We start from the raw sequence: 115033 nt of genomic DNA, 5'->3' as shown, positions 1-115033 counted from the left end.
GCGTCACGCCGGTTGCTCGGTGCGCCGCTCAATGCAAAACAGCAAGCGGCCAAGGATCGGCGCGATGCGGCCAAGACGGCCTATGAAAAGGCCTGGGCCGATGAAAGCGAACGCTACGGTCGGGAAAAGTGGACCGGTGTCAGCGAAACCCCGGCCACCAGCACCGTCCCGCTCGCGGCCGGTCAACCCTCTGCAACTTCGCCGGCGACTCAGGCGGATGACGCTGTGCCCACGCTCTATGAAAACGATCCCGCCCCTGACGAGTCGGCCTCGCCCGGCGCCGGCGGAGCAAGAGGCGTTACCCCTGAACTGCTGCAGCGTGCGGCCGAGTCCGACCGCAAGGCCGGCTTGCCGCCAGGCACCACCGCGGCCCTGATGATGGTCGAGAGTTCGTTCATCTCCAACAAGACCAGCAGCAAAGGCGCCAAGGGCCTGTTCCAGATCATGCCGGACAACATCGCCAGCCTGTCAAAGCGCGCCGGACGCCAGTTGAACCCGTTCAACACCAGCGATTCGTTCTACATGTATGACGAGCTGATGGCCGAACGCAAAAGGTACTACGGCGGCAACATCGAAAAGATGCTGCGCAGCTATCACGGCGGATACGACGAGAACCAATGGGGCCCCGCCAATCGCGACTACCTGCCGGCCATTGATAAAAGCAAACGCGAACTGACGTTGAACGGCGGATCACCGCTTGCACAGGTCTACCAGATGCCACAAACCATGCAGCACGCGGTTGCCGTGGATGTGACCCTGCGCGATCCGTCGGGCAATCGCTTGAACAACGTCAGCATTGATACATCGGTCGGGCGCCCGGTTGTCAGCGGCTCGGGAGCAAAAACCTTGTGAAAATGAACGTCGATCAACCCAAGTTCCAGGTGAGGCTGATCAAGACCGTCAAGCGCAAGACGGTCGACGGTCAGACCCCGACTTCGTTGCGCTATCAGGGCGCCAGTGGCGTGATCGACCTGACGCGCTGGCTGGGCGACGGCTCATCTATCACCACCAGCAAGAGCGTGCATGAGCCTGCCGGCGGCTTCGCCATCACCGTGCCTGACATGCCTGCCGATATTGGCGGCCTGGACACGCTATACGGAATTGTCGAGCCGATGGATTTAATAGAAATAAGAATGCGGCGATCGATCTACCCGCTCAACAAAGAAAACATTCCGATCGTCATGCGCGGTTTTGTTTCCCGGATCACTCGCCAGGAAACCATGTCAGCCAACGGCAGCCCCCAGCGCTCGATCACCCTGCACGGCCACGATTACGGGAAAGTCTGGCAGATGTTGCAGCTGTTCTATGGCCCCAGTTACATCACCGGGCAAGACGTGCTTTCGGCATTCAAACTGATGGAGAAATTCGGCGCCGGTTTTTCCAATACGCTGACGAACGTCGAGTTTCTGCGCACGGCCATCGATAACCTGGTCAATCCGTTTCTGGCCAACCTGTTGCCTGAGGGCAGCGGTTTTCCGCTGCTGGATGTCAAAGCAGACCAGGTTGTCACCGCGTCCGTTGGCATCGCCGGTATCCAGTCGGATGAAGGCTCGGTGTATCAGTTGCTGAAAAAGTACCTGGACATCGGTGTATTCAACGAGCTGTTCATCACCGAAGACGACAATGGCGTTTACTGCAACTATCGTCAAAACCCGGCACTTGATCTGAACGGCACCCCGCTCGACCCCGAGGTCACCACTGCGCCGCAACTCAGTACCGAATTCACCAACGCGGCGATACTGAACCTGTTCGAGATCGATGCCGCCGATATCGTCTCACTGGAGGTCGCGCGCTCGGATGAAGGCGTCGGAAACTACTACTGGGTGTCGGCGCCGTCATTCAGCCTGAACAGCGACGCCATCATGCGCCAGATGGGGATCAACTCCGGACAGCGCAGCACCGTTGATTTTTCCGGCTACGCCAACTGCGCATCGGCGCTCTATGGTTTGCGCCTGGTCTGGCAGAACACGCAACTGGGCGGCCCATCGATCACCAACAACAAATCCGGCCTGCCGGAAGCCGAACAGAATGCCCGCGATGCCAACCTCTTCGATTGGGTGGCCAACCGGCGGGCGTTCCTGGTCGCACAGAACAAGGACAACAGCCTTCTGGAGCTGGGGAGTCTGCGCATCAAGGGCAACGAAAAAATTCGTGCGGGCAACTACGTAATGATCCGCCGCGGCAATTTTTCGTCGATGTTTTACGTCAGCCAGGTGTCGCACCAAATGCTGCCCTTTGAAGGCTTTTACACCAACCTGGTGCTGGAGCGCGGGCAAAGCTTTTCCAATCGGATAAAACTGGCGGGCGGCGTGGATTCGCCGTACCTCGCGGAGATGATTCAATGAGTTCGACCTCCAGACGCGCACGTGTCGTGGCCATCCATCCACAAGATCATTCCTGCGATGTGATTGTGCTCAACGATGGCTCACGCTGGGCCGGCGTGCAGATCATGTCCGGCTCGGCCAGCACCAACACCGGGTTGAATGACCTGCCGGTGCCCGCCCCGGCGCCGGATGGAAATCACTGGAACAGCAGCCAGAAAACCGCGCGGGACATCATCGCCATCATCGACTGGTGCGAAGGCTCGCCCTACATCACCGGGTTCTTGTTCCCACAGATTTGCCAGATGACCTTCCCGGAAGGCAACCGCAAGATCGATCGGCACGCCTCCGATTTTTATCACACGATCGACGGCGCCGGGAACGCTGAGTGGTACCACCCCAGCGGCACTTACCTGCGCATGGGCGCAAGCCCCGCGCACGAGGACCTGACCGGCAAGGACTTCGACAAGAAGTGGAGTATCAGCAACAACACCGCCTCCGCCCCCCATGTGCAACTGGTGGTCGCGAATGCGGGTGCGGTCAAGGCGACGATCAACATCGACCCGGCCGGGAACCTGACGGTGACCAGTGCTTCGGGAGCGGCCGTGCTCAAGTTTCCGGGGGGCACCACCATTGATTCGCCAATAACCACGTTCACCGGCGATGTGAAGGTCAACAAAAACATCAAAGCCGATCTGGACATCACCGACAAGGTCCGCAGCATGGCGGCTGACCGCATCATCTACAACGGCCACACCAACCCGAACAACGGAAATAACCCGCCACCGCAGCAGATGTAATGTTTGTCGTGACGCCACCATGACGTCATGGACCTAAACTCGCCCGCTTCACAAAAAGCTGCCGACTGCCCCATTACGTTTGTGATGGATGATGAGTCAGCCGGTACATCTGAAGAACTGACTCTGCTGATCCGGCCGGAGGAACTTTCCGTCGGCTTCCCCAGCCGCCTCTCGGTCAATCAGACCCTGGGCGGCGCCTGGGCGGACAGTTTCGGGGAAGGCATTGAAGAGGGATCCTTTTCCGGGACCCTCGGCTGGCGCGCCGCCCAAGGCGACACCGGTGGAACCGAGCGCCTGATCAACTTCAAGACCTTTGTTTATTCCGACTGGCATGCCCGTCGGGCTGCAGCGGTTGCCAAAGGTGATGATCCTTCGCTGGTCAAACTGATTCTGGTGGATAGCCTGAACAGCTATTCGCGCGTGATCGCCCCGCGCGTGTTCGAGCTCAAACGCAGCAGGAGCCGACCGTTGCTGGCTCAGTACCGATTCGGTTTCGTGATGTTGTCGCATGATCTGCGCGGCAAGGATCTGCAGCCAACCGATGAGAGTCTGTTTGGCACGATTACCTCGTGGATCGACAGCTTTACTGCGTCGATCAATGCCATTACTGCAAGGATCAAGGACGTGTACAAATGGATCGACAAAACCCTTGTTGCGCCGATCAAGAAGCTGGTGGAAAAGACCATGGCGATTTACACCGCCATCAAGAAAATGGTCAACGCCGGCATTGATATGTACAAGGCAGGTATCGGGATCATCCGCCAGATTGGCAGCATCGCGACCCTGGTGACCTCGGCTGTCACTAACATTTTTCGCTCGGTGGCTTTGATCAAAACCATCCCCAACATTGCCAAGGCGGCGATCATGGGTGTGACCCGCGAATTCACCAACCTGTTCTGCCTGTTGAAAAACTCCAGAGTCGTCATGAGCTATGAAAATTACGACGACTTGTATGGCGCGTCCAACTGTTCCTCCACCGCCGGTGGTCGCTCGGTGTCGGCTTACTCCGGCGCGGCCAGCAACACCTTCGCGGCGGTTGCCAAGCAACCGAACCTGCCCGTCAGCGTTTCCCAGGGCGCAAGCAACAGCCTGAAGGTGCTGGCCAATACCGATCTGATCACGACCAACCTGCCGGCCGATGTCATCAACAGTAACCTCGCCATCGTCAACGCGGGTCTGGTGGTGAACACATGAGCGACTTCACCAGACAGTATTCCGGGTTTCGCTTTGCGCCGACTCGCTATGGCGATTCGTTACAACTGATCGCCTATCGCGAAATGGGGGACGCCAATGCCTGGGCGCAGCTGGCCTGGTTCAACAATCTGATTGCGCCGTTTGTCACGGACGATCCTTTGCTGGCCAGCGATCGCGTGCTGCTGGGCGGCAGGCAGATCAGAATTCCGACGACCGTTGCCCAGCCGCAGCCGTCCAGCACATCGGCCGATGACGTACTGCTGAGCGACTGCCAGTTGCTCAATCGACGCTTGACCGTCAACCCGGCCACGGGCGACTTCAACCTGGTGTCCGGTCGCGAAAACCTCAAGCAGGCCTTGATCCATCGGGTGGTTACCGACCCGGGCGAGCTGATGTATCACCCCGCTTATGGTTGCAAGATTCAACGACGCCGCGGCAACAAGAATGCCGCCGTTGCCATCCTGATTGGCCGAATGGATGTGCAGGATGCCCTTGCGCAGGAAACCCGCCTCAAACGCATCAACTCGATCACCCCTTCCAGCAACGGCGATGTCCTGGCGGTGACGGTCGATGTCACGCCGATCACCGGCAACCCCATCATTGCCCAAGCGAGCGTGTAAATGTTCCAGATCAAGGATTTTGTCTCCATCACCGCGTCGATGCTCAACTGGATGCGCGCCAGTACCCACCGCATCACTGACTACAACGTGGGCTCGGTCGCACGGACCCTCGTCGAGGCGCCTGCTGCCGAGATCGATGAGCTTTATCAACAAATGTTCATCGGGATCAAGGAGGCCATTCCGGTCGCCACCTATGCGACGTTCAACTTCGACGCGTTGCCGCAAATCAGCGCTGCAGGGCCGATCCGCGTGCAGGTGACTCCCGGGGCTGGCGAGCTGATCGCGGCGGGCACGACCTTTTCCGGCACCGGGCTGGCCACCACCTACTCGGCATTGGCCGATGTGGTCATCGAGCCTGGCGCATCCTTTGTCGATGTGACCGTCGCGGCTGACAACGGTGGTGTTATCGGGAACATCCCGAAAAACCAGGCATTCACCTTGACCCCCTCGCCCGGCAATTTTGTCAGCGCGAGCAACCTTTCGGCCTTTTCGTCGGGAACTGACGCCGAAACGCCGGATGAGCGCAAATTGCGCTTCGCCAGTTATATCAATTCGATCGCCCGCTCAACCGTGGCGGCCATTACCTACGGACTGACCACTGCCAACCGCACGGACAAAGCCGGCAACATCATCGAGCACGTCGCCAGTGCTGCCGTGGTTGAACCGTATTTGCTGGACCCGAACGAGCCCATCGCACTCGTCAATTGCTACGTGCATAACGGCACCGGCAGTACCTCTGCCGCCCTGGTGGCGATCGCACAGAAAATCATCGATGGCGACTACGACATCAACGGCAATCCGGTCCCGGGCTACAAGGCCGCCGGCATTCCCGCCCATGTTTACGCCGCTACCGAACTGTTGGTTGACGTCGAAGGCAATCTATCGGTGCAATCGGGATATGACGAACCGACCTTGGTCAAGGCAGCCATCAGTGCAATCAACAGCTATCTGCTGGGTCTGGGCATTGGCGAGGACGTGCTGTCGGCGGAAATCATCCGCATCGTGAAAAGTCTCGACGGTGTGTACGACTTTGCACTGACCAGCCCGGACGCCAACATCGCCGCGTCGAAGAGCCAGAAAATCATGCCTGGGGCCTTGAACATCACATGAAACTGACGCAGAAACTTCTCTCCCTGCTGCACCGGGTATTCGATCCCGATCCCGAACAGTTCCTGGCCTTGCGGATCAGCTACGGCGGGGGCATGACCTGGAAGGTATCGGAAGGTGTGCTCAGTACCACTGTGGTGGGCGGGATTGGCCGAGGGTTTTCGATCGATTTGACCACCGTGACGCTGGCGCAACTGATCGACCAGATTTCCTCTCGCCGAGGCTATCAAGTCCTGTACGCCGACGGCAGCGCCAACATGGCGTTGTCGGCGCGGGTATTGATGGATGGCACGGGCGACATCACCCGCTCCAATGGCGATCATCTGTACGCCTACACCAGCCTGGTCTGGGCCTACATGGAAGCGGTCGGTACCGAGCTCAAGGCCGCCAAGGCGCAGATCCCGGAAGCCATCAACCAGATGAGCATTCCCACCGCGTCCGGTGACTGGATCGACGAGCTTGGCAGTTACTACGGCGTGCCTCGATTGCAGAGCGAGCCGGACCCGAGCTATGGCGCGCGCATCATTGCCGAGACGGTGCGCCCACGGGCCAACAACGTCGCCATCGAACGCGCGATCAGCTACTACACCGGACAGGCCACGAAGGTCACTGACGTCATCCTCTACGGCCCCTCATTTCCCAAATACAACGGCGCCATCACCCGTAACAGCGACTATCACTACCAACCCATGTCATCGCAGTTGTACGGGTTGTTTGATGTGCAGCTGGGTTACGACCTGTTGGGCGGGACTGACCCGACGGCCTTCTCCGCGATCGTCACGGGCATTGTCGATCGTCTGCGATCGGCAGGCACTCACTTGCGCGCCTTGTCGTTGCAGTCCAGCGCGATTGCCGACACGTTCACGCCTCCGGTGGATGGCGCGATGCCGCTGGTTGCCACTCCGGTCCTGGCAGACACGCTGACTGCGCCCAGCGAAATCGAACCGGTGTTGAAGACCTTCATCGGTAACACCAATGACAGTTTGAATCCACCAGATGAGGCGTTATCCGGAACCGTTGCATACGGCTACAAGTACAACAGTATTCGCAAACGCAACGGTGCGATCACCTACGCGGGCGGCACAAACGGCGCGCTCTCTGTGTCGTGACGCCATGCTTGGGGTATTCATCCTGGAGCATGGCGAATGTCCGGCACTACTCTTAACGACTACTACGAAAAAGCCCCTAGCGGCCTGTTTCTGCTGCACGTCTACCGTGGCAGCGAATTGATCGACGTGATCAAGGAACACAACCTGATCGTCGATGGATCGAAACAGATTCATGCGCAACTGCTGGGCGGCTCCGTCGCCAATCAGAGCGTAACCAAAATCGGCTTCGGCACCAGCATTGTCGCGCCTGCGCCCGGCAACATCGCGCTGACCGGGCAGTACCTGAAGGCACTGGATGGCATCACCTATCCGCAGAGCAATCAGGTTTCCTTCCAGTTCTCGCTGGGCACCTCCGAAAACAACGGCGTGTCGATCGGAGAGTTCGGGCTTTTTACCGGCGGCAATGTGCTGTACGCACGCAAGACCCGCACCACCGCGATTCCCAAAGCATCCGACCTGTCATTTACCGGGTCCTGGATCATTTCCTTTTGAGGTTCTTGATTAATGGCTAACCAACCAGAATCGCCAAACTACGACGCTGGCGTCTATCAACTGGAAATCGTCGACTCCGTTGACGGCGGTGTGGGTGCGAAATCCAACGCCCCGCTGCTGTCCCTGGCCAACCGCACCGCGTACCTCAAGCAGCACATGGATGCGCTGGAATCCGGCAGTTATGTGCCCACCGGTTTCGCTTTGCTGAACTCGCCGTCTTTCACCGGTTCGCCGACAGCCCCGACGCAAGCCGCAGGCGACAACACCACCAGACTGGCCAACACCGCATTTGTGCAAACCGCCGTCGACGGCACGGTGCTGGTGGACATTTCCGGTGCCGCAACTACCACCCTGACACAAGCCCAATACGGCCCGGCCGTCATCAAGCTGACCGGTGCCGTGGTCGCCAACAAGGCCGTGGTTTTTCCAAACCTGTCCGGGCGCTGGCAAGTCATCAACAATTCGACGGGCGCGTTCACCGTCACCCTGAAAACCGCCGCAGGCAGCGGTGTTGTCCTGTCGTCAGGGATGTCCTCGAACATCTACTGCGATGGCTCCAGTATCAGCCTGCAGCAGACGGACTTTGTCAGCACCGATCTGACGGGTGTACCCACTGCGCCAACCGCGGCGGCGGGCACCAATTCCGCGCAACTGGCGACCACCGCTTTTGTGGCGGCCATGGGCGCACAGAAAGCGGACCTGTCCAGCCCGGCCCTGAGCGGTGCTCCGACGGCCCCGACGGCGGCGTTTGGCGCCAATACCGGGCAGATCGCCAACGCCGCATTCGTTCAGTCAGCGATTTCTGCACTGGTGGCGTCCGCGCCTGCCAGCCTGAATACGCTGGCCGAGTTGGCAGCCGCTATCGGCAACGATCCGAACTTCGTCACCAACGTGAACAACGGCCTGGCAAGCAAGCAGCCTGCGCTGGGGTATACGCCAGTGCAGCAAGGCACGGGCATCGGCCAGCTCGGTAATCAGGTGAAACTCGGCTGGAGCGCGGCCTCCAAACTCAAAGCCACGGTAGACAGCACTGATCTGGGCAACGTCGCTGTGGAAAACTGGGTCGGTGCCAACTACGCCCCGCTGTACTCGCCGAATATGTCGGGGGTTCCGACTGCGCCAACCGCCGGTGCCGGTACCAACAACGCCCAAGTGGCAACGACCGCTTTTGTCGCGGCACTGGGTGCGCAGAAAGCGGATCTGGCCGGGTTTGCCCGTTCAATGGGTGCAAACGGTTTCCAGAAGCTTCCCTACGGTACGATTATTCAGTGGGGAGGCAATATGACCGATGGCAATGGCTATTGCACGTTCAACTACCCCTTCGCCTTTCCGAACGCGGTGCTTGGCATGGTTATCTGTCCTCGATGGATTACTCCGGCTGGCCCGATCTTCGTGGGCAATGGAACGCGGAACAACGCGCAGGCAATCGTCATGGCGAACTGGAACAACGGACCTACGGTGGCCGGTTTCGACTGGATCGCAATCGGGTATTAAGGAGGGCGCAAACATGTTCTATTCAGCTTCTACCGGTGGTTTCTACAGCCACGAATTACACGGCGACAACATCCCTGAAGATGCCGTCGAAATCAGCGAACAACGTCATCTCGACCTGCTCACGGGGCATTCCGAAGGCAAGCGCATCATTGCGGGCAAGAAAGGTCTGCCAGAGCTTGCCGATCCTGCCCCGGCGTCCGCCGAAACCCTGGCCATTTGCGAACGCGTCTGGCGCGACCGCGAATTGTCGGTAACGGATGGCCGGGTCTCTCGTCACCGTGACGAGGTTGAGGCCGGGACCACGACATCCCTGACCACCGAGCAATACAGCGCTTTGCAGGTCTACCGCCAGGCACTCAGAGGCTGGACCGAGGCTAAGGACTTCCCGCAAATCGCTGCCCGGCCGGCAGCCCCTGAATGGCTGAACAGCTAGGCAGGCGTCGTGACATCAACCTGCGGGTATACCAAAGGTTGATGTCCAATGCCCAAATTCAAACGCCTCAAAGCCCTGCTTGATAAATCAGCCTGGTTGCTGATTCTCCCTTCTCTGCTTGCCCTTTTCCTGATTGACACGGCGATGCTGCAAACCCTGATCCAGTGGCTGGTGTTCGCACCCGTGCTGGCCGGGTTGGCAATCATCGTCAGTCGGGTGGTGTTCCCGCAGATTCACTTGTCGACGCTGGTCGAGCAAATACGCCAGGGCAATATCGCCGCAGGCCTTCTGGCTTCGGCGCTGGTGCTGTTTGTCGCCATCGTGATCATGGCGCTGGTCATGTGGGCGAAGGCCTGATGCACCGAACGGCACTCTGTCTTCTCGCACTGATGGTGCCGTGTGTGATGGCTGACGGCATTCCCGCGAACGCTCTGCGCTATCTGCCGGCACTGGTCAGCACCCAGCAAACAATCTGGCCTGACGCCCCCATGCCGTCTTTTCTGGCGGCGCAGGTCGAGCAGGAATCGTGCATCACATTGACCCACTCCAAATGCTGGAATCCGCGCGCCGAACTGAAAACAGCGCGCGAAAACGGCATCGGCTTCGGCCAGTTCACCAGAGCCTATCGTGCCGATGGCAGCATTCGTTTCGACACCATCAGTGAGTTGGCCGCTACCCATCAAAGCCTGCGCGGGTGGAATTGGGAAAAGCGCTACGACGCGCATTACCAACTGGCAGCCATCGTCGAGATGGATCGTGCCCTGTATCTCCGTCAGCGTGATACCGCCAGCAGGCGCGATCGTCTGTCTTTCACTTTGGCGGCCTACAACGGCGGCGCTGCCGGCGTGTTGCAGGATCGGCGCCTGTGCGCCAACACCCAAGGCTGCGATCCGTCCAGGTGGATTGGGCATGTCGAGCGAACCAGCCTGAAAAGCAAAGTCGCGGCGAAGGGCTACGGACAATCGTTTTTCAGGATAAACCGCGAGTACGTCAGCAATATTCTGAATGTGCGTCGCCAAAAATATGAACCCTACTTCCAGGGCGATGCGCAATGAACCCTGTTGATCGTGATGAATTCCGAGAACTCGAGATCGCTGTCCAACACGCCGACGGTAACGTCATTCGTTTGCAGGAGCAGGTCAAAGCGATGCAGAAAACCGTTGAAGACCTGGTGTCCCGTGCCGAGTTCGCGCCAGTCAAACTGATTGCCTATGGACTCGCCACGGCAGTGGGCTCCTCAGTCATTTTCGCCATCCTTGCCAAGGTGATCATCAAATGACCGCTGCTGCGTTGTTCCGGGACAGGGCATTTCTGTTCGTCAGCATGTATCTGGCCGCGTTGTTCATTTCGCTGATTTTACTGGGGTGGTTGCTGTTCGTGGGTGGCAACCCGATCACCATAAAAAACTATGGCTTGATCAGCGCCACCGGCTATCCGGTGGAGGGGTTTCGCGTGGGTGAGATCGCCGGCATGAAATGGCAGCTATGTGCCGACAAGGCGGTGACCATCGAGCAATTTCCCGCGCTGCGCGACGCGCGCGGCCTGGTGTTTCCATTGCCCATAACGCTGAGTGAATCTGCCACCGGCTGCCACGACACGTTTTACGGTTTTGTTGTCCCCCCGTTACCTCCCGGTGAGTACACCTACGTCACGAATATCAGGTTTCAAAACAACCTGGTCGGACGTGACGAAGCCGCCACCTTCCCGCCTGTTCGCGTCAGGATCACGTATGAGCGCACTCACTGATATTGCGCTCGGCACTGCGTCGAGTGCAGCAAGCAAAGCCATCCTGCCCTGGCTATGTCTGGCAGCGATTCTGGCACTCGGGTCGGCGGGGGCCGCTGGCATGTACGCCGGGTATGAGGTGGCCAACGCACGCTACGCCGACGAACAGAAAAAACTGCTGGGAGCGTTCGCCGAGGCCTCCACTGCACAAAAGGAAGCCCTGAAGGAGTCGCGTCGGCGTGGTGATGAAGCAACCGGCGTGTTCTTGCAGGAGTTACGCGCGATGACGATCGTGAACACCACAATCAACAAAGAAGTGCAGCGGGAAATACAGCGCACGGTCTACACCGATTGCAAGCTGCCAGACAGTGGCGCTGCCCTGCTGATTCAGCATGTCGACGACGTTAACCTCAAGCTATTGGAGAGCGACCAGCCATGAAGTCACTGATCATTGTCACCGCGTTGCTGCTGGGTGGATGTGGTAGCACCTACCCGGTCATCGTCAGTGACGACAAAGCCAGCATCGACCCTGCCGCAGCGCTGCTTTGTGATCCGGTACCAGCACCACCGCCGCGCACAGAAGCGACGATGGGCCAACTGTACACATTTGCCGATGACATGGTCGCACTGTACGGGGAGTGTGCCATTCGGGATCGGGGAAAATACCGCTGGATCAAGTCACAGGGTCACTGATGCGCGAATTGCCTGGCGCGGCGTTCGGTTTCGCTTTGGCAGCCGATACAGATTTTATACCCCCACTCCCGGCGTTTGGGTGGCAGCGTTCCTTCGCAGTCAGCGACGGTGCACTGCTCGGGCCCATAGCCCCTGTCGCCGGGAGCGTAACGCACTACAGCGGGCCGTGAACGGTTGTTGAACTCCCACTGGCGAAGCTCTACGGCTTGCGCGATATTTTCAATCGACATGACCACTTCCAACTCGGTGGACACCGGGTCATCCGGTGCCTTTCACCCAGTGTGCTGTCACGCCGACCTTACGATCCTGGTTGTCGAATCCGCCGAAGGACGCCCTCTGCGCTGGCGTCCACATCTGGTGAATTGACCGGGTTCAGATCCTTTCACCCGGTTATTCCTTCAGAGAATCGCGCAAGGACTTTTCGGCCGAAAAGGCCACGCCTGCTGCAAAAGGGTCGCTATCAATCTTGAAGCGCCAGTTGGCGCCTTTCGGATGGCCATTCAAATCGACCATTTTCAGTTTGCCGAGACGCGGCAGGAGCGTTTCGCCATCCAGCCGCAAGCGTTCGATGATTTCGTCGGCCCAGGCATCCAGGAATCGATTGATGGTTTCTTGTGACTCTCCCGTACGGGTGGAAATAGCAGCGATGACAGCGTGTTTACTCATGGTTTTGCTCCAGCACGCCGCAACGATGCACGGCTTGCCTGTTCAGGTTAAAAAGACGTCGTAGTCTTGCGGCACGACGACAAGGTCCAGGGTTTCAGCTCTTTCAAGAGTCTCGCCATCCAAAGTCTGATCAGTCTCAGCGACCCCGTGGAATTGCGGATCGTGCTGTTCAACTCGAATCGGCCTACTGTTTTCGGCCTGCAGCGTCTCTTCCACAGAAATTATCTTGTCGGATGTTTCCTGCGGATCCTTCTCAGCGGTTGTGAAAACCGCAGCAGCAGATTTCGCCACCCTATGATTCAGGGCAGATTTTCTTACAGATGATGCGTAGGCAATTTCTGTAAATGCTGTGGTCGTTTCTTGCGGGTCCCTTTCAGCTTCAACTACACCAGAGAAATCAACGGCCGATGCCCCGTCTTTTAACGCATGAAAAATATCGACCCATTCGACAAGTTCATCGACTGACGTCTCTTCAATCCTGTGACCTGAATAGCGTTCGAAAGAGCCGATATTGACGCCATGTTTCAAGAATGATGATTGTGTTTTACGAAGCCGGCACCGAGTGGATTCAACAGTACTCGCGGCGATAGTTTCCTTGCACCGCCGCCTGGCGTCCTCAACCGACCATTTTGGCAGCAAACCGGGCATCCGGCCACGCACTTGTCGACTGGCCAACCTGGCAATCCCGGCGCCGGTGCATGATGAGGTGAGAACAACCTTGATCAGTTGCTTTGATCGGTCATTGCCCCCAATGCTCCAAGCAGAGTCGTCCAATAAGAACATTCCAATAACGATGCCATAAGCAGATTGATTGATTATAAATGATTATTTGGTAACGGTATGTACGCTCAAACCGGCACGCGACAGACAGCCGCGTATCGCGCGAGACGTCTGTGGTAGAGCCTGTTGTTGGTGTTGGATGGTGCATGCCCGGGTCGTTGATAGCAGGCACGGCTTCAACATCATTGTCCGATCAGGCGGTTTTTCCCTGCCCCCGGGCTGCATCGTGTTGCGGCACATACAGCATAAACTGGTCACGCTCCCCCCCGGCTTGCTCTACCCTTCGTCGCGCCATTCGAGTTTCGCAATGTCGTGATTCGTTCTCTTTTGCGCGTCCGGATGTGCCTTTTCGATGGCCTGCGTTCATCGCAATGCGCCAATGGTCACGATGAATCCGCGCACACGGCCGTCAAATTCGAGCCGTACGAAACAACATAAAGTGATTTTTGATACTCAAAAAAGATCAATTAGTGTTTTTAAGCATTGATCAAATAATATATGCTGGTCCCACTGAAAACGAGGTAATGACATGTCCGATAAACGACCCGCCCCTAAAAACTTCCAGGAGGTGTTCTACCGCTATCTGGACGATATGGAGCGTCGGGCACACGCCGTCGGGTTGACTTTGACCGACCTCTGTCGTGAATCAAAGGTGGCACGAGCAACCCCGGATCGCTGGCGTAAGTCGCTGCCAAAAACCATCCAGAACGTTTGCGATCTGGAAGCCATCGTGAAGAACGCGGAAAAGGCAGCGAAAGCAGCCGAAGAAGAGCGAACGCAGAAACCGGGCAGTTAGAAATACGACGAGGGAGAGCAGTCATGGAAACTTTAATTCTCAAGGTTTATAGCGCCGAGTTGGCTGAACGGGCAAAACATGACGGCATCGCGCCGCGCGCAATCACTGTCGAAGATGAGCGTATCGCGGCGTTGGCGGCGGCGTTCCCTGAACGCGATTTGCGTCACGCCGTCGTAATGCGTGCAGCCTACGAGCGTCAGCTGACAACTGAACTTCGCAAGCAAAAAGACGCCCTCCCCGCCCCCGCCAGCGAGGCATAGAGATGAGCCGCAATCCAATGGATTCAGGCTGATCGTCCATCAGTGGGTCGACTGATCTCGACCCGGTTCTGTCGCCTGGTTTTCTCCACCAGGGAAGCATTAAAAACTCGGCGGTGCCGCCATCTGCGCTTGAGGCTCGAGGCCCGGTTGTTCCCGGTCTTTGACGGCTTCCGCCTGCGGCTGCCTGCCAATTTTCTCAATAGCAGGTCGGTCTCGAATGGAATGCATGAACAAAAAACAACAGGACGGCTGCAATGAGTACTAACGCCGTAATTGACGAGCTGATGAGCGCAATGCGCGAGCAAGGTATTGAACCTTCGCAACCGTTGAAACTCGACGGCACCCTCGAACGCTTTCATATCACCGGCGACCGCAAAGGCTCAATCAACGGCTGGGCGAAAATCCACATGGATTCGAGACCCGCGGGGGCCTTCGGCTGCATGAAGCGTTATGGCAGGCACAGTTTTGTCTGGAGGGCTCAACGCGAAACAACGCCGATCTCCGCGCATGAGTTGCAAGCGCAGCGTGCGGACTGGGCTCGGCGAAAGTTCGAACAAACCACCCTTGCAGACAAGCGTCATGCCGACGCTGCGACCCGCGCAAGAGCACTCTGGAGTGCCGCTCCCACGGCCAGCGACGAGCATCCCTACCTTGTGCGAAAGGGCGTCAGCGCCCACGGCTTGCGAACAGGTCCTTGGGAATTCATCAACAAGGAAACCGGCGAGGTGCGCACGCTGACCAGCAATGCGTTGTATGTCCCCTTGTGTGATCTGACACAGACAGTACACAGCCTTCAGGGAATCTTCCCTGGCAAGATTCTGGGCCGGGGTGAAAGCGCGCGCGACAAGGATTACTTGAAGGATGGCGCCAAGCGCGGCCTGTTCCACAGCATCGGCAGCGTGCAGATGTTCGACAACCGTCCGGTTTTTATTCTTTGTGAAGGCTACGCGACGGGAGCAACCCTGCACGAAGCCACCCATCATCGGGTGCTGGTAACCTTCGACACCGGCAACTTGCTGCCAGTGGGTGAAAGCATCCGCGAAAAACACCCCGATGCGATCATCCTGTACGCCGCCGATAATGATCAGTGGACGGTCACCGCAACGATTGACAATCCAGGCGTGCACTTTGCGCGGGAAGCCGCCAGTGAAATTGATGGCCTGGTGGTCGTGCCCCCCTTCGCTCATGCCGAAGGGTCACAGGATCCTGAAGGCAAGTGGTCAGGTCCTACCGACTTCAATGATCTTGCACTGCGCGATGGCAACGCAGCAGTGGCGGCCCTCATCGAAGCGGCGTTGGTGGCAGCACGGTTACCGCCGTCCGGCAAGATTGCAAAGAAGCCGCAGAAGCCCGAAGAGGTTGACCCCCTCAGCGCCAATGGGCACTTCACGATTCTGGGTTTTGACCATGATGATTATTTTTTCTTCCACCATCACAAGCGCCAGGTTGTTACCTGTACCTGGAAGGAAATGTCGAAAAAATGGATGATCATGATGGCCCCCGCCAACTGGTGGGAGCGCTCTTTCCCCAGTGACAAAGGTATCAATGAGACGAAGGCGCTGGAGTGGATTTTCCAGACCGCCGGCAGCCGCGGAATTTATGACCCCTCCAAGATCCGTGGACGTGGCGCCTGGAACGATAAGGGGCGAACGGTGTTCCATCATGGCGCCTATTTGACCGTTGACGGTGTCGCGACGCGTCTGGTCGACATTCCTTCAGCCTATGTGTATCCGATGTCCCGCGAACTGCCCGATCCGGCCGCTTTGCCGATGACTGACACTGAAGGCGCCCACTTGGTATCTGTCGCCGAGCTAGTGCGCTGGTCAATGCCGGGCAGTGCGGCACTCATGGCCGGCTGGGTCATGCTGGCCCCGATTTGTGGCGCCATCGGCTGGCGACCGCACATATGGCTGACCGGTCCTGCCGGCTCCGGCAAATCGACCGTGCAGAAGATGTTCTGCGCCGGCCTGACTGCCGGCATCAATATTTACGCGCAGGGCAACTCGACCGAAGCCGGGATTCGCCAGGAATTGAAGGCTGATGCATTGCCCGTGCTGGTAGACGAGGCGGAAAGCAACAACGAGCGCGAGAAACAACGCCTGGAAAGTGTCCTGTCGTTGATCCGGCAGACATCCTCGGAATCGCAGGCCAAAACCTTGAAAGGCACCATCAGCGGCACCGGTCAGCACTACCAGATTCGCTCGATGTTCTGCATGGCTTCGATCAACGTCAACCTGCCGACCAAAGCCGATATCGACCGGCTGACAAAACTGGTGATCAAATCACCGAAAGACGCCGGCGCCGACAACTGGATCAGACTGGAAAGCGAGCTGAACGCCATCGACAGAGACGACAGTATTTCCAGTCGCTTGCTGGCGCGCGCACTCACGTTGATGCCGGTCATCCTGAAAAGCATCGACGTATTCCGCAAGACGGCGGCTGTGCACTTTGGTACCCAGCGCGATGGTGATCAGTTCGGCACGCTGCTGGCCGGATGCTGGTGCATGCAAAAAAGCCACGTGCCGGACGAATCTGAAGCGTTGAGCATGATCGAGCGCTATAACTGGCAAGAACACACCGAAGACCAGGACCAGGACGACAGCAGCAAAGCCCTTGAAGCCTTGCTCGGCGCCAAGATACGCATGCCCGGCACGGTTGGCGACCAATCGGTATTTGACTTGATACGCGAATCGACGACCGCCTACCGATTGAACACCGTTGCTCAGGATCTGGCGGAGCAAACGCTACGTCGCCACGGCATCATTGTGGATTCGATTGGAAACCGACTGATGTTCGGTACCGGCGTATCCAACCTGAAGGAGCTGATCGCCAGGATGCCGGCCATCACAGACTTGCGCGGGCAACTATTACGCCTGGCAGGCGCCGAACGCATCGACAAAACCTACAAGTTCAACGGCCACGCGTCAAAAGTCATCAGCATTGGTCTGACCCCGATTCTGGGCGATAGCAAGGCGTCTGAGGATAGCTCGCCGATCTAGTGCAGACGGGTGGGCGGCTCGATCGTCGCCTTCCCCGCCTGGTAACCCGACCACAGACGGGCTACTGCCTGGCTGTATGACTAGAATAAACCTGCCGTCGCCGCCTCAGCCTTGATCCAATCGGCCAACAGCCGATGCCCGGCAGCGTTAGGGTGCAACTGTTTGCCAGTCGCCACTTCGCTGGCATCGTAGTTCGCCGCACCGGCACTGGTACCCATCGGCGTGTTTTCGCGGTGCGCGAAGACCGCCAGGCCCGGGTATTCGGCAACCACCGTCGCCATGAAGAAGCGATAGATGTTCAGCTCATAATTGACGCCGTTCTTGACGCTCTCGTCTGCACGCCAGATCGGGTCGAGCACCAGCACCTTTTTGTTCAGTGCCTTGGCCCAGTTCAAAATTCGACGCAACGAAGCAACGGTATCTTCCCAAAGGACATTACGACTGAAATCGTTGGTGCCTGCCTGTATCAGAATGCCGTCAACTGCAGCGTAGTAGCCGGCGATCTGATTGAGCGTGGCGGTCGTGTTGACGCTATTGAAACCGCTGTTATCGGTAATGCCCAGTGCCGCCGCTGGCGAAGCGATGCTCTTGAAAATCACATTGCGTTCAGCGCCGACCAGATTCAGCGCCATCTGTGCCGCAGTGCCTTGCGGCACGCCAGACAAGATACTGTCGCCGATCGCTACCCAGATTTTTGTGTTTGTGGCAGGTGAGTTCATGCGGATGTTGCCTCGGTATTTGCGCCGTAGCGCGGATTGATGCGAAGTGCACCATTGATTCGGTCGGCGTGCTGACACCTGCGAGCTTGCAGTCCGATGAGCGCACAGCCCTCCCGCCGCCTACCGGCAGCCCGGGAACTTGCCAGTTCATCAGTGGCCGGGACTGCGCTTGCAAACTAACGCCGCGACAGTCGAACTCGTCGACTTACACCTCATGCGAAATGTCCGTCACGGCTCTCAGTTCAGGTGATAGCCACCGCACAATCTGCAGCGCTTCGGGATCAGGCAGGTCAGATTGCGCCGGTAGATGGCCTGTGCGGCAGCATCGGCACTGGCGGCAGACGTGAAGCGTTTGCGCGGGTAGCACAGTGGGCGGTCAGACATGATTGCGCTCCGGGCCGGACAAGGTCGTGACGCCATGCAGCGCCTCCGAATACAGGACGATCCAGCGATAGATGGGTGGATCGATTGATGACGATGATGTCGTCACGCAAATGGCTCGAAGTACGCTTTTCGTTCTTCACACGCCGTTCAAAGTGCCCGCATCACCCGATGCACTCACCTGTCCGCCAAATGGTGTTCGGCTGAATCCAGCCGAACCCATACTGCTGCGGACATGACTTCGTCCTTGCCTCTTCTGAGGTCGGTCCGGGAACGAAAGAAGGTGTTTCCAAAAAACAGCGCACCGGTGACATGAAAATCCTGTGAGCACTGCTGGCTAAAGGGCCAGCGGTCACTGCACCAGTTTTACCGGCGACGGCGACGGTGTACTCAGACGATCAACGTAATGCTTGCCGTTGATGCTGATGGCCAATAACGCCCCATCCCAGGAACGGTGCTCAACAGCACCACTCATGCGCACAAAGGTGTAGGTCTCGTTGTACTCATCCAGCATCTCGCCAAGCGCTCGACTGGTGACAAGGGCTATGCGCGGGCAGTTAACAGGCTTTGATTGTGCGGTGGCGATGATTGCGCTCATTACGATGATCCTTGTCGTATTCAGATTTTGTTGATTTTGTTGATCTGGAAGCAGCGGGCGGTGCCGAGGTGATTCGATTTAGCCATTATTGATTATTGATCAAATATGATCAAGCACTTAATAAAAATGTTTTCTGTTTTTTTGCACAGCCAGTGCGACTGCAACCTGCCTGGTCAAGTTAAAGCGACTCAGTGCTTACGCTCGTCGGCCGATTTTCCACGCAAGTGATCAACCCGGTTACCGCCCGCATACGTGCAGTAACTGACCGCAAAAAACCTCTATCGGCCTTGCGTAACCGGCGCACTGAAACGATTGGCTGAGGGCGATTACTATTGTTTCGACTGACGTTTGACAAAACACAGGTAACCAATAAATTCTTTGTAAACCAATGCTTTAGAGTATTTAACAGAACACTGGTTACCCTGCGAAATAGCTTCAAACGCCCATTTTTATTGGCCCAAATGGCGTCTGATGAAGGCAGGGTAACCGGTAACCGAAAAACCACAGGCAGTGAAGGTGCGCCCCCCAAAAAACGTAAATAATTATTCATCTGTGCATCTCACGTGAAACCTGATGATCGGGTCACCGCAGTTACCCGCACCCTCTACTACTACTTATTACAGGTTCAAAGATAGGAATATAAAGAGCGGCAGGCAGCATTGACAATGGTAACCGAGAAGGAAACTGATCGGTAACCACTGGTAACTACTGAACAAAAAATCAACACACAATGAAATTCACACATTTTCACCAATGCATCTTTTTTGATTAATGATGAATTTAGATCTGGAAACGATTTCGAGTCACCCTTACACTGAATGAACATCCATTCCCCCAAGAGCGGTCGTGATGCAATTCAACGGTATCGAGTACTTCAGCTATCCGGAACTGCCCGATCGGGTGATGTTTTCCTGCACACGACGACAAGCCAGCCTGCAAGTAGAGACCTGCTCGGGAATGTGGCAGGAGGCCAACGGCAAAAACCCACCCGATCGCCTGGCACAGTGCAAATCATGCCCCGTCGGTGCCACACACGCCGATGAAGTTGCATTTGACGTTTCGTCTCTTTGGGGTTCGGGCCTGTGCGCGCGATGTCATCGCGGTGGATTCCGTCTGGTCGCAGGCGATCTCTGCGTGTCCTGCTGGAACCGGGCCAGGGAGGTTCTCAAAGGCTGCAATCGACGCGGCAAGGCACCAAAGAATCACCCTTCACTGGCGCCTCGCACCATCAGAATCCTGGTCAACGGCGCTCCAGTATTGATCACACGTGAACACTCGGTGCGTACCGAGGAACTGATCATTGCTGCGCTGAGAGATAGCGCTCGTCAGCCTCTGTTCGGGCTGTATGTCGCACACGAAAAACTTGCGGATCCAGCTCAGGAGGAATGGCTTTGAACGACAACAGCACCACCAACGGCAGCGCGGGCACCACGTTGCGACTCGTCGGGAAATCAGATTGTGTGAACGATCCGACAACCGAAACCCACGCATGGAAACTGGAGCCGCACGTTTGCAAAATCTGCTTCGGGCGCATGGCTTCAAGACCGGCAGATCAAGATTTTGTCGAGCTGCTCTGCACCAACTGTGGCGCCACCAGCAAACAGGAACGTGTCACCGCAGCCTGCTGTTGCTCGATCTTGCTACGAAAGCGCAACAGTGCGGGAAGAAGCGGCGGCCAGATGATCGATGCAGGCATTCGCTGCACCCCGAACCCAGCCCGCTCTACCGCGTTCCCCTCAATGTATATCGCTCAGCAAATCGTCGGGAAAGCAGCGACCCGGGACATCCCCGAACACCCCGCCCCAGGTGGATCGTCCACATGAACCAGTGCAGCTGGAAAGCCTCGATCGTCACCCTGTTCAATGGCCGCGAAGTCTTGAGTAGTTCTTCTGAATACCGGGCCGAATGCGAAGCCCGCCACCTTCTGGGCAAACCGTTTTCCGAGCAGGTGCGAATGCTTGAAAGGATCGCTCGGCAGCGAGGCGCTGTTGCACTGGCAGAGCTGAAGGCGACGATGGCGAACGTAGAGCCGGCTTTTGTCCTGGATCTACCGGAAAAACTTCAGCGCCTTGCCTACCTCGCGAGGACTGAGTTCGTCATCGGTCAGAAACGCGCTGATCAATTGCGCACCCATATTCTGCATCTGCACGAGCGGCGCCAGAGCTCAGATCAGCCCCCCGCCCGACGACACGAATAGTCGGCTTTTGGCAGTATTCAAAGCATCAGACCAAAAAACACCATTGATCATATTTGAATATCAGGCAATACTTTAGCCACTAACAATACGAGCAGGTCACCACCTGCCGAGGGATGGAAAATGGAATCTATATGGCTTGAAAGCGCACAGGACAGGGCAGTGCCAGATACCCAGCCACGGGGAAAGCAATGAATACTGCATTCCTGCTGATGGCCCAATACAACGGCATGGCAATCATCCCTCTCGAGCGCGTGTGCACTGACTACTTCAGTCATCTGACGCCAGAAAAAATGAAAATAAAAGTGGCTTCAGGGGAAATCGACCTTCCACTGATACGCATGGAAAGCAGTCAGAAAGCGGCAAGGGGTGTCCACCTCAATGACCTGGCCACTTATCTGGATTTTCAACGTCAGAAAGCCAAAGCCGAGCACGACAAACTCATGGGGCGAGGATTACGACGCGCGTCTTGATCGTTTCCGGGCCTCAAGGGTAGGCCCCAGGATGATCTTCTCCAGCCATGGCCATGCTGTGTAAGGATCACCGCTACCCTTCAAATGCGTATATCGCCGCATCGAATTCCAGTCGCGATGGCCAGAGACAGAGGCCACTTTGGGGATATCCCAACCCATTTCAAACAACCGGCTGACGCCATCGTGTCGAAGGTCATGGAAGTGCAAATCATCAATACCGAGAAAAAGACACGCTCGGGTGAATGACGCCGATATCGAACGCGAGTTGTAGGGAAAAACCTCATCAGCCACTTTCGGCATCGACTTCAGAATTTGCCACGCCTCATCGGGCACATGGCACCAGACGTCATTGCCGTATTTTTGGCCAGGGTTCTTCATATCTGTGATCAGAACCCGCTGCCCCGCCTCATCTATTGAGTCCCAGCGGATGCGTGTGATTTCTTCCTGGCGGCGAGTTGAAAACAACGCAAAAGCGGTGACGCGGACCATATCGATTTCTTGCTTGCGGCGATCGCGCACGGAGCAGAAATGCTCAAGAATGTTATCCAGCTCCACCAGCGTGGGCCGACGTGCGCGCTCCTTGCTTCGGGTCACCGCCCCCATTTTTCGCAAAACCCTTCGCGCATCAGGCATGGCCATCGGGTCTATGTCATAGCCCCAGGCGGGGCGAGCGACAGAGAGCACTGCGCCGAAATGCGCCAGATCATTGCCTACGGTCTGCGCCTGGATACCGTCCTGCTCCATGCGCCAATTTGCATACTCGACCAGCTTTTGACTGGTGATGTCCTTGTCCTCAACCTCTCCCAACCATGTTTTACCTATGGCAGTGAGCGTCGCCCGTTTGGTCTTGCCAAGTGGTCTGAACTTTTCATACTCCAGCAAATACAGATCGATCATCTCCCTGACCGTGACACCGGAGCGCTTTGATTTTTCAATCGCCCCCGGGACAGACATCTCCGATTCGACGCGCTTGATCCATGCCTGCGCAGTCGCCTTGCGATCGAAGGTCTGGCTTTCCTGATAAACTGTGACGCCCTTCTGCATGATTCGAATCTGCGCGTTGTAAGCGACGGATCCATCTTTGCGCTTGCGAACGGTGATAGAGCCCATTTTTTTGCTGAACCTCCAAAAGAATTTGCTGAAATTCAGCAACAGCTTAGCAAAAACAAGCAAAAACCGTTGTAAATAGTCGTTAATGAGATAGACATAAATGCCAAGTAAAACCGCTGAAAACCTGACTCCGCAAGTAAATACGGTACATAGGCGGTTTTCCGTTGCCCCCATGATGGATTGGACCGACCGTCACTGCCGTTTCTTCCTACGCCTCCTGTCGAAGAACGCCCTGCTCTACACCGAAATGGTCACCACCGGCGCGCTACTCAACGGCGATCACGAGCGTTTCCTCCGTCACAACGAAGCCGAGCACCCTCTCGCTCTGCAGCTCGGCGGTAGCGTTCCGCTGGATCTGGCAGCCTGCGCCCGCATGGCTCAGGAACACGGCTACGACGAGGTAAACCTGAACGTCGGCTGCCCAAGCGATCGCGTGCAGAACAACATGATCGGCGCGTGCCTGATGGGTCACCCGCAACTGGTGGCGGACTGCGTGAAGGCAATGCAAGACGCGGTGTCGATTCCAGTAACGGTAAAGCACCGCATCGGCATCAACGGTCGGGACAGTTACGCGGAGCTGTGTGATTTCGTCGGCACCGTCCGCGATGCCGGGTGCACCAGTTTTACCGTGCATGCGCGGATTGCGATTCTGGAGGGGTTGTCGCCGAAGGAGAATCGTGACATTCCGCCGTTGCGCTATGACGTGGCGGCGCAGCTGAAGGCGGATTTTCCGGAGTTGGAGATTGTGCTGAATGGCGGGATCAAGACGATGGAGGCTTGCCTTGAGCATTTGCAGACCTTTGACGGTGTGATGTTGGGGCGTGAGGCTTATCACAATCCGTATTTGCTGGCGGAGGTGGATCAGCAGTTGTTCGGCAGTTCGGCGCCGGTGATCAGTCGGGCTGAGGCGTTGGCGCAGTTGCGTCCTTATATAGCCGAGCATTTGCTGGCCGGTGGCGCGATGCATCACATCACGCGGCATGTGCTGGGCCTGGGCACGGGGTTCCCGGGGGCGCGGAAATTCCGTCAGTTGTTGTCGGTGGATATTCACAAGGCCAAGGATCCGTTGGCGTTGCTGGATCAGGCAGCTGAGTTGCTTGAAGGTCGTTGATTGAAGTTTTGAGTGTGCGGGCGACGCATGAGCGTTGCCCGGCGTTTTGTTGTACTGACAGGATGTCTTTTGTTTATGCCCGCGTTTAGTTTTTCTGCTTTCAAGCGTTACGCCTTTCTTGCCTTGTTCAGCTTCACTTCCGACGTTTATGCGCACTGCGATGGCTTTTGCATGGGCCGTACCGATACGCCGTGGGAGGTGACGCAGTTTTCCGGCCTGTCGATCATGGTGCTGTTGCTGACGCCCTTCTCTGCCACCAATAACACCACGGAAAGCTTTAAACGCGTTTACTCCGCCGAGGAGCAAGAAGACGCGCGACTCTATCTGGCCAGCGACGGCATGCTGCAGGCCGCGTATTTCACCTCGGCCTTGCAGCGCTATCGCCAGGAGTCGCCGGATTCGGCGTTAAACGATCTCGCCGTTGCGGCGTTGATCAGCGCTCAGTGATCAGGCGGCCGCAGCCGCTGTCCAGTTCACCCAGCCAAACAGCCACGTTGCCAGAATCAACAAACCAAACGCGATCCGATACCAGGCGAACGCGGCGTAGCTGTGGTTGGCGATAAACTTGAGCAGGCCGCGCACGGCGATCATCGCGAAGATGAAGGCAGTGACGAAGCCGAGGGCGAAGACTGGCAGGTCGTTGGGCTGGAACAGGTCGCGGTATTTGTAGCCGGAGTACACGGCAGCGCCGACCATGGTGGGCATGGCGAGGAAGAACGAGAACTCGGTGGCGGCTTTGCGCGACAGGCCGAAGAGCAGACCGCCGATGATGGTCGAGCCGGAGCGTGAGGTGCCGGGAATCATCGCCAGGCATTGTACGAATCCGACTTTCAGTGCGTGGGACCAGCGCATGTCGTCGACGTGCTCGACGCTGATCACATGGCTGCGCTGTTCGGCCCACAACATGATGATGCCGCCGACCACCAGTGCCACGGCGACGGTGATTGGGTTGAACAGGTATTCGTGGATGGCGTCGGCGAACAACACGCCCAAGACCACGGCGGGCAGAAAGGCGATCAGCAAGTTGACGGTGAAACGTTGTGCATTGCGTTGAGTTGGCAGGCCTTTGACGATTTCGAAGATCTTCGGTCGGAACTCCCAGACGACGGCAAGGATGGCACCCAGTTGAATAATGATGTTGAAGGCCATGGCGCGCTCACCGCCGAACTCCAGCAAGTCGGCGACGATGATCTGGTGGCCGGTACTCGAGATCGGCAAGAACTCGGTCAGGCCTTCTACCGCACCTAATATCAACACCTGGAAAAGGGTCCAGAAATCCATTAATCCTCCGTAAGAGCGCTCTTGATGAGCGACCGGGTAATAACACTCAGGGGTTGAGTATCTGAAGTTACACAATTGGCGTATATGAAGATCAAAACATCGCAGCCTTCGGCAGCTCCTACAGGGGAATGCATTTCAAATGTAGGAGCTGCCGAAGGCTGCGATCTTTTGATCTTGAAGAATAGGTCTTATGAATTGCCACACTCAAGCCATGTTAGTAATCGTCGGCCGACGAACTACGCAGAAAATATTTAGGCCTTTTTGCAGAAAAAAGTTGCTCGGACAATAAAGTGTGATCAATATCACATTATGCAGAGATGGCCAGACAGTGGCAGATGGACATAGACAAAGCCATCGCAATAAGCTCAAAATAGTGGCACCATTGCATATCGCCACCATCTAAGCAGTAGTTCACCCCTCCGAGAAAATCAACTAAAAGCTTGAAAAGCTTAATTATTGTTAGAAAACTCGGGAGACACGTCTAAAATCCGCGCAAATGTTACCAATTGTCAGTCACAGATGAGAACCGGTGCTTTAACATCCCGATGTCAGCACTTAATTCGAGTCAATGCATGATGCTCTCAGGGAACTTAGCGACTAGAAGTCCGCGCCCGACAAACGACGAACCTGGTGTTCTTACTCTAGGTCGTACCCGTGGCGTGGCTGAACATTTCAAAGCGCTAGTCGCCCAGCATTTACGCACTGATATGGCGCTCGAAGCCGATGCGTACACTAGTTCATATCAGTTGAATGAACAGTCTGGTTCGTATCGAGCGATATTCCTGGTGATCGACAGCCCCCAGGCCCTTGAAGACAATCTGGCGCTGGTCGAGAACCTGCGCAACGATAACTTGAAGCCGATCATTTGCGCGGTCATCACCGGTCGCGGTGCCTTCAACAAGATCAAATATTATCTGGCTGGCGCGGATCTTTGTATCAAGCTCAATACCCTTTCCGACGATAGCGCCGAGTTGCTGGGTGAGTTCTTCAACAGTGAAGAATGGCAACGTGATATCGATCTGACGCTTGATCCGACCCGTATCTGCCTGACAGGCACCAGCAAGAAACTCGACATCTCGTTTGCCGAAATGAAGATCCTCGAAGCCTTTGCGCAAACCGGTAATCACATTCTGAGCCATGATGAAATCGCCAGCATCATGGGCCTCAACACCAATTTCTACGACCCTCGCGCACTGGAAAAATCAATCAGTCGCTTGCGTGGAAAAATCAAGGACATGTATGGTACAAACGCGATTCAGAGCATTCGCGGCTATGGCTATCGCCTGCTGCGGGGTCTGATATCGACTGCCTGACTCTCGGGCAGCCTTCCCTTTTGCATACGTACGAAGGATCGTCTGATGCAACCATATAGCTCCCGTTCTGCTTCACGCCTGTTTGAAATCAAGCAATTGAATGAGCGCGACAACACGACCCATAACAATAAAACTCCATAACATAGCAGCAGATCGAGTGGAATTTATCGAGGGCCAATCTTGGGCCCAGACCCTGCCTATCGATTACTTCCGAGGAAGTCATTGCTCGCCTGCCGATTTTTCTTTTAGCCAATTTTGGTGTGTATTTAGGAGAGAGACATGGAAACTAGTACAACCCTCCCAAGGAAATATTTTGTTGTCGTGACTCACAGTACAACGTCGCAACGTGAACTGGAGAGCATGCTGTCCAGTGAACGTTTCAATTCGTTTGAAGGGGTGGATTCGCCCTCTTCCGCTCCAATGGTGATGGAGTTCACATATCCAAACATCAGTCGAAAAAATGTTGCGCGCAGTATTGAACACGATACTCAGCGGATATTGGCCACACTTGAGTCCGAATGGCGGGCAGCGCAATCGGCCAATCCCTTCCAGAATATCCCGGCGATAAGCGCGGAAACCCGCAATATGCCACCCGCCATTGAAGGTGATATGCCTGGCAATGAAACCTGGCATCTCAACCTTGATCAGGGTGCACTGGTCAAAGAAGGTGTTGAAATCAGCCTGACTGGCCTGGAAACAGCATTGGTCAGGAAAATGCTCAGCCATGAAGAGCGTGTTGTCAGTCGTGACGAGCTGATTCTCAGCATCGGTCGAGAACCGGAACAATATCGCGGCCTGGAAATGTGCCTGAGTCGCCTGCAAGACAAATTCAAAAGCGCCAGTAATGGTGAGCGACTGTTTCGTGCCGTCAGAAATCGCGGTTATTGCCTGATTCAGGAAGTCGTCGCGTAACCCGCAAGACCTCCACGAACAGAACAAACAGAAAAAGTGCGATTACAAAAACAACAAGAGCACTCTGTTTGGCTAGATCTTCCTCCCTGAATTAAACATTCCCTGCCTCCACCCTCCAACAGTAACAAATACAACATACTTTATTCACCCCTCGCTCTACGACCTTTTCTAACACCCTTCTATTTAATTATTAAAAAGTTGGCACTGTGCCATCTTGTTAGAACTCGTCAGACACCATTCCAGCCAATAACTTAGTCTATTGACTGACGACAGTTCGGCATATCGATGTTGTTACCTCAGGACACTCGTTAAAACAAAAACAATAAGTCTGCATAACAACTCGGTTTTCAACTGTTGAAACCTGAATGGACGTCTTTTGGGGATACCGTATGGATCTTTCTTTAAGTATCAATCGAAGCACAGGCCTCAAGGGACTGACCTTTTGGGGCCAATGGGCGCTGGCACAGGGCTTTGTGGTGACGCTGCTGTTCATACTCGCCGAGCAACACACCGGGACGGTCGCGTTCTACTACCGGATGTGTGCAACGCTGGCGGTACTGGCGTCGGTGCCGGCTTATACGTTTAGCGGTGTTTATCGCAAACGTGACAACTACCTGACCGGTCTCGGTCGACTGTTTATGGGTTGGTCGATGACCATGGCGGCGCTGGCGTGCATCGCCTTTGTCTGCCAGGCCGATGAGCTGTTTTCGCGGCAGGTGATTCTGAGCTGGGCGGTGTATGGCTTCCTCGGCCAGGCATTTCTCTACGCTCCGCTGCATGCGTTTTCCAAGTACTACCAGCGGTCGCGTAAAAGCGAGCACAAGACGCTGATCGTCGGTACCGGCGAACTGGCGTTGGGTCTGGCAAAGAAGCTCAGCCAACTGGAAAACCTGCCTTTGGTAGGTTTGGTCAGCAATGGCGATGTGTCTGCGCTGGGTCCGGATGCACCGCGCGTGGTCGGCGATCAGGAACAGTTGCTGAAGCTGATCGAGGCGCATGACATCCGTCGTTTGTACATCACCCTGCCGTTGTGTGAAGCAGCGAAAATCGAGGCGATTTATGGTGACTTGCTAGGGGCCAACGTTGATGTGGTGTGGGTGCCGGACTTGAACAGTCTGACCCTGCTCAATCACTCGGTGAAGGTCGTGGACGGTCTGCCGGCGATCTACTTGAACGAGAGCCCGCTGACCAGCCGCCCTACCGCTGCTTTGAGCAAGAGCCTGGTAGAGAAAACCGTGGCGTTTCTGGCGATCATCGCGCTGAGTCCGATCCTGCTGATCATTGCGTTGGCGGTGAAGATCAACTCGCCCGGCCCGGTGTTCTTCAAGCAGGATCGCCATGGCTGGAACGGCAAGGTGATCAAGGTCTGGAAGTTCCGCTCGATGCGTGTTCACGATGACCGTGAGGTGAAGCAGGCCAGCCGTAATGACTCGCGCATTACCGCAGTCGGTCGCTTTATCCGCCGCACTTCGCTCGATGAGTTGCCGCAACTGTTCAACGTGTTGCAGGGGCATATGGCCCTCGTCGGCCCGCGCCCGCACGCCGTCGCGCACAACAACTACTACTCGGGGAAAATCCTCGCGTACATGGCGCGTCACCGGATTAAACCGGGGATCACCGGCCTGGCCCAGATCAGCGGCTGCCGCGGTGAGACGGACACCATCGACAAGATGCAGAAGCGTGTGGAGATTGACCTGCAGTACATCAACAGCTGGTCGTTGTGGCTGGATCTGAAGATCCTGGTGAAGACGCCGTTTACGTTGCTGTCGAAGGATATTTACTGAGGTTCGAAGCTGTATACCGCAAGGGGACGAAAGTCCCCTTTTTTGTGTCTGGGATTTGGGAGCGGGAGTGGATTGTGGAGGGATGGAAAAACTTGTGGGAGTGAGCTTGCTCGCGAAGGCGCTGGGTCAGGCAATGATGATGCTGATTGTGCCGACGCCTTCGCGAGCAGGCTCGCTCCCACAGGGGATTTGTGTTTGGCTCACGCTCTGTGGCGTAGCAAATATTCAATGTAGGAGTGAGCCTGCTCGCGATTACGGTGGGTCAGACAACAGGATGTCGACTGGTCTTGCGCTATCGCGATCAGGCTAACTCCTACAGGGGATTTGTGGTTGGCTCGGGATCTGTGGTGTGACAAATAGCCAATGTGGGAGTGAGCCTGCTCGCGATTACGGTGGGTCAGACAACAGGATGTCGACTGGTCTTGCGCTATCGCGAGCAGGCTCACTCCTACAGGGGATTTGTGGTTGGCTCAGGCCTTGTGGCTAGACACATAACCTGTGGGAGCTGCGGTGCGACGATTCGACTTGCCAGCAATGGCGGTGGGTCAGCCAATATCAATCTTGAATGTGCCGACCTCATCGCTGGCAAGCCAGCTCCCACAGGTTTCAGAGGTGTGTCGGAAATCCGCGCTTACTCCGTGATCTTCTCGAAATTACGATAAAACATGTCCCCTTCCCGGCTATCGGTCATCGAGTGCAATTGGTAGCTGCGGCTCAGTCGCGCGCCACCGTCACGGGTCAGTGGGGCCCAGACCAGGTTGGCGCGGCGCATGGTCGACATGCTCATCATTTCGTCGAACGGGATCGACAGGTAGATACCTTTGTCGAAACTACCTTCGCCATACTCCGCGCTGCCCGCCGTGGTGATCGTCGCCCACGCGCCAAAGCGCACACCATTGAAAAACTCCCGCGAGATGTCCAGCGTGCCGCCCCAGTCTCCGGCCAGATAACGCCCGACGCTCACCGCCGCCAGCGTATCAAACGGCAAATCGGTATACGCCGTGACATGCCCGGTCACCACCGAGTAATCGCGCAACGCAAAGCCTTGATCGAAATCACGCTGCCGCACCCAGTTCAGATCCGCGCCCACCGACCAGCGCTCACCGGTCGGGCGGAACAACACTTCACCGCCGACACCGGCAAACATCGACTCCAGATAACCGCCATACACCATGCCATACCAGTCTTTATCCAACTGCTCGGCATGGCTGACCTGGAACAACGGCATGGTGGTGTTGGACGTGGTCAGATACTGACGCAAATCCGTGCGCACACGCGGCAAACCGCTCGGCGCGTCGTAGCTGAATTTATCGAAGTTGTTGGCCAGGTTGGCGCTGAGCAAACCGCTCCACCAGGTGTTGCGGTTGAAGCGATATTCGGCGTCGGCATCGGCACTCAATTGATAGAGCAAGCCATCCGGGCCGCCGACGTTCTGCTTGAAACCCAGCCCCACGCCATAGCTGAAATGCTGCGGCGCTTCGGTGTAGAGGGTTTTCTCGTTGTGCGGCATCGCCGGGTTGATCTCGGTGGTGCGGTGCAGCGACTCCAGTGGCTCTTCGTTGTTGATCACCTCGCGGAAGGTCTGACGCGGCAAGCTGGTTTCTTCCAGCGGCAAGTCGTAGCGCTTGTTGACCACGGTGAACCAGTCGATGTCGTCGTTGACGCTGTTGTCGAGAATCCGGCTCGCCCGGCCCACAGCCTTGGACGAATGAAAGTAACGCTGCTGCTCGCCATACACGATCAGCTCGGAATCACGCTGCGTAATGCGCTCGACCTTGTAGCCGGCATTCTGCTGCAAACGCTGCGAGACGTTGGCCCAGTTGACCTGATCCATCGCTGTGTTCGGTGCCTTCGCCGGCAGCGGTTCCGGCGTCGGATCGTAAGTCTTCGCCGGTGCCTTGCGGCTGACGAAATTGGTGTGAAAGGTCACGCCGAACATCGCCGTATTACCGCGCTCCCACGCCGCGCTGACATCGACCGAATCGGTGACTTTGAACACCGCGCCAAGGTTGATCGGCGAGTCCTGTTTGATCTCGTTGTCCTTCGGCTCATGCTTGTAGTCGTTGCCTTCGAATTCGAGTTTCAGGCTGAGGCGATCCCACGGCGTCTGATAACTCACGCCACCGAAGAACGACGGCCGGCCACGAAAATACGAACCCGAGTTAACGTCACCGGTGCCTTCCAGGGCCGGACGGGTATCGAAGCGATCGCTGACGTAGCCCAACGGGTTGTCGATATCGCCGCGATTACCGAGGTAACCCCAGGCAATCCCGGCACTGAAATCGAGGTTGTCGTAGCGCTTGTTGGCGACGAAAAATTCACTGGAGAACAAACCGGTACCACCGATATCTCGGAAGCCCAGCGCCACGTCGGGCAACCAGTGACTCTCCTGCCACAGCCGGACTTTGACGTCGACCGCCTTGTCCTTATAGCTTTGACTACCGCTGAGGGCCTCCGAGCCGTACGGCCGGTTGGTGATCGCGGTGTAGCGAAACGAGCCTTCGAGCCAGTCCAGCGGCTGCAACGACACGCTGTAGCGGCTGTACGGATCGGTGCGGTTGGCGTTGACGCTCAACTCGCCGGCGGGCGCCATGCGCGCGGTCGGCGTCTGCAACAGACCGGTGCCACCGAAGTCATTCTGGGTAATACGCGGCTCGGCATGAGCCAGACCGCAGGGCAATAACAACACAGCTGCAAAACGTAACTTCAACGAACCACCTCGGCCAGCTGCGTGGCAATGAATTCGGCCAACTGCTGATTCAGTTCAGGAAGAGGCGGATCAAGATCATCATTTTTTACCGGCACCAGAATCTTGCTGCCGGCCACCGGGAATTGCCCGGACTCACGATTCCAGTGGGCGATGCCGACGCGCCGCGACACGCCGTTGGGCTGGATCAGCCACAGGTAATCGGCTTCGGCATCGCTCAGGATCGAACAGCCTTGCAAGTACTCACGCGCCTCCTGCAACGGCTGATACGGCAGGTGACACGGCTCGGCCACCGCGCCAAGCACTTGCACTTCATCGACGCGCTTCGGATAAACCAGACGATCGCCGTCATCGAGACGAATGTTGCGCGCGAAGCCGACTTCCAATGCGACCGGATCGAGATCGGCGATCTGCCGTCCGGTCACCGGCATCTGCCGCACTTGTTCGGCAATGCGCTGCGCCAGTGCCGCCCGACTCGGCAGATCGAACAGCATCGACATGCGTTGCAGCACATCCAGATCGAACAGCACACCGACCTTGAGCCGCGTCTGCTCCTCAATCAGCGACTGCCGCAGCAACCCGCCCGCCAGCCAATAGCCTTCGGCATTCGGTACGGCTTCGCTGATCACATCGAGCAAACGCCCGTTGGGTGGCAGCGGGATCGCCCCGGGATTGGCGACATCGCCCGACACCGTGACAGCCGCCTGACTCAGACTCGCGACCAGCAATAAGCTCGCCGACAACATTTTCAGGCGCATCACGGCAGGTGCCTGCGATCAGGGGTGAGCTGCACAAACTTGACACGCAACTGCGTCGTCAGTTGCTGCTCGCTCTGCAAGATGAAACCGTCACGCGGGTCGACCCAGTAACGATTGGTCGCGCTCAGGCCGATGGCCGGGGCGTCAATGTGTTCATCGACACGCAGCACGGTGTATTCCTTATCGAGAATCTGCAGGGTCTGTTCGGATCGGCGCGAGAAGCGACTGTTAACGATCACCCCGACTTCCTGCCCCTTGTAGAGGTCGATCCAGCGCCGCGTGGTGAAACCGTCCGCGACCTGATGCAGGCCTTGCTTGAACGGCGCGTCATCGGCCAGCCGCGTGCCGTCGAGATCGCCCTCCAGGCCCAGGCCAATGGTGCGCACGGCGAGTCCATTGCGCAGCAACAGAACCTGTTTGCCGGAAGCGACCCAGAACTGCAGATCATCGCGCTCGCGCACCAGCGCCAGCACGCCGGAGCCGGAAGGCGTGGTCAGTTTCAGTTGCGGGTAGTTGACCCCGGCCACTTCAGCCGCCGACACGTCCACTTCATCCGGGCCGACGACTGCCGCTTTAAGGTTGTTCAACGAAGCGCTCATCAGCGGGTTACAGCCGCACAGCAACGAGGCCGCCATCAGGCACAGGCCAACTTTCAAAATATTCAAAGTCGGCGACCTTATTTGCTGTTGTTACTGTATTCGCTCCAGTTCTTCGCAGCGGAAGCGCCAGTGCCGACAATCGATGCCGACGGCACCAATTGGCTGATCAGACGGTTCCAGCGAGTCACGTTGGCAGGCCCGACATACACCACGTCCTGCGGGCGGACTTCGAAGTGCGAAGCGAGCGCCATGGCGGTCGGCGATTCGGCTTCCAGCTGATAGATCTTGGCCGGTTCGACATCGAGGTTTTCCACACCACGGATGACATAGACGGCGTTGCCATTGGAGGTGGTCTGCGCCAGGCCACCGACCGAACCGAGCACGTCGGTGAGGTTCATCGTCGCGGTCTTGAAGCTCAGTGCACGCGGCTGATTGACCTCGCCCATCACGTAGATGCGCTTGTTGTCGTTGTACGGCAGATACAGCTGATCACCGCCCTTGAGGTAGACGTTCTGCAACTCGGAGTCCTGCTGATTGAGCGAGTCGAGATTGAGCGGATAAGTGCGCCCCTTGCGCGTCAGCAGCAGCCCGGACAAATCGGCGTTGTTGGTATCGATGCCGGCCGAGCCAAGAGCTTCGACCACGCTCAGCGGATTGGTGGAAATCGCTTGCGGGCCGGCCTTGGTTACCGCGCCGGTGACCACGACTTTCTGGCTGGCGAAACGCAACACCGCGACATCCACCTGCGGCTCGGCGATGAATGCCGACAGCCGCTGTTCGATGTCCGAGCGCAGTTGCTGGATGGTCCGGCCGGTGGCCTGGACTTCCTTGATGAACGGGTAATAGAGGGTGCCGTCGGAACGCACCAGACGGCCGTTGGCATCGATCTGTTGTTGCGCGCCGGACGGGGCCGTCAGCTCAGGGTGATCCCACACGGTGATGTACAGAACATCGTTGTTGCCGATGCGGTATTCGGCCGGGGTCGCCAACAGCTCCGGCGGCAGCGACTCACGCTTTTGCGTGGCGCGGTTCATGGCAATCAGCTTGGGCGTGATCGGAATCAGCTCGACCCGGCTGCTTTCGCTGGCACCCTGGCGGGTGATGTCACTGGTGCTGAGATATTGACCGGGGGAAAACATGCAACCTTGCAGAGCGAGACTTGCCAACATTAAAAGATAAACACTACGAGTCATAATGGCACTACGCTATTCAAGGGCGAATCCAAAAACAAAGTCACCCGACTTGCGTCGGGCGACCCTGTACTGCACTAACAGAACTTCCTGTTAGTTATGCGTGCCGGTTGTACCGGTGGTACCCGTAGTACCGGTGGTACCGCCGTTGGCACTGCCACCGCTGTTAGACGCCGCTACAGCACTGGCAACCATTGCAGTACTGGCTGCGGGCGCTTGAGAAGCCGCCACGTTGCCACCTACATTGGTTACCGCTGTCAGCGGTGCTTCAGCGGCGGCAGCCCAGTTGCTCAACATCGTCAACAGGGCAACTGCCATCACTTTTTTCATATCAACTCCTTTCTAACATTCGACCTGTTATAAAACTGGCCTGAGTTAGCGGTGGTGAGTTCAAGTCCGCAAAAAGCGCGAACATGATCCGTCGTTCTTTCACAGTCTTACCCAACTGATAAAAGTCGAACGGCAGGTTTATATCTACGGACTTGCAAAAGGCATTGCCAGTGTAATTTCCCGACGTTATCTAACAAGCTGACTGAAAATAACATTGGGTTAAATGGCCATCATCGCAAGTAGCCTTTGGGGTGGTTCGATTGCCAGCGCCAAGTATCAGTGACCATGTCCTGCAAGTTGCGCGTGGCTTTCCAGCCAAGTTCCTTCGCAGCCTTGGAGGCGTCGGCCCAACTCTCGGCGATATCCCCGGAGCGACGCGGCATCATCCGGTATGGCACCGGTTGCCCGCAGGCCTGTTCAAACGCGTGGAGCACTTGCAGCACGCTATAGCCGTCGCCAGTGCCGAGGTTCCAGGTATGAATACCAGTGCGTTCGGAAATGGACTGCAGCGCCTTCAAGTGGCCGTCGGCCAGATCGACGACGTGGATGTAATCGCGCACGCCGGTGCCGTCGACCGTCGGGTAATCGTTGCCGAAGATCGACAACTCCTGAAGGCTGCCGACCGCGACCTGGCTGATGTAAGGCACAAGATTATTCGGGATGCCGTTGGGGTCTTCGCCCATATCGCCGCTATGGTGAGCGCCGATCGGGTTGAAGTAGCGCAGCAAGGCGATGCTCCAGCGCGGCTCGGCCAGGCTCAGGTCACGCAGGACATTCTCGACGATCAGCTTGGATTGGCCGTAGGGATTGGTCGGATTGCCGGTGGGGAAATCCTCACGGATCGGCATCTGCTCTGGCTCGCCGTAGACTGTGGCCGACGAGCTGAACACAAGGCGAAACACCCCTGCCGCCGCCATCGCCTGGCACAGGTTGATGCTGCCGCTGACGTTAGTCTCGTAGTACTCGAGCGGCTTGCGCACACTCTCGCCGACCGCCTTCAGGCCGGCAAAATGCAGCACCGCTTCGATGTTGTGTTCGCGGAAAATCCGATCGAGCAGTGCCCGGTCACAGACATCGCCGCGGATCATCCAGGCACTCTTGCCGCAAATGCCCTCAACGGCGTGCAACGCGGCTTCACTGCTGTTGCAAAGATTATCCAGTACAACAACTTCATAACCTGCTTCAAGCAATGCAAGTGTGGTATGCGAGCCGATATAGCCGGCACCACCCGTTACCAGAATCTTCATAGTGCTATCCGTCTTTGGATGAGTGACAAGTAGCGTGTCAAGCCTGATTTATTGAAGATGTGTCACAATCCACACAAACAGGCGACAACAACCGAAAACAAAACTAGTTCAATGACTGGCAATAAATATTTTTGCAGGTCACACTGTATTGCTTGGTACTTATTAGCACTCCCTGTGCGCTCATCACTATCAACAGATACCGACTAAAAATAACTAATAACGCACTTACCGACATCTCATAACATTGTCGTGTTTTACCGCCACTGGCATTTGCCATTAACAACCTGACTCAGGTATTAAAGTAAGCCTTCAATCCAACATTGAACTTGTACGCCCTTTATTAGTGCGCGCATCTGTCGCCTGTGTTCCATGACTGTCCAGGATACTTTTATGATTCGTAAATGTTTGTTCCCCGCTGCCGGCTATGGCACGCGCTTCTTGCCGGCCACCAAAGCCATGCCGAAAGAGATGCTGCCGATCGTCAACAAGCCGTTGATCGAGTACGCCGTTGAAGAAGCGCGGGACGCCGGTCTGCAACACATGGCCATCGTCACCGGTCGCGGCAAGCGTGCGCTGGAAGACCATTTCGACATCAGCTACGAACTCGAACACCAGATCCGTGGTACCGAGAAAGAGAAATTCCTCGCCGGCACCCGCGAGCTGATCGACACCTGCACCTTCTCCTACACCCGTCAGGTGGAAATGAAAGGCCTGGGCCACGCGATTCTCAGCGGTCGTCCGCTGATCGGCGACGAGCCGTTCGCCGTGGTACTGGCCGATGACCTGTGCCTGAACCTCGAAGGTGACGGCGTGCTCACCCAGATGATTGAGCTGTACAAGAAATTCCGCTGCTCGATCGTCGCCATCCAGGAAGTCCCGGCCGACCAGACTCACAAGTACGGCGTCATCGCCGGCGAACTGATGTCCGACGGCATCTATCGGGTCAACAACATGGTGGAAAAACCGGCCCCGCAAGATGCGCCGTCGAACCTGGCGATCATTGGCCGCTACATCCTCACCCCGGACATCTTCGACCTGATCGCCGACACACAACCGGGCAAGGGCGGCGAGATCCAGATCACCGACGCGCTGATGAAACAGGCGCAGAACGGTTGCGTGCTGGCCTACAAATTCAAAGGCCTGCGCTTTGACTGCGGTGACGCCGAGGGTTACTTGCAGGCGACCAATTTCTGCTACGAAAACGTTTACCTCAAGGGCCGCTGAGACGGCTCCCTTCACCCAACGAGGCCACCATGAACATTGCACAACATTCCGTAGAGATTGAACGCGAGGTGGGTAACCTCGGGGTGATGAGCTGGCTGTCCCGCCATCAACCGTTGCCCAGCGCCAACGAAACCTGGCTGGGCACGATTCTGCTGGTGGAGCGGATCGGCGTGTTTCCGGCGTCCGGTGATATCCGCCGGCCGCTGCGCGATCCCTATCCGCTGCTTGCGCATCTGAAAAAGCTGTATGGCGAGCAGGCGTTGGAGATGGATGACCAGGATGGCCTGAAAGTGATCTTCAGCGACTGGCGCTTTCGCGTGCGGATTTGCTGCAACGACCCGGCGATCATCATCAACGTGGAAACCCGTTGTGATACACGGCTGATGCCGCAGAAGATCGCGGAATTGCTCGATCAGATCGACACGTTCACCGACGCCTGAACTGTCCCCTGTAGGAGCTGCCGAAGGCTGCGATCTTTTGATCTTGATCTTAAAAAAAAGATCAAAAGATCGCAGCCTTCGGCAGCTCCTACAGGGGTTTTGTGGTTATTTCGGGAGGGTGTCGCAACGATCCTTGGCGCCCATGATCCAGCCATAAAAGTAATCAGCAATGACCTTCCCGCCCGTGGCCGGCACCGGGTGAATCTTGTCCGGGCCGATCATCGCCGCCGCGTAGCGTTTAACGTCCGGCCCGAACGCACACTGAAGATTGGCGTACCCCAGATGCTGCTCCCGCGCCCACGGCTCAAGCACCTGCGCATACGCCGACATCGGATAAGCGCTGGAGCGCGTGGTGTCCTGGCGCATGATCAAGTTGATACTCGCCGCCGGTTGAATCTCGCGCAGCATGCCCACCAGCCCCTGAACGTTCTGCAGATACTGCGCTGGCTTCACGCCGAAGCCTTGGTCATTGCCACCGAGCATGATCAGGTAAACGTCAGCGGGGATCTTCGACACGGCAGCTTTCCACTGCACTTGCCATTGCGGGTCCTTGTGATAGAAGTCCGCAGAGGCCGCACCGGAGGCCGCCAGTTTCGAGACCCGCACGCCGTTCTGATCGTTGCTCATCCACAGCCCGAACAACGTCGGCGCGCCCTTCACCACTTCCAGTTTGAAGGACCAGTCTTTCGCTGCAGACAGGCCTGCCAATGGCACTTCCTGAACCCCAGCGCCTGTCAGCGTCATCGGCTGCCAATCTTCTGAAGGTGCCCAGCGGTAACGGATCTCAGCGGACTCGCCAGTGCCGAGGTAAAGCAGTTTCGCCTGAGTGACAGCGGTATCGATACGCGGCGTAGGACTCGCATCCACTTGCAACCATGCGCCGGGCCGGCCTGTTACCGTGCGACTGTCCGGGCTTGCTTGCCCCAACTCTGAAACCTTCCAGTCGCCGCCAAAGTACTTGTCACTGCTGCGGGTGTATTTGAAATGTGTACCGCCCAGCGCCGCGCCGTGGTTGAAGCCGACATAACCCGGCCCGGCAAAACCCACCTCTCCGGCCACGCGCTGCACCAGTTTGTTCAGGTAGAAATCCTGCCCGGCGCTGTAGCTGTCGCCGATCACCGAGACCGACAGCACCTTGCCGGCCTTGCCTTCACGCCATTGCGCGAATCGCTCGCGGGCGTCGCCCACCTGAACCACCGACGCTGCGACGGGTTGCGCGTCATCTACTGCCAACATGCAAAATTTCCTTCAGTCTGGAATGGCCCACTGAATAACGGGATGTACACAGATCAACTGTAGGAGCTGTCGAGTGAAACGAGGCTGCGATCTTTTGATCCTGCGCTTCAAAAACAAAATCAAAAGATCGCAGCGTGCCGCAGCTCCTACAAGAGATCTTGTGTACGACACGGATCCACTGTGGGAGCGACGGTGCGACGATTCGACCTGCTCGCGAAGCTCTTAGCTGTTTTGTGGTTGCACCACCGGAGTGACAGGCACCAACGGTTTCTTCTTCGCCGCCCGCTCCCCAAGGAACAACACAGAGGTGAAATTGAACCGGCTGAAAATCATCGACAACACCACCGGCCCGAGCAAGCCACAACTCAAGCCGCCGAGCACCAGCAGGCTCTCATCCTTCACCCCCAACCGCCCCAGCACAAACCGCGACGTCGCCGCAAACAGCACATGGAAAAGGAAGATCGCATAGGAATAACCACCGAGCCAGGTCAGCGCCTTCGAGCGCATATCACTCGACAGCAACGCGATGCAGGACACGCAACCCACGGTCAACCCGATCAAGCTGCGGCGATCAACAATCAACTCACGATCAATCGCCGCGACATACAGCAGCGTCAGCGAAATCAGCACAAACACCAGCGGCCCGATCACCTTGAAGCGCTGCTTCAACACGTCGACATTTTCCTGGCCAATCATCCCCGCGACAAAAAACGGCAGCAGATAAATCGCGCCGTTGATCCCGAACGCATCGAACTTGAACGGCGGCAGCAGAAACAACACAGCCGCAAACGCAAATAGCCCATACAACCGCGTCGCCGAGCGCAACATCCCGCGCCACTCCAGCAGCCCGACGAACATGAAAATGATGAACACCGCCTGCAGGAACCAGAAGTGATTGATCGGCACCCAGAACGACAACAACGCGTCGAGCACGCCAACATCCTTGTTCACCCCCGGCCCCACCGCCTGCAACACCGAGAACGGCACACCGACGCAAAACAGCGGCACGATCAAGCGCCGCACCTTGCCGCTGAAAAATGCGGAAAAGTCATTGCCGCGAATTTTGTAGATCGAATAGATGTACCCGGAAATAAACGTGAACAGCGGCATACGCACGTACACCATCGAATCGGCGATCACCCGGAACGGCGAGCCGATATCGATCTTCAACCCGCCGCCCAACGGCCCGATGACGTGATAGAGCACCAGCAGCAGGCACGCCAGGCCACGCAGGGTTTCAATCTCCAGGGACTTTTTCTTGTTCGACATAAAGCACCTGCCTCAATTCAGAATTCGTGATTCGACTTGCACCGGTTTGTTCGCCCGCAGCATCAAGCCCAGGCCAACGAACAACACCGGCACCACCATCGAGAAGTGCCGGGCGAAGGAGCCGAAGTCCGGCTCGAACAGACCTTGCACCAGCAGAAACGCCAGCGGAATCGCGATCAGTTCCTTGGGTTTGGTCTGGATCGGCGCGCCTTTGTAATCGGTCGAGGTGATGACTTTGAACAGCAGCAACGCGGTCATGATCATCAACGCCACGAAGATCACCTGCCCCGGCCCGGACAGCAGAATCAGCTCCACCGGGAACGACAAGCGGAAGAAGATGATCATCGAGTCCAGCGCCTGCGAAACGAAGTCGCTGCCGCTGAGCCACGACACGATCAACGATTTCGAACCCTCCTCGCCCGCCGTGCGCAACTCGTTGTTGCTGGCGCGAATCGACGACACCGGAAAACCCAGGGCAAGCTGAATTGACATGGCCACCGCGAGGTAGAACAGGAACAGCATCAGAAAGAAGGTCGTGCGCGACACGTACTTCTTCATCACGCAGACGCCGACCCACGACAGCGAAAACAGAATCCAGTAAGGCCGGATCAGCACGCCGTAGATCACCGCCGAGAGAAAGAATCCGCCGCGATATTTGCGCGTCAGCGAGCTGAGCAGAATGCTCAACACCGCCACCGACACGATGATTTCCTTGGTCAGGTTCTCCAGGAAAAACGAACGCACAATGCCCCACAGACACAGGGTGCCGAAGATCGCCAACGGCATGCGGCGGAACACCACCACCGGAATCGCCGTGAGGAAAAAATTGCAGAACATGCCGTAAGCCCAGGCATTGGTCAGGTTGATCCCGGTGGGCCGCAGCAGGAACGCCGAACACTCGTAGGACGAGCGATCGGGGGAGAACGGGTTCCAGAAGTTGCAGTTGTCTGCACGGGCGTAGGACGACCACAAGGTCATCGCATCCGGCCCTGGATCACGCGGGATCAACAGCGGCATGGCCACCGACAGAAACAACCCGGTGAAGAGGATCAGGAACGAGACATACGAATCGAGTCGCTTGCCACGAAACTCGATGCACGGCAGTTTCAGGCCCATGACACGGCAGCCTTCTTCGCACCGGTCACGCGGGTCAGTAAGGCGATTACACCGAGCTGCACGATGATCGCGAAAACGTTGCCCCACGCCGCGCCATAAATCGAATAGTACTTGATCAACACATAGCTGACCGGCACTGAAACCAGCAGACAGATCGCCGCGCTGGCGAGCGATACGCGACTGTTTTTCGAGGCAATCAAACCGCCCCAGACAATGTCGCCAATCGCACGCAAGGCGAAGGAAAAAATCAGCACGCCGAGGATCGCATTGTCCGGACGCGGCACGCTGGTGGCGACGTAATCGAGCACCACGTTGAAAAACACATAGATCGCCACCGCCACCGCAGCCGACACGACTAGCGAGCGCATGACCCACTTGTTGATGAACAGTTGCTTGACCGTGAATGCCTGCTGATCAGCCTGAAAACGCTTGGCCAACAGCGGAATCCCGACCACCGCGACCACCGCGTACGACAACGCCTGCAAGGTGTTCGCCGCCGACCACGCGTACACGTATTGACCCAGTTTGGCGTACGGTTCGAGGTCAGCGATCAGAAAACGCTCGGCGTACTGACTCAACGCAATCAACCCGGTACCGAGGTAGAACGGCAAACCAGCCTTCCACACCGTGGCCGTGGCCAACGTGCCGGCGACTCGCCCCTTGTGCACATTCACCACGATCAGGTAACCGGCGATGATCACCAGCACGTTGGCGGCGACCCACAACCACAACACACTGGCAATACCCGACACCCAGCCGAGCATCATCCCGCCCACGGCCAACACCGCCCACAGGCCGGTCTTGATGAAGAACAGCAATGCGCCCGCCGTGGCTTTCTGCGCAGAAAACACGAACGAGTTGATCTCGAACGACAGGTGCTCAGTGAGCAACACCAAGGTCACACAAAGGATCAGCGCGGCGGTCGCTTCCACTGTCTGGAACAGTGAATAAATCAGCACCGTCACCACCGACAGCACCAGTCCCACTGCCAGATACAGCAGCAGGACTTTGTCGACCACGCGGCGCGAACTGCCGCCGACGCTGATCAAGCGATTGATCTCGGAACTGAAACCGACGCTGTAGAACTTCGACGCAATCAGCGATGCAGCGACCACCACGCCATAAAAACCCAGCGCCTCATACCCGAGGTAATGGGTGATCGCCAACACCAGCAAAAACTTCGCGCCTAACGCTCCGCCGCGAAGCAGCAGCCGAAATATCATCGAACGACACCTTTGATGATCTCGTCCATGGCCACGGTTTTCGCTTCGATTTCACGGCAGGTGTCGGTCAGGCGCTTGCCGAAATCCGCCAGTGCATTCGGCGCGTAAACCGTGTTGATGATGGTGTCGACATTGATGTCGCCGCCGTTGATCACCCAGTCCTCGACGCCCATGTCCTGATAGGCGCCGAAGCCTTTGCGCTCGTAGCTGATGTGGTACGCCGGCACGCCGGATAGCAGCGACTCGATAGCGCCGTGCAGGCGCACGGAAATCACCAGGTCCGGCTGATATTTGGCAATCGTTGCTTTCAACGACAACAAGTCTTCGGTGATGCCCAGTTCTCGATAGAACGCGCCGTCATCGTTGCCACGCACCGCGCTCTGGACGGCGCAAACCACTTTGCTTTTGTTCTTCAAACGCTGCAGCAGCAACTTCAGATTGGCCACGTAAGCGACTTTCTTTTCCTTGCTCCACTCCGGCGGCTTGCGCAGTACCACGCAGACCGTGGCTGGCGACGACGCGCAGCGGGTGAACTTCGCTTGCTGGAGGATTTTGCTCGCCAGCGACTGCACCGCCAGATCCGGCGCGCGGTAGACGTTGGCGCAGGCATCGAAAATCGCCGAAGAGCGATTGTCGCGCACGAACACCGCATCGGCGCTTGCGTAGTGCTCGACGATCTTGCTGCTCTCGCCGTGGAACGGACCGATGCTTTGCGGCAGGTACACCGACGGCACTTTGCTGAGGATCGCGGTTTCCAGTTGTTTGGCGTGGCCGAGTTTCAACTTGATGTGTTCGAAAGCACTTTTCGAGCGCATGTAGCCGCCGCCGACGCCGACGATCAGGTCGGTTTTCTTCAGCAGATCCGCCAGCCCGGCGTAGGACTGATTAAGGAACACCGCTTGCTTGACCCGGCCCAAACCCTTGGCCGCCATCACCGGTGCGTCAAAACGCGGGTGCGGCAAGTAGCTGAAAGAATCCGGATCGGAAGCGACCACGCTGATCGCGGTGTCTTCACCAAAGTTGCGCTGCACAAGGGCGATGGCCAGATCGACGAGCAAGCCGTCACCGGAGTTGGAGGCACTGTAGCCATGCAAAATCGTTACGTTCATATGCTTGAGTTCTACTTAAAAAGTGGGAGCGCGGTACAGGTCGTAGGTCTGGCGAATCATCAACGCGGCACTGAAACGCTCGCGGACGATGCTCCGACCTTGGTTGCCGAGGTCGAGCAGGCGCGGCTTCTGGATGATGGTCAGCACATCCGCCAGCGCCTGGTGATCACCGGAGGGAAAGACGTAGCCGGACACTTCATTGGTGACCAGTTCCGGCAGCGACGTGCAATTGCTGGCGATCACCGGCAAGCCCATGGCCATGCCTTCCAGCGGCACCATGGCGAAACCTTCCCAGCGACTCGGCACGATCAGCGCATCGGCTTTCTGGTACAGCGCCTGCACTTCGCTCGGCGTGACCCATGGCAGGTATTCAACAGAGTCCATCGGTGGGCACTCCACCGAGTCCTCGTTCACCGCGCTGCCGACCACGGTCAGTTTCAAGTCTTTGCGCTGCACGTTGGCGAAGGCCTTGAGCAGCACGTCGAAGCCTTTCTGATAATCAAGGCGACCGACGAAGAGCAGATGAATCGGCTCGGGACTCGCCGCTTTCGGCGCGTCATCCTTGCGGTGAATGCCGTTGTAGATCAGCTTCATGCGCTTGCGCTCGATGCCGAAACGCGCGGCTTTATCGAGTTCGTACTGGCTGACGCAAATGATCACGTCGGTGACTTTCTGTAGCACCCGCTCGATCCACGCATAGACTTTCTGCTTGGTCGGCGAGCTTTCCATCAGGAACGAAAACGCGTGCGGGCAGTAGACGATTTTCGGCTTGAGCCACGGTCGCAGCAGCACACACACGCAACGACCGATCACCCCGGAAAAGGTGCTGTGCAAATGCACGACATCGGGTTTTTCCTTGAGCATCACCTGGGTCAGGCGCCAGGCGAAACGCAGCAACGACGGCACATTGCGCCCGGTACGCGGGAAGGTGCGGATCTGTTGCGCACCGATGCCGTGTAACTCTTTGGCCTGATCCTCCGGGACCAGATACACCAGCTCGTAGTTCGCCGCATCGCCTTCAGGCGAAGCCGAAATCGTCCGGATCACCGTCGCGACGCCACCTTTGATCGTCTCTGCCACGTGCAGTATTTTCTTCACAAATCACCCACTTCAAACAGGAAAAAACAGTCGCTGACAGTCAGGATTTGTCGGACGCGTATTCGTAGTTGTAATAACCGTTGCCGCCGTTGCCGTAGTAACTGGCCGCACGCTTCTCGACGCCGTTGAACACCGCGCCTTTCAACTCGATGCCGTTCTGCGCAAAGCGGCGGATGGTCAGTTCGATTTCTTTGGCCGGGTTCACCCCGAAGCGCGTGACGATCAGGCTGATCCCGGCTTCACGGCCGACGATGGCCGCATCAGTCACCGCCAGCAGCGGCGGCGTATCGATGATCACCAGGTCGTAGCGTTCGCTCAGTTCGGCGAGCAATTCGCGGAAGTTGGCGTGCATCAGCAGTTCGGAAGGATTCGGCGGGACCTGACCACGGCTGATGAAGTGCAGGTTGTCGATTTCGACCTTGTTGATTGCCTGATCGATGCTGCAGCGCTTGACGAGCAGGTCGGACAAGCCGTTGGTGATCGGCGTGTTGAGGGTTTTGTGCAGGTGACCTTTGCGCATGTCGGCATCGATCAGCACCACGCGCTGGCCGCTCAAAGCCATGACCGCGGCGAGGTTGGACGAAACGAAAGTCTTGCCGACCTGCGGGCTCGGCCCGGAAATCATGATGCGGTTGTTGGTCGAATCGAGCCCGGCGAAGTGCAGGCAGGTGCGCAGGCTGCGGATCGATTCGATCGACAGATCTGTCGGGTTGCGCAGGGCCAACAGGTATGCCGGTTTGTCGACTCCGTCGCGGGCGCGGCCTTTTTTGTTGTCTTCTTCATCCTGCAAGGCGCTGTACGGAATCGACGCGTACACCGGCAAACCGAGTTGCTCGATAGCTTCCGGGCCTTCGAGGCCGCGGCTCAGGGATTTGCGCAGCAGCACCAAGGCCACGCCGACAAAAGCGCCGAGGAAGGTGGCGATCAGCACGATCAGGGCTTTTTTCGGTTTGACCGGGCTGGTCAGGTCAACGTCCGCCGCGTCGACCAGACGCACGTTACCCACGGCACCGGCGCGAACGATGTCCAGCTCCTGGGATTTGTTCAGCAACTGCGTGTAGATCTGCGAGGCCACTTCGACATCGCGGGTCAGGTTGAGCAACTCTTGTTGGGTCGCGGGCAGATCGCCGACTTTGCCTTCCAGCGATTTCTGTTGCTGGGTCAGTTCGCCAATCTGGCTCATCAACGCGCGATAGGCCGGGTGCTGTTTGGTGAACTTGCGATCCATCTCCGCCTGCTGCATTTTCAGCTCGGAGATTCGCGTTTCCAGCGCCACCGACTGACCGAGCACCGACTGGGTTTCCAGCGAGATGTTCACGGTCTTGCCGTGGGTCTGGTAAGCGTTCAACGCATCGCTGGCCTTGGCCAGATCACGCTTGACCTGCGGCAACTGGCTTTGCAGGAAAGCCAGACTCTGCGCCGCTTCCGCCGAGGTGCGACGCACGTTCTGATCGACGTACAGCGCAGCAATCTTGTTGAGGATCTTCACCGCTTCAGCGGCGTCGCTGCTGGCCAGCGCCAGTTTGATAATCCCCGATTCCTTGCCCTGCTCGGAGATGTCCAGCGCGTCCTGATAGCCTTGAATGGTCACGATTCGCGGGTTACGCACCACTTCGAAACGCGTACCGGGATTCGCCAGCAACTGGGTGATCTGCCCTTCTACACCGTCCTGCGCGAAGGCTTCACCGGCGGTGCCTTCTACCAGCAGGTTGTCGTTGTCATCGAGCAACTGGAAGCGCTTCTGTTCGCCAGCGATCAGGGTGAGCTTCTTGCCCAACAGTTCTTTGGGCAGATTGAGCCGGGCGAACTCCAGACGTTCACCGCCCCAGGCATAACTGTTCAGGCCGAAACGCGGTGCAGCGACACTGGTTTCGGTCTCGCCGCGATAACGCCGGGCGAGAAAGCCGCCAATCATCGGGAAGGTGTTGGGGGTAACATCGATGTCCAGGCGCAAGTCGTCGACGGTTTTGCCGATCACTGCGCGGGATTTGATGATGCCGATTTCGGTCACCGACGGTGATTGCCCGCCGAGCATGCTGTTGAGGTCGGAGAATCCGAGCATGTCGTTCTTTTTCGGCTCGACCTGCACCAGCGCATTCGCCAGGTACACGGGCGTGGCCAATACTGCGTAGGCCACACCGGTAACCATGAAGGCGCCGGTGAGCGCGCCGATCAACCATTTCTGGTCGATCAAACTGCCGAATATGCCGAGAAGATCAATACTGTCTTGATCATTGTCGCGGGTGCCGATGACGGACGGTAACTGCATAAGTCTGTTCTTACCATTCATTGATCTGAAGAATATTCATCAACGCGCGAGGCGTTGTGCCCATGAGCTGACAGCATCTTCAATCAATGCATGGGCATGAATAAAAGCGGCCTTGCCTTGACGATACGGGTCTTGTATTTCGCGCTCGCTCTGCCACTTGCCGAGCAGAAACACTTTGCCTCTGGCGTGAGAGGCAATCTTCAGTACTTGATTAACATGCTGTTTTTCCATGACCAGAATCAGGTCTGATTCATTAACAATGTCTGCGGTCAGTTGCCGTGCCATGAAGCCTTCGGCGTTATGGCCATGGTCTTCGAGCACTTGCCGGGCGGACGCTTCTACACCCTCACCCACCCGCGCCGAAAGGCCTGCGGAGGAGACGGTGATCGCTGAGGGGGCCAGCGCGTTACGCAGCATCAGTTCTGCCGTCGGACTACGGCATATATTGCCCACGCAAACGACAAGGATCTTTCTGAACAAGGTTTTACTTTCCTGTGTAATGTCAAACGGCCAACATCCCGAGAGCAGTTTAATGAACCCTCAGATCTTTCTTCACTCGGAAATAGATTCGCCCTGTTAGTACCGAAGTATTAAGTACCACAGCGTTTAAAAGCCCCCCAACCACAATTAGCGGACTAAAAATAACTGTGATTTTCGAGTGATTGTTTTCCGACAAAAAATAACATTCGTGCACTAAGTGCCATTACCTCACTCGAAAATTGAGAAACGAGATCATTTATTCGCAGTTGTCACTTCTCTTCGGGAGAGCAGACATGAAATCAACACATCTCAAAAAGCTCGGCGCGTTGGCACTGGTGATAGCGGGGGCTACGACTCAGCTTCACGCCAGCGAGCTGTTTCCCAACCTTCCGGCGAAGAACATCGGCGTGCAGGTGAAGATCCAGAACTTCACGGCCGCCGACGCGGCACAGATCAAATCCGCCGGCTTCGGTTTTGTCCGCTTCGGTGTGTGGAGCGACAGCCTGTCGGCCAAGGCGTATCAGAAACAGGTCAGCGACGCCTTTGCGGCGGCGCAATCTGCGGGCCTGCCGGTGTTGCTGACGGTCCGCGCGATCAAGGCGTTACCCGCCACATCGAGCGCCGAGCTGACCACTGCCGGTGAAGGCTTCGCCAAAGCCGTGACGGGGCTGCAACAGTCGTACAGTGCGCAACTGGTCGCGATTGAGTTATGGAATGAACCTGACCTGGAAACTTACTGGCCGACGCGCAATTTCGATACGACGTTCGTGCCGTTCATGAGCGGCGTGTGCAAGACACTGCAAGAACAGCCGCTATCGACCCCAGTGGTCGGTTACGGCTTCGCCCGTCCACCCAGCGCAGGCTCGGCTTCGACCGTGGCGCTGAACCGCATCGTCAGCGAATATCCCAAATGCCTGAGCGCGGTGTCCTATCACCCCTATGGCATGACGGCTACGCAGATCAGCAACGCGCAGAACTTCATTCAGCAGAACTTTCATGTGCCCGGAATCATCAGTGAGTGGGGTATCTCGGCACTGGCCTCCAACGGCGGTGCAGAGGGCCAAGCGAGCAAGATCAACGCGTTTATTGGCGATGTTAAAAAACTCAACATCCCGCTGACCTCCATCTACGAATGGAAGAACAGTGATTCGGGCAGCAACGATCGCGAGAAGAACTTCGGCCTGCTGACCTCTGACGGTCAGCCGAAACCGGCACGTATGTCCGTCGAAGCCCTGTTGAACGCCCAGTAGCGCATGCACAACCGGCCTGTACGCAGGTCGGTTGCTTTGAACCTGTTGGCCGTTTTGGCATCGTATTCATCGATAACCCGCCCCACCTTTCAAACAATCGTTTTCAGGTTGTTGCCGCGGGGGCCATCGATACACGTACCCGCCCTTGAGTGGCTGTCAGCGCTCGGGTAATGTCATCAGACCCATAGGACAGAGCACGCCCATGACTTCCAAGCTGGAACAACTCAAACAATTCACCACCGTTGTTGCCGACACCGGCGACTTCGAAGCGATCTCCCGGGTCAAACCGGTCGACGCCACCACCAACCCTTCCCTGCTGCTCAAAGCCGCGGCCATTCCGGCCTACGCCGAGCTGCTGAACGCCTGCGTCAGCGACTGCAAGGGCGATGTCGGCCTGGCCAGCGACCGTTTCGGCGTCGCAGTGGGTCAGGAAATTCTCAAAGTGATCCCGGGCCGTATCTCCACCGAAGTGGATGCACGCCTGTCGTTCGACAAGGACGCCGTGCTCAAACGCGCGCATCGCTTGATCGAGCTGTACGACAAGGCCGGTATCGGTCGTGATCGCGTACTGATCAAGATCGCCTCGACCTGGGAAGGCATCCGCGCCGCTGAAGTGCTGGAAAAGGAAGGCATCCAGACCAACCTGACCCTGCTGTTCTCCTTCGCTCAGGCCGCCGCTTGCGCTGACGCTGGCGTGTTCCTGATTTCGCCATTCGTGGGCCGCATCTACGACTGGTACAAGAAGGCCAACGGCAACGACTACACCGGTGCCGATGATCCGGGCGTACAGTCGGTCACCCGTATCTACAACTACTACAAGGCCAATGACTACAAAACCGTGGTCATGGGCGCGAGCTTCCGCAACCTCAACCAGATCGAGCAACTGGCCGGCTGCGACCGCCTGACCATCAGCCCGGACCTGATCGACAAACTGGCGGCCGATACCGGCAAGCTGGAACGCAAACTGGCCCCGGGCAACGCCGGTGAAGCCCGTCTGAGCCTCAACGAAGCGCAATTCCGCTGGTTGTCCAACGAAGACGCGATGGCCACCGAGAAACTGGCTGAGGGCATTCGTCAGTTTGCCCGCGACCAGGAGAAGCTTGAGGCGCTGTTGCAGGCCAAGCTGTGATTTGAGTTAGGGAAATGCAAAAAGGGCGAATCCTGGTGGATTCGCCCTTTTTTATGGCTGCTGAAAAATTTTTGCTGATCTTGCGGCCACTTTCGCGAGCAGGCTCGCTCCCACCAGGGGGATCTGTGATCGACGCCGCGTCAGTGTGGGAGCGAGCCTGCTCGCAAAGAGGCCCGTCCGGTCAGCATCACTTAATGCCGCTCGAGGGCATTCACCAGGTCATGGAACGCTTCACGATTGGAATCGTTCAGGCCCATGAGGATCTTGTGCGCTTCGAGCACCTTGATCCGCACCACTTCTTCCGACTGGTCCTGATCCGGCAGGTCGTCCAGGCACTCCGGGCACGGCACCGGGTGGTTGACGATGTTGAACACCTGCTCGAAACCCATCGATTGCAACAGACGGGTGATGTCTTCGTGGGTGGTGACGACGGTCGGCAGCAGCCCGACCTTCTGCCGCGACAGGATCGACAGTTTGGCCAGCAGGCCCAACGTCGTGCTGTCGATGCTGCGGGTTTCGGTCAAATCGATCACGATCGCGTTGAAATTCAGCGCGGTGAAGATTTTCTCAATAGTCGCATCCAACGCCGAACACAGGGTCAGGCGTACTTCACCGACGAACTTCAGGACAAAGGTGCCGTCCTGCTCGGCGAACTGGATTCTACCGGTACTCATTAAAGATTCCTGCTCAACACCAACAGGGCGATATCATCCGGCATCTCCCCTAGCGTGGCCAATCCAAACACTTGCCGCAGACCATCCAGGCTGCCGCCCGCCGACTTCACCCGTTGAGGCAAAGCGGCTTCTTTTTCTTTGAGCGTAGGTTCTGGCAAAAGATCCAGAATGCCATCGGACATCAGCGTCAGGCTGAACGTCGGCGGCAGCTCAAGCACGTGATCTTCGTAGGTGGCTTCATTGAAGAGGCCCACCGGCAGACCACGCCCTTCGAGATAACGAACACTGTCAGGCGTGTACAACACAGGCAACGGCAGATGGCCGCCGATGCTATAGGTCAACAAACCGGTCTCCTCGTCGATGACTCCACCGACCATTGTGACGTGTTTACCCAGCTTACAACTGATCAGCCCCCGGTTGATATGACCAAGGACCTCCGAAGGCTTGAATTCCGGCAATGTGCCGTTGCGCTTGGATTCGAACAGCAAGCGCGTGGTCATGAACTTCAACAGCACGGTAACGAACGCTGAAGAGGCGCCATGCCCGGATACGTCCGCCAGGTAAAAGGCGACCCGGCGATCGTCGACACGGAAATAGTCGACAAAATCACCCGACAGGTACAACGACGGGATGATCTGATGCGCGAACTTGAACTCGTCGATGCTCCACGGGCTTTCCGGCAGCATGTTCATCTGCACCTGGCGACCGGCGTTCTGGTCTTCCTGGAGCAGGTTCAGGCTGGCCTCAAGCTCGCGGTTGGCCTTTTCCAGCTTCTCGCGGTAGCGCTGGTTTTCCAGCAGCAGGCGCGCACGATCCAGGGCCCGGCGCACAGAGTGCTCGAGCACAGCCAGATCTTCGAGAGGCTTGATCAGGTAGTCCGCCGCGCCCAGGCGCAGGGCCTCGACCGCGTCGTTCATCACGCCGGCACCCGACACCACGATCACTGGCGTTTGCGGCGATCGCTCGGTGACCTGACGGATCAGTTCGAGACCGCCCATCTGCGGCATGCGCAGATCGCAGATGACCAGGTCGGGCGTGTCTTGCTCGAATACCTGAAGACCCTGTTGGCCGTTGCTGGCCTGCAGGACGCTGAAACCACTGTCTTCCAAATAGGCCGCGAGGCTCGCGCGCACTACTTCGTCATCATCGATTATCAGCAGCGTGGCACTGGTTTTTGGCATGTGGGCAAACGGCGCCAGAATTAGGTTGGCGTAGTTGGCGGGGCATTTGGCCCTGCGCAGACTACTGGATTCGCTTTCTAGCCTCTCTACTGCACCGCTTTCGAGCATTGGCTGCAAACGCGGTTACACCAGAGGTGCCCTTCTAAGGCGCAGACGGTACTCCCATCCGCAGAGCGTTTCAAGCATGCGCCGATGGTCGCTTGACGACTTTACTTGTCAAATCACCGAGAGTTATAAGAACAGCTCAAACCGTAACCCAATGGAAGGACGAACCTATGAGTCAAACCAGTCGGGACTACAGCGAAAAGCGCGATTTCATCCGCATGCGGGTCGATGCCGATGTCGTGTTGATTCATGAAGGAGATGAGGTTTCAGGCGTTTGCATCGACCTCTCCAGCAGTGGCATGCAGGTCGAAGCACCGCGCCAGTTCGCGGTCGGCGACCGTTTGAGCGTGCGCATCGACTCCGATCACGCCGCACTCAGCGGCCTTGAAGCCGAGACCGAAGTGGTCTGGGTCAGGCCACAGGATGGCGGCGGCCAGAAGCTCGGCCTGACCATCCTGAAGATGAAATAGCTGCACACAAAAAAGGCGACCCTGAGGTCGCCTTTGTTTTTACCGGTCGAGATTAAAAATCGTCTTCGACCTGGCCATCCTTCACTTTGAACTCGCGGTTCTGCAAGTATGCGTTGCGGATGAAGGTGTACTTGTCGCCGCTGATCAGCTTCTCGCTCGACAGCAGGCTGGCGCGGGTGTCGACGATGTTCAGACCGAAGATCGAGTTACGCGTAGGCACGTGGTCGATGTAGCGGTACATACCGGTGTAGCTGTCGACGTACTTGGAAGGCGCATCGCGCAATGTGCTCGGCCCCATCAACGGCAGCATCACGTACGGACCGCTGCCTACGCCCCAGTAACCGAGGGTCTGACCGAAGTCTTCGTCGCTACGGTTCAGGCCCATTTTGGTGCCGACATCGAAGAAACCGAGCAGGCCAAAAGTGGTGTTGAAGATCAGGCGGGCAGTGTCGACGCCAGCAGCAGCCGGTTTGGCCTGCAGGATATTGTTGGCAAGGTTGGTGACGTCACCGACGTTGCGGAACATGTTGTGGATGCCGTCTTCAAGGAACTGCGGCGTGACAAACTCATAGCCCTGGGCCAATGGCTTCAGCGCGTAAGTGTCAACGAAGTCGTTGAACTGGAAAATCGGGCGGTTGACGCTTTCCCAAGGGTCTTCTTCCGTTGCCGCCTGAGTGGCGAACGGCGCCAGCAACAGGCCGGCACATACACTTAGCTGAGCGAGCGGATAGCTCCAGCGCATAGAAAAACTCCTTGGATTTGTACTGTCGCGGACATCGGAGTCCGGGCATTAAGGTCGCTAGTATAAGCGTAAACGCCGGTTTGGACAGTCGGCCAATTGTGCAAAGTTGTAGGACGCTTCCCACGCCGCGCTTCACATAGCCGTCACGCAACTGTCACCTGGAATGACTAGCCTTATCGCTATTTCAGGGACGTTGCCATGTCACATGCCGAAACCTTGCCCGTCGCCACGTCCAGACTGACGGCCGTACTGTTTGGACTCAGCGGCTGTCTGGTAGATTTCGGTGGTCGCGCCCGCCAACAGGCCATCGCCCTGCCCGAGCATGCCGAGGCCACACCGGGCGCGCTCGACAGCCTGCACAATTTGCAGCGCCAGCAGATTCCCTGCGCGTGGCTGGATGAACTGCCCCCTGCCCTCGCCCAATCGTTGTCGGCCTCACTGCCGGCGTCAATCAAACCTGCGCAACATTCGGCAACACTCAATCCGTGGCCTGCGCCGAATGCCTGCTGGCAAGCCTTGATGGACCTGAACGTCGGTTGTCTGGACGGCTGCGTGCTGGTCAGTGGCGAACCGCGCCTGCTGCAGGCCGGCCTGAACGCCGGGCTGTGGACCATCGGCCTCGCCTCCTGCGGCTCGCTGTGCGGCCTGGCACCGGGCGAATGGCAAGCCTTGAGCCAGAGAGAACGCGAACAACTGCGTGGCAAGGCGACCGTGCAGTTATTCGGGCTGGGCGTGCATTCGGTGATCGATCATCTGGGCGAACTCGACACTTGTCTGGCCGATATCAGCCTGCGCCGCCTCAAAGGCGAAAAGCCCTGATCGGGATCATGCAGGTTTGCCGGGAGTGGATTAATCTAAAGGTCAGCCATAGACCTTTGGCGCGTGGCTGCGGTCAATGCCAGTGCCTATTGATAAAAGGAAACCACCATGCCCGCCCAAGAACTGCAAAAACAGCTCGATACCCTGCGCGAGCAGCTGGAGCAGAATCCGCCGCTGACAGAAGTCGAACGCCAAGATTTGCGAGAGCTGATGGCGCAGATTGAATCCGAAATTCAACTGGAAAGTGCTACGCAAGACGCCAGCATCGCCGACGGCGTCAATCTGGCGGTTGATCGCTTCGAACTCGAACACCCGGCCATCGCCGGCACCCTGCGCAATATCGTCAACGCGCTGGGCAGCATGGGGATCTGATTCCCCCCGAAACACAAAAAGCCCTGCCATCACTGGCAGGGCTTTTTCATTTCCGGACTTGAAACACCGTCCCCTGTGGGAGCGAGCCTGCTCGCGAAGGCGTCGTGTCAATCGACATCATCCTTGACTGACACACCGTATTCGCGAGCAGGCTCGCTCCCACATTGGATATCGCACATTCCGGGTCTTTATTGACGCACCAGGCGGTGATTCGGCAGCTGTACGCTTTCAGTGCTGCGATACGGGTTGATATCCAGACCACCGCGACGCACATAACGTGCAAATACCGTCAGCTTTTCTGGCTTCAGCAGTCGTTGCAGATCAAGGAAAATCCGCTCCACACACTGCTCATGAAAGTCAGAGTGCTGGCGGAAGCTGACGATATATTCCAACAAGCTCGCGTGATCCAGCGCCGAGCCACGATACTCCACCACCACCGTGCCCCAGTCCGGCTGACTGGTGACCGGGCAGTTGGATTTGAGCAGATGGCTATACACCGTCCCCTCAACAATCCGCGAATCATCGCAACGCAGCAATTCCGGGCGCGGATGTTCATAGTTGCTGACGCTGATATCCAGATCGTCGATGCACACGCCCGGCAATGCCACGACGCCTTCTGCCTCCACGTCCTTCAGGCTGCGAACCCGCACGCCCACCGGTTTGCCGGCAGCGGCAGAAAGGTCTTTGACCAGCGTTGCTTCCAAAGAAGTGACGTCGGCAAACGCCGTCTGGTTCAGCGAGTTCAAATACAACTTGAACGACTTCGATTCGATGATATTCGGCGAATCCGCCGGGATGCTGAATTCGCCGATCGCCACCACCGGTTTACCCGACGGCAGCAGCCACGACAACTCGAAGCAGTTCCAGAAATCCACACCTTTATACGGCAGGGTTTCGGCGGTCAGGCCCAGTTCGGCCCATTTCGCGGTGCGCGGAATCGGGAACAGCAGGGACGGCGTGTACGTGGCGATGTATTCGCTGGATTTGCCCAGCGGCGAATGTTCGGCTGCGGGATGCATGGCGGAAACCTGACTGAAGAATCAGCGGATTCTACCAGCCTTTGCCCGCGCCTTTGAGTGCTTACTGACTGACAGTCAGTTTGCCGACCATGCCCGCCTGATAATGCCCGGGAATATTGCAGGCGAATTCCAGACTGGTGGCCTTGCTGAAGGTCCAGGTCAGCTCGGCGGTTTTGCCCGGCTCGACCAACACACTGTTGGGATCATCGTGCTTCATGCCATGGCCCATCGCTGCGTGATCCATGCCGGCCATATCGTGGGACATTTCCTTCATGCCGGTAGGCGTGAGCATGCCGCTTTGCTGCATCTGCAACATTTCCTGCTGGTGTTTGGCGTGCATTGCCGCGTCACCGAGGTTGAATTCGTGCAACAACTGACCTTTATTCACCAGCACAAAACGAACGGTCTCACCGGCCTTGATCTGAATGGTCTTGGGATCGAACGACATGTCGTTCAACACCACTTCAATGCTGCGCGAGGCTTTGGCGGCAGGCGCTGGCTGGCCGAAATCATAGGTGTGCGCGGGAGCTGCAAACGCCGTCGAACTCATTGCCAACAAACAGATGGCCAGGGATTGGCGTAAAAACATGGTCGTTCTCCAACAAGATAAGGTTCAGCCTGTGGGAAACTTTAGCCGGCCGGCGCTGGCAACTACCTGACAGGCAGATTACAACTTTGTCAGGTTGGCGCCTGTCGCCTGCTCTCAAGGTATAAAGCTTTCGTTTCTACACCCCGAACAAAACCGAGTCGCCCATGAAACTGTTGATCGTCGAAGACCAAGCGAAAACCGGCCAATACCTGCGCCAGGGCCTGACCGAGGCCGGGTTCAATACGGAACTGGTGGCCGACGGCAACAGTGGTCAGCAACTGGCGCTGAGCGGTGATTACGCGCTGCTGATCCTCGACGTGATGCTGCCGGGGCGCAGCGGCTGGCAGATTCTGCAAGCGGTGCGCAGCGCCGGGCTGGATACGCCGGTACTTTTTCTCACGGCCAAAGACGCCGTGGAAGACAGGGTTCATGGCCTCGAACTCGGTGCCGACGACTATCTGGTCAAGCCCTTCGCTTTCTCCGAACTGCTGGCGCGGGTGCGCAGCCTGTTGCGTCGCGGCAGCGCTACACAACAGGAAACCAGTCTGCAATTGGCCGACCTGCGCCTGGATCTGATCCGCCGCCGGGTTGAACGCAGCGGTCAGCGCATCGACCTGACCGCCAAGGAATTCGCGCTATTGGAAATGCTCCTCCGCCGTCAGGGTGAGGTGCTGCCAAAATCGCTGATCGCCTCGCAAGTCTGGGACATGAATTTCGACAGCGACACCAATGTCATCGAAGTGGCGATCCGCCGTTTGCGCCTGAAAATCGACGATGAGTTCCCCAACAAACTGATCCACACCGTGCGCGGCATGGGTTACGTGCTCGAAGAGCGTTGCGCCTGATGCGCCGGTTGTCCCTGAGTTCGCGCCTGGCTTTGTTGTTTGCCGCCTGCACCGCCGTGGTTTCACTGTTTGCCGGCGTGCTGTTCAACCGCGCCAGCGAGGCGCACTTCATCGAACTCGACCAGCAGCAACTCGACGGTAAGCTGATTGGCCTGCGCCGCGCCTTGCAGGATGTTCAACCCGCTCAACGTGAGGCGCGGCTGGCGGATGAGCTGAGTCGTCAGGCCGATCTGTCGCTGCGCATCACCGGCAGTGACGGCCAACGCTGGTACGACAGTTCGACGCAGATTCCCCAGGATTTGCCGCCAGAATCCGGCCTGTCGACCGTGAGTCACGACGGCACCGACTATCGCGTGCTCAACGCCCCGCTCTACCCGGAAAAAGCCGATTCACCGCAATTGAACTTGCTGCTGGACATCACCCATCACCAGCATTTTCTGCAACGCATGCAGCATCTGATCTGGCTGACGGTCGGGCTGTCAGCGCTGGCCACCGCTTTGCTCGGTGCCTGGGCCGCACGCAGCGGCTTGCGTCCGTTGCGGCGCATGAGCGCGGTCGCGCGTGGGATTTCCGCACAATCGCTGAATGCCCGACTGCCGGAAGCGCAAATGCCACCCGAGCTTGCGGAAATGGCCCACAGCTTCAACGCCATGCTCGCACGCCTCGACGACTCGTTTCAGCGGCTCTCGGCGTTTTCCGCCGACATCGCCCATGAACTGCGCACGCCGCTGTCGAACCTGCTGACCCACACTCAAGTCACCCTCACCCGCCCTCGGCCGATCGAGGATTACCGCGAAGCGCTGCACAGCAACCTCGAAGAGCTGCAATGGATGGCGCAATTGGTCAACGACATGTTGTACCTGGCCAAGGCGGACCACGGTTTGCTGATGCCCAAGCGCGAAGCGCTGGAACTGGCGGACGAGACCGATGTGTTGCTGGAGTTTTTTGCGCCGCTGGCGGAGGACGCCGGGGTCAAGCTGAGCCGTGAGGGCAATGCGCGGATCGCAGGTGATCGCAGTATGTTGCGCCGGGCCTTGTCGAATCTGCTGGATAACGCGCTGCGGTTTACCCCGGCTGAGGGCTATGTGAGCTTGCGGATCGTTGATCAAGCGAGCGCAGTGCGTATTTCAATCGAAAACAGTGGCGAGGGAGTTTCTGCGCAGTTGTTGCCACGCCTGTTTGATCGATTTTATCGGGCCGATCCGGCGCGACAGGAAGGCAGCAGTGAGCATGCGGGATTGGGGCTGGCGATTACTCAGTCGATCATCCGAGCCCATGGAGGGCAGATTCATTGCGAATCAGAGGCGGGATGGACGCGGTTTGTGATTGAGTTGCCTCGAACCTGATCGTTCCCACGCTCTGCGTGGGAATGCAGCCCGGGACGCTCCGCGTCCCTTCCAGAGCCGAACGCGGAGCGTCCGTTGAGGCATTCCCACGCTCTGCGTGGGAACGAGCATGGAATCGCTTACGAATATCTCAGCGCGTGAGCCGGCTCGATCTTCGCCGCCCGCCACGCCGGATACACCGTCGCCAAGAAGCTCAGGATAAAGCCCGCCGAGCAAATCAACAGCACATCCCCACCCTGCAATTCCGACGGCAAATTGCTGACGAAATACACATCGGAACTGAAGATGTGCTGCCCGCTGACTCGCTCGATCCAGCCCACGATCTGACTGACATTCAGCGCGGCGATCACACCCAATACGCCGCCAATAATGGTGCCGACAATGCCGATCACCGTGCCCTGCACCATGAAGATCGCCATGATCTGCCGTGGCGTGGCGCCGATGGTACGCAAAATCGCGATGTCCGCGCCCTTGTCGTTCACCACCATGATCAGGGTCGCGATGATGTTGAACGCCGCCACCGCGACGATCATCAGCAACAACAGGCCGATCATGGTTTTTTCCATTTTCATCGCGCTGAACAGGCTGCCCTGGGTGTGGGTCCAGTCATCAGCCTTGAACTCGGCGCCCAACCCGGCAGCGATGTCCGAGGAGACTTTCGGCGCGGCGTACAGGTCTTTCACCGCCAGACGCACGCTCTGTACCTGATTCGGCTCCCAGTGCTGCATGGTCGCGGCGTCAGCCACATGGATCAGGCCCATCGAGCCGTCCAGTTCGGCGCCAACCTTGAACACGCCGACCACGTTCAGTCGCTGCATACGCGGGGTGATGCCACCCGGCGCGGTGCTGACTTCCGGGACGATCAGGGTGATTTTGTCGCCAACATTGAGGCGGAAACGTCGTGCAGTGATTTCACCAATCACCACGCCGAACTCGCCCGGTTTCAAGGCATCCAGACGCCCCTGCACAATGTGCTGGGCAACGATCGACACCTTGCCTTCCTGCGCCGGATCGACGCCACTGATCTGGATCGGCTGCATCAGGCCCTTATAGGAGAGCATGCCTTCCATCTCGGTGAACGGCACGGCGGCAGTCACTTCAGGATTTTTCATCGCGGCGGCGGCCACTGGCTGCCAGTCATCGATCGGCTTGACGCCAACGATGGTCGCGTGCGGCACCATGCCGAGGATGCGCGAGCTCATTTCGCGCTGGAAGCCGTTCATCACCGACAACACCACGATCATCGCCAGCACGCCGAGGGCGAGGCCGATCATCGAGGTCATCGAAATGAACGAAACAAAGCGATTGCGGCGCTTGGCGCGGGTATAGCGCGTGCCGATAAAGATCGATAACGGTCTGAACATTCGCTGGGGCACCGTATAAAAATAAAAGACCCGACGCCTTTGCAGGCGCCGGGTTTCAGCCAATCAGATAGGCGTGAGGCAACCTTCTTGCAGGTGCAGTACGCGATCCATCTGGCGGGCCAGGTTCATGTCGTGGGTCACCACCAGGAACGCCGTGCGCATCGAGGTGCTGAGTTCCAGCATCAAATCCTGAATACCTTGCGCGGTGTGCGAGTCGAGGTTGCCAGTCGGCTCATCGAGCATCACCAAGCCCGGCTTGTTCACCAGGGCGCGGGCGATGGCCACACGCTGACGTTCACCGCCGGACAGTTCCGCCGGTTTGTGCTCCAGGCGATGACCGAGGCCGACGCGCTCCAGCAGTGCCGTGGCACGCTGACGGGCTTCCGGGATCGGCGTCTTGCCGATCAACAGCGGCATGCAGACGTTTTCCAGCGCAGTGAATTCCGGCAGCAAGTGGTGAAACTGGTAAACGAAACCGAGCGCACGGTTACGCAGCAGGCCACGCTTCTTCTCGCTCAGTGCCGACAGCTCTTCACCGTCGAGCCAGACGCTGCCCTTGGTTGGCGTATCGAGGCCGCCGAGCAGGTTGAGCAAAGTACTTTTGCCCGAACCCGAGGTGCCGACGATCGCGACACGCTCGCCCGGGTGCAACTCCAGTTGCAGGCCGGCCAGTACTTCTACCGATTCCGGGCCTTCCTCGTAGGATTTGCCCAGGTTACGGCAGCTCAAGATTGCTTGTTCACTCATGCCCGACTCACTCATAACGTAGCGCCTCCGCCGGCTGGGTGCGCGCGGCACGCCAGGCGGGATACAGGGTGGCGAGGAAACTCAGGACCAACGCAGCGGCGCAGACCATGACCACATCCTGGCTCTGCACCTGCGACGGAAGATAATCAATGAAATACACGTCAGCATTAAGGAATTTGTGGCCGATCAGGCCTTCCAGTGCCGAGATCGCCGCGCTGACATTAAGCGCCGCGAAAATGCCGACCACCGCGCCAATCGCCGTGCCGACCACACCGATCACCGTGCCTTGCACCATGAACGTGCGCATGATCGTGCCCGGCGTCGCGCCCAAGGTGCGCAGAATGGCGATGTCGCCCTTCTTGTCGTTGACCACCATCACCAGTGTGGAAATGATGTTGAACGCAGCCACGGCAACGATCAGCAACAGCAGCAGGCCGATCATGGCTTTTTCCATGCGGATCGCCTGATACAGATTGCCGTGGGTGCGCGTCCAGTCGCGGGCGTAGTAATGGTCTTCGCCGAGTTGCTGGGCGATGTTCCATGCTACGCGCGGTGCCTGGAACAGGTCGTCGAACTTCAGGCGAATGCCCTGCACCTGATCAGGCTTCCAGCGGTGCATCTTCGCCAGATCCTGCAGGTTGGTGACGCCCAGATAGCCATCGAGTTCGCCAGCGCCGACATGGAAAATACCCACAACGGTGAAGCGCTTCATGCGCGGGAACATCCCGGCCGGGGTCACGCTCACCTCCGGCGCGACGAAGGTGACTTTGTCACCGATGCCCACGCCGAGCTTGGTCGCGGCCTTGTCGCCGATGACGATGCCGAAGCTGCCCGGCGTCAAATCGTCGAGTTTGCCCTGCTTCATGAAGTTGTCGATGATCGACACGTTGCGCTCGAGCGCAGGGTCGATGGCGTTGAGCAACACCTTGGACACCTGACCGTTATTGGTCAGCAGGCCCTGCATCTGCGTAAACGGCGCTACCGCCGTCACCTGCGGGTTCTGTTTGACCTGGGTCGCCAGGCTTTGCCAATCGTTGATCGGCTCAGTGGATTCAATGGTCGCGTGGGGCACCATGCCCAGCACGCGGGTGCGCATCTCATGATCGAAGCCATTCATCACCGACAGCACGACGATCATCACGACCACGCCAAGGGCGAGCCCGATCATCGAAGTCAGGGAAATGAATGACACAAAATGATTGCGACGCTTTGCACGGGTATAACGCGTGCCGATAAATACGAAGAGAGGTCTGAACATGTCGGGGCTTGTTCGGAGGGAAAAGGAACGTCCTTGTGGCGGGGGGCGATAACCAGCTTTACACTCAGACCACCGCCGCTACCATGGGTTCGCCATGTCGACATTAGATGAAGAAGATCGCCGCGAATACTACCGTATCGAGGACACGATCGCACTGGAAATTCGGCCCCTGTCTGCTCCCGAAGCCGCAGGCCAGGAAGTGTTGCAGGATGCTTCTCCACTGTTCAACCTGCTCAGCGAACTGCACCTGAGCGAATTCGAGTCGCAGCACCTGTTGCGCCAGATCAGCGAGCGCGATCGGGCCATTGCCGCGTTCCTGAAATCGCAGAACAAACGCATCGACCTGCTCAGCCAGGTGGTAGCCCTGACCGTGCTCGGCCATATCGGCGAGCCGCAACCGGTGATCATCTCTGAAGGCGGGATCGACTTTCAGTATCCGACGCCGATCGCCACCGGCGCACACCTGTCGGTGAAACTGGTGCTGATGCCGCAAGCGCTGGGCCTGCTGCTGCGCGCCCGCGTGACCCATTGCGACCGCAAGGGCGAAGGCTACGACATCGGCACCGAGTTCGAACACTTGACAGACGCCCAGCGCCAGTTGCTCGCCCGCTATATCTTGCAGAAGCAGGCACAGGAACGACGTCTGGCTCGCGAACAGAACGAATCTGGCATTTAACTTAAGGAAGCACCGTGACCCTCATCTACGGCCACCGCGGCGCCAAGGGCGAAGCACCGGAAAACACCCTGAGCAGTTTTCAGGAATGTCTCAAGCACGGCGTGCGCCGATGCGAACTCGATCTGCACCTGTCCAAGGACGGCGAGTTGATGGTCATCCACGACCCGACCCTCAAGCGCACCACGGAACGGCGTGGCAAGGTCGTCGAGCACACCGCGGCCGAGCTGGTGACTTACGACGCGCGCAAGGGCGGTCCTGGCTGGATCAAGCCGTGCCCGATTCCGACGCTGGAAGAACTGTTCGAGAAGTGTGATTTCGAGCACTGGCAACTGGAAGTCAAAAGCGCTTCACGCACTCGCGCGGCAACCACGGTGCTGGCGATTCGTGAAATGGCCCAACGGCATGGCCTGCTCGACAAGGTGACGATCACCTCGAGTTCGCGGGAAGTGCTGAAAGCAGCGCTGGATCTGGTGCCGGATGTATCGCGCGGACTGGTCGCCGAATACGCCTGGCTCGACCCGTTGAAGGTCGCCGCCAGCTATGGCTGTGAAATTCTCGCGCTGAACTGGACGCTGTGTACGCCGGAACGCCTGCAGAAGGCGCAGCGTCAGGGGCTGCATGTGTCGGTGTGGACCGTCAACGAGCCTGCGCTGATGCGCAGACTCGCCGACTTCGGCGTTGACAGCCTGATTACAGACTTTCCCGGTTTGGCCACTGCCACCCTCGAGAATTGCTGAAATCGGTCTCCCCGGCCGGCTCAGGCCACCGGCCGGAGCCCGTCAAAAAAGCCGGTTGAGGCCGTCGTACGCTGCTACCCGATAGGCTTCAGCCATGGTCGGGTAGTTGAACGTCGTGTTGACGAAGTACTTCAGGGTGTTCAGTTCGCCCGGCTGGCTCATGATCGCCTGACCGATGTGGACGATCTCCGAAGCCTGGTAACCGAAGCAGTGAACGCCCAGCACTTCCAGGGTTTCACGGTGGAACAGGATCTTCAGCATGCCTTGCGGCTCGCCGGCGATCTGCGCACGCGCCATGCTCTTGAAGAACGCCTTGCCCACTTCATACGGCACTTTGGCCTGAGTCAGCTCCTGCTCGTTCTTGCCGATCGAGCTGATCTCCGGAATGGTGTAGATGCCGGTCGGCACGTCATTCACAAAGCGCCAGCTACCGTTATCAACGATGCTGCCAGCAGCCGAACGACCTTGGTCGTGGGCGGCACTGGCCAGGCTCGGCCAGCCGATCACGTCACCGGCGCCGTAGATGTTCGGCACGCAGGTACGGTAAGCCTCGTCGACTTCGATCTGGCCACGGCTGTTGACCTTGACGCCGATGTTTTCCAGACCGAGCTGGTCGGTGTTACCGGTACGACCGTTGCACCAGAGCAAGGCGTCGGCCTTGATCTTCTTGCCAGACTTCAGGTGCAGGATCACGCCGTTGTCGACGCCTTCAACGCGATCGTAATCTTCGTTGTGGCGCACGGTGATGTTGTTGTTGCTGAAGTGATAGCTCAACGCCTGGGAGATTTCCGAGTCAAGGAAACTCAGCAGCTGACCACGGTTGTCGACCAGCTCGACCAGTACACCCAGACCGCTGAAGATCGACGCGTATTCGCAACCGATCACGCCGGCGCCGTAAACGATCAGTTTGCGCGGGGTGTGGTTGAGGCTGAGGATGGTGTCGCTGTCGTAGATACGCGGGTGGTGGAAATCGATGTCCGCCGGGCGATACGGGCGCGAGCCGGTGGCGATGATGATGTGCTTGGCCACCAGTTTTTCGACCACACCGTTGGCGCAGACCACTTCGATGGTTTGTTCGTCGGCGAAGCTGCCGGTGCCAAAGAATACGTCGACGCGGTTACGGGCGTAGTAGCCGGTACGCGAAGCGACTTGTTTGGAAATGACTTTCTCGGCGCTTTTCAACACATCCGGGAAGGAGAACCAGCGCGGCTCGCCGATCGCCCGGAACATAGGATTAGTGTTGAACTGCATGATCTGCCGCACCGAGTGACGCAGTGCCTTGGACGGGATGGTGCCGAGGTGGGTGCAGTTGCCGCCGACCTGGCGACGGCTGTCGACCATCGCGACCTTGCGCCCTGCTTTGGCGGCGTTCATTGCCGCGCCTTCTCCCGCCGGGCCGGAACCCAGCACCACCACGTCGTAGTTGTAGACAGCCATGCGTACTCCTCAGAACAGGCCGCGGTGCCAGCAGCACCGGCGGCTAAATCACGCCGAACGGCGGCGCGAAGGAACAATTGGGGGTCAATCAAGAACCCGGACACAGTCTATAGAAGCGTCAACGCCGCGCACATTAACCCTTGGTCGCGTCGTAGGCTACTTTTGCCTGCACTACAACGCCAGCTTTCGTATTGTTCTCAGTCAGTTTTTGCGCCACTGAGGCGCTCGAACGCCTGACTGGTGCGGATGACAAAACCTGTATCGGCACGAATCACAAAGAATGCACCAATGTCATGTTTTTCGGCATAGTCCCACGCCCTTTCGGGGCCGAGAATCAGCAACAGCGTCGATAGTCCATCGGCCATCAACGCTGAAGGATGAATTACCGTGACTGACGCCAGATCGTGTAGGACCGGTGCACCGGTGCGGGCATCGAAGGTGTGGGAATAGCGCCGGCCGTCCTGCAGGAAATAGTTACGGTAGTCGCCAGAGGTAGAAACGCCGTAGCCGTCGACATTGATGATGCGCTCGGCGACCTGCTGATCGTCACGAGGCTCTTCCAGGGCAATGCGCCAAGGTGAGCCGTCGAGTTTCTTGCCTTTAGCCTTTAATTCTCCCGTGGCTTCAGCGAGGTAATCGTGAATGCCCAGCGCGTCGAGCCTGGCCGCGATGGTGTCGACGGCATAACCGGCGGCGATGCTGTTGAAGTCGACTTCGACGGCGGCGTCTTTACACAACTGCTCGCCATTGATGTGCAGATGCTGATGGCCAACGCGCTGCAGCACATCGGCCAGCGTTGTAGCGTCAGGGACTCTTTCTTCGCGACCTTGCGGGCCGAATCCCCAGAGATTCATCAGCGGTTCGACAGTGAGGTCGTAGGAGCCTTCGCTTTGCACTGACAGCTGTTCGCCGATGCGGATCAATTCGAGCACCGATGCGGGCATTTTCTGACAGCTGTTCGCGGGCAAGGCATTGAAGCGTTCGATGTCTGAATCATTGCGATAGGTGGACAGCTGCCGGTCGACTTCGGCGAGGATGCCTTCCACTTCGCTGCGAACTTGCGACGAATCTGGATCACCTGCATGACGCACGTACTTGATCGAATACGTGCTGCCCATGGTGGGGCCACCGAAACTTTCCAGTGAATCGCCATTGCCGCAGCCGGCCAAAAGGCCAGCCAGCATCACGACCCCACGCCATCGTCCAGTGAACAATTATTCATCTCCCTGCAAAACCGCGACGGCCATTATGAATTAAAGGATCTGCAACATCTTTATACAAAATCCAATAGTGAGTACCTGAACATGTCCACCACCACGGGCAAAGGCAAAGCGATCTTTCGCGTTGTCAGCGGCAACTTTCTCGAAATGTTCGACTTCATGGTCTACGGCTTCTACGCCACGGCCATCGCCAAGACCTTCTTCCCGACGGACAGCGCCTTCGCTTCTCTGATGCTGGCGCTGGCGACCTTCGGTGCCGGTTTTCTGATGCGTCCATTGGGGGCGATTTTCCTCGGCGCTTACATTGACCGCCATGGCCGCCGCCAAGGGCTGATCATCACGCTGGCCTTGATGGCCGCCGGTACGGTGCTGATTGCCTGCGTTCCGGGCTACGCCACCCTCGGCGTTGCCGCACCGCTGCTCGTACTGTTTGGCCGTTTGCTGCAAGGCTTCTCGGCCGGCGTGGAGCTGGGTGGCGTGTCGGTGTATCTGGCAGAGATCGCGACACCGGGCCGCAAGGGCTTCTTCGTCAGTTGGCAGTCGGCGAGTCAGCAAGCGGCAGTGGTCTTCGCCGGACTCCTTGGGGTCGGCCTCAACCACTGGCTGAGCCCGGAGCAAATGGGTGATTGGGGCTGGCGCGTGCCGTTCCTGATCGGCTGCATGATTGTGCCGGTGATCTTTGTCATTCGCCGCTCACTGGAGGAAACGCCAGAGTTCGAGGCCAGGAAACATCGCCCAACCCTGCGGGAAATTGTCCGCTCGATCGGTCAGAACTTTGGCATCGTCATCGCCGGCATGGCGCTGGTGGTAATGACCACGGTGTCGTTCTACCTGATCACCGCGTACACCCCGACCTTCGGCAAGGCTGAACTGCATTTGTCAGACTTCGACGCGCTGTTGGTGACGGTGTGCATCGGCCTGTCGAATTTCTTCTGGTTGCCGGTGATGGGCGCGGTATCCGACAAGATCGGACGCAAACCCCTACTGCTGGCGGCGACGATTCTGGCGATTCTCACCGCATATCCAGCGCTGTCGTGGCTGGTGGCGAACCCGAGCTTCAGCCATCTGCTGATCGTCGAGCTGTGGTTGTCGTTCCTCTACGGCTCGTATAACGGCGCGATGGTGGTGGCGCTGACCGAGATCATGCCGGTGGAAGTGCGTACGACCGGGTTCTCGCTGGCCTATAGCCTGGCGACAGCGACGTTCGGCGGGTTTACCCCGGCGGCGTGCACGTATCTGATTCATGTGCTGGATAACAAGGCTGCGCCGGGGATCTGGCTAAGTGGCGCGGCGGTGTTGGGGCTGATTGCGACGCTGGTGCTGTTCCGGGGCAACAAGCATGAACTGCGTACCGCGCAAGCGGCCATCCCCGGCGGCGCCCGATAGGACGCTATCGCTGGCAAGCCAGCTCCCACAGGGTTTCGGGTGTTAACGCAATTGTGCAATTCACCAAGAAACCTGTGGGAGCTGGCTTGCCAGCGATGAGGGCATAAAGCAAAGATCGCAGCCTTCGGCAGCTCCTACAGAATCAATGCGATCTCCTGTAGGAGCTGCCGAAGGCTGCGATCTTTTGATCTTCCCCCAAACAAAAAAGCCCCGACCTAGGTCGGGGCTTTTTCATGTGCAGCTATCGCTTAGCGCGGGAATGCTGGCGGGTTTACACCTGCCATGTCTTCCATCACGCGGATAACCTGGCAGCTGTAACCGAACTCGTTGTCGTACCAGACGTACAGAACAACGCGGTTGTCCTGCACGATGGTCGCTTCAGCGTCGACCACACCGGCGTGGCGCGAGCCAACGAAGTCGGTCGAAACCACTTCCTGCGAATTGACGAAGTCGATTTGCTTGTGCAGATCGGAGTGCAGCGCCATGTAGCGCAGGTACTCGTTCATCTCTTCACGGGTGGCGGCTTTCTCAAGGTTCAGGTTGAGAATGGCCATCGACACGTTTGGCGTTGGAACACGGATCGCGTTACCGGTCAGTTTGCCGGCCAGCTCAGGCAGGGCCTTGGCAGCAGCGGTGGCAGCACCGGTCTCGGTGATGACCATGTTCAGCGCGGCGCTACGACCACGGCGATCGCCCTTGTGGAAGTTGTCGATCAGGTTCTGGTCGTTGGTGTACGAGTGAACGGTTTCGACGTGACCGTTGATGATGCCGAACTTGTCATTCACAGCCTTCAGCACCGGCACGATGGCGTTGGTGGTGCAGGAAGCGGCAGAGACGATCTTGTCATCAGCGGTGATTTCACCGTGGTTGATGCCGTGAACGATGTTCTTCAGCTTGCCTTTGCCAGGTGCGGTCAGAACCACGCGGTCGATACCCGGGCACTGCAAGTGCTGACCCAGGCCATCGGCGTCACGCCATACACCGGTGTTGTCCACCAGCAGCGCGTCTTTGATGCCGTACTGGGTGTAATCCACTTCAGTCGGGTTCTTCGCGTAGATCACCTGGATCAGGTTACCGTTGGCGGTGATGGTGTTGTTTTCTTCGTCGATGGTAATGGTGCCGTTGAACGAACCGTGTACCGAATCGCGACGCAGCAGGCTGGCGCGTTTGGTCAGGTCGTTTTCGGCGCCTTTGCGCACGACGATGGCACGCAGACGCAGGCCGTCGCCACCACCGGTTTTTTCGATCAGGATGCGCGCCAGCAGACGGCCGATACGACCGAAGCCGTACAGCACAACGTCGGTGCCTTTACGTGCGGAAGCGTTTTGCTGGCCAACCACGTCAGCCATTTCTTCACGAACGAATTGCTCGGCGCTGCGGCCATTGCCTTCGTTACGGAATTTGAACGCCAACTTGCCCAGATCTACCGAAGCCGCGCCGAGCTTGAGCTCGCTCATGGCTTTGAGCAGTGGGAATGTTTCGTGGACGGAGAGTTCGCTGTCGTCGGAAGAACGGTGGCGAGCAAAGCGGTGAGCTTTGAGAATCGCGATGACAGACTGGTTGATCAGGCTGCGGCCATAGATCGAGCTCACCACGTTGTTATTGCGGTAGAGCTGACCGATAAGCGGAATCATCGCTTCTGCGAGTGCTTCACGGTCGATCCATTCACCAAGACACTGGTCGGGCTTCTGAGTCACGGTAACCTTCCACATGTAGGGGCAGAAAAAAGGGGCTACATTATGCCGCCGACAACCTCCTGTAGCAATGCGCGCTTGTCGCGAAATCGGTAACAAAATTCCGTTCAAAAAAATTACGCCTCTCTCAAGCCCAGTAAAACCGGGGCTTTCAGCGCAGTCAATTTTTCGACGACTGTTAGACGATGTCTGTAACCCTCCGTAACACCACCCCGTTTCGGCACTACATAACCACAAAAAAACTGCTCGTTTTTATGGTTACCACTACATTTCGTCCAAACAGCGAAGATAGACGTAGTCTGCAACTGACAGGCGGCACCCGACGCCGCTACAATTACCGACTTTGTCGCAAAGCCTGGAGCTCAACCTTCCGTGCCCGTTCTGCGTCTACCGCTACTCCCTGCCGAGGCAGGTAAACAGCATTGGGGCAATCTGCCCGGTGCTGCCCTCAGCCTGGCGATTGCCGAGGCTGCCAGCGCTGCCAAGCGCTTCACCCTGCTACTGACCGCCGACAGCCAGAGCGCTGAACGACTGGAACAGGAGCTGAGTTTCTTCGCCCCGGATTTGCCCGTGCTGCATTTCCCCGACTGGGAAACCCTGCCGTACGACCTGTTCTCGCCGCACCAGGACATCATTTCCCAGCGCATCGCCAGCTTATACAGGCTGCCCGAGCTGGAACATGGCGTGCTGGTGGTGCCGATCACCACAGCGTTGCACCGCTTGGCGCCGACCAAGTTCCTGCTCGGTAGCAGCCTGGTGTTGGATGTCGGGCAGAAGCTTGATGTTGAACAGATGCGTTCGCGACTCGAAGCCAGTGGCTATCGTTACGTCGACACGGTTTATGAGCACGGTGAGTTCACCGTGCGTGGTGCGTTGATCGACCTGTTCCCGATGGGCAGCAAGTTGCCGTATCGCATCGACCTGTTCGATGACGAAATCGAAACCCTGCGCACCTTCGACCCGGAAAACCAGCGCTCCATCGACAAGGTCGATTCGGTCAAGCTGCTGCCAGCACGTGAGTTTCCGCTGCAGAAAGACGCGGTCACCCGTTTCAAGGCGCGCTTCCGCGAGCGTTTCGACGTCGACTTCCGTCGCTGTCCGATCTTTCAGGATCTGAGCAGCGGCATCACTCCGGCCGGTATCGAGTACTACCTGCCGCTGTTCTTCGACGAAACCTCGACCCTGTTCGATTACCTGCCGCAGGACACCCAGGTGTTCTCTCTGCCGGGCATCGAGCAAGCGGCGGAGAATTTCTGGAACGACGTGCGCAACCGTTATGAAGAGCGCCGCGTCGATCCTTCGCGTCCTTTATTGCCACCGGCGGAATTGTTCCTGCCGGTGGAAGACTGTTTCGCCCGACTGAAGAGTTGGCCGCGTGTGGTCGCCAGCCAACAAGACGTCGAAACCGGCGTCGGCCGCGAGCGATTCCCCGCGCAGGCGCTGCCGAACCTGGCGATCGAAGCCAAAGCCACGCAACCGCTGGCGGCGTTGTCGACCTTCCTTGATGAATTCCCCGGCCGCGTGCTGTTCACCGCCGAATCCGCCGGCCGTCGCGAAGTGCTGCTGGAATTGCTCGAACGCCTGAAGCTGCGACCGAAAACCGTCGACAGCTGGCCAGACTTTGTTGCGAGCAAGGATCGCCTGGCGATCACCATTGCCCCGCTCGATGAAGGTCTGATGCTGGATGACCCGGCGCTGGCATTGGTCGCGGAAAGTCCGCTGTTCGGCCAACGCGTGATGCAACGTCGTCGTCGCGAGAAACGCAGTGACGTCAGCAATGACGCGGTGATCAAGAACCTCACCGAGCTGCGCGAAGGCGCGCCGGTGGTGCACATCGATCACGGTGTCGGCCGCTATCTGGGCCTGACCATTCTGGAAATCGACAATCAGGCAGCCGAATTCCTCACCCTCGAATACGCCGAGAACGCCAAGCTTTACGTGCCGGTGGCCAACCTGCATCTGATCGCGCGCTACACCGGCAGCGACGATGCCTTGGCCCCGCTGCACCGACTCGGCTCGGAAACCTGGCAGAAAGCCAAACGCAAAGCCGCCGAACAGGTGCGTGATGTCGCCGCTGAATTGCTCGATATTTACGCCCGTCGCGCCGCTCGCGAGGGTTACGCATTTGCCGACCCGAAAGCTGATTACGCGACGTTCAGCGCTGGTTTCCCGTTCGAAGAAACCCCGGATCAGCAGTCGACCATCGAAGCCGTGCGTGAAGACATGCTCGCACCGAAACCAATGGATCGACTGGTCTGCGGCGACGTCGGCTTCGGCAAGACCGAAGTGGCGATGCGTGCTGCGTTCATCGCCGTGCATGGCGGTCGTCAGGTGGCGATTCTGGTGCCGACCACCCTGCTCGCCCAGCAGCACTACAACAGCTTCCGCGACCGCTTCGCCGACTGGCCGGTGACCGTAGAAGTCATGAGCCGCTTCAAATCGGCCAAGGAAGTGAATGCGGCGATTGCCGATCTGGCGGAAGGCAAGATCGACATCGTCATCGGCACGCACAAGCTGCTGTCCGACGACGTCAAAATCAAAAACCTCGGGTTGGTGATCATCGACGAAGAGCACCGTTTCGGTGTCCGTCAGAAAGAACAGCTCAAGGCCCTGCGCAGCGAAGTCGACATTCTTACGCTGACCGCCACACCGATTCCGCGCACGCTGAACATGGCGGTGTCGGGCATGCGCGACCTGTCGATCATCGCCACGCCGCCAGCACGACGCCTGTCGGTGCGCACCTTCGTCATGGAGCAGAACAAGAGCACGGTCAAAGAAGCCCTGCTCCGCGAACTGCTGCGCGGCGGTCAGGTTTACTACCTGCACAACGATGTGAAAACCATCGAGAAGTGCGCCGCCGATCTCGCCGAACTGGTGCCGGAAGCACGCATCGGCATCGGTCACGGACAGATGCGCGAACGCGAACTCGAACAGGTGATGAGCGACTTCTATCACAAGCGTTTCAACGTGTTGATCGCCTCGACCATTATCGAGACCGGCATCGACGTGCCGAGCGCCAACACCATCATCATCGAGCGCGCCGACAAGTTCGGCCTGGCGCAACTGCACCAGTTGCGCGGTCGCGTTGGCCGTAGCCACCACCAGGCTTACGCCTACTTGCTGACGCCGCCGCGCCAGCAAATCACCTCGGATGCAGAAAAGCGTCTTGAGGCAATTGCCAATACTCAGGATCTCGGCGCCGGTTTCGTGCTGGCCACCAACGACCTGGAAATCCGTGGTGCCGGCGAATTGCTCGGCGATGGTCAGAGCGGGCAGATTCAAGCCGTCGGCTTCACGCTGTACATGGAAATGCTCGAGCGCGCGGTGAAATCGATCCGCAAGGGCGAGCAACCGAACCTCGATCAGCCGCTGGGCGGTGGCCCGGAAGTCAACTTGCGGGTGCCTGCACTGATTCCGGAAGACTACCTGCCGGATGTTCACGCGCGCCTGATCCTGTACAAGCGCATTGCTTCGGCCACCGACGAGGAAGGCTTGAAGGATCTGCAAGTCGAGATGATCGACCGCTTCGGCCTGCTGCCGGAACCGACGAAGAATCTGGTGCGCATCACAGCACTGAAGTTGCAGGCCGAGCAATTGGGCATCAAGAAAGTCGATGGCGGCCCGCAAGGTGGGCGTATCGAGTTTGCTGCGCAGACGCCGGTCGACCCGATGACACTGATCAAGCTGATCCAGAGCCAGCCAAAACGCTACAAATTCGAAGGCGCAACGATGTTCAAATTCCAGGTACCGATGGAACGTCCGGAAGAGCGCTTTAATACTGTAGAGGCGCTATTTGAACGCCTCCTCCCGAAAACTGTTTGAAGGACGCCCAATGCGCCTGTTTCGTTCGCTGACTTTGCTGCTGACCTCGCTTTTGATAACAGTGTCAGCACCCTCGGTTTTCGCCGATGACCTGTATCAGGTCGAAATGATTCTGGTGCGTCAGAACGCCGTGCCGGCCATCGTCAGTCGTGCCGCGCCGGAAGACTGGGCCGCTGGTGCCCAGCGCCTGGCCGACGACAGCAAGCGCACGCCGGCGTTGAACGACGTGGTCAGCAAACTCACGGCCAGCGGCGACTACAGCGTGCTGATGCACAAAGCCTGGCAGCAAACCCTTGGCGAAGCACCGGCAAAAGTTGCGGTCAGCGACGGTCAGGAGCAGTTCGGCCAATTCCCGATCGAGGGCACGCTGGAGATGAAGCTCGGGCGCTTCACCGACGTGGCGGCCGACTTCTGGGTCAATCAGATCGACGCCAATGGCCTGGTCACCGCCAGCGAGCGCCTGAAACAGGACAGCCACACCAAGAACGGCCAACTCAACTATCTCGACAACGGCCATCTGGCCCTGCTGATCAAGATCACTTCCCTGACCGCGCCTGCGCCTCGGGAAGCGCCTGAAGCCATCCCGGACTGATCGAAGTCCTTATGTCCCCGCCCCTGAGCAAACCGTTGGCACCCTCCTGGGTCAGCCGATTCAAGGAACAGAGCCTGGAGCGTGGCCGCCGCTACGCCCTGGAAAATCGAGTACGCATCGCCCAAGTCGGTGATGCGACCATCACCGCCAGTTGCGAAGGCTCTGGCGGCAACGTTTACCGTCAGACCATTCACCTGCGCGAGTCAGCCAAAGGCACCTTGCTGCTGGTCGATGCCGGCTGCACCTGCCCGGTTCGCAACAACTGCAAACATTGCGCAGCGGTGCTGCTGAAAGTGCAGGAAACCCTCGACTACCCTGCTGCCGCCAAAGACGCCGAGCTGTTGGAAAAGCTCCAGGCCGTGCTGGAAAACCGCAGCCCGAAAGCGCCACCGCAAGTGCTGGTCGATAACGTGCAGCCGTTGCCGCGTCTGTGGCTGGCCAGCGTCGAGTTCAGCGCCTTCGAACCGCGCAACGGCAAGATGCAGCGCTACATTCAGCATCGCGCGGCGTTGTCGTTCAGTTATCTGGATGAGTACGTCAGCGGGCAGAAGAACAGCGACATCCTGATTCGTCAGGAAACCCAGACGCTGCGGATAAAACGCCACCCGGAAGTCGAACAGTCCTACCGCGAACAGTTACGCATCCTCGGCTTCCGCATCGCCACACGCCAGAGCAAAGCCCTGCCGGAAAGCGCCGGCGAGCTGTACGAGATGGTCAATGACAGCGCCTGGCTGACCTTCACCCTCAACGACCTGCCGAAACTGCGCAGCCAAGGCTGGGAACTGCAGATCGATGAGGAATTCGGCTTCGACCTGACCGCCGTGGATGACTGGTACGCCACCGTAGAACAGGTGCCGGAGCGCGACTGGTTTGATCTGGAACTGGGGATCATCGTCAACGGTGAACGCCTGAGCCTATTGCCGATCCTGCTCAATCTGATGCGCTCACACGCGGAAATCCTCAACCCGGAACGCCTCGCCCGGCGCCGCGATGATGAACTGATTCTGGTCAACATTCCGCAACGCACCAGCGAGCATGGGCCGTTGCAGGTGGCGCTGCCACTGGGTCGTCTGAAGCCGGTACTGATGACGCTCGGCGAGTTCTATTTGCAAGAACCGGGCGAAACCACCCTGCGCCTGAGCAAGGCCGATGCCACGCGCCTTAACTCGCTGGAAGGCCTGCCGCTGCTGTGGGAGGGTGGTGAGCAGATCCGCACGCTTGCTCAGCGTCTGCGTGATATTCGTGATTTCAGCGCAGAGGCTCCGGAAGGCCTGAATGCGACGCTGCGCCCTTATCAGCTCGAAGGTTTGAGCTGGATGCAATCGCTGCGGCAACTGGAAGTCGGCGGGATTCTCGCGGATGACATGGGGCTGGGTAAAACCCTACAGACCCTGGCGCATATTCTCAGCGAGAAAAACGCCGGACGCCTGGATCGGCCGTGCATGGTGGTGATGCCGACCAGCCTGATTCCGAACTGGCTCGATGAGGCGGCGCACTTCACGCCGCAACTGAAAGTGGTCGCGCTGTACGGCGCCACGCGCAAAAAGCACTTCGACAATCTGGCGGATTACGATCTGATCCTCACCACTTACGCACTGCTGCCCAAGGACGTCGAGCGCCTGGCCAAGCAGCCGCTGCATGTGCTGGTGCTGGACGAGGCGCAGTACATCAAGAACCCCAACAGCAAAGCCGCACAAGCGGCGCGCGAGTTGAATGCGCGCCAGCGCCTGTGCCTCAGCGGTACGCCGCTGGAAAACCACTTGGGCGAGCTGTGGTCACTGTTCCACTTCCTGCTGCCGGGCTGGCTCGGCGACGTGAAAAGCTTCAACGCCGATTACCGCGTGCCGATTGAAAAGCGCGGCAGTGAAGTCAGACTTCAGCACCTCAACGGCCGGATAAAACCGTTCCTGCTGCGTCGCACCAAGGAACAAGTGGCCACCGAACTGCCGCCGAAAACCGAAATCATCCATTGGGTCGATCTCAACGAAGCGCAGCGCGATGTGTACGAAACCATGCGTCTGGCGATGGACAAGAAAGTCCGCGACGAGATCACCCGCAAAGGCGTCGCGCGCAGTCAGATCATCATTCTCGAGGCGCTGCTCAAACTACGCCAGGTCTGCTGCGATCTGCGCCTGGTCAACGACGCCACCCTGCCCGCTCGCGGCAGCACTTCAGGCAAGCTCGACAGCCTGATGGAAATGCTCGAGGAACTGTTTGAGGAGGGTCGGCGAATTCTGCTGTTTTCGCAGTTCACCTCGATGCTGTCCTTGATCGAAGACGAGCTGAAAAAACGCAATGTCGCCTACGCCCTGCTGACCGGCCAGACCCGGGATCGGCGTACGCCGGTGAAGGAATTCCAGAGTGGCAAGCGTCAGATCTTTCTGATCAGCTTGAAGGCTGGCGGTGTCGGCTTGAACCTGACGGAAGCGGACACGGTGATTCACTACGACCCGTGGTGGAACCCGGCGACCGAGAATCAGGCAACCGATCGCGCGTACCGGATCGGCCAGGAAAAACCGGTGTTCGTCTACAAGATGATTGCCCGGGGCACGGTGGAAGAGAAGATTCAGCATCTGCAAAAGGAAAAATCCGACTTGGCGGCAGGCGTGCTGGATGGGCGCAAGGCCGGAGACTGGAAGTTGCAGAGTGATGATATTGAAGCGTTGTTTGCGCCGTTGCCGGACAAGTCCGACGAGCGTTGAGATTTGCGTAGCCGGTTAGATAGCTATCGCTGGCAAGCCAGCTCTCACAGGTATCGAGTTGGAACACAGTTTTGTGTACGACTCAAAACCCTGTGGGAGCTGGCTTGCCAGCGATGGGGCCATCAGATATTGCTCTATTACTTAGGGCTCAACCCTTGGCAACAGGCAACGGCGCAAACAGCGCCTCAATGTCACCCTGCTCCAGTTTCCAGCAACCCGTCGTCCCACCCTCAAGCACCGCCCCGGCCAACGCTGCTTTCTCCTGCTGCAGCGCCTGTATTTTTTCCTCTACTGTGCCGCGAGCGATCAGCTTGTAAACGAATACCGGGTTGTTTTGCCCGATTCGATACGCACGATCGGTGGCCTGATTCTCCACTGCCGGGTTCCACCAAGGGTCGAAGTGGATCACCGTGTCCGCAGCGGTCAGGTTCAAACCGGTGCCCCCGGCCTTCAGACTGATCAGAAACAGCGGTACCTTGCCGCCCTGAAAATCCTTCACTGGTGTGCGCCGATCCGTGGTGTCACCGGTCAACAACGAATAGGCAATGTCACGTTGCTGCAATTCTTCCTCGATCAAGGCGAGCATCGAGGTGAACTGCGAGAACAGCAGGATTCTGCGACCTTCGCCGAGCAACTCTTCGAGCATCTCCATCAGGCTGACCAGCTTGCCACTGCCGGAGCGCAGCGCCTTCGCTGTCATCGGCATGTTGATCAGACGCAAGTCGCAACAGACCTGCCGCAGTTTGAGCAAGGCATCCAGAATGATGATCTGACTGCGCGCCACGCCACTGCGGGCAATTTCGTCGCGCACTTTTTTGTCCATCGCCACGCGAACGGTTTCATAGACATCGCGCTGGCCGTCGCTGAGATCCACCCAATGGATGATTTCGGTTTTCGGCGGCAGTTCGGTGGCCACCTGATCCTTTTTGCGGCGCAGCAAAAACGGCTTGATGCGCGCTGTCAGGTGCTGCATGCGCTGAACATTGCCGTGCTTCTCGATTGGCGTGCGGTAATCGCGATTGAAGGACTTGCTATCGCCAAGCCAACCGGGCATGAGGAAATGAAACTGCGACCAAAGCTCGCCCAAGTGGTTTTCCAATGGCGTGCCGCTCAGGCACAAGCGCTGGCGGGCCTGCAGGTCACGGGCCGCTTGCGCCGCTTTGCTGATCGGGTTTTTGATGTTCTGCGCTTCGTCGAGAATTAGTACGCTCCACAGCTGCGGCTGCAAGGTCTCCAAATCCCTTGGCAGCAACGCGTAAGTGGTCAGCACCAGATCGTACTCAGCCAGATTAGCGAAATCCTTTTGCCGCCCCGTGCCGTGCAGCGCCAATACTTTCAACTGGGGGGTGAAACGCTCGGCCTCGTCGAGCCAGTTGGGAATCAGGCTGGTCGGCATCACCGCCAGAGCCGGACAATCAAGACGACCGGCGTGTTTTTCCGTGAGCAGATGCGCCAAGGTCTGCAGCGTTTTGCCCAGCCCCATGTCATCGCCCAGAATGCCGCCGACCTCAAGCTCGCGCAGGGTTTGCATCCAGTTCAGCCCTTCGAGCTGATACGGGCGCAGTTGCGCGTTAAGGCCGGCCGGCGCAGCGACGTGGGTGTGACTGGAATTCTGCAAGCGCTTGGCGAAGGTGCGCAGCCGCTCGCCCCCCTGCCAATCCAGCGGCACGCCATCGAGCATACTCAAGCGCGCGGCATCCGGGACACTCAAGCGCAGTGCATCACCCTGATGACCGCCCAGGTACAACTCGCCCAGCGTGGCCATCAGCGGTTTGACCCGACTCAGCGGCAGCGCGACCTTGTCGCCCGAAGAGTCGCCAAAACCGCTGGGTTTGAGTTCGATCAGAAGTTTTTCGTCATCGCTGCGTTGTGCCAGATTGACCGGCTCAAGCAAGCGCGGCTGGGTGCGCAACAAGTGCAGAAGGATCGGCAGCAAACTGTAGCGCTGGCCATTGACGACGATACCCAACTGCAAATCAAACCACTGATGCCCAGCCTCTTCTTCGACCTCGGCGTACCAATGCTCAACCGGTTGCACATTGAAATGAAAGCCGGGACTCATCTCCACTTCCCAGTTCGAGGCGCGCAACGTGGCAAGCCCTTCGTGCATAAACCCGAGCCAGGCGGAATCATCCGGCAACGTGAACATCTCGCCGGGACGATCCAGCGAACTCTTGCGCGTGGTTTTCTTGAAGCCGAGCCTTTGCAGGATCTGACGCAGTTTCTTTTCCACCGCAGGCTGGCGTTGAATGCGCTGGGTTTCGGTGCCGTTGAGGATCATCACTTCCGGGTTGCGATCCACCGTCGGCTGGCCGTTGTAGGTAAATACCAGAGCGGCGCGGTGCTCCAGAACGTATTCCCAGCGCGAGCGCTCCCGACCGCTGACGAGAGTCAGTTGCGGCTGCGGAAGTACGTCGTCGATGATCCGTTCGGTCAGTTGGTGTGGCGGCGGGATTCTCGTTGCCGCGCTCATGCGATGGCTGAACTGCATGGCCTGACGCGCCGGAATGTCCGGCGCCAGAGTCAAATGGCTGGCCAGTTTTTCTTCCAGTTCATTGAACAGAGGGCCAATCTGCCGCTGTTCACGATCCAGGTAATAAAGCGGCTCCAGCGCCAGCACGGTTTCCTGCGCAGCCTCGGCACTGCTCCACTGCGCACGGAACCCGCCGTCGGCCTGCTCGGCCCAGGCGAACTGGCCGATGCGCTTCGCGCCCGGCACCAACGGCCGCAGATCCTCGAAATCGAGGAACAGCCGCGAGGTGCGCAGGAGCATTTCCAGCAGTTCGACGCCGCTGCTGCCTTCCAGCGGATAGCCGCTGTAATAGGCGTGGTGGGAGTGCATGGCAACCAGCAGCCTGGCGACGCGCAGATCCAGCTCGGACAGGTAGCCGGGCTGACGCATGAGCATTTCCGCCAGCGAATACATCGGTTTGACTTCGCGTAACTCGCCGCTCTTGAGCTGGGATACCTTGAAAATATCGAGCAGCCACTTGCCGCTCACAGGCGTTGGCTTGAGCTTGTAAAACAGGCGCGTGCCTGCGGTTTGCGCGCCTTCTTCAGCGGGTTTGGCCGGCACGGGAATGGTCGAAAGCCAATGCTCCAGCGCCCGCCCCAAAGGGATTTGTGCGTCACTTTCAGACGCATCATCAGCACTGCCCTGCAAGTGATAGAGCACCGCAGCGCAGTGCTTGCAGTCGATTACGACAGGACAGCTGCACAGGCAACGCAAGTTGACGGAACCCAGCCGATCTTCGGACAGGTAAATGCTTTGTTCGTACGCCTGACTTTCCGAACCGACGCAGAACGCCTCGATCTTTCTGTCATTGATTTCGATGATCTCTACCCGGTCCTCGGCGGCATAAGCGCGAGCCTTGGCCAGCGCCTTGCTACTGAATGCCTGAGTCCAGGTCAACGACTTGAGCCGTTCGATGAGAATGCTCATGGGCAGTCCTTCAGCCGACCAACACCCGTGCCAACGCCGATTTCACCTTGCCCATGCCGTCATGCAGCGCCTGCTCGATCTCGGCCATGGTGATCACTTCCGTGGTCTTGCCCGCTGCCGGGTTCACCACCAGTGCCAGACAGGCGTAATCCAGATCCAGCTCACGGGCCAGTGCCGCTTCCGGCATGCCGGTCATACCGACGATGTCGCAGCCATCACGTTCCAGACGCACGATCTCGGCGACCGTTTCCAGACGCGGGCCTTGGGTGCAGGCATACACACCCTGATCGCTGTATTCGCAACCTTCGGCGGCCACAGCAGCAATCAATTGCTGACGCAGCGGTTCGCTGTAAGGAAAGCTGAAGTCGATGTGGGTGACGTGCTCCAGATCATCGGCGAAAAAGGTGTGTTCGCGGCCGCTGGTGTAGTCGACGATCTGGTGCGGCACGCAGAAATGCCCGGTGCCCATGGCCGGGTGAATACCGCCCACCGCGTTAACGGCAATGATCGCTTCGGCACCGGCCTGCTTCAGCGCCCACAGATTGGCGCGGTAGTTGACCTTGTGCGGCGGGAAGCGATGCGGGTGGCCGTGACGTGCAAGGAACAACACTTCCTTGCCAGCGTATTCGCCAATTTGCACGTCGGCCGATGGCGCGCCGTAGGGCGTGTCCACTGCCAGCGATTGGCGAATGGTCAGGCCTTCGAGTTGGGTCAGGCCGGTGCCACCGATGATTGCGTAAACCGTCATAGCGAAAAATCCTTAATCGATCAGTTGAGCGTCTTTGAGCGCGCCGATGGCGGTGAGCCAGCGCGGATCCTGACGGTAATCGGTGCTGGCGTATGCCTGACCGCGCATACGGGCAATTCGGGCCGATGGCTTGACCTTCATGCGTTGCGCGGCGCTCAAGGCGAGCTCTGCAGCAGCGCGGTCGTTGCACACCAGCCCCATGTCGCAACCGGCAGTCAGTGCGGCTTCGATGCGGCTGGCGGCATCGCCGACCACATGGGCGCCGGCCATCGACAGATCGTCGCTGAAGATCACGCCGTCGAACTGCAATTCGCCGCGCAGGATGTCCTGCAACCAGCGCCGGGAGAAGCCGGCAGGCTGCGAGTCAACCTGCGGATAGATGACGTGCGCTGGCATGATCGCGGCCAGTTGTTTACTGAGTTTGGCGAACGGCACGAGGTCGTTGGCGCGGATCTCGTCGAGGCTGCGCTCGTCGTTCGGGATCGCGACGTGGGAATCCGCTTCTGCCCAGCCGTGGCCAGGGAAGTGCTTGCCGGTGGCCGCCATGCCCGCGCTGTTCATGCCGCGAATGAATGCACCGGCGAGCAGTGCCGCACGCTCGGGATCGCCCTCGAACGAACGAGTGCCGACGACGGCGCTGCGCTGGTAATCGAGGTCGAGCACCGGGGCGAAGCTCAGGTCGAGCCCGACCGCGAGTACCTCGGTGGCCATGATCCAGCCGCATTGCTCGGCGAGGTATTCGGCATTCGGGTTATCGGCGATGGCGCGCATGGCCGGCAGACGCACGAAGCCCTGACGCAGACGCTGCACGCGACCGCCCTCCTGATCCACCGCTAGCAACAGATCCGGACGAATCGCGCGAATCGACGCGCTGAGTTCACGCACTTGGCGCGGATGCTCGATGTTGCGCGCGAAGATGATCAAGCCGCCCACTTCGGGCTGACGCAACAGTTGGCGATCTTCGGCCGTCAGCCAGGTACCGGCGACGTCCACCATCAACGAGCCTTGCAGGCCAGCAGTCATAGAAATTCCTTGAAAACGAAAAACCCGATCCACAGCAAATCGCTGCCGTGAGCAATGCTCGGCAGGTCGGCAATATCTATGGATTTCGGGTTTAGAACGAGAGTCGGCATGGGCGGCTAGCTTAGCGGATACAAGCTGCCGCGCCCACCCGTGCGCGGTTAAACCTTGGCGGCGACCGGCGTTGATTTGCTGCGCGGACGCAGTTGCGCGGTAGCCATGGCGGCATCAGTGACACCGGTTTCGGCACGCATGCCCGCAGCAAGAAACGGCACCATCAGGCGCATCACTTGCTCGATGGAGGTGTTGACGCCGAAATCGGTCTCGGCGATCGCGCGCAAGGCCTTGATGCCGGACATGCTGAACGCGGCGGCGCCGAGCATGAAGTGCACGCGCCAGAACAGCTCGATCGGCGGAATGCGTGGTGCGGCTTCGTTGACCAGCAACATGTAGCGACGGAATACCTTGCCGTACATGTCTTCCAGGTAGCGGCGCAAATGGCCTTGGCTCTGGCTGAACGCGAGACCGAGCAGGCGCATGAAGATCGACAGGTCGTTGCCACTGCGTGGCTGAACCACGAGAGCCTGTTCGACAAGGATTTCCAGCAGCTCTTCGAGGGTTGGCTTGTTTTCAGGCTTGGCCTGACGCCGCTCCAGCTCTTTGTCGAGGCTGATGCAGAAAGGCCCGAGGAAGCGCGAGAACACCGCCTGAATCAGCGCTTTTTTCGAGCCGAAGTGATAGTTCACTGCTGCCAGGTTGACGCCAGCCTTGCTGGTGATCAAACGCAATGAGGTTTCAGCGAAACCTTTCTCCGCGAACAACTGCTCGGCAGCATCAAGAATGCGTTCAACGGTTTCCGACTGGGCCATGGCTACTCCGCCTGACAAACACTTGTTTGAAACATACGTTTCAGCCTGTGCGTTGTCAAGCCTGCCGGTTCGTTTTGGGAATGGCCGGTCAGGTATTTAACCACACAAGGCCGACGCTTTAATAAACGCTTCTTTCGACCGTCCGGCGGCAGGCAAAAAAACGGGCATTGCCAAGACCGCTTCACTGTATATAATCCCAGTCACTGTATAAAAAGACAGAGCGATCAATATGCTAAAGCTGACGCCACGCCAAGCCGAGATTCTGGCCTTTATCAAACGCTGCCTCGAAGACAACGGCTACCCGCCAACCCGCGCGGAAATCGCTCAGGAACTGGGCTTCAAGTCGCCGAACGCGGCTGAAGAACACCTCAAGGCACTGGCTCGCAAGGGTGCCATCGAGATGACCCCCGGCGCCTCTCGCGGCATTCGCATCCCTGGCTTCGAAGCCAAGGCTGACGACTCTACCCTGCCGATCATTGGCCGGGTTGCTGCCGGTGCGCCGATCCTCGCCCAGCAACACATCGAAGAATCCTGCAATATCAATCCGGCCTTCTTTCATCCGCGCGCTGACTATCTGTTGCGCGTGCACGGCATGAGCATGAAGGACATCGGTATTTTCGACGGTGACCTCCTTGCCGTGCACACCACCCGCGAAGCACGTAATGGCCAGGTCGTCGTTGCCCGCATCGGCGACGAAGTGACGGTCAAACGCTTCAAGCGTGAAGGCAGCAAGGTCTGGCTGATTGCCGAAAACCCTGAGTTCGCCCCTATCGAAGTCGACCTGAAAGATCAGGAACTGGTGATCGAAGGCTTGAGTGTCGGCGTCATTCGCCGCTAAAGGAGGCTTTATGCAGTTCCCACACACCCCTCAGCAAACACAACTGCCTTTATTCGAAGCGTTTCTGGCGCAACCGATGGCGCCGGCTCTGAAAGATGTGGTCGAGCGCCCGTGGAATGCCGAACCCGAAGTATTCAGTGAGCTGTCACTGCGAGGTGCTGCCGGGAACTGCCTGAACCTGCTCGCGCCAATCCTGCGCGAACTGAGCGAGGATCAGGACGCGCGCTGGCTGACGCTGATCGCACCACCAGCCAGCCTGACCCAGACATGGCTGCGGGATGCCGGCTTGAATCGCGAGCGTATTCTGCTGCTGCAACCAAGAGGCGCTCAAAGCGCTCAGCAACTGGCATGCGAAGCCCTGAAGCTGGGTCGCAGTCACACCGTAGTCACTTGGCTCAACCCGCTGAACGCAAATTCACGGCAACAACTGATCAACGCCGCACGCACGGGCGATGCTCAGAGCCTGAATATTCGTTTGGGTTGATTGCTGGCAGTACGCGCTGTGTGAAGCGCAGGGCTTCTCCAAGGACAGAGAAGCCGATCTGAAGCGGTAACGTCAAAAAGTAAAAAGACGGGGATCAATGAAGAACCCGCGGCCCCTCTTCCTTATCAAACTCGCCTTCGACCATACGACCGGCCATCTGCACGCCGACGCTTAACATCGCTTTGGCGATTTCCACATGCTGACCTTGCAGGAATGCCTTGGCATCCTCGGAGAAATCCAGCGTCACCAAAGAACCCTCGTCCTCAGCCCTGCGCAGCTCGATTCGGCCGTCTGGTAACTCGACAATTTCTAGAAAGGACGTTGGCATATAGGTCTGTTCTCCACGAAAGGCAGGGATTATATAGACATCATTCAGGCTTCGCTCGGGATCTTGACCAGCAGCATGTTTCAGATTGCCACCGTGTCAATCGCCCTCAGCACTCGTTCAAGCCTTCGCGAAAGCGAATCGCCAAGCCTTTCAGATTCTGCCGCCAGCTCTCCAGCTCCTCTCGACTCAACTCTTCTGGCGCTTCTTCTTCATCCAGATTGATCGCCTGAATCAGCGGCTGAGTCACGTCCCCTTTGGGCTTGTGTGGCACCCGTGGCGGCTGAAACAGCGCCGAATGCGCAGCCAGCAGTTTCGCCAACCAGGTTTCCGAATTCCCCGCCAGCTCGATCATCTCGGCCAATTCAGGTATCGCGATCGATTCCAGCACTTCACGCGTCAACAGCATCTCGGCCCGCGGCGCATTGGCCTGCGGCAGACGATAGAAACCAGCGATCTCATGACAAAGCCCCAACAAGGCGCCGTACAGGTGAAACAACGCCGATTCTCGACCAGCCTGAATCAACGCCAGAGAATTCATCGCCCGCCCTTCTTCAGCGCGAGCCAGGGCTTCGAGCGACAGGCCGGCGAAATAGATCTTCTGATTGGTACGGGTATAGAGTTCGTGAGCCATGACGGCGCTCTCCACAACGAAGTAATTGCTTCACACAGGCCGGACAGTGTCGTGGATCCGTCGATCCTACCGCAAGCACAAAACAAAAAGGCCGCATGAAAACCCGTGGGTTGTCATGCGGCCTTTCAGTATCAGACTAACGCTTACTCGGCTTTGGCCTTCGTACGCTTGTCTTCAACCGTCCACTTGCCGCCGTCGAAGTACGCCTTCCAACCGGTAGGCTTGCCATCGACCTCAGTCTGCACGTATTGCTCCTTGGTCTTGCGGCTGTAGCGAATCACCGCCGGCAGACCATCAGGATCCTTCTGCGGAGCGTCGCACAGGAAGTGGTACTTAGGATCAATCTCGTCCTTGTGCGGCAGAATCTCGATCACCAGCGGAGCACGGGTCTCGCGGTTTTTCGGGAACTGACTGGCCGCCAGGAACAGGCCGGACGCACCGTCGCGCAGGATGTAGGTGTCGTTGACCTTTTCGCATTTCAGCTCAGGCATCTTCACCGGATCCATCTTCGGCGGCGCCGCGTCACCGCTTTTCAGCAGTTTGCGGGTGTTTTTGCAGGTCGGGTTGGTGCAACCGAAGAACTTGCCGAAACGGCCAGTCTTGAGCTGCATCTCGCTGCCGCACTTGTCGCATTCCAGGCTCGGACCTTCATAGCCCTTGATGCGATAGCTGCCTTCTTCGATTTCGTAGCCTGCGCAATCCGGATTGTTACCGCAGATGTGCAGCTTGCGCTTCTCGTCCAGCAGGTAGGCGTCCATCGCCGTGCTGCAGATCGGGCAGCGATGCTTGCCACGCAGCACCAGCGATTCCGACTCACCTTCGTCGTCCGCAGCGATCTCGTCACCCGGCACCAGGTTGACGGTAGCCTTGCAGCGTTCTTTCGGCGGCAGGCTGTAGCCGGAGCAACCGAGGAAAACCCCGGTCGACGCGGTACGAATCTGCATCGGACGACCACAGGTCGTGCACGGAATGTCGGTCATGACCGGCTGGTTGGCACGCATGCCGCTGTCCGGGTTTTCGGCTACTTCGAGCTTCTTTTTGAAGTCGCCGTAGAACTCGTCCAGCACGTTTTTCCAGTCGCGTTCGCCCTGCGCCACGTCATCGAGATTCTCTTCCATGCCGGCGGTGAAGCCGTAGTCCATGAGATTGGAGAAGCTTTCCGACAGGCGCTCGGTGACGATGTCGCCCATTTTTTCCGAGTAGAAACGACGGTTGTGCAGGGTCACATAACCGCGATCCTGAATGGTCGAAATGATCGCAGCGTAAGTCGAAGGACGACCGATGCCGCGTTTTTCCATTTCCTTCACCAGACTGGCTTCCGAGTAACGGGCCGGTGGCTTGGTGAAGTGTTGCGACGGATCGAGCTTGATCAGCTTCATCACGTCGCCTTGCGCCATGTCAGGCAGAACGTCGTCATCGCCTGGCTTGGCAATCTGCGGCATGACGCGGGTGTAACCGTCGAACTTGAGGATACGGCCCTTGGCACGCAGCTCGAAGTCGCCAGCGCCTACGCTGACGGTGGTCGACAAGTATTGCGCCGGCAGCATCTGGCAAGCGAGGAACTGGCGCCAGATCAGCTCGTAGAGACGCTCAGCGTCACGCTCCATGCCCGCCAGCTTGCTTGGAATGGTGTTGGCGTCAGACGGACGAATCGCTTCGTGAGCCTCTTGTGCGCCTTCCTTGCTGCTGTAGACGTTCGGCGTTTCCGGCAGGTACTTCTTGCCGAACTCGTCTTCGATGTAAGTACGCGCCATCGCCACGGCATCAGCCGAGAGGTTGGTCGAGTCGGTACGCATATAAGTGATGTAGCCGGCTTCGTACAGACGCTGGGCCATCATCATGGTTTTCTTCACGCCGAAGCCCAGGCGGTTGCTCGCAGCCTGTTGCAGGGTCGATGTGATGAACGGTGCCGAAGGCTTGCTGCTGGTCGGCTTGTCCTCGCGTTTGACGATGCTGTAGCTGGAAGACTTGAGCTTCTCCAGCGCAGCCATGGCCTGGGCTTCGTTGAGCGGCTTGAAGGCCTCGCCTTTCTCGCGAGCCACTTCGAAACGCACGGTCGAGCCTTTCGTGGTACCGAGATCGGCGTGCACTTCCCAGTACTCTTCCGGGTTGAACGCGCGAATTTCGCGCTCACGCTCAACGACCAGCTTCACGGCAACCGATTGCACGCGACCGGCGGACAAGCCACGAGCGATTTTCGCCCACAGCAGCGGCGAGACCATGTAACCCACAACGCGGTCGAGGAAACGACGTGCCTGCTGGGCGTTGACACGATCGATGTCCAGCTCGCCCGGTTCCGAGAAGGCTTCCTGAATCGCCTTCTTGGTGATTTCGTTGAACACCACACGCTTGTAGCGGCTGTCATCACCACCGATGGCTTCGCGCAGGTGCCAGGCAATGGCTTCCCCCTCGCGATCCAAGTCGGTTGCGAGATAGATGGTGTCAGCATCTTTGGCGAGCCGGCGCAGCTCTTCGATGACCTTCTCTTTACCCGGGAGGATCTCGTACTGGGCTTTCCAGCCATGATCGGGATCGACACCCATACGCGAGACGAGCTGCTTGCGCGCTTTCTCTTTCGGCGAGAGCACCGGACCTTCGCCCGCGGCAGCCTTGCCGCGCTTGGCGGCTGGCTCTTTGCTGGCGCTAGCCGAACCGCTGGTGGGCAGGTCTCGGATATGGCCGATACTCGACTTCACCACGTATTGGTTACCCAGATACTTGTTGATGGTCTTGGCCTTAGCCGGGGATTCCACAATGACCAGCGATTTGCCCATGGATCAGAAAATTCCTGAATTCTAGAAGTGAAAGGCGGTTGGCGCCTGACGCGGCACCGCTATATATAGTTGATACAAGGTGAGGTCAAGCACAGGGTTCTGTGCGCCCTCGCCTTATGCCTTGGAAAAAAGGCTCGGTTCGGCTTGCACCAAAGCAAAGCGTGGCACCTGCTCGCCGTCAACCTCGACTGACTCGAGAAACATGCTCAGAGGGCGTACCCAAAAGCCGTAATCGCCATACAGGGCTTGGTAAAAGACCACTTCTTCTTCGGTCTCGGAATGCCGCGCAACACTGAATACGCGGTACTGTGGACCTTTGTAATGTTGGTAGAGCCCAGGTTGTATCGGCATGCTTTGGCCCTCACTCAAATTTTTTCAAAATAAAAACAAAATAAATCCACAAAAACAAAAACCGGGGCACTTGGCCCCGGCTTCCATCGACGAGACGCTTAAACGCGTTCGAAGACGGTGGAGATGCCTTGGCCGAGACCAATGCACATAGTGGCCACCCCGAAGGTGCCGCTATTCTGCTTCATCACGTTCAGCAAGGTGCCGGAAATACGGGCACCGGAGCAACCGAACGGGTGACCCAGGGCGATCGCGCCGCCGTGCAGGTTAACCTTCTCGTTCATCTTGTCGAGCACTTTCAGATCTTTCAGCACTGGCAGGGCCTGTGCGGCGAAAGCTTCGTTGAGCTCGAAGAAGTCGATATCGTTGATGCCAAGGCCCGCACGCTTCAGGGCTTTTTGTGTTGCCGGAACTGGACCATAGCCCATGATCGCCGGATCCACACCCGCCACTGCCATCGAACGGATAACCGCCATTGGCTGAATACCCAGATCCTGTGCACGCTGCGCCGACATCACGATCATGCACGAAGCACCATCGGTGATCTGCGACGAAGTACCGGCAGTCACGGTGCCGCCCTTTGGATTGAAGGCAGGCTTGAGGGCCGCCAGACTTTCCAGGGTGGTTTCCGGACGAATGGTTTCGTCGTAGTCGAACAGTTTCAGGAAACCGTTCTCGTCGTAGCCCTGCATCGGGATGATTTCGTCTTTGAACTTGCCTTCCACAGTTGCCTTGTGGGCCAACTGGTGGGAACGCACGCCGAAAGCGTCTTGCTGTTCGCGAGTGATGCCGTGCATTTTGCCGAGCATTTCCGCGGTCAGGCCCATCATGCCCGAGGCTTTCGCCGCGTACAGCGACATGTGCGGGTTCGGATCGACACCGTGCATCATGCTCACGTGGCCCATATGCTCGACGCCGCCCACCACGAACACGTCACCGTTACCGGTCATGATCGCTTGCGCAGCGGTGTGCAGCGCGCTCATCGACGAACCACACAGACGGCTGACGGTCTGACCGGCCGAGGTGTGCGGGATCTGGGTCATCAGCGACGCCATGCGCGCGATGTTCCAGCCCTGCTCCAGGGTCTGGTTGACGCAGCCCCAGATCACGTCCTCGACTTCAGCAGGATCGACCTTGGCGTTGCGTTCCAGCAATTTGCTGATCAGGTGCGCCGACATGTCTTCGGCGCGGGTGTTGCGGTGCATGCCGCCCTTGGAGCGGCCCATCGGAGTACGACCGAAGTCGACAATCACGACGTCTCTAGGATTCAAGCTCATAAGTTCACTCTCACTCTAGTTGGGGGCGCTTAACCGAAGAAGCTCTGGCCGGTTTTGGCCATTTCACGCAGCTTCGCGGTCGGGTGGTACAGCGCGCCCAAATCAGCGTACTGGTCAGCCAGGGCAACGAACTCGGCAACACCGATCGAATCGATGTAGCGCAGCGCACCGCCACGGAATGGAGGGAAACCGATACCGTAGACCAGACCCATGTCGGCTTCGGCGGCGGTTTCAACGATGCCGTCTTCCAGGCAACGCACGGTTTCCAGGCACAGCGGGATCATCATCCAGTTGATGATGTCTTCGTCAGTGACTTCGCGCTGCTCGTAAACGATCGGCTTGAGCACTTCCAGCACCGATGGATCGGCGACTTTCTTCTGCTTGCCTTTCTTGTCGGCCTCGTAAGCGTAGAAGCCCTTGCCGTTTTTCTGGCCCAGGCGCTTGGCTTCGTACAGCACGTCGATGGCCGAACGACGGTCATCCTTCATGCGATCCGGGAAACCTTCAGCCATTACGTCACGACCGTGGTGACCGGTGTCGATGCCGACCACGTCCATCAGGTATGCCGGGCCCATCGGCCAGCCGAATTTTTCCATGACCTTGTCGATACGGACGAAGTCGACACCGGCGCTGACCAGCTTGGCGAAACCGCCGAAGTACGGGAACAGTACGCGGTTGACCAGGAAGCCCGGGCAGTCGTTGACGACGATCGGGTTCTTGCCCATTTTCTTGGCGTAGGCAACGGTGGTAGCAACAGCCAGCTCGCTGGACTTCTCGCCACGGATCACTTCCACCAGCGGCATCATGTGCACCGGGTTGAAGAAGTGCATGCCGACGAAGTTTTCCGGACGCTTGAGGGCTTTCGCCAGCAGGCTGATGGAAATGGTCGAGGTGTTGGACGCGAGGATGGTGTCCTCTTTGACCTGAGCTTCCACTTCAGCCAACACGGCTTGCTTGACCTTAGGGTTCTCGACGACAGCTTCGACCACCAGATCAACGTGACCGAAGTCGCCGTAGGACAGGGTTGGACGAATGGCGTTGAGCACTTCAGCCATTTTCGCAGCGGTCATGCGACCTTTATCAACGCGGCCAACCAGCAGTTTGGCGGCTTCGGCCAGACCCTGCTCGATACCGTGCTCGTTGATGTCCTTCATCAGGATCGGCGTACCTTTGGAAGCCGACTGATAAGCGATACCACCACCCATGATGCCAGCGCCGAGTACAGCGGCCTGCTTCACGTCTTTGGCGATTTCGTCGTAGGCCTTGGCCTTTTTCTTCAGTTCCTGATCGTTCAGGAACAGGCCGATCAAGCTCTGCGCGGCAGAGGTCTTGGCCAGTTTGACGAAGCCGGCGGCTTCGACTTCCAGCGCCTTGTCACGACCGAAGTTCGCGGCTTTCTGGATGGTCTTGATCGCTTCAACCGGCGCCGGGTAGTTCGGGCCAGCCTGACCGGCAACGAAACCTTTGGCGGTTTCGAAAGCCATCATTTGTTCAATGGCGTTCAGCTTGAGTTTTTCAAGTTTCGGCTGACGCTTGGCCTTGAAGTCGAACTCGCCGGAGATAGCGCGCTTGATCAGCTCAAGGGCAGCTTCCTGCAGCTTCTCAGGAGCAACCACGGCGTCGACGGCGCTGACTTTCAGAGCGTCTTCAGGGCGGTTTTCCTTACCGGAGGCAATCCATTCGATGGCGTTGTCGACACCGATCAGACGCGGCAGACGCACGGTGCCGCCGAAGCCTGGGTAGATGCCCAACTTGACTTCCGGCAGACCGATCTTGGCCTTGGTCGACATGACGCGATAGTCGGCCGCCAGGCACATTTCCAGACCGCCGCCCAGTGCGATGCCATTAATGGCCACTACGGTCGGAACGTTGAGGTCTTCGAAATCGCTGAAGATCTTGTTGGCTTCGAGATTGCCAGCAACCAGCTCGGCATCCGGCAGCTTGAAGTTGTCGACAAATTCGGTGATGTCGGCGCCGACGATGAACACGTCCTTGCCACTGCTGACGATCACGCCCTTGATCGAAGCATCTGCCTTGATGGTGTCTACGGCCTGACGCAGTTCGTTCAGGGTTAGACGGTTGAACTTGTTGACGGACTCACCCTTGAGGTCGAATTTCAATTCGACGATGCCACTTTCAAGAGCTTTAACCGTGATGGCTTTACCTTCGTAAATCATCAACTGATCTCCACGATATGGAAGCTGAACAGTACACGTCGGACGCAGGCGAATGGCTCGGCAGGACGCTTTTTCGTCGATGCTAACGCCAATCCACCCGGCACACCCGCCAACGCGATAGTCGGGATTCTGTAGGAGCAGTCTGTAAGACAAACGCTCAATTCATACGCCCGTTTGATTTGGGTACGTCACCTTCACGGAATTTCCGACAATTGTCAATCGCCCAAAATACGGGTTGAAATGCGACTTTGCGGTCATTTCCGTCAGACGAAGACCCGCAACACGCGTCTGCATGTGAAGCCATTCATAGAATCAATAGTTAGAAAAGTCGCCCTAATTCACAGCGGCCTTTGTTTAAAGGGCTACGCTGGGAGGACTGCAGGAAAATGCACTGAGCGCTCCAAGCCCCATCAGCATCAAAAAAGGTTTCCGGCCTGCCTGGCCAACCCCGCCCGATGAATCATGTCGGGCTTTTTATTGCGCGTCTGCCAGACCTTCCACACCATTGCAGTGGGAAAAGTCCGCGCGTTACGCCAGCGCTTTCAGGGTGGCGTCGATATCCTGCAAAACCGTGGCTTCGCCCTTCTCGCCCCAATACAAGGCGATCATCTGCTTGTCTGCCTCGACCTTGAAAACGTTGCCCGGCAACTTTTCGAAATGATTAAGCAGCGCAGGGTCCTCGCAGACCTCCTGCCATTGATTGACCCACACCCCCGGCGATTTCTGCCAGTAAGCCCAGCAGACGGGCTGCTTGCTGCGGCGCGGTCGATGATACTGCGCGCACGGGTTCGGCGGTTCCTGCGCCAGCCAGTGCGGCCATTCCTGAGGCGCCAGTTGCATGGCCAGACCGATGCGGCGCGCCTCCATGCGCAGGGCGATGCGACCGCTTTGCGCGCGCGATGGGCGCAACCACGCCAGCGGACTTAAAACCACAAGCAGGATTGACACCACCAACCAGACCGTCATATCTCTATTCCCAATTCTCGGTGAGCGCATTGTGTCACTTTGGAACCAATGCGCTTGAAACCAGCCATACTTAACAATATTGAAACCTCACGAGGAGCACCTCATGCCCTACCACCACATCCTGGTCGCCGTAGATCTGACCGAAGAGTGCGACCCTGTGATTCACCGCGCCCGCGAGCTATCGGTGAGCAATGGCGCCAAGCTTTCGCTGGTGCATATCGTCGAGCCGATGGCCATGGCGTTCGGCGGCGACGTACCGATGGATCTGTCACAACTGCAACAACAGCAGTTCGATCAGGCCAAGGAGCGTCTGGAGCGTCTGAAAGCCAAATACTCGGAGCTTGAGGGCGCCAACTGCCACCTGACCTATGGCCAGCCACGCCAGGAAATCCATCATTTCGCCAAAGAACAAACGTGCGATCTGATCGTGGTCGGCAGCCATGGCCGCCATGGTCTGGCGCTGTTGCTCGGCTCCACTGCGAATGACGTGCTGCACGGTGCACCATGCGATGTCCTTGCCGTGCACCTGGTCAAACGCTAACCCTTGTGTAGGAGCTGCCGAAGGCTGCGATCTTTTGACGCTGGTTTTAAAAACAAGATCAAAAGATCGCAGCCTTCGGCAGCTCCTACAAAAAGCCCGGCCTCACGCAAATGAGGCCGGGCTTTTTTTATTGCCAGATCAATCAGGCATCGAGCTCGGCCCAACGCTCCATCAACGCATCCAGCTCAGCCTGCAACTGCTCCAGCGAAGCAATCACCTTGGCCGTTTCAGCCGGTGGACGCTGATAGAAACCGCCCTCAGCCATCTCAGCCTCGACAGCAGCAATTTGCTGTTCCTTAGCATCGATATCACCGGGCAACGCTTCCAGCTCGCGCTGCAGCTTGTAGCTCAGCTTCTTCTTGGCCGCCGGGGGAGCAGCGGCAGGTGCTGCAACTACAGCAGGCTCGGCAGTGACCACCGCCGAATTCAGGTCAGCCTTACCCGACTTGCTTTCAGTCACGCCCAACAGGCGCGGCGAACCGCCCTGACGGATCCAGTCCTGATAGCCGCCGACGTATTCACGCACCTTGCCTTCACCTTCGAAGACCAGCGTGCTGGTAACCACGTTGTCGAGGAATGCCCGGTCGTGGCTGACCATCAGCACGGTGCCGTTGAAGGTCAGCAGCACTTCTTCGAGCAGCTCGAGGGTTTCCACGTCGAGGTCGTTGGTCGGTTCGTCGAGGACCAGCAGGTTCGCCGGTTTGCTGAACAGTTTGGCCAGCAGCAGACGCGCACGCTCACCACCCGACAGCGCCTTGACCGGCGTGCGGGCACGCTGCGGGCTGAACAGGAAGTCGCCGAGGTAGCTCAGCACATGACGGCTCTGACCGTCGATATCGATGAAGTCGCGACCTTCAGCGACGTTGTCGATTACGGTCTTTTCCAGATCCAGCTGATGACGCAATTGGTCGAAGTACGCCACGTCGATGCGCGTGCCCTCTTCCACTTTGCCGCTGGTCGGTTGGAGACCGCTGAGCATCAGCTTCAGCAACGTGGTCTTGCCGGTACCGTTGGCGCCGAGCAGACCGATACGGTCGCCGCGCGTCAGGACCATCGAGAAATCCTTGATCAGGAACGGGCCGCCCGGGTGAGCGAAACTCACGTTCTCGAGGACCATCACCTGCTTGCCGGACTTGTCGGCCGTGTCCAACTGAATGTTGGCCTTGCCAGTGCGCTCACGACGTTCGCTACGCTCGACGCGCAACGCTTTCAGGGCGCGGACGCGGCCTTCGTTGCGGGTGCGGCGGGCCTTGATACCTTGGCGGATCCAGACTTCTTCCTGGGCCAGTTTCTTGTCGAACAGTGCGTTGGCGGTTTCTTCAGCGGCCAGCGCAGCTTCTTTGTGCACGAGGAAGCTGGCGTAGTCGCCGTTCCAGTCGATCAGGCCACCGCGATCCAGTTCGAGGATGCGCGTAGCAAGGTTTTGCAGGAAAGAACGGTCGTGCGTGATGAACAGCACGGCGCCCTGGAAATCTTTCAGCGCTTCTTCGAGCCAGGCAATCGCACCGATGTCCAGGTGGTTGGTCGGTTCGTCGAGCAGCAGCAGATCCGGCTCGGACACCAGCGCCTGTGCCAGCAGCACGCGACGACGCCAGCCGCCGGACAACTGGGCGAGGGTCTTGTCGGCCGGCAGTTGCAGGCGGCTCAAAGTGCTCTCGACCAGAGTCTGCAAGCGCCAGCCATCACGGGCTTCGAGGTCTTGCTGAACGTGCATCAGCTTGTTCAGGTCTTCTTCAGTGACGCAGTTCTGCGCAAGGTGATGGTATTCGGCGAGCAACGCGCCCACGCCATCAAGGCCTTCAGCGACCACGTCGAACACCGTCCGATCGTCGGCCACTGGCAATTCTTGCGGCAATTCGCCGATTTTCAGACCGGGGGCACGCCACACCGAGCCTTCATCGGGCTTCTGGTCGCCCTTGACCAGTTTCATCATGCTGGACTTGCCAGTGCCGTTGCGGCCGATGATGCACACCCGCTCACCACGGGCGATCTGCCAGGACACCTTGTCCAACAACGGCATAGCGCCGAACGCAAGGGACACATCGCTGAATTTGAGCAGGGTCATGAGCTTCTCCAAAAACCGGGCGCGCATTCTACCTGAGTTAGGGCTTCAGCAGGCCGGCAATTTGTCTGTCGAAGCACTCTGCACAACATTTGTTGCGAACTTGTGCTGCGAGGCCCGCAAAGCTTTCGCCGCTTGCTGGCAAAAGGCTAAGCTACAGACAATTCAGTGCTGATTCGTGTCGGCACTTGTCATGATTTCTCTGCCCGGATGTCTCATGCGCAGTCGCCTTTTCAGTGTCTTGTCCTGCTTGCTACTTACCGCCACTGCCGCTCAATCCGCCCAGGCGGTGGACCTGTCCACCCAACGCCAGTATTACGATGAAGCCAAGCGCGCCTTGGCCAAGGGTGATACCGGCCCGTATTTCCGCTACAGCCAGGCGCTGGCCGATTATCCGCTGGAACCGTATCTGGCTTACGACGAACTGACCGCGCGTCTGAAGTCCGCGAGCAATGCGGAAATCGAGAAATTCCTCGCCGAACACGGTGACCTGCCCCAGGCCAACTGGATGAAACTGCGCTGGTTGCGCTGGCTCGCCGACCGCGGCGACTGGGCGACCTTCGTCAAGTATTACGACCCGAAACTCAACTTCACCGAGCTGGATTGCCTCAATGCGCAATACCAGATCACTCACGACAAGAAAGCCGAGGGTTACGCCAACGCCGACAAGCTGTGGCTGACGGGCAAATCGCAACCCGCCGCCTGTGACGCGCTGTTCGGGATTTGGGCCGCCGATGGTCAGCTCACTGAGCAGAAACGCTGGGAGCGCACCAAACTCGCCGCTCAGACGCGTAACTATCCCCTGGCCAACAGCCTGGTCAACGGCCTGACCACCCTCGCCCCGCGCGGCCGTTTACTGGTGGATGTGGCGCAAAAGCCGGAACTGCTCAATCAACCTTCGCGCTTCACCCCGGCCGATGAGCCGATGTCCGATGTGGTCAGCCTCGGCCTGCGCCGCCTCGCTCGTCAGGATCCTGACAAGGCCATGGCGCTGCTCGACGGGTATGCCAGCAGCATGCATTTCTCTCGCGATGAAAAAGTCGCGATCGCCCGGGAAATCGGCTTGACCCTCGCCCGTCGTTTCGACAGCCGTGCGCTGGACGTGATGACCAAATACGACCCGGAGCTGCGCGACAACACCGTTTCAGAATGGCGCCTGCGCTTGCTGTTGCGTCTGGCGCGCTGGGACGATGCGTATCAGTTGACCCGCCGCCTGCCGCAGGATCTGGCCACCACCAATCGCTGGCGCTACTGGCAGGCGCGCAGTCTGGAACTGGCCCAGCCGCAGAACCCGGAAGCGCAGACCCTGTACAAAAACCTTGCGCGCGAACGTGATTTCTACGGTTTCCTCGCCGCCGACCGCTCGCAATCGCCGTACTCGCTGAACAACAAGCCGTTGGTCCTCAGCCAAGCGCTGATCAACAAGGTGCGCAACACTCCAGGCGTACGCCGCGCGCTGGAATTCCACGCCCGCGGACAGATCGTCGACGGTCGCCGCGAGTGGTATCACGTCAGCCGCCACTTCAATCGCGATGAAATGGTTGCCCAGGCAAAACTCGCCTATGACTTGAAGTGGTACTTCCCGGCGATCCGCACCATCAGCCAGGCGCAGTACTGGGACGATCTGGATATCCGCTTCCCGATGGCTCACCGCGAAACGCTCGTGCGTGAAGCCAAGGTACGTGGCCTGCATTCCAGTTGGGTGTTTGCCATCACCCGCCAGGAAAGTGCCTTCATGGACGACGCCCGTTCCGGCGTCGGCGCCAGCGGCCTGATGCAACTGATGCCCGGCACCGCCAAGGAAACCGCACGCAAATTCAGCATCCCGTTGGCTTCACCGCAGCAGGTGCTTGATCCGGACAAGAACATCCAGCTCGGCGCCGCTTACCTGAGCCAGGTGCACAGCCAGTTCAACGGCAACCGCGTCCTCGCCTCCGCCGCCTACAACGCAGGCCCTGGGCGTGTGCGCCAATGGCTGCGCGGTGCTGATCACCTGAGCTTCGACGTCTGGGTGGAAAGCATTCCGTTCGATGAAACCCGTCAGTATGTGCAGAACGTGCTGTCTTATTCGGTGATCTACGGCCAGAAGCTCAACTCGCCACAGCCGCTGGTGGATTGGCATGAGCGGTATTTTGATGATCAGTAACCGGTAATGCCGGTTACGTAGGAGCTGCCGAAGGCTGCGATCTTTTGATTTTGCAAAAAAATGCCCGCATTTTCATGCGGGCATTTTTAGATCAAAAGATCGCAGCCTGCGGCAGCTCCTACAGGTGCCTATAGACCGATCATCCCCCGATGCAAGCAATTCCCATCAGAGTTGATCAGCCGTGACTTTTCCATCATTGAACTGCAACGCCGCCAACCGCGCATACAGCGGATTGCTGGCAATCAGCTCCTGATGAGTACCAATGGCCACAAGCTTGCCCTGATCCATCACCGCAATCCGGTCAGCGTTTTTCACCGTGGCCAGTCGATGCGCGATCACCAGTGTGGTGCGGTTCTGCATCAGGCTTGGCAGCGCTTCCTGAATCAAGTGTTCGCTCTGCGCATCGAGGGCGCTGGTGGCTTCGTCCAGCAGCAGGATCGGTGCGTCGACCAGCAACGCCCGGGCAATCGCCAGACGCTGACGCTGACCACCGGAAAGACCGAGGCCACCATCGCCGAGATGGGTCTGGTAACCGTTGGGCATTTTCTCGATGAAGTCGTGGGCGTGAGCAATTTTTGCCGCGTCCTTGACTTGCTCCAGCGTCGCCCCCGGATTGCCGTAACGAATATTCTCTTCAACGCTGCCGAAAAACAGCGCCGGTGACTGCGAGACCAAAGCGAAGTGACGGCGCAGGTCCAGCGGATCGAGGCTGGTCAGCGGCACACCATCGATCAGGATCCGCCCCTCCAGCGGGTCATAGAAGCGCAACAGCAAGTCATACACCGTGGACTTGCCGGCGCCTGACGGCCCCACCAGCGCGAGTGTTTCGCCCGCCCGAATGGTCAGATTCAAGCCGTTGACTGCGTAGCTTTCCGGACGCGAAGGGTAGGAAAAACGCACGTCCTGCAATTGCAATTCGCCCCGCACGCGCTCCGGCAGGGTCACAAGCCCGGCGGTTGGCGGCTGGATGATATTTTCCGAACCGAGCAGTTCAGCGATTCGCTCGGCGGCACCCGCCGCGCGCTGCAGTTCGCCAATCACCTCACTCAACGTGCCAATCGCACTACCGACAATCAGGCTGTAAAAAACAAACGCCGCCAGCTCACCACCGGTGATGCGCCCGGCGATCACGTCCATACCGCCGACCCACAACATCACCGCCACCGCACCGAGCACCAGCACGATCACCATGGTGATCATCCACGAACGCTGAAAGATGCGTTTGCGCGCCGTGTCGAACGCGTCCTCGACCGTCGTCGCAAAACGACGCTCGTCCTGGACTTGATGGTTGTAGGCCTGCACGGTTTTGATCTGGCCAAGAGTCTCGGAAACATAGCTGCCGATATCGGCGACGCGGTCCTGGCTCAGCCGCGACAGATTGCGTACGCGTCGGCCGAAAATCAGGATCGGCGCGACCACGAACGGCAAGGCAATCACCACGATGCTGGTGAGTTTTGCGTTGGTCACGAACAGCAGGATGACACCGCCAATCACCATCAGCAGGTTGCGCAGGAACATCGACAGCGACGAGCCGATCACCGATTGCAGCAGCGTCGTGTCAGCGGTCAGTCGCGACTGGATCTCCGAACTACGGTTGTTCTCGTAGAAGCCGGGATGCAGATAGACCAGGTGATTGAACACCTCACGGCGAATATCGGCAACGCAACGCTCGCCGATCCACGACACCCAGTAAAACCGCGCGAACGTGCCGACCGCCAGACCCAGCACCATCAGCATGAAGATGCCGATGCTCTGGTTGAGCTGGTGCGGCGACTGAGTCATGAAGCCGCGGTCGACCAACAGTTTGATCCCCTGCCCCATCGACAACGTGACGGCGGCGGTGACGATCAACGCCAGCAGCGCAGCGATGACTTGCCAGCGATAAGGGGCCAGAAATCGAGTGGTCAGACGCAGGGCGCGCTGGTGCCTTGAAGAAAGCTTCGGGGTCATTCAGGTACGCATCCGTGTTGATGAAAGGGCTAGCGTAAACCTTCTTTGGGTTGGAACTCTGTAAATCACAATGAGTCAGGTTAAATATGCCCCCAAAGACTAGGCCATAGTTACTATTGGTCTAAAGTCCCGGTTGAGACGAGCGGTCGTTTCTGTTTGAGTGGAGATGCCCCCCACTGACAGACCGCAGGGAGTTGTCACAGCCCGGTCACGTGGCGGTTTTACCCTAGGCACACAACCTGATGAGGAGACAGGCCATGTCCTTGCAACACAGCAGCGAAGACAAAATTGAAGTGATCCGCACCAAGCCAGGCCAATCTCTGGGTTGCTCGATACTGGATAAGGATGGGCGTGAAGTACCGATCACTGAAGAGATGATCCAGCAAGCCTGCAGCGAGCTGGAGAAGCGATTGGTCAAGCCTGCCGAACAAGAGTGATATAGCCACCGTCTTCCTGACCCGGCCCCTTTGGCCGGGTTTTTTCTGTCTGCAGATCAGGTATTTGTGGGGCGGCCTTCGCGAGCAGGCTCGCTCCCACAGGGGATCTTCAGTGAATCACAGATCTATGTGGGAGCGAGCCTGCTCGCGAAAGGGCCGACTCGGTTTCTAGACAGCCACCGCTCCCAGCGCCGCCACGATCCTCGCCAACTCTGGCGACGCCCCTTCAATCCGCACCTTCAGCCCTTCAATCTCACGGCGCACTGGGTACTGCTTGCGCAACACATCGAACGCCGCACGCTGCTCGCCGACATTGCCTACAAGGCTGCGGCGAAAATCCGCATCATCGCGGCGCGGGTCGTACACACCACGGCACAACATCGCCAGCGCCCAGGCAGGATCACTGTCGCCATGCAGGGTCACTTGTGACAACCACGGTGACGGCAGCAACTCGCTGAGTTGAATACTCGCTGGCTGGCCGATGAATTGGCAGTAAGCCTGATAGATCTGCGCCGTTCCGCGCTGTTTGCCATCAAGGCTGTAACCGGCAATGTGCGGTGTGGCCAATACGCAGAGATCAGCCAGTGCAACATCGACTTCAGGCTCAGCTTCCCAGACGTCGAGAACGGCTTGCAGGTCTTCACGCTCCAGTAGCACTTCTCGCAGGGCTACGTTATCCACCACTGGACCACGCGCCGCGTTGATCAACCACGCACCGGGCTTGAGCTGCTGCAAACGCTGCTGATCGAACAGATGCCAAGTTGCCCCGTCGCCGCTGCGAGTCAATGGCGTGTGCAGACTGATCACATCGCACTGCTCGATGATCTGCTCCAGGCTTACGTAATCGCCGTCCTCGGCAGCCTGACGTGGCGGATCGCAGACTTTGACATTCCAGCCCAGGCCCTTCAGGACCTTGATCAGGCGCCCCCCCACCTCACCCGCGCCGACAACGCCGTAGGTGCGTTGAGTCAGATCGACGCCTTCGATTTCGGCGAGCGTCATCAGGCTGCCCAGCACGTAATCAACCACACCTCGGGCATTGCAGCCGGGAGCGCTCGACCAGCTGATGCCGGCCTCATTGAAGTACTCGAGATCCAGATGATCAGTACCAATGGTGCAGGTGCCGACAAAGCGAACCTTGCTGCCCTCCAGCAACGCGCGGTTGACGTTGGTCACCGAGCGCACAAGCAACACGTCGGCCTGCTCGACCGTCGCTCGGTCGATGGAACGGCCCGGGACCCGGCGGATCTCGCCGAAACCGGCAAAAAAGGCATCGAGCAGCGGGATATTTTCGTCGGCAACAATCAGCATGGCGGGCTCCTTAGGCGGATCGGCAGTTTAGGTGCAGATCAGTCGCCGGGCCAGCAGGCTTTGCGCTTACAAATCCGCAACAGAGGATTTTTCCTGACCAAGGCGTCAGCGGCGTAGAATGCGGCGCCTTGCGCATCAACACCTGTGGACGCTTTGCCCGTGAATTCTGTAACTGATCAACCTGTCGCTGTTTCCCTGACCCGCCCCGCGCGTATTCGCCTGGAGTTCAAGAACCTGCTCGCCCTGGCGTTGCCGATCATCATCGCGCAACTGGCGACCACGGCCATGGGCTTCGTCGATGCGGTGATGGCTGGCCGCGTCGGGCCGAAAGATCTGGCGGCCGTGGCGCTGGGCAACTCGATCTGGGTGCCGGTGTTTCTGCTGATGACCGGCACGCTGCTGGCAACGACGCCGAAAGTCGCCCAGCGTTTTGGCGCCGGTACGCACAGCGAAATCGGCCCGCTCGTGCGTCAGGCGCTGTGGCTGGCGCTGGTGGTAGGACTGATCGCGACGGCGATGCTGGTCGCCGCCGAGCCGGTGCTGCACCTGATGAAGGTCGATCCCGAGCTGATCGGCCCGTGCATGCAATACCTGCACGGCATCGCCAGCGGCCTGCCGGCGGTGGCGTTCTATCACGTGCTGCGCTGCACCAGTGACGGCATCGGCCGCACGCGTCCGGCAATGGTGCTGGGCCTGTGCGGTCTGGCGCTGAATATTCCGCTGAACTACATCTTCATCTATGGCCACTTCGGCGTGCCGGCCATGGGCGGCGTTGGCTGCGGCTGGGCCACGGCCATCGTGATGTGGGTGATGGCGCTGGGGCTGGCCGGTTATGAGCGTTGGGCTCCGGCTTATCGTTCGAGCGAGATTTTCAGCCGTTTCGACTGGCCGCAATGGGCAGTGATCAAGCGTCTGCTGGCGATTGGTCTGCCGATCGGCATCGCGGTGTTTGCCGAGTCGAGCATTTTTGCCGTGATCGCGCTATTGATCGGCAGCCTCGGCGCTACCGTAGTGGCCGGGCACCAGATTGCGCTGAACGTCAGTTCGCTGGTGTTCATGATTCCCTACTCATTGGGCATGGCGGTGACCGTGCGTGTCGGTCAGGCGTTGGGCCGCGAAGAACCGCGTGAGGCGCGCTTTGCCGCTGGCGTCGGTATGGGCACCGCGCTGGCCTACGCCTGTCTGTCGGCGAGCATGATGCTGTTGCTGCGCGAGCCGATTGCGGCGATCTACACCGCTGACCCGACGGTGATTCACATTGCGGCGATGCTGATTGTGTACTCGGCGCTGTTCCAGTTTTCCGACGCGATTCAGGTGACCGCTGCCGGCGCACTGCGCGGTTATCAGGACACGCGGGTGACGATGATCCTGACCCTGTTCGCCTATTGGGGGATTGGTTTGCCGGTGGGTTACGCCCTCGGCCTGACCGACTGGCTCGGCGAGCCACGCGGCCCGAGCGGCTTGTGGCAGGGTCTGATCGTTGGCCTGAGCTGCGCGGCGTTGATGCTGTCGATTCGGTTGACGCGTAGCGCGCGCAAACGTATTCGGATCAGTCGCTCGGCGGGCTGAACCCTTTAAACCGGGACAAAAAATGTGCGAGCCAGCCTGCTGGCGAATGCGGTGTATCAGTCGCCATTGATAGTGACTGAGATACCGCTTTCGCGAGCAGGCTCGCTCCCACATTTGGTTTTGCGTTCGCCTGGGATTCAGGCGTGTTTCTTACGGATCCAGTACAGGTAAGTACCGGCCTCTTCGTGCTGGCTCACCAACTGATGGTCGAGAAACACGCAGAATTTGGGGATATCGCGTTTGGTCGAGGGATCGGTGGCGATCACTTTGAGCAGGCCGCCGGGCACCAGATCACGAATGTGTTGATGCAGCATCATCACCGGTTCCGGGCAATTGAGGCCGGTGGCGTCAAGGGTGCCGTCGACCGGGGTATCGATCATTTCACTCATGATTCACTCCTGAAACTGGCAGGCATTATCACGCATTGCCGGGTATTCGGTCATCTGTGGCGTTACGCCACACCCCTGTAGGAGCTGCCGAAGGCTGCGATCTTTGCTTTTCAAGATCAAAAGATCGCAGCCTGCGGCAGCTCCTACAGGGTTTTGTGTTGTTTCAGCGGGATTTGGCTTTCTTGGTATCGTGGCGACGCAAGTGGCAGGTCACTTCTTCGCGGTCGTGATACAGCTGTTTGCAGCCGATATCGACCTTGATCCCGCGCGCCTTGAAACCATCGGCAATGCGTTCGAGCAAACGCTTCACCTCGGCATAACGCTGCTTCATCGGCAACTTCAGATTAACCACGGCCTCGCGGCAATGCCCCTCGCCGATCCACTCTTCGAGCATCGCGGCGTTGCGCGCCGGTTTCTCGACGATGTCGCAGACCATCCAGTCCACCGGTTGCTTAGGCTTGAAGGTAAAACCGTCGGCCATCAAGTGCTGCACCAGACCAGTGTCCATCAGACTTTCGGCCATCGGGCCATTGTCGATGGCGGTCACCAGCATGCCGCGATTGACCAGTTGCCAAGTCCAGCCGCCCGGCGCGGCGCCGAGGTCAACGCCAGTCATGTCGCTGTGCAGGCGATCTTCCCACTGATCCCGCGGAATGAAGTGGTGCCACGCTTCTTCCAGCTTCAGCGTCGAACGGCTTGGCGCTTCACGCGGGAACTTCAGGCGCGGAATGCCCATTGGCCACATCGCCGAGTTACCGGCATCGGCCATCCCCAGAAACACTTCACGACCGCTCTTGAAGGTCAGCAGCAGACGCGGCTTGCTGGCGTCCTCCACCAGTTTACCGGCGCCGGTCAGCGCCTTGCGCAGCGGGCCTTCAAATTTCTTGCAGAAATTCGACAGCTCTTTGCCGTCATTGGTGTCGACGACTTCCAGCCACAGACCGCCGCACACCGGGAAATCGGCCATGTGCGCGAGGATCACGCTGATGCGGTCGTTTTCCGGCAGATCGATGAAAACCCCGCGCGCCCATTGGCGCGGAAAGATCAGCTCGGCGAAGCGCTGACCGCGCATAAGGCGCTCGGCGCCGTCTTCTTCGGTGCAGACGAATTCGGCGCACGCGGTGGCCGCTTTGGCTTTGGCGTAGCCGGCCACATTGAGTTGGGCGGCGAGGTCGGAAATCTCCGAACAGACTTCGCCTTCGAAGCCTGGCCGGCAATGCATGAATAGGGTGTTCATTCTTACTCCTGGGCAGAGGGCGGTGATTCGGCCCCTGCGCGATGCTCAGGCCTTGCGCTGAAGCAAAGCCTGTCACGAAAACCGGCGCATGATAGCCGATGTCGGAACCTTGGACTTGCCCATAGAGTCCAGTTATTAGCCAGCTAATGAAAACAGGGCTACGTTGATAGCTCTGCCCGTCCCCTCAATCCGTAGCCGTGCGGATTCAAAGGAGTGATTGTAATGCCGTCCCTCGATAGCCTGAAAACGCTCAAAACCCTGCAAATCGACGACAAGACCTACCACTATTTCAGTTTGTCGGATGCCGCCAAAAGCCTGGGCGACCTCGACAAGCTGCCGATGTCGCTGAAAGTCCTGCTGGAAAATCTGCTGCGCTGGGAAGATGAAAAAACTGTCACCGGCGCCGACCTCAAGGCCATTGCCGCGTGGCTCAAGGAGCGCCGCTCCGACCGCGAAATCCAATACCGCCCCGCCCGCGTCTTGATGCAAGACTTTACCGGCGTTCCCGCCGTGGTCGACCTCGCCGCCATGCGCGCAGCGATGGCCAAGGCCGGCGGCGATCCGCAGCGAATCAATCCGTTGTCGCCAGTGGATCTGGTGATCGACCACTCGGTAATGGTCGACAAGTTCGCCACCGCCAGCGCTTTCGAACAGAACGTCGACATCGAAATGCAGCGCAACGGCGAACGTTATGCGTTCCTCCGTTGGGGCCAGAGCGCTTTCGACAATTTCAGCGTGGTGCCGCCGGGCACCGGCATCTGCCACCAGGTCAACCTCGAATACCTCGGCCGCACCGTGTGGACCAAGGATGAGGACGGCCGCACTTATGCGTTCCCCGACACGCTGGTCGGTACCGATTCGCACACAACGATGATCAACGGCCTCGGCGTACTCGGCTGGGGCGTCGGCGGGATCGAAGCCGAAGCGGCAATGCTCGGGCAACCGGTGTCGATGCTGATTCCGGAAGTGATCGGCTTCAAACTGACCGGCAAACTGAAGGAAGGCATCACCGCTACCGACCTGGTGCTGACCGTCACGCAGATGCTGCGCAAGAAAGGCGTGGTCGGCAAATTCGTCGAGTTCTACGGCGACGGTCTCGCTGATCTGCCCCTGGCCGACCGTGCGACCATCGCCAACATGGCCCCGGAATATGGCGCGACGTGCGGCTTCTTCCCGGTTGATGACGTGACTTTGGAATATCTGCGCCTGTCCGGGCGGCCGCCGGAAGTGGTCAAACTGGTCGAGGCCTACACCAAGGCTCAGGGCTTGTGGCGTCTGCCCGGTCAGGAGCCGGTGTTCACCGACAGCCTCGCGCTGGACATGGGCAGCGTCGAAGCGAGTCTGGCCGGACCGAAACGTCCACAGGATCGCGTCTCCCTGCCGAACGTGCCGCAAGCCTTCAGCGATTTCATCGATCTGCAATTCAAACCCACCAGCAAGGAAGAAGGACGCCTGGAAAGCGAAGGCGGTGGCGGTGTCGCGGTAGGCAATGCCGATCTGGTCGGGGAAACCGAATACGAATACGAAGGCCACACCTATCGCCTGAAAAACGGCGCCGTGGTCATCGCCGCGATCACTTCTTGCACCAATACCTCCAACCCGAGCGTGATGATGGCCGCTGGGTTGCTGGCGAAAAAAGCCGTGGAGAAAGGGCTGACCCGCAAACCGTGGGTGAAGAGTTCGCTGGCGCCGGGTTCGAAAGTGGTCACCGACTACTACAAGGCTGCGGGGTTGACGCAATACCTCGATCAGCTCGGGTTTTCACTGGTCGGCTACGGCTGCACCACCTGCATCGGCAACTCCGGACCGCTGCCGGAACCGATCGAGAAAGCCATCCAGAAAGCCGATCTCACCGTGGCATCCGTGCTCTCCGGTAACCGCAACTTCGAAGGCCGCGTGCATCCGTTGGTGAAAACCAACTGGCTAGCCTCGCCGCCCTTGGTGGTCGCCTACGCTTTGGCCGGCAGCGTACGCAGCGACATCAGCAGCGAACCGCTGGGCGAAGATCAGCAAGGCAATCCGGTGTATCTGCGGGATATCTGGCCAAGCAGCAAAGAGATCGCCGATGCGGTGAATCAGGTCAGCACGGCAATGTTCCACAAGGAATACGCCGAGGTGTTCGCCGGTGATGAACAGTGGCAGGCCATCGAGGTGCCGCAAGCGGCGACTTACGTGTGGCAGGACGATTCGACCTACATCCAGCATCCGCCGTTCTTCGACGACATTTCCGGGCCGCTGCCGGAAATCAAGGATGTCAAAGGTGCACGGATGCTGGCCCTGCTGGGTGATTCGGTGACCACCGACCATATCTCCCCCGCTGGCAACATCAAGGCCGACAGCCCGGCCGGGCGTTATCTGCGCGAAAAAGGCGTGGAACCACGGGACTTCAACTCTTACGGCTCACGGCGCGGCAACCATGAAGTGATGATGCGCGGCACCTTCGCCAACATCCGTATTCGCAATGAAATGCTCGGCGGTGAAGAAGGTGGCAACACGATCTACATTCCGACCGGCGAGAAACTGGCGATCTACGACGCGGCGATGAAGTATCAGGCCTCGGGCACGCCGCTGGTGGTCGTTGCTGGGCAGGAATACGGCACCGGTTCCAGCCGTGACTGGGCGGCCAAGGGCACCAATCTGCTGGGGGTGAAAGCGGTGATCGCGGAAAGCTTCGAGCGGATCCACCGTTCCAATCTGGTGGGCATGGGTGTGCTGCCGCTGCAGTTCAAGCTTGATCAGAACCGCAAGAGCCTCAACCTCACCGGCAAGGAAACCTTTGAGATTCTGGGGCTGACCGGCGTCGAGCTGACTCCGCGGATGAATTTGCCGCTGGTCATCACCCGTGAGGATGGGCGTCAGGAGAAAATCGAGGTGTTGTGCCGCATCGATACGTTGAACGAGGTTGAATACTTCAAGTCAGGCGGGATTCTGCATTACGTCCTGCGCCAATTGATCGCCTCGTAACGCACAAACCAATGTAGGAGCTGCCGCAGGCTGCGATCTTTTGATCTTGCTGTTAAAAGCCAAAGTCAAAAGATTGCAGCCTGCGGCAGCTCCTACATACAGGCGAAAAAAAACCCGCCGAAGCGGGTTTTTCCCAAGACCATTATCGACTCCCTGTCGGCAGCGATCCTTGCAAATGGTCGATCATCCGTGATCCTGAAACACTCCCTGTGTCTCAGTTGATGTGTGTAGATTACCCAGTGGATCCAATCTGCAATAGTCGTAAAAGCTACCAGTGCGTGTAAGACATTCGCCATAGCAACCCTTCCGAAAACCCTTAGCCGTGTCAGGCATCGAGCATGGAAGCGGCGATCTGTGCGACTTTCAGCTGCCCTGAGGCTTGCTCCAGCGCGTCATCCTCCAGAAACCACGCAGCCGACAAACCGGCGAATGCCAGCACCCACTGCAGCAGCCTGCGGCGATCAAGCCCGGCAGCCTCGACAATCACATCCAGCTGTCGGCGAAAGCGCGCGGGATCCGTGGCCGTCGGCAAGTCCGGGTTACAAATCAGGTTGGCGTAGTCAAAACCACGCTCGCCCCTCACCCGCTTCGGATCGATGGCCAACCAGCCACGCGATTGGAAATCCAGAACATTGTCGTGATGCATGTCGCCGTGCAGCACCACCACGTCCTGTGGATCGGCGAGGAGGGTTTCGGCGGTTTGCAGGCTCAGGCTGTAGAGACCGTCATGTTGGGCAGCAGCAACTCGCAGCGAAGCAAACCATGGCCCCAACTCCACCAGCGGCGGCGGTAGTGTTACGCGCGGTGCATGCAATCGCGCCAGCGCCGAACACAGAATCCGGCTCGCCTCGTCATCTTCGCCATTCACTGCCATGTGCATCAGCGAGCGTCGGCCCATGGCGCGTTCCATCAGCAGGCCATTCTCGTGATGAGCCAACACTCGCGCAGCGCCATCACCGTCCCACCAGGTCATCAGCCGATTGCCGTAATTCTCGTCGATATCCAGCGCCAACTTGAGCATGGCCGGCGTGTCGTTCAGGCGTACCGGCAACAAACGGCTGCCGGGCGTGATGATCGGCGCGCCGTCCGGCACCAGTGCCCAGCGCTTCAGCCAAGGTTCGAAAATATCAGCCACCGTCACGCTCGCGGGCCTTGGCGCTCTCGGCAAGAAACTGTTCGAGCCGGCTCAACTGCTCCTCCCAACCACGACTGTCCATGTAATACGCCTCTTTCTGGCGAATGTCGGGAATGTGCGCGAAGCCTGATTCGGACACTTTCAGCAACGTACCGCTCTCGAAATCTTCCAGCTCGAACCTGACCAGCGTGGTCGGCTCCTGGGAATAGTCGATCTTCGGATTGACCGCATACGGATGCCAGCGGAACGAAAACAACTGCTGCGGCTCAACCCGCTCGATCAGCACATTCCACAACACATGTTCATAACCCGGATACGTGACCTGCCCCTGCGTCCATTCACCGGCAATAAACCGCCGGCCCTCCAGCGCCACACCAAACCACTGGCCAAACGCCTCGGCATCGACCAATGCACGCCAGACATGCGAACGCGGCGCCTTGAGCGTGATTTTGCGTTCGAAACTATTGGGTACTGGTTTCATACGTCACCTCCTGTTCTGAACACTAGGCTTGTATGACCACATGTCCAATGTGAAGTTGTATCAGAGCGGTGCAGTCGTTCATCAGCGAGGACACATCAAGCTGCACTTTTTGACCGGTACTGTGATGGATCCAGGCACCCCAAGACCAACGAAACTGTTACCTTTTCCAGCGAATTTGAATCAACAAGGACGAATCATGCCGCCATCCCTCGCCGAACGTTACCGCGGTGCCCTGCTTGGTCTGGCATGCGGCGACGCTGTCGGTACTACGGTTGAGTTCAAACCACGGGGATCATTCCAACCGTTGACCGATATGGTCGGCGGTGGCCCGTTCCACCTCAAGCCGGGGCAGTGGACCGATGACACCTCCATGGCCCTGTGTCTGGCCGAAAGCCTGCTGAACAAGAATGGATTCAATGCTGCCGATCAGATGGGCCGCTACCTCAACTGGTGGCAATGGGGCTATCTCAGCTCGACCGGTGAGTGTTTCGATATCGGCATGACCGTCAGCCAAGCGCTCGCGCAATATCAGCAAACCGCGGATCCCTTCGCTGGCTCTACCGACCCTTATAGCGCCGGCAACGGTTCACTGATGCGCTTGGCTCCGGTGGTGCTGTTCTACTTTCCCGACGCTCGGCAAATCCAGAGCTTTGCCGCCGACAGTTCGCGAACCACCCACGCGGCACCGGAAGCCATCGAATGTTGCCAATTGTTGGCCGGGTTGATTGCCAGAGCGCTTGAAGGTGCGGGCAAAGCAGAACTGCGTCAGCTGCCCTTCGCCAGCTTCTCGCAACCCAGGGTCGCCGCCATTGCGCGTGGCGATTACCTCGTCATGTCCGAGACGGACATCAAAGGTAATGGCTACAGCGTGCAGTCACTGGAAGCGGCGTTGTGGTGCTTTCACCAGACGGACAGCTTCGAAGCGGCCATTTTGCGAGCGGCCAACCTGGGTGATGACGCCGATACCACCGCCGCGATCACCGGCCAGTTGGCCGGCGCCTATTACGGCGTCCGGGGCATTCCTGCACATTGGCTGGAAAGGCTGCACGATGGTGAAGAGATTGCGGCGACAGCCGACCGTTTGCTCGACGCCTCCCGACTGCGCCTGCCTGAATAAGCGCGAAGAGACGCTACACTGCTCGGCACTTATCTTCGATACAGCGAGAATTGACCATGCCCCCACGCCTGCTTCTGGCCCTCACGCCCTTCCTGTTCGCCCCCCTCGCCCATGCCGCTGTCGACTGCGCCAATGCCAGCGACCAGGCGACAATGAATCAGTGTGCCGGGCAGGACTTCAAAGCGGCGGACAAGGAGTTGAATGTGGTTTATCAGCAGATCACCGGGCGTTTGAAGGACAACCCGGATGGCAAGAAGCTGTTGGTCAGTGCGCAACGGGCGTGGCTGGGGTTTCGGGACGCCGAGTGCAAGTTCTCATCGTCCGGGGTAACAGGCGGGAGCGTTTATCCGTGGGTTTACAGCAGTTGCCTGACCGGGGTGACCAAAGTGCGGGTCGAGGCGCTAAAACAGTATTTGAAGTGTGAAGAAGGTGACATGAGCTGCCCGGTGCCCGGGGCCTGATTTTTTGCGGCGGTTTTGAGAGATCTTACGCGAGCAGGCTCGCTCCCACATTGGAGCGCATTTCAAATGTGGGTCAACGCCCGTTCAACGCGTTGCGCGTGATCATGTTTTGCTCAGGCCGATACGACTCGGCCCTGCGCACACTCGCACACACGACAGGAGCACCGCTGCGTAGACTCTCCTCAAGCACCTGCCGTAGCCGCAACAAGCCCTCTCGTTGTACCGCCAGGTTGGCCTCGATCTGGCGTATCTCATCCATACGGATATCGATTTGCTCGATGGTCAACGATTTCGAACAACTCCCGTCCTCCAGGAACAAGCCCCGTATGGTATCGAGAGAGAATCCCAGCCGCTGGGCATCGCGCACCAGAATCAATCGCGCGACCGCCGCCTCGCCATAGTGACGATACCCGTTGGTGTCACGGGTAGAAGGCTCCAGCAAACCCTGCTCCTCGTAATAGCGTATTGCCGAAGCAGCAACACCTGTGCGCTTGGAAACCTCTCCAATCTTCATAAAAGAGCTTGACCTTCAAGTTGGCTTTAATCGTTAGCATAAGCTCAGGCTCAGCACGACAGCCAGTCGTTCTTGACCGACCTGAACATCTTTCACCTTCGGAATTTGATGATGAGCAAACTGACAGAACTGCTGAAATGGCGCTACGCAACGAAAAAGTTCGATCCATCCCGGACAGTGTCCGATGAAAAAATCGAGCGCATTCTGGAGGCGGTGCGGTTAACGCCGACATCAAGTGGACTGCAGCCCTTTGAATTGCTCGTAGTGACCAATGCAGAGATTCGCGAAAAGATTAAAGCCGTCAGCTGGAACCAGCAGCAGGTTACCGACTGCTCTCACTTGTTGGTGTTCGCCGCGTGGGATGACATCACTGCCGAGCGGGTCAACATGATGTTTGACTTGACTAACGAAGTTCGCGGAACCGTTAACGAAGGATGGGAGAATTACCGTCAGATGCTGCTGGGCATTGTCGCTGGACGTGGCAAGGAGGCTAATTATCAGGCGGCTGCACGGCAGGCTTATATTGGTTTGGGCTCGGCGTTGATCGCCGCGGCATTTGAAGAAGTCGATGCCACACCGATGGAAGGTTTCGACCCGGCAGCCATCGATGAAATCCTCGGACTCGCGGCCCGCAACCTGCGCAGCGTGGTGATTCTGCCGCTGGGGCATCGAGCCACTGAGGGAGACTGGCTGGTCAACTTGAAAAAGGTTCGCCGCTCGCGGGAAAACTTCATTACCGAAATCAAGTAAACCCGGTAAGAGCGGGCGACTCAAACATGCCTGTGGCGTGTGTCCCGCTCTAATCAATCCCTGACCCCGTCATCGAAACCAGCGGCCACCGAGCGGATCGCGTCCCTCCTGCGCTCTCGACTTGTTTCGAATTCGAGAGCCTATCGACATTGAAATCCCCGCAAAACGATTGAACTGAGGTTCAGTCTTTCGCCCCGCCATTCGATACCAGCGGTGTTCTTCACAAAACAAGAACAATTTATTATTGCCATTCGATAATTTAGCATCGAGAATTAGTCATTCCCAATGACACCGCAAGGATTTTTCATGAGTACTCGTAACAACGGATTGGCACTGCAGCGCATGCATTGGGTCGGACTACTGGCAGCGATTCTTGTCTGGGTTTTGGGGGTGACCGAGGTCGGTGGCAACGCTTCGATCTGGTTCTTCAAAACGGATGAAATGCTCGCGGCGCTGCTCTACGCTTTCGCCGAAAATTCGCCGCAATTGCTCGACCCGTTTGTCGAAGGAGCCCTGCTTGCCCCCGACACATGGCTCTCGCCACTGGTGACTGCATTGCTCGTCGTTCTGGATTTCCTGCCCGTCCTGCTTTCGACCTACGTGCTCTGGCTGACTGGGTTGTTTTTCCTGCGCTTGTCCCGCGGCGAAACCTGGACCGAGCGCAACATCAAGGTGCTATGGCGAGTGGGGATTCTGTGCATCATTTCCCCGGCCGCCTACCCGCTGGTAGAGACATTGCAAGGTTTGGCCCTGTCTATTGATCTGCCGCCAGGGGATCGTATTTTTCAGTTCTCGGTCGGCCTGTCTTCCACTTCTGCCTACGAGATTGTCAAAGGCGTATTGCTCTGTTTGTTTTCAATTATCATGCGCGATGCAAAAGTACTCAGCGATGAGCAAAGCCAATACATATAGAACAATACAATGACCATTATCGTCCGCCTTGACGTTGTCATGGCCACGCAAAAAATTCGCTCGAAAGAGTTGGCCAGCCTGCTGGGCATTACCGAGGCCAACCTGTCATTACTGAAAAATGGCAAGGTCAAGGGCGTGAAAATGGCCACCCTGGACAAGCTCTGCGCAGCACTCGATTGCCAGCCAGGCGATTTGCTGGAATACCAGAAAGACTGAGCCTTGCGCATCCGCGCGAGTTAATTGTCGTCAGTCCACACCGTTTAACTCTTATTCAATCCTTAGTTTGTAAGGCGGCTTTGTCATGACCCGGTTTTTATTCTGCGCGCTGTTTTTACTGACAGCGTTGATCAGCGGCTGCGCCACGCAAATGGACGTGGCGCTAAATGCCACACCTGATCCGGATTATCATTTTGATCGAAAGGCGACTGTACTGGTGACGTCTGTAGGCGGCAGTGACGAAAACGCGCTGAATGCACGTTACTATCTTCGCGACATGGTTAATGCGCTGAAAGACAGGGGCTTCCAAGAGGTTTATACCGACGCCAGTCTGCCGAAGAACCATGCGCCGATCAAAATGACCATCAGCCTCGATGTCGGCAGCCGACAGGTGACTTACCGTTATACCGCCACCGAGTACGGGCAAGTGCCGACCAGCACCTCTACCGTGTGCAAGACCAGCAAGAAAAAGGATGACCGGCTAACGTGCACGAGTAAACCAAACACGACCTATGGCCCGATAGGCACCTCGGAACGAACCGGTTACACCACGCTCAGTACCTTCATTGCCAGTGCCCGGGATGAGGCCAGCAAACGCACGGTCTACCTACTGCGCGCTTCCTCCTATAACGAGGACTGCCAGTCCGCCAAGGTCGAAGACTTTCTGGTGGAGCAAGGCTTGCAGAACCTGAATTTCGAGGACCGTGTGCAGCGCAACTACACCGTCACGATGCCCGAGGGTTACCGCTGCAAGTAGGCACTCCAGTGCAACTCACAACCTCGGCTTAACCAGCATGAGCCGAGGCTGCGAACCGTTAGACGTGCGGGTCTCCAGGCGCCTTGGTCGGCGCCGCGTATTGCGGTTTGAGGTGGCCATCCTGATCCAGTAACCAGGCGTCCATGATCTGCCGCACCACAGGGCCGGCAACACGACCACCAGCCTCACCGTTTTCGATCATCACCGAAATCGCAATTTTCGGATGCTCGGCCGGCGCGAAGCCAACGAACAGGGCGTTATCGCGGTGGCGCTCGAGGGTTTTCTCGCGGTTGTAGCGCTCGCCCTGCTTGATCGCCACCACTTGCGCCGTACCACTTTTGCCAGCGATACGGTATTGCGCACCGGCCGCGGCCGCACGAGCGATGCCTCGGGCATCGTGCATCACCATCTGCATGCCGTGATTGACCTGCTCCCAGTCTCGCGGATCCTTGAGCTGGATGTTCGGCATCGGATGCTCGTCGACCGGAGCGACACCGTCTACGGTCTTGGCCAGGTGCGGCCGGTTCCATACACCTTTGTTGGCAATCAATGCCGTGGCCTGAGCCAGTTGCAGCGGCGTGACCTGCATGTAGCCCTGACCGATGCCGAGGATGACCGTTTCACCGGGGAACCAGGCTTGCCGGCGAGTCGCGCGTTTCCACGCTTGCGATGGCATCAGGCCGGGCGACTCTTCAAACATGTCCAGCGAGACCTTCTCGCCGAGGCCGAACATCGCCATGTAATCGTGCAGACGATCGATACCGAGTTTGTGCGCCAGGTCGTAGAAGTAGGTGTCGTTGGAACGCATGATCGCCGCGTCCATGTCCACCCAGCCGTCGCCGCTGTGGTTCCAGTTGCGGTACTTGTGATCGAAGTCCGGGAGCTGGTAATAACCGGGGTCGAAGACGCGGGTTTGCGGCGTCACCACACCGGCATCGAGGCCGGCGATGGCCACTTCTGGCTTGATGGTCGACCCCGGTGCGTAGAGACCGCGCAGTACACGGTTGAACAGCGGCCGGTCGATCGAATCTCGCAGTGCCGAATATTCCTTCGAGCTGATACCGGTGACGAAGAGATTCGGATCGAAGCTGGGATTGCTGACCATGGCCAACACTTCACCAGTCGACGGATCGAGCGCTACCACTGAACCACGACGATCGCCAAGCGCGGCTTCGGCAGCTTCCTGCAGCTTGATGTCGAGGCTCAGGACAATGTTCTGACCGGGGACCGGGTCGGTGTGTTTGAGCACTCGGAGTACGCGTCCTTGGGCGTTGGTTTCCACCTCTTCGTAACCAACGTGGCCGTGTAGCTGCGCTTCATAGAAACGTTCGATGCCGGTTTTGCCAATGGATTGGGTACCGCGATATTCGACCGAGTCGAGGGTCTTGGATTCTTTTTCGTTGATCCGGCCGACGTAACCGATCGAGTGGGCGAAGTGCGCGCCAAGTGGGTAATGGCGGACGAACTGCGGCTCGACATCCAGGCCCGGGAGGCGGAACTCGTTGACGGCCAGTACGGCAATTTGCTCTTCGGTCAGCTCATAGAACAGCGTCACCGGCGTAAAAGGGTGGCGGGACTGCTTCATGGCTTTGTCGAAGACGGTGCGATCTTCTGCAGGCAGGTGCAGGAGATTGATGACTTCATCCAGTTCTTGATTGACGTCGGTGGCGCGTTCGCGGGTGATGGTCAGGTTGAAACTGGGACGGTTATCCGCGAGCAGCACGCCATTACGGTCGTAGATCAAACCGCGTGTCGGCGGGATCGGCAAGACGTGGACGCGATTGTTTTCGGAGATGGTCGAGTGGTAGTCGAATTCCACCACTTGCAAGATGTACAGGCGCACGACCAGGGCGCAGCTGACGGCGAAGACGAACATGGCGCAGGCGATCAACCGTTTGTTGACCAGACGCGTCTCTTTTTCGTGATCCTTTATCGGGATGGGTTCAGGCATTTCTACAGCAACTCTTTGACATAAATGAGTGCCGATCCTTGGGCAGGACATCAGTCCATTAAAAAACGAGCTGCACCATACCAAAAACTGCCCGGTCACTCAGAAGGAATTTCCCCAATGGCGTCTCTGCGACGGTTGGGGGCAGGTCAATGCGCTGGAAAATCTTTCCTGCGGGCAAAACAAAACCCCAACTGCTTTCGCAATTGGGGTTTCGGAATTTAATCTTGACGATGACCTACTCTCACATGGGGAAACCCCACACTACCATCGGCGATGCATCGTTTCACTGCTGAGTTCGGGATGGGATCAGGTGGTTCCAACGCTCTATGGTCGTCAAGAAATTCGGGTACTGAGTCGTGGCCAGATGGCCTCGCTTCAGCAAATTGGGTATGTGA

General features: G+C 58.2%; 109 protein-coding genes and 1 rRNA gene (1 of these 110 cut by a window edge). 56 read left to right on the top strand and 54 right to left on the bottom strand.

The genetic code is table 11. The annotated features are described in order from the left end of the window. From M5G26_RS18005 to M5G26_RS17930, 16 genes are all read left to right on the top strand, one after another. Positions 1 to 852, top strand: partial view of a transglycosylase SLT domain-containing protein gene (locus M5G26_RS18005; RefSeq protein ID WP_273916123.1) — the end only. It extends 1923 nt beyond the left edge of the window; the window shows 852 of its 2775 coding nt (coding positions 1924-2775); its start codon lies beyond the left edge, outside the window; its stop codon occupies positions 850 to 852. Continuing rightward, on the top strand, positions 849 to 2345 hold the full coding sequence (locus M5G26_RS18000) for a hypothetical protein (protein WP_273916122.1): 1497 nt from the start codon (positions 849 to 851) through the stop codon (positions 2343 to 2345). Before M5G26_RS18005 ends, M5G26_RS18000 begins: the two co-directional genes overlap by 4 nt. Next, positions 2342 to 3121, top strand: a complete 780-nt coding sequence (locus M5G26_RS17995) for a hypothetical protein (RefSeq protein ID WP_273916121.1) — start codon at positions 2342 to 2344, stop codon at positions 3119 to 3121. Before M5G26_RS18000 ends, M5G26_RS17995 begins: the two co-directional genes overlap by 4 nt. Positions 3122 to 3205: 84 nt before the next feature. Beyond that, complete coding sequence (locus M5G26_RS17990; protein ID WP_273916120.1) at positions 3206 to 4315, top strand: hypothetical protein; 1110 nt, start codon at positions 3206 to 3208, stop codon at positions 4313 to 4315. Further along, positions 4312 to 4935 carry a hypothetical protein gene (locus tag M5G26_RS17985; protein ID WP_273916119.1) on the top strand — a complete coding sequence of 208 codons (624 nt, stop codon included), beginning with the start codon at positions 4312 to 4314 and terminating at the stop codon, positions 4933 to 4935. The genes M5G26_RS17990 and M5G26_RS17985 overlap by 4 nt, the downstream gene beginning before the upstream one ends. Further along, positions 4936 to 6045: a baseplate J/gp47 family protein gene (locus tag M5G26_RS17980; RefSeq protein ID WP_273916118.1), complete on the top strand. Its 1110-nt coding sequence runs from the start codon at positions 4936 to 4938 to the stop codon at positions 6043 to 6045. It begins immediately after the preceding gene. Beyond that, positions 6042 to 7151 carry a hypothetical protein gene (locus M5G26_RS17975; protein WP_273916117.1) on the top strand — a complete coding sequence of 370 codons (1110 nt, stop codon included), beginning with the start codon at positions 6042 to 6044 and terminating at the stop codon, positions 7149 to 7151. Before M5G26_RS17980 ends, M5G26_RS17975 begins: the two co-directional genes overlap by 4 nt. A 36-nt stretch (positions 7152 to 7187) precedes the next feature. Beyond that, a complete protein-coding gene (locus M5G26_RS17970) occupies positions 7188 to 7643 on the top strand; it encodes a hypothetical protein (RefSeq protein WP_273916116.1) in 456 nt (151 codons plus the stop codon). Positions 7644 to 7655: 12 nt separating this feature from the next. Then, positions 7656 to 9137, top strand: coding sequence for a gp53-like domain-containing protein (locus M5G26_RS17965; protein ID WP_273916115.1), 1482 nt, complete (start codon positions 7656 to 7658; stop codon positions 9135 to 9137). Between the two features lie 13 nt (positions 9138 to 9150). After that, positions 9151 to 9570: a phage tail assembly chaperone gene (locus M5G26_RS17960; protein WP_273916114.1), complete on the top strand. Its 420-nt coding sequence runs from the start codon at positions 9151 to 9153 to the stop codon at positions 9568 to 9570. A gap of 48 nt (positions 9571 to 9618) precedes the next feature. Continuing rightward, positions 9619 to 9927 (top strand): hypothetical protein, encoded by a 309-nt coding sequence (locus tag M5G26_RS17955; RefSeq protein ID WP_273916113.1) that lies wholly within the window; start codon positions 9619 to 9621, stop codon positions 9925 to 9927. Positions 9928 to 9974: 47 nt separating this feature from the next. Then, on the top strand, positions 9975 to 10625 hold the full coding sequence (locus M5G26_RS17950) for a hypothetical protein (protein ID WP_273916112.1): 651 nt from the start codon (positions 9975 to 9977) through the stop codon (positions 10623 to 10625). Next, the gene (locus tag M5G26_RS17945) at positions 10622 to 10849 is read left to right on the top strand and encodes a hypothetical protein (protein WP_273916111.1); all 228 of its coding nucleotides are present in this window, start codon (positions 10622 to 10624) and stop codon (positions 10847 to 10849) included. Before M5G26_RS17950 ends, M5G26_RS17945 begins: the two co-directional genes overlap by 4 nt. Further along, positions 10846 to 11316 (top strand): hypothetical protein, encoded by a 471-nt coding sequence (locus tag M5G26_RS17940; protein ID WP_273916110.1) that lies wholly within the window; start codon positions 10846 to 10848, stop codon positions 11314 to 11316. Before M5G26_RS17945 ends, M5G26_RS17940 begins: the two co-directional genes overlap by 4 nt. Next, positions 11300 to 11734 carry a hypothetical protein gene (locus tag M5G26_RS17935; RefSeq protein WP_273916109.1) on the top strand — a complete coding sequence of 145 codons (435 nt, stop codon included), beginning with the start codon at positions 11300 to 11302 and terminating at the stop codon, positions 11732 to 11734. Before M5G26_RS17940 ends, M5G26_RS17935 begins: the two co-directional genes overlap by 17 nt. Further along, entirely contained in the window at positions 11731 to 11988 is a 258-nt protein-coding gene (locus tag M5G26_RS17930) for a hypothetical protein (RefSeq protein ID WP_273916108.1), read from the top strand. Before M5G26_RS17935 ends, M5G26_RS17930 begins: the two co-directional genes overlap by 4 nt. Here M5G26_RS17930 and M5G26_RS17925 read toward each other — a convergent pair. From M5G26_RS17925 to M5G26_RS17915, 3 genes are all read right to left on the bottom strand, one after another. After that, on the bottom strand, positions 11982 to 12242 hold the full coding sequence (locus M5G26_RS17925) for a hypothetical protein (protein WP_273916107.1): 261 nt from the start codon (positions 12240 to 12242) through the stop codon (positions 11982 to 11984). The genes M5G26_RS17930 and M5G26_RS17925 overlap by 7 nt on opposite strands. Before the next feature lie 136 nt (positions 12243 to 12378). Beyond that, positions 12379 to 12654 carry an HU family DNA-binding protein gene (locus M5G26_RS17920; RefSeq protein ID WP_273916106.1) on the bottom strand — a complete coding sequence of 92 codons (276 nt, stop codon included), beginning with the start codon at positions 12652 to 12654 and terminating at the stop codon, positions 12379 to 12381. 42 nt (positions 12655 to 12696) lie between these two features. Then, the gene (locus M5G26_RS17915) at positions 12697 to 13302 is read right to left on the bottom strand and encodes a hypothetical protein (RefSeq protein WP_273916105.1); all 606 of its coding nucleotides are present in this window, start codon (positions 13300 to 13302) and stop codon (positions 12697 to 12699) included. 661 nt (positions 13303 to 13963) lie between these two features. Between M5G26_RS17915 and M5G26_RS17910 the strand changes: the two genes are divergently transcribed. The 3 genes from M5G26_RS17910 (at position 13964) to M5G26_RS17900 (ending at position 17489) form a co-directional block, all read left to right on the top strand. Next, the gene (locus M5G26_RS17910) at positions 13964 to 14230 is read left to right on the top strand and encodes a hypothetical protein (RefSeq protein WP_273916104.1); all 267 of its coding nucleotides are present in this window, start codon (positions 13964 to 13966) and stop codon (positions 14228 to 14230) included. 23 nt (positions 14231 to 14253) lie between these two features. Next, on the top strand, positions 14254 to 14490 hold the full coding sequence (locus M5G26_RS17905) for a hypothetical protein (protein WP_273916103.1): 237 nt from the start codon (positions 14254 to 14256) through the stop codon (positions 14488 to 14490). Positions 14491 to 14744: 254 nt separating this feature from the next. Then, positions 14745 to 17489, top strand: a complete 2745-nt coding sequence (locus tag M5G26_RS17900) for a hypothetical protein (protein WP_273916102.1) — start codon at positions 14745 to 14747, stop codon at positions 17487 to 17489. An 80-nt stretch (positions 17490 to 17569) separates the two neighbouring features. On the opposite strand, the gene M5G26_RS17895 is transcribed toward M5G26_RS17900, so the two are convergent. The 3 genes from M5G26_RS17895 to M5G26_RS17885 all read right to left on the bottom strand — a co-directional run bounded on the left by M5G26_RS17895 (position 17570) and on the right by M5G26_RS17885 (position 19187). Beyond that, positions 17570 to 18208, bottom strand: coding sequence for an SGNH/GDSL hydrolase family protein (locus M5G26_RS17895; RefSeq protein WP_273916101.1), 639 nt, complete (start codon positions 18206 to 18208; stop codon positions 17570 to 17572). Positions 18209 to 18445: 237 nt separating this feature from the next. Then, positions 18446 to 18592 carry a hypothetical protein gene (locus M5G26_RS17890; protein WP_273916100.1) on the bottom strand — a complete coding sequence of 49 codons (147 nt, stop codon included), beginning with the start codon at positions 18590 to 18592 and terminating at the stop codon, positions 18446 to 18448. Positions 18593 to 18941: 349 nt separating this feature from the next. Next, positions 18942 to 19187 (bottom strand): hypothetical protein, encoded by a 246-nt coding sequence (locus M5G26_RS17885; protein ID WP_273916099.1) that lies wholly within the window; start codon positions 19185 to 19187, stop codon positions 18942 to 18944. 849 nt (positions 19188 to 20036) lie between these two features. On the opposite strand from M5G26_RS17885, the gene M5G26_RS17880 reads away from it, so the two are divergent. The 4 genes from M5G26_RS17880 (at position 20037) to M5G26_RS17865 (ending at position 21854) form a co-directional block, all read left to right on the top strand. Next, positions 20037 to 20582 (top strand): hypothetical protein, encoded by a 546-nt coding sequence (locus M5G26_RS17880; protein WP_273916098.1) that lies wholly within the window; start codon positions 20037 to 20039, stop codon positions 20580 to 20582. Further along, complete coding sequence (locus M5G26_RS17875) at positions 20579 to 21010, top strand: hypothetical protein (RefSeq protein ID WP_273916097.1); 432 nt, start codon at positions 20579 to 20581, stop codon at positions 21008 to 21010. Before M5G26_RS17880 ends, M5G26_RS17875 begins: the two co-directional genes overlap by 4 nt. Then, on the top strand, positions 21007 to 21384 hold the full coding sequence (locus M5G26_RS17870; RefSeq protein WP_273916096.1) for a DUF7696 family protein: 378 nt from the start codon (positions 21007 to 21009) through the stop codon (positions 21382 to 21384). The genes M5G26_RS17875 and M5G26_RS17870 overlap by 4 nt, the downstream gene beginning before the upstream one ends. A gap of 188 nt (positions 21385 to 21572) precedes the next feature. After that, a complete protein-coding gene (locus M5G26_RS17865; RefSeq protein ID WP_273916095.1) occupies positions 21573 to 21854 on the top strand; it encodes a pyocin activator PrtN family protein in 282 nt (93 codons plus the stop codon). Here M5G26_RS17865 and M5G26_RS17860 read toward each other — a convergent pair. Further along, positions 21837 to 22964: a site-specific integrase gene (locus tag M5G26_RS17860; RefSeq protein WP_273916094.1), complete on the bottom strand. Its 1128-nt coding sequence runs from the start codon at positions 22962 to 22964 to the stop codon at positions 21837 to 21839. The two genes, M5G26_RS17865 and M5G26_RS17860, sit on opposite strands and share 18 nt — an antisense overlap. 100 nt (positions 22965 to 23064) lie before the next feature. Between M5G26_RS17860 and dusA the strand changes: the two genes are divergently transcribed. Beyond that, complete coding sequence (dusA, locus tag M5G26_RS17855; protein WP_273916093.1) at positions 23065 to 24075, top strand: tRNA dihydrouridine(20/20a) synthase DusA; 1011 nt, start codon at positions 23065 to 23067, stop codon at positions 24073 to 24075. Positions 24076 to 24150: 75 nt separating this feature from the next. Beyond that, on the top strand, positions 24151 to 24522 hold the full coding sequence (locus tag M5G26_RS17850; RefSeq protein ID WP_122842803.1) for a DUF2388 domain-containing protein: 372 nt from the start codon (positions 24151 to 24153) through the stop codon (positions 24520 to 24522). Here M5G26_RS17850 and M5G26_RS17845 read toward each other — a convergent pair whose 3' ends face one another. Continuing rightward, on the bottom strand, positions 24523 to 25356 hold the full coding sequence (locus tag M5G26_RS17845) for an undecaprenyl-diphosphate phosphatase (RefSeq protein WP_016987635.1): 834 nt from the start codon (positions 25354 to 25356) through the stop codon (positions 24523 to 24525). A gap of 572 nt (positions 25357 to 25928) precedes the next feature. On the opposite strand from M5G26_RS17845, the gene M5G26_RS17840 reads away from it, so the two are divergent. The 3 genes from M5G26_RS17840 to M5G26_RS17830 all read left to right on the top strand — a co-directional run bounded on the left by M5G26_RS17840 (position 25929) and on the right by M5G26_RS17830 (position 29365). Further along, complete coding sequence (locus M5G26_RS17840) at positions 25929 to 26669, top strand: winged helix-turn-helix domain-containing protein (protein ID WP_273916092.1); 741 nt, start codon at positions 25929 to 25931, stop codon at positions 26667 to 26669. A gap of 279 nt (positions 26670 to 26948) precedes the next feature. Further along, positions 26949 to 27581 (top strand): winged helix-turn-helix domain-containing protein, encoded by a 633-nt coding sequence (locus tag M5G26_RS17835; RefSeq protein WP_273916091.1) that lies wholly within the window; start codon positions 26949 to 26951, stop codon positions 27579 to 27581. A gap of 389 nt (positions 27582 to 27970) precedes the next feature. Continuing rightward, positions 27971 to 29365 (top strand): undecaprenyl-phosphate glucose phosphotransferase, encoded by a 1395-nt coding sequence (locus M5G26_RS17830; protein ID WP_150694573.1) that lies wholly within the window; start codon positions 27971 to 27973, stop codon positions 29363 to 29365. 631 nt (positions 29366 to 29996) lie between these two features. Here the strand turns inward: M5G26_RS17830 and M5G26_RS17825 are convergent. From M5G26_RS17825 to galE, 6 genes are all read right to left on the bottom strand, one after another. Continuing rightward, positions 29997 to 32075, bottom strand: coding sequence for a YjbH domain-containing protein (locus tag M5G26_RS17825; RefSeq protein WP_273916090.1), 2079 nt, complete (start codon positions 32073 to 32075; stop codon positions 29997 to 29999). After that, positions 32072 to 32830, bottom strand: coding sequence for a capsule biosynthesis GfcC family protein (locus M5G26_RS17820; protein ID WP_273916157.1), 759 nt, complete (start codon positions 32828 to 32830; stop codon positions 32072 to 32074). Before M5G26_RS17820 ends, M5G26_RS17825 begins: the two co-directional genes overlap by 4 nt. After that, positions 32830 to 33495, bottom strand: coding sequence for a YjbF family lipoprotein (locus M5G26_RS17815; RefSeq protein ID WP_273916089.1), 666 nt, complete (start codon positions 33493 to 33495; stop codon positions 32830 to 32832). Before M5G26_RS17815 ends, M5G26_RS17820 begins: the two co-directional genes overlap by 1 nt. 11 nt (positions 33496 to 33506) lie before the next feature. Then, complete coding sequence (locus M5G26_RS17810; protein WP_052178248.1) at positions 33507 to 34568, bottom strand: polysaccharide biosynthesis/export family protein; 1062 nt, start codon at positions 34566 to 34568, stop codon at positions 33507 to 33509. Between the two features lie 144 nt (positions 34569 to 34712). Then, positions 34713 to 34949, bottom strand: a complete 237-nt coding sequence (locus M5G26_RS17805; protein WP_007910552.1) for a hypothetical protein — start codon at positions 34947 to 34949, stop codon at positions 34713 to 34715. Between the two features lie 230 nt (positions 34950 to 35179). After that, positions 35180 to 36196, bottom strand: a complete 1017-nt coding sequence (gene galE, locus M5G26_RS17800; RefSeq protein WP_175553691.1) for a UDP-glucose 4-epimerase GalE — start codon at positions 36194 to 36196, stop codon at positions 35180 to 35182. Positions 36197 to 36586: 390 nt separating this feature from the next. Here galE and galU point away from each other — a divergent pair, with 390 nt between their 5' ends. Continuing rightward, the gene (gene galU, locus M5G26_RS17795; protein ID WP_007910549.1) at positions 36587 to 37420 is read left to right on the top strand and encodes a UTP--glucose-1-phosphate uridylyltransferase GalU; all 834 of its coding nucleotides are present in this window, start codon (positions 36587 to 36589) and stop codon (positions 37418 to 37420) included. Between the two features lie 29 nt (positions 37421 to 37449). After that, entirely contained in the window at positions 37450 to 37860 is a 411-nt protein-coding gene (locus M5G26_RS17790) for a mannose-1-phosphate guanylyltransferase (protein ID WP_273916088.1), read from the top strand. Positions 37861 to 37965: 105 nt separating this feature from the next. Here the strand turns inward: M5G26_RS17790 and M5G26_RS17785 are convergent, their stop codons facing one another. The 8 genes from M5G26_RS17785 to M5G26_RS17750 form a co-directional block, all read right to left on the bottom strand. Beyond that, positions 37966 to 39096, bottom strand: a complete 1131-nt coding sequence (locus M5G26_RS17785; protein ID WP_273916087.1) for an SGNH/GDSL hydrolase family protein — start codon at positions 39094 to 39096, stop codon at positions 37966 to 37968. A gap of 222 nt (positions 39097 to 39318) precedes the next feature. After that, complete coding sequence (locus M5G26_RS17780) at positions 39319 to 40365, bottom strand: acyltransferase family protein (protein ID WP_273916086.1); 1047 nt, start codon at positions 40363 to 40365, stop codon at positions 39319 to 39321. A gap of 12 nt (positions 40366 to 40377) precedes the next feature. Beyond that, positions 40378 to 41481 carry a hypothetical protein gene (locus M5G26_RS17775; RefSeq protein WP_016986717.1) on the bottom strand — a complete coding sequence of 368 codons (1104 nt, stop codon included), beginning with the start codon at positions 41479 to 41481 and terminating at the stop codon, positions 40378 to 40380. After that, positions 41472 to 42704 carry a phosphoribosylaminoimidazole carboxylase gene (locus M5G26_RS17770; protein WP_273916085.1) on the bottom strand — a complete coding sequence of 411 codons (1233 nt, stop codon included), beginning with the start codon at positions 42702 to 42704 and terminating at the stop codon, positions 41472 to 41474. Before M5G26_RS17770 ends, M5G26_RS17775 begins: the two co-directional genes overlap by 10 nt. Beyond that, positions 42701 to 43813, bottom strand: a complete 1113-nt coding sequence (locus M5G26_RS17765; protein ID WP_122842794.1) for a polysaccharide pyruvyl transferase family protein — start codon at positions 43811 to 43813, stop codon at positions 42701 to 42703. Before M5G26_RS17765 ends, M5G26_RS17770 begins: the two co-directional genes overlap by 4 nt. Positions 43814 to 43828: 15 nt before the next feature. Further along, positions 43829 to 44911, bottom strand: a complete 1083-nt coding sequence (locus M5G26_RS17760) for a glycosyltransferase (protein ID WP_337993675.1) — start codon at positions 44909 to 44911, stop codon at positions 43829 to 43831. Between the two features lie 40 nt (positions 44912 to 44951). Continuing rightward, a complete protein-coding gene (locus M5G26_RS17755) occupies positions 44952 to 47180 on the bottom strand; it encodes a polysaccharide biosynthesis tyrosine autokinase (protein WP_134177042.1) in 2229 nt (742 codons plus the stop codon). Between the two features lie 39 nt (positions 47181 to 47219). Then, positions 47220 to 47660 carry a low molecular weight protein-tyrosine-phosphatase gene (locus M5G26_RS17750; RefSeq protein ID WP_038362273.1) on the bottom strand — a complete coding sequence of 147 codons (441 nt, stop codon included), beginning with the start codon at positions 47658 to 47660 and terminating at the stop codon, positions 47220 to 47222. Positions 47661 to 47953: 293 nt separating this feature from the next. Between M5G26_RS17750 and M5G26_RS17745 the strand changes: the two genes are divergently transcribed. Then, positions 47954 to 48910 (top strand): cellulase family glycosylhydrolase, encoded by a 957-nt coding sequence (locus M5G26_RS17745; protein ID WP_273916083.1) that lies wholly within the window; start codon positions 47954 to 47956, stop codon positions 48908 to 48910. A 202-nt stretch (positions 48911 to 49112) separates the two neighbouring features. Next, the gene (gene tal, locus M5G26_RS17740; RefSeq protein WP_038362268.1) at positions 49113 to 50039 is read left to right on the top strand and encodes a transaldolase; all 927 of its coding nucleotides are present in this window, start codon (positions 49113 to 49115) and stop codon (positions 50037 to 50039) included. 191 nt (positions 50040 to 50230) lie between these two features. On the opposite strand, the gene rssC is transcribed toward tal, so the two are convergent. Beyond that, positions 50231 to 50713 (bottom strand): anti-sigma factor antagonist RssC, encoded by a 483-nt coding sequence (gene rssC, locus M5G26_RS17735; protein ID WP_003226553.1) that lies wholly within the window; start codon positions 50711 to 50713, stop codon positions 50231 to 50233. Beyond that, positions 50713 to 51894 carry a two-component system response regulator RssB gene (rssB, locus tag M5G26_RS17730; protein WP_123595031.1) on the bottom strand — a complete coding sequence of 394 codons (1182 nt, stop codon included), beginning with the start codon at positions 51892 to 51894 and terminating at the stop codon, positions 50713 to 50715. Before rssB ends, rssC begins: the two co-directional genes overlap by 1 nt. Before the next feature lie 275 nt (positions 51895 to 52169). Here rssB and M5G26_RS17725 point away from each other — a divergent pair, with 275 nt between their 5' ends. Next, positions 52170 to 52469, top strand: coding sequence for a PilZ domain-containing protein (locus M5G26_RS17725; RefSeq protein WP_150694585.1), 300 nt, complete (start codon positions 52170 to 52172; stop codon positions 52467 to 52469). A 52-nt stretch (positions 52470 to 52521) separates the two neighbouring features. Here M5G26_RS17725 and M5G26_RS17720 read toward each other — a convergent pair whose 3' ends face one another. Then, the gene (locus M5G26_RS17720) at positions 52522 to 53211 is read right to left on the bottom strand and encodes an MlaA family lipoprotein (RefSeq protein WP_038362262.1); all 690 of its coding nucleotides are present in this window, start codon (positions 53209 to 53211) and stop codon (positions 52522 to 52524) included. A 198-nt stretch (positions 53212 to 53409) separates the two neighbouring features. Between M5G26_RS17720 and M5G26_RS17715 the strand changes: the two genes are divergently transcribed. After that, on the top strand, positions 53410 to 54030 hold the full coding sequence (locus M5G26_RS17715) for an HAD family phosphatase (RefSeq protein ID WP_273916082.1): 621 nt from the start codon (positions 53410 to 53412) through the stop codon (positions 54028 to 54030). Positions 54031 to 54138: 108 nt separating this feature from the next. Next, on the top strand, positions 54139 to 54402 hold the full coding sequence (locus tag M5G26_RS17710) for a DUF4404 family protein (RefSeq protein WP_273916081.1): 264 nt from the start codon (positions 54139 to 54141) through the stop codon (positions 54400 to 54402). 188 nt (positions 54403 to 54590) lie between these two features. Here M5G26_RS17710 and queF read toward each other — a convergent pair whose 3' ends face one another. Both queF and copI read right to left on the bottom strand, forming a co-directional pair. Continuing rightward, the gene (gene queF, locus M5G26_RS17700; RefSeq protein ID WP_273916080.1) at positions 54591 to 55421 is read right to left on the bottom strand and encodes an NADPH-dependent 7-cyano-7-deazaguanine reductase QueF; all 831 of its coding nucleotides are present in this window, start codon (positions 55419 to 55421) and stop codon (positions 54591 to 54593) included. Between the two features lie 61 nt (positions 55422 to 55482). Then, positions 55483 to 56010, bottom strand: a complete 528-nt coding sequence (gene copI, locus M5G26_RS17695; RefSeq protein ID WP_134177049.1) for a copper-resistant cuproprotein CopI — start codon at positions 56008 to 56010, stop codon at positions 55483 to 55485. A gap of 164 nt (positions 56011 to 56174) precedes the next feature. Here copI and M5G26_RS17690 point away from each other — a divergent pair, with 164 nt between their 5' ends. Next, the gene (locus tag M5G26_RS17690) at positions 56175 to 56855 is read left to right on the top strand and encodes a heavy metal response regulator transcription factor (RefSeq protein ID WP_273916079.1); all 681 of its coding nucleotides are present in this window, start codon (positions 56175 to 56177) and stop codon (positions 56853 to 56855) included. Next, positions 56855 to 58201, top strand: a complete 1347-nt coding sequence (locus tag M5G26_RS17685) for a heavy metal sensor histidine kinase (RefSeq protein ID WP_273916078.1) — start codon at positions 56855 to 56857, stop codon at positions 58199 to 58201. Before M5G26_RS17690 ends, M5G26_RS17685 begins: the two co-directional genes overlap by 1 nt. 119 nt (positions 58202 to 58320) lie before the next feature. Here M5G26_RS17685 and M5G26_RS17680 read toward each other — a convergent pair whose 3' ends face one another. From M5G26_RS17680 to M5G26_RS17670, 3 genes are all read right to left on the bottom strand, one after another. Beyond that, entirely contained in the window at positions 58321 to 59565 is a 1245-nt protein-coding gene (locus tag M5G26_RS17680) for a lipoprotein-releasing ABC transporter permease subunit (protein ID WP_102902248.1), read from the bottom strand. A 63-nt stretch (positions 59566 to 59628) separates the two neighbouring features. Next, on the bottom strand, positions 59629 to 60327 hold the full coding sequence (gene lolD / locus M5G26_RS17675; RefSeq protein ID WP_007910506.1) for a lipoprotein-releasing ABC transporter ATP-binding protein LolD: 699 nt from the start codon (positions 60325 to 60327) through the stop codon (positions 59629 to 59631). Further along, a complete protein-coding gene (locus M5G26_RS17670; RefSeq protein WP_034156426.1) occupies positions 60320 to 61570 on the bottom strand; it encodes a lipoprotein-releasing ABC transporter permease subunit in 1251 nt (416 codons plus the stop codon). The genes lolD and M5G26_RS17670 overlap by 8 nt, the downstream gene beginning before the upstream one ends. Positions 61571 to 61664: 94 nt before the next feature. On the opposite strand from M5G26_RS17670, the gene M5G26_RS17665 reads away from it, so the two are divergent. Both M5G26_RS17665 and M5G26_RS17660 read left to right on the top strand, forming a co-directional pair. After that, the gene (locus M5G26_RS17665; protein ID WP_038362242.1) at positions 61665 to 62246 is read left to right on the top strand and encodes a PilZ domain-containing protein; all 582 of its coding nucleotides are present in this window, start codon (positions 61665 to 61667) and stop codon (positions 62244 to 62246) included. Between the two features lie 14 nt (positions 62247 to 62260). Then, entirely contained in the window at positions 62261 to 62983 is a 723-nt protein-coding gene (locus M5G26_RS17660) for a glycerophosphodiester phosphodiesterase (protein WP_007910500.1), read from the top strand. Positions 62984 to 63025: 42 nt separating this feature from the next. Here M5G26_RS17660 and sthA read toward each other — a convergent pair whose 3' ends face one another. Both sthA and M5G26_RS17650 read right to left on the bottom strand, forming a co-directional pair. After that, positions 63026 to 64420, bottom strand: coding sequence for a Si-specific NAD(P)(+) transhydrogenase (gene sthA, locus M5G26_RS17655; protein WP_016986738.1), 1395 nt, complete (start codon positions 64418 to 64420; stop codon positions 63026 to 63028). Between the two features lie 197 nt (positions 64421 to 64617). Beyond that, positions 64618 to 65604 (bottom strand): FAD:protein FMN transferase, encoded by a 987-nt coding sequence (locus M5G26_RS17650; RefSeq protein WP_273916077.1) that lies wholly within the window; start codon positions 65602 to 65604, stop codon positions 64618 to 64620. Positions 65605 to 65724: 120 nt separating this feature from the next. Here M5G26_RS17650 and M5G26_RS17645 point away from each other — a divergent pair, with 120 nt between their 5' ends. Next, entirely contained in the window at positions 65725 to 67026 is a 1302-nt protein-coding gene (locus M5G26_RS17645) for an MFS transporter (RefSeq protein ID WP_273916076.1), read from the top strand. Positions 67027 to 67274: 248 nt separating this feature from the next. Here M5G26_RS17645 and M5G26_RS17640 read toward each other — a convergent pair whose 3' ends face one another. Next, a complete protein-coding gene (locus M5G26_RS17640) occupies positions 67275 to 68738 on the bottom strand; it encodes a glyceraldehyde-3-phosphate dehydrogenase (protein ID WP_034156430.1) in 1464 nt (487 codons plus the stop codon). Between the two features lie 354 nt (positions 68739 to 69092). Here M5G26_RS17640 and mfd point away from each other — a divergent pair, with 354 nt between their 5' ends. From mfd to M5G26_RS17625, 3 genes are read left to right on the top strand one after another with little or no spacing between them, the layout of a single operon-like run. Continuing rightward, complete coding sequence (gene mfd / locus M5G26_RS17635) at positions 69093 to 72542, top strand: transcription-repair coupling factor (RefSeq protein ID WP_273916075.1); 3450 nt, start codon at positions 69093 to 69095, stop codon at positions 72540 to 72542. 10 nt (positions 72543 to 72552) lie between these two features. Next, the gene (locus tag M5G26_RS17630; protein WP_038362230.1) at positions 72553 to 73134 is read left to right on the top strand and encodes a CsiV family protein; all 582 of its coding nucleotides are present in this window, start codon (positions 72553 to 72555) and stop codon (positions 73132 to 73134) included. 11 nt (positions 73135 to 73145) lie between these two features. Further along, complete coding sequence (locus M5G26_RS17625; RefSeq protein WP_273916074.1) at positions 73146 to 75836, top strand: DEAD/DEAH box helicase; 2691 nt, start codon at positions 73146 to 73148, stop codon at positions 75834 to 75836. A gap of 148 nt (positions 75837 to 75984) precedes the next feature. On the opposite strand, the gene M5G26_RS17620 is transcribed toward M5G26_RS17625, so the two are convergent. The 4 genes from M5G26_RS17620 to M5G26_RS17605 form a co-directional block, all read right to left on the bottom strand. Further along, complete coding sequence (locus M5G26_RS17620) at positions 75985 to 79278, bottom strand: DEAD/DEAH box helicase (RefSeq protein ID WP_273916073.1); 3294 nt, start codon at positions 79276 to 79278, stop codon at positions 75985 to 75987. 10 nt (positions 79279 to 79288) lie between these two features. Further along, positions 79289 to 80026 (bottom strand): S-methyl-5'-thioinosine phosphorylase, encoded by a 738-nt coding sequence (locus M5G26_RS17615; RefSeq protein ID WP_223026986.1) that lies wholly within the window; start codon positions 80024 to 80026, stop codon positions 79289 to 79291. A 12-nt stretch (positions 80027 to 80038) separates the two neighbouring features. Then, positions 80039 to 81049 carry a beta-N-acetylhexosaminidase gene (gene nagZ / locus M5G26_RS17610; RefSeq protein ID WP_134177057.1) on the bottom strand — a complete coding sequence of 337 codons (1011 nt, stop codon included), beginning with the start codon at positions 81047 to 81049 and terminating at the stop codon, positions 80039 to 80041. Between the two features lie 158 nt (positions 81050 to 81207). Further along, positions 81208 to 81915 carry a TetR/AcrR family transcriptional regulator gene (locus M5G26_RS17605; protein ID WP_007910473.1) on the bottom strand — a complete coding sequence of 236 codons (708 nt, stop codon included), beginning with the start codon at positions 81913 to 81915 and terminating at the stop codon, positions 81208 to 81210. Between the two features lie 229 nt (positions 81916 to 82144). On the opposite strand from M5G26_RS17605, the gene lexA reads away from it, so the two are divergent. Both lexA and sulA read left to right on the top strand, forming a co-directional pair. Beyond that, on the top strand, positions 82145 to 82753 hold the full coding sequence (gene lexA / locus M5G26_RS17600) for a transcriptional repressor LexA (protein WP_003226590.1): 609 nt from the start codon (positions 82145 to 82147) through the stop codon (positions 82751 to 82753). A gap of 10 nt (positions 82754 to 82763) precedes the next feature. Then, positions 82764 to 83237 carry an SOS-induced cell division inhibitor SulA gene (gene sulA, locus M5G26_RS17595; RefSeq protein WP_150694598.1) on the top strand — a complete coding sequence of 158 codons (474 nt, stop codon included), beginning with the start codon at positions 82764 to 82766 and terminating at the stop codon, positions 83235 to 83237. 94 nt (positions 83238 to 83331) lie between these two features. Here sulA and M5G26_RS17590 read toward each other — a convergent pair whose 3' ends face one another. From M5G26_RS17590 to M5G26_RS17560, 7 genes are all read right to left on the bottom strand, one after another. Next, positions 83332 to 83565, bottom strand: a complete 234-nt coding sequence (locus M5G26_RS17590; RefSeq protein ID WP_003226592.1) for a hypothetical protein — start codon at positions 83563 to 83565, stop codon at positions 83332 to 83334. 106 nt (positions 83566 to 83671) lie between these two features. Further along, positions 83672 to 84196, bottom strand: coding sequence for a DUF6586 family protein (locus M5G26_RS17585; RefSeq protein WP_134177059.1), 525 nt, complete (start codon positions 84194 to 84196; stop codon positions 83672 to 83674). A gap of 143 nt (positions 84197 to 84339) precedes the next feature. Continuing rightward, positions 84340 to 86970 (bottom strand): type I DNA topoisomerase, encoded by a 2631-nt coding sequence (gene topA / locus M5G26_RS17580; protein WP_273916072.1) that lies wholly within the window; start codon positions 86968 to 86970, stop codon positions 84340 to 84342. Between the two features lie 114 nt (positions 86971 to 87084). Beyond that, positions 87085 to 87321 carry a DUF1653 domain-containing protein gene (locus M5G26_RS17575; protein ID WP_007910467.1) on the bottom strand — a complete coding sequence of 79 codons (237 nt, stop codon included), beginning with the start codon at positions 87319 to 87321 and terminating at the stop codon, positions 87085 to 87087. A gap of 98 nt (positions 87322 to 87419) precedes the next feature. Next, a complete protein-coding gene (gene fadA / locus M5G26_RS17570) occupies positions 87420 to 88595 on the bottom strand; it encodes an acetyl-CoA C-acyltransferase FadA (protein ID WP_007910465.1) in 1176 nt (391 codons plus the stop codon). 29 nt (positions 88596 to 88624) lie between these two features. Continuing rightward, positions 88625 to 90772, bottom strand: coding sequence for a fatty acid oxidation complex subunit alpha FadB (gene fadB / locus M5G26_RS17565; RefSeq protein ID WP_273916071.1), 2148 nt, complete (start codon positions 90770 to 90772; stop codon positions 88625 to 88627). Between the two features lie 528 nt (positions 90773 to 91300). Then, positions 91301 to 91738, bottom strand: coding sequence for a hypothetical protein (locus M5G26_RS17560; protein ID WP_273916070.1), 438 nt, complete (start codon positions 91736 to 91738; stop codon positions 91301 to 91303). Positions 91739 to 91841: 103 nt separating this feature from the next. Here M5G26_RS17560 and M5G26_RS17555 point away from each other — a divergent pair, with 103 nt between their 5' ends. Beyond that, positions 91842 to 92279 (top strand): universal stress protein, encoded by a 438-nt coding sequence (locus tag M5G26_RS17555; RefSeq protein WP_077573839.1) that lies wholly within the window; start codon positions 91842 to 91844, stop codon positions 92277 to 92279. 142 nt (positions 92280 to 92421) lie between these two features. Here M5G26_RS17555 and M5G26_RS17550 read toward each other — a convergent pair whose 3' ends face one another. Continuing rightward, complete coding sequence (locus tag M5G26_RS17550) at positions 92422 to 94344, bottom strand: ATP-binding cassette domain-containing protein (protein ID WP_273916069.1); 1923 nt, start codon at positions 94342 to 94344, stop codon at positions 92422 to 92424. A 214-nt stretch (positions 94345 to 94558) separates the two neighbouring features. Between M5G26_RS17550 and M5G26_RS17545 the strand changes: the two genes are divergently transcribed. After that, positions 94559 to 96487 (top strand): transglycosylase SLT domain-containing protein, encoded by a 1929-nt coding sequence (locus M5G26_RS17545; RefSeq protein ID WP_273916068.1) that lies wholly within the window; start codon positions 94559 to 94561, stop codon positions 96485 to 96487. Positions 96488 to 96652: 165 nt separating this feature from the next. Here M5G26_RS17545 and M5G26_RS17540 read toward each other — a convergent pair whose 3' ends face one another. Continuing rightward, the gene (locus M5G26_RS17540) at positions 96653 to 98437 is read right to left on the bottom strand and encodes an ABC transporter transmembrane domain-containing protein (RefSeq protein WP_150694599.1); all 1785 of its coding nucleotides are present in this window, start codon (positions 98435 to 98437) and stop codon (positions 96653 to 96655) included. A 257-nt stretch (positions 98438 to 98694) separates the two neighbouring features. On the opposite strand from M5G26_RS17540, the gene M5G26_RS17535 reads away from it, so the two are divergent. Then, the gene (locus tag M5G26_RS17535; RefSeq protein ID WP_038369402.1) at positions 98695 to 98874 is read left to right on the top strand and encodes a PA1571 family protein; all 180 of its coding nucleotides are present in this window, start codon (positions 98695 to 98697) and stop codon (positions 98872 to 98874) included. Between the two features lie 168 nt (positions 98875 to 99042). On the opposite strand, the gene pdxB is transcribed toward M5G26_RS17535, so the two are convergent. Further along, positions 99043 to 100185: a 4-phosphoerythronate dehydrogenase PdxB gene (pdxB, locus tag M5G26_RS17530; protein ID WP_273916067.1), complete on the bottom strand. Its 1143-nt coding sequence runs from the start codon at positions 100183 to 100185 to the stop codon at positions 99043 to 99045. A gap of 159 nt (positions 100186 to 100344) precedes the next feature. Between pdxB and M5G26_RS17525 the strand changes: the two genes are divergently transcribed. Beyond that, the gene (locus M5G26_RS17525; protein ID WP_007910428.1) at positions 100345 to 101754 is read left to right on the top strand and encodes an MATE family efflux transporter; all 1410 of its coding nucleotides are present in this window, start codon (positions 100345 to 100347) and stop codon (positions 101752 to 101754) included. A gap of 137 nt (positions 101755 to 101891) precedes the next feature. Here the strand turns inward: M5G26_RS17525 and tusA are convergent, their stop codons facing one another. Both tusA and rlmM read right to left on the bottom strand, forming a co-directional pair. Beyond that, the gene (tusA, locus tag M5G26_RS17520; protein ID WP_273916066.1) at positions 101892 to 102143 is read right to left on the bottom strand and encodes a sulfurtransferase TusA; all 252 of its coding nucleotides are present in this window, start codon (positions 102141 to 102143) and stop codon (positions 101892 to 101894) included. Between the two features lie 163 nt (positions 102144 to 102306). After that, positions 102307 to 103380: a 23S rRNA (cytidine(2498)-2'-O)-methyltransferase RlmM gene (rlmM, locus tag M5G26_RS17515; protein WP_273916065.1), complete on the bottom strand. Its 1074-nt coding sequence runs from the start codon at positions 103378 to 103380 to the stop codon at positions 102307 to 102309. Between the two features lie 222 nt (positions 103381 to 103602). On the opposite strand from rlmM, the gene acnA reads away from it, so the two are divergent. Next, positions 103603 to 106344 carry an aconitate hydratase AcnA gene (gene acnA, locus M5G26_RS17510; protein ID WP_273916064.1) on the top strand — a complete coding sequence of 914 codons (2742 nt, stop codon included), beginning with the start codon at positions 103603 to 103605 and terminating at the stop codon, positions 106342 to 106344. A gap of 325 nt (positions 106345 to 106669) precedes the next feature. Here the strand turns inward: acnA and M5G26_RS17505 are convergent, their stop codons facing one another. Together M5G26_RS17505 and M5G26_RS17500 are read right to left on the bottom strand one after the other, a co-directional pair. Beyond that, positions 106670 to 107485 (bottom strand): aminoglycoside phosphotransferase family protein, encoded by an 816-nt coding sequence (locus M5G26_RS17505; protein ID WP_273916063.1) that lies wholly within the window; start codon positions 107483 to 107485, stop codon positions 106670 to 106672. Beyond that, on the bottom strand, positions 107472 to 107960 hold the full coding sequence (locus M5G26_RS17500; protein WP_093433632.1) for an SRPBCC family protein: 489 nt from the start codon (positions 107958 to 107960) through the stop codon (positions 107472 to 107474). Before M5G26_RS17500 ends, M5G26_RS17505 begins: the two co-directional genes overlap by 14 nt. A gap of 196 nt (positions 107961 to 108156) precedes the next feature. On the opposite strand from M5G26_RS17500, the gene M5G26_RS17495 reads away from it, so the two are divergent. Then, positions 108157 to 109077 carry an ADP-ribosylglycohydrolase family protein gene (locus tag M5G26_RS17495; RefSeq protein WP_273916062.1) on the top strand — a complete coding sequence of 307 codons (921 nt, stop codon included), beginning with the start codon at positions 108157 to 108159 and terminating at the stop codon, positions 109075 to 109077. A 56-nt stretch (positions 109078 to 109133) separates the two neighbouring features. Then, positions 109134 to 109538 carry a lysozyme inhibitor LprI family protein gene (locus M5G26_RS17490; protein WP_273916061.1) on the top strand — a complete coding sequence of 135 codons (405 nt, stop codon included), beginning with the start codon at positions 109134 to 109136 and terminating at the stop codon, positions 109536 to 109538. A gap of 73 nt (positions 109539 to 109611) precedes the next feature. Here the strand turns inward: M5G26_RS17490 and M5G26_RS17485 are convergent, their stop codons facing one another. Then, the gene (locus M5G26_RS17485; RefSeq protein ID WP_273916060.1) at positions 109612 to 110052 is read right to left on the bottom strand and encodes a MerR family transcriptional regulator; all 441 of its coding nucleotides are present in this window, start codon (positions 110050 to 110052) and stop codon (positions 109612 to 109614) included. A gap of 111 nt (positions 110053 to 110163) precedes the next feature. Here M5G26_RS17485 and M5G26_RS17480 point away from each other — a divergent pair, with 111 nt between their 5' ends. The 4 genes from M5G26_RS17480 (at position 110164) to M5G26_RS17465 (ending at position 112687) form a co-directional block, all read left to right on the top strand. Beyond that, the gene (locus tag M5G26_RS17480) at positions 110164 to 110802 is read left to right on the top strand and encodes an NAD(P)H-dependent oxidoreductase (protein WP_134177071.1); all 639 of its coding nucleotides are present in this window, start codon (positions 110164 to 110166) and stop codon (positions 110800 to 110802) included. Between the two features lie 306 nt (positions 110803 to 111108). Next, the gene (locus tag M5G26_RS17475) at positions 111109 to 111714 is read left to right on the top strand and encodes a hypothetical protein (protein ID WP_038369423.1); all 606 of its coding nucleotides are present in this window, start codon (positions 111109 to 111111) and stop codon (positions 111712 to 111714) included. A 9-nt stretch (positions 111715 to 111723) separates the two neighbouring features. Beyond that, entirely contained in the window at positions 111724 to 111930 is a 207-nt protein-coding gene (locus tag M5G26_RS17470; RefSeq protein WP_007910409.1) for a helix-turn-helix domain-containing protein, read from the top strand. A gap of 85 nt (positions 111931 to 112015) precedes the next feature. Next, a complete protein-coding gene (locus M5G26_RS17465; protein ID WP_150694607.1) occupies positions 112016 to 112687 on the top strand; it encodes a hypothetical protein in 672 nt (223 codons plus the stop codon). 58 nt (positions 112688 to 112745) lie between these two features. Here M5G26_RS17465 and mrdA read toward each other — a convergent pair whose 3' ends face one another. After that, on the bottom strand, positions 112746 to 114638 hold the full coding sequence (gene mrdA, locus M5G26_RS17460; protein ID WP_134177073.1) for a penicillin-binding protein 2: 1893 nt from the start codon (positions 114636 to 114638) through the stop codon (positions 112746 to 112748). A gap of 222 nt (positions 114639 to 114860) precedes the next feature. Next, positions 114861 to 114976 (bottom strand): 5S ribosomal RNA (gene rrf, locus M5G26_RS17455). Positions 114977 to 115033: the final 57 nt, after the last annotated feature.

The organism is Pseudomonas sp. TNT2022 ID642, assembly GCF_028656995.1.
Lineage (GTDB): Bacteria > Pseudomonadota > Gammaproteobacteria > Pseudomonadales > Pseudomonadaceae > Aquipseudomonas.
Note: the sequence above shows the minus strand (reverse complement) of the source record. Positions and strands in the feature narration are given on the sequence as shown.

Coding starts and splice junctions, on each gene's coding strand:
- M5G26_RS17615 (WP_223026986.1), bottom strand. CDS start 80,026: ATGACGGTTTACGCAATCATCGGTGGCACCGGCCTGACCCAACTCGAA.
- rssB (WP_123595031.1), bottom strand. CDS start 51,894: ATGCCAAAAACCAGTGCCACGCTGCTGATAATCGATGATGACGAAGTA.
- M5G26_RS17980 (WP_273916118.1), top strand. CDS start 4,936: ATGTTCCAGATCAAGGATTTTGTCTCCATCACCGCGTCGATGCTCAAC.
- M5G26_RS17470 (WP_007910409.1), top strand. CDS start 111,724: ATGACCATTATCGTCCGCCTTGACGTTGTCATGGCCACGCAAAAAATT.
- M5G26_RS17715 (WP_273916082.1), top strand. CDS start 53,410: ATGTCACATGCCGAAACCTTGCCCGTCGCCACGTCCAGACTGACGGCC.
- M5G26_RS17805 (WP_007910552.1), bottom strand. CDS start 34,949: ATGAAAAAAGTGATGGCAGTTGCCCTGTTGACGATGTTGAGCAACTGG.
- M5G26_RS17870 (WP_273916096.1), top strand. CDS start 21,007: ATGAACCAGTGCAGCTGGAAAGCCTCGATCGTCACCCTGTTCAATGGC.
- M5G26_RS17885 (WP_273916099.1), bottom strand. CDS start 19,187: ATGAGCGCAATCATCGCCACCGCACAATCAAAGCCTGTTAACTGCCCG.
- M5G26_RS17850 (WP_122842803.1), top strand. CDS start 24,151: ATGCCCGCGTTTAGTTTTTCTGCTTTCAAGCGTTACGCCTTTCTTGCC.
- galE (WP_175553691.1), bottom strand. CDS start 36,196: ATGAAGATTCTGGTAACGGGTGGTGCCGGCTATATCGGCTCGCATACC.
- M5G26_RS17820 (WP_273916157.1), bottom strand. CDS start 32,830: ATGCGCCTGAAAATGTTGTCGGCGAGCTTATTGCTGGTCGCGAGTCTG.
- topA (WP_273916072.1), bottom strand. CDS start 86,970: ATGGGCAAATCGCTGGTCATTGTGGAATCCCCGGCTAAGGCCAAGACC.
- M5G26_RS17840 (WP_273916092.1), top strand. CDS start 25,929: ATGATGCTCTCAGGGAACTTAGCGACTAGAAGTCCGCGCCCGACAAAC.
- acnA (WP_273916064.1), top strand. CDS start 103,603: ATGCCGTCCCTCGATAGCCTGAAAACGCTCAAAACCCTGCAAATCGAC.
- nagZ (WP_134177057.1), bottom strand. CDS start 81,049: ATGACTGCTGGCCTGCAAGGCTCGTTGATGGTGGACGTCGCCGGTACC.
- M5G26_RS17500 (WP_093433632.1), bottom strand. CDS start 107,960: ATGAAACCAGTACCCAATAGTTTCGAACGCAAAATCACGCTCAAGGCG.
- M5G26_RS17720 (WP_038362262.1), bottom strand. CDS start 53,211: ATGCGCTGGAGCTATCCGCTCGCTCAGCTAAGTGTATGTGCCGGCCTG.
- M5G26_RS17970 (WP_273916116.1), top strand. CDS start 7,188: ATGTCCGGCACTACTCTTAACGACTACTACGAAAAAGCCCCTAGCGGC.
- M5G26_RS17640 (WP_034156430.1), bottom strand. CDS start 68,738: ATGTGGAAGGTTACCGTGACTCAGAAGCCCGACCAGTGTCTTGGTGAA.
- M5G26_RS17845 (WP_016987635.1), bottom strand. CDS start 25,356: ATGGATTTCTGGACCCTTTTCCAGGTGTTGATATTAGGTGCGGTAGAA.
- M5G26_RS17775 (WP_016986717.1), bottom strand. CDS start 41,481: ATGGGCCTGAAACTGCCGTGCATCGAGTTTCGTGGCAAGCGACTCGAT.
- M5G26_RS17940 (WP_273916110.1), top strand. CDS start 10,846: ATGACCGCTGCTGCGTTGTTCCGGGACAGGGCATTTCTGTTCGTCAGC.
- M5G26_RS17785 (WP_273916087.1), bottom strand. CDS start 39,096: ATGTTGGCAGTAGATGACGCGCAACCCGTCGCAGCGTCGGTGGTTCAG.
- M5G26_RS17725 (WP_150694585.1), top strand. CDS start 52,170: ATGAGTCAAACCAGTCGGGACTACAGCGAAAAGCGCGATTTCATCCGC.
- tusA (WP_273916066.1), bottom strand. CDS start 102,143: ATGAGTGAAATGATCGATACCCCGGTCGACGGCACCCTTGACGCCACC.
- M5G26_RS17630 (WP_038362230.1), top strand. CDS start 72,553: ATGCGCCTGTTTCGTTCGCTGACTTTGCTGCTGACCTCGCTTTTGATA.
- M5G26_RS17645 (WP_273916076.1), top strand. CDS start 65,725: ATGTCCACCACCACGGGCAAAGGCAAAGCGATCTTTCGCGTTGTCAGC.
- M5G26_RS17905 (WP_273916103.1), top strand. CDS start 14,254: ATGGAAACTTTAATTCTCAAGGTTTATAGCGCCGAGTTGGCTGAACGG.
- M5G26_RS17995 (WP_273916121.1), top strand. CDS start 2,342: ATGAGTTCGACCTCCAGACGCGCACGTGTCGTGGCCATCCATCCACAA.
- sthA (WP_016986738.1), bottom strand. CDS start 64,420: ATGGCTGTCTACAACTACGACGTGGTGGTGCTGGGTTCCGGCCCGGCG.
- M5G26_RS17895 (WP_273916101.1), bottom strand. CDS start 18,208: ATGAACTCACCTGCCACAAACACAAAAATCTGGGTAGCGATCGGCGAC.
- M5G26_RS17685 (WP_273916078.1), top strand. CDS start 56,855: ATGCGCCGGTTGTCCCTGAGTTCGCGCCTGGCTTTGTTGTTTGCCGCC.
- M5G26_RS17590 (WP_003226592.1), bottom strand. CDS start 83,565: ATGCCAACGTCCTTTCTAGAAATTGTCGAGTTACCAGACGGCCGAATC.
- tal (WP_038362268.1), top strand. CDS start 49,113: ATGACTTCCAAGCTGGAACAACTCAAACAATTCACCACCGTTGTTGCC.
- M5G26_RS17780 (WP_273916086.1), bottom strand. CDS start 40,365: ATGTCGAACAAGAAAAAGTCCCTGGAGATTGAAACCCTGCGTGGCCTG.
- mrdA (WP_134177073.1), bottom strand. CDS start 114,638: ATGCCTGAACCCATCCCGATAAAGGATCACGAAAAAGAGACGCGTCTG.
- M5G26_RS17985 (WP_273916119.1), top strand. CDS start 4,312: ATGAGCGACTTCACCAGACAGTATTCCGGGTTTCGCTTTGCGCCGACT.
- M5G26_RS17585 (WP_134177059.1), bottom strand. CDS start 84,196: ATGGCTCACGAACTCTATACCCGTACCAATCAGAAGATCTATTTCGCC.
- M5G26_RS17810 (WP_052178248.1), bottom strand. CDS start 34,568: ATGTTTTCCCCCGGTCAATATCTCAGCACCAGTGACATCACCCGCCAG.
- M5G26_RS17480 (WP_134177071.1), top strand. CDS start 110,164: ATGAGCAAACTGACAGAACTGCTGAAATGGCGCTACGCAACGAAAAAG.
- M5G26_RS17710 (WP_273916081.1), top strand. CDS start 54,139: ATGCCCGCCCAAGAACTGCAAAAACAGCTCGATACCCTGCGCGAGCAG.
- M5G26_RS17605 (WP_007910473.1), bottom strand. CDS start 81,915: ATGGCCCAGTCGGAAACCGTTGAACGCATTCTTGATGCTGCCGAGCAG.
- M5G26_RS17625 (WP_273916074.1), top strand. CDS start 73,146: ATGTCCCCGCCCCTGAGCAAACCGTTGGCACCCTCCTGGGTCAGCCGA.
- M5G26_RS17540 (WP_150694599.1), bottom strand. CDS start 98,437: ATGACCCCGAAGCTTTCTTCAAGGCACCAGCGCGCCCTGCGTCTGACC.
- pdxB (WP_273916067.1), bottom strand. CDS start 100,185: ATGCTGATTGTTGCCGACGAAAATATCCCGCTGCTCGATGCCTTTTTT.
- M5G26_RS17955 (WP_273916113.1), top strand. CDS start 9,619: ATGCCCAAATTCAAACGCCTCAAAGCCCTGCTTGATAAATCAGCCTGG.
- rssC (WP_003226553.1), bottom strand. CDS start 50,713: ATGAGTACCGGTAGAATCCAGTTCGCCGAGCAGGACGGCACCTTTGTC.
- M5G26_RS17545 (WP_273916068.1), top strand. CDS start 94,559: ATGCGCAGTCGCCTTTTCAGTGTCTTGTCCTGCTTGCTACTTACCGCC.
- lolD (WP_007910506.1), bottom strand. CDS start 60,327: ATGAGTGAGTCGGGCATGAGTGAACAAGCAATCTTGAGCTGCCGTAAC.
- M5G26_RS17865 (WP_273916095.1), top strand. CDS start 21,573: ATGAATACTGCATTCCTGCTGATGGCCCAATACAACGGCATGGCAATC.
- copI (WP_134177049.1), bottom strand. CDS start 56,010: ATGTTTTTACGCCAATCCCTGGCCATCTGTTTGTTGGCAATGAGTTCG.
- M5G26_RS17990 (WP_273916120.1), top strand. CDS start 3,206: ATGGATGATGAGTCAGCCGGTACATCTGAAGAACTGACTCTGCTGATC.
- M5G26_RS17945 (WP_273916111.1), top strand. CDS start 10,622: ATGAACCCTGTTGATCGTGATGAATTCCGAGAACTCGAGATCGCTGTC.
- sulA (WP_150694598.1), top strand. CDS start 82,764: ATGCAGTTCCCACACACCCCTCAGCAAACACAACTGCCTTTATTCGAA.
- M5G26_RS17935 (WP_273916109.1), top strand. CDS start 11,300: ATGAGCGCACTCACTGATATTGCGCTCGGCACTGCGTCGAGTGCAGCA.
- M5G26_RS17485 (WP_273916060.1), bottom strand. CDS start 110,052: ATGAAGATTGGAGAGGTTTCCAAGCGCACAGGTGTTGCTGCTTCGGCA.
- M5G26_RS17880 (WP_273916098.1), top strand. CDS start 20,037: ATGCAATTCAACGGTATCGAGTACTTCAGCTATCCGGAACTGCCCGAT.
- M5G26_RS17535 (WP_038369402.1), top strand. CDS start 98,695: ATGTCCTTGCAACACAGCAGCGAAGACAAAATTGAAGTGATCCGCACC.
- M5G26_RS17490 (WP_273916061.1), top strand. CDS start 109,134: ATGCCCCCACGCCTGCTTCTGGCCCTCACGCCCTTCCTGTTCGCCCCC.
- M5G26_RS17975 (WP_273916117.1), top strand. CDS start 6,042: ATGAAACTGACGCAGAAACTTCTCTCCCTGCTGCACCGGGTATTCGAT.
- rlmM (WP_273916065.1), bottom strand. CDS start 103,380: ATGAACACCCTATTCATGCATTGCCGGCCAGGCTTCGAAGGCGAAGTC.
- M5G26_RS17755 (WP_134177042.1), bottom strand. CDS start 47,180: ATGCAGTTACCGTCCGTCATCGGCACCCGCGACAATGATCAAGACAGT.
- lexA (WP_003226590.1), top strand. CDS start 82,145: ATGCTAAAGCTGACGCCACGCCAAGCCGAGATTCTGGCCTTTATCAAA.
- fadA (WP_007910465.1), bottom strand. CDS start 88,595: ATGAGCTTGAATCCTAGAGACGTCGTGATTGTCGACTTCGGTCGTACT.
- M5G26_RS17830 (WP_150694573.1), top strand. CDS start 27,971: ATGGATCTTTCTTTAAGTATCAATCGAAGCACAGGCCTCAAGGGACTG.
- M5G26_RS17550 (WP_273916069.1), bottom strand. CDS start 94,344: ATGACCCTGCTCAAATTCAGCGATGTGTCCCTTGCGTTCGGCGCTATG.
- M5G26_RS17920 (WP_273916106.1), bottom strand. CDS start 12,654: ATGAGTAAACACGCTGTCATCGCTGCTATTTCCACCCGTACGGGAGAG.
- M5G26_RS17670 (WP_034156426.1), bottom strand. CDS start 61,570: ATGTTCAGACCTCTCTTCGTATTTATCGGCACGCGTTATACCCGTGCA.
- M5G26_RS17680 (WP_102902248.1), bottom strand. CDS start 59,565: ATGTTCAGACCGTTATCGATCTTTATCGGCACGCGCTATACCCGCGCC.
- M5G26_RS17930 (WP_273916108.1), top strand. CDS start 11,731: ATGAAGTCACTGATCATTGTCACCGCGTTGCTGCTGGGTGGATGTGGT.
- M5G26_RS17555 (WP_077573839.1), top strand. CDS start 91,842: ATGCCCTACCACCACATCCTGGTCGCCGTAGATCTGACCGAAGAGTGC.
- M5G26_RS17770 (WP_273916085.1), bottom strand. CDS start 42,704: ATGATATTTCGGCTGCTGCTTCGCGGCGGAGCGTTAGGCGCGAAGTTT.
- M5G26_RS17465 (WP_150694607.1), top strand. CDS start 112,016: ATGACCCGGTTTTTATTCTGCGCGCTGTTTTTACTGACAGCGTTGATC.
- M5G26_RS17765 (WP_122842794.1), bottom strand. CDS start 43,813: ATGAACGTAACGATTTTGCATGGCTACAGTGCCTCCAACTCCGGTGAC.
- dusA (WP_273916093.1), top strand. CDS start 23,065: ATGCCAAGTAAAACCGCTGAAAACCTGACTCCGCAAGTAAATACGGTA.
- M5G26_RS17950 (WP_273916112.1), top strand. CDS start 9,975: ATGGCTGACGGCATTCCCGCGAACGCTCTGCGCTATCTGCCGGCACTG.
- M5G26_RS17790 (WP_273916088.1), top strand. CDS start 37,450: ATGAACATTGCACAACATTCCGTAGAGATTGAACGCGAGGTGGGTAAC.
- M5G26_RS17745 (WP_273916083.1), top strand. CDS start 47,954: ATGAAATCAACACATCTCAAAAAGCTCGGCGCGTTGGCACTGGTGATA.
- M5G26_RS17560 (WP_273916070.1), bottom strand. CDS start 91,738: ATGACGGTCTGGTTGGTGGTGTCAATCCTGCTTGTGGTTTTAAGTCCG.
- M5G26_RS17475 (WP_038369423.1), top strand. CDS start 111,109: ATGAGTACTCGTAACAACGGATTGGCACTGCAGCGCATGCATTGGGTC.
- M5G26_RS17960 (WP_273916114.1), top strand. CDS start 9,151: ATGTTCTATTCAGCTTCTACCGGTGGTTTCTACAGCCACGAATTACAC.
- M5G26_RS17915 (WP_273916105.1), bottom strand. CDS start 13,302: ATGCCCGGTTTGCTGCCAAAATGGTCGGTTGAGGACGCCAGGCGGCGG.
- M5G26_RS17835 (WP_273916091.1), top strand. CDS start 26,949: ATGGAAACTAGTACAACCCTCCCAAGGAAATATTTTGTTGTCGTGACT.
- M5G26_RS17495 (WP_273916062.1), top strand. CDS start 108,157: ATGCCGCCATCCCTCGCCGAACGTTACCGCGGTGCCCTGCTTGGTCTG.
- M5G26_RS17575 (WP_007910467.1), bottom strand. CDS start 87,321: ATGCCGATACAACCTGGGCTCTACCAACATTACAAAGGTCCACAGTAC.
- M5G26_RS17890 (WP_273916100.1), bottom strand. CDS start 18,592: ATGTCTGACCGCCCACTGTGCTACCCGCGCAAACGCTTCACGTCTGCC.
- queF (WP_273916080.1), bottom strand. CDS start 55,421: ATGCATCCCGCAGCCGAACATTCGCCGCTGGGCAAATCCAGCGAATAC.
- M5G26_RS17665 (WP_038362242.1), top strand. CDS start 61,665: ATGTCGACATTAGATGAAGAAGATCGCCGCGAATACTACCGTATCGAG.
- M5G26_RS17650 (WP_273916077.1), bottom strand. CDS start 65,604: ATGCTGGCTGGCCTTTTGGCCGGCTGCGGCAATGGCGATTCACTGGAA.
- M5G26_RS17900 (WP_273916102.1), top strand. CDS start 14,745: ATGAGTACTAACGCCGTAATTGACGAGCTGATGAGCGCAATGCGCGAG.
- M5G26_RS17860 (WP_273916094.1), bottom strand. CDS start 22,964: ATGGGCTCTATCACCGTTCGCAAGCGCAAAGATGGATCCGTCGCTTAC.
- M5G26_RS17690 (WP_273916079.1), top strand. CDS start 56,175: ATGAAACTGTTGATCGTCGAAGACCAAGCGAAAACCGGCCAATACCTG.
- M5G26_RS17965 (WP_273916115.1), top strand. CDS start 7,656: ATGGCTAACCAACCAGAATCGCCAAACTACGACGCTGGCGTCTATCAA.
- M5G26_RS17910 (WP_273916104.1), top strand. CDS start 13,964: ATGTCCGATAAACGACCCGCCCCTAAAAACTTCCAGGAGGTGTTCTAC.
- fadB (WP_273916071.1), bottom strand. CDS start 90,772: ATGATTTACGAAGGTAAAGCCATCACGGTTAAAGCTCTTGAAAGTGGC.
- galU (WP_007910549.1), top strand. CDS start 36,587: ATGATTCGTAAATGTTTGTTCCCCGCTGCCGGCTATGGCACGCGCTTC.
- M5G26_RS17620 (WP_273916073.1), bottom strand. CDS start 79,278: ATGAGCATTCTCATCGAACGGCTCAAGTCGTTGACCTGGACTCAGGCA.